105 protein-coding genes and 1 tRNA gene (1 of these 106 only partly in view) are annotated in these 114,150 nt (G+C 67.4%); 60 read left to right on the forward strand and 46 right to left on the reverse strand.

The window, feature by feature from the left end:
- Positions 1-30 precede the first annotated feature (30 nt).
- Together CH42_RS13675 and CH42_RS13680 are read right to left on the reverse strand one after the other, a co-directional pair.
- Complete coding sequence (locus tag CH42_RS13675; RefSeq protein ID WP_053353770.1) at positions 31-900, reverse strand: CPBP family intramembrane glutamic endopeptidase; 870 nt, start codon at positions 898-900, stop codon at positions 31-33.
- 302 nt (positions 901-1,202) lie between these two features.
- Positions 1,203-4,769: an SdrD B-like domain-containing protein gene (locus tag CH42_RS13680; RefSeq protein ID WP_053353771.1), complete on the reverse strand. Its 3,567-nt coding sequence runs from the start codon at positions 4,767-4,769 to the stop codon at positions 1,203-1,205.
- Between the two features lie 318 nt (positions 4,770-5,087).
- Here CH42_RS13680 and CH42_RS13685 point away from each other — a divergent pair, with 318 nt between their 5' ends.
- Entirely contained in the window at positions 5,088-5,510 is a 423-nt protein-coding gene (locus CH42_RS13685) for an organic hydroperoxide resistance protein (protein WP_053353772.1), read from the forward strand.
- A gap of 38 nt (positions 5,511-5,548) precedes the next feature.
- Here CH42_RS13685 and CH42_RS13690 read toward each other — a convergent pair whose 3' ends face one another.
- The 12 genes from CH42_RS13690 to CH42_RS13745 all read right to left on the reverse strand — a co-directional run bounded on the left by CH42_RS13690 (position 5,549) and on the right by CH42_RS13745 (position 17,297).
- A complete protein-coding gene (locus CH42_RS13690; RefSeq protein ID WP_053353773.1) occupies positions 5,549-6,307 on the reverse strand; it encodes a hypothetical protein in 759 nt (252 codons plus the stop codon).
- Positions 6,308-6,310: 3 nt separating this feature from the next.
- Positions 6,311-7,420: a hypothetical protein gene (locus tag CH42_RS13695; protein WP_053353774.1), complete on the reverse strand. Its 1,110-nt coding sequence runs from the start codon at positions 7,418-7,420 to the stop codon at positions 6,311-6,313.
- A complete protein-coding gene (locus CH42_RS13700; RefSeq protein ID WP_053353775.1) occupies positions 7,420-7,713 on the reverse strand; it encodes a hypothetical protein in 294 nt (97 codons plus the stop codon). Before CH42_RS13700 ends, CH42_RS13695 begins: the two co-directional genes overlap by 1 nt.
- On the reverse strand, positions 7,710-7,994 hold the full coding sequence (locus CH42_RS13705) for an SAV_915 family protein (protein WP_053353776.1): 285 nt from the start codon (positions 7,992-7,994) through the stop codon (positions 7,710-7,712). Before CH42_RS13705 ends, CH42_RS13700 begins: the two co-directional genes overlap by 4 nt.
- Before the next feature lie 228 nt (positions 7,995-8,222).
- On the reverse strand, positions 8,223-9,383 hold the full coding sequence (locus tag CH42_RS13710; RefSeq protein ID WP_053353777.1) for a hydroxymethylglutaryl-CoA synthase: 1,161 nt from the start codon (positions 9,381-9,383) through the stop codon (positions 8,223-8,225).
- Complete coding sequence (locus CH42_RS13715; protein ID WP_053353778.1) at positions 9,380-10,444, reverse strand: hydroxymethylglutaryl-CoA reductase; 1,065 nt, start codon at positions 10,442-10,444, stop codon at positions 9,380-9,382. Before CH42_RS13715 ends, CH42_RS13710 begins: the two co-directional genes overlap by 4 nt.
- 58 nt (positions 10,445-10,502) lie before the next feature.
- Positions 10,503-11,696, reverse strand: a complete 1,194-nt coding sequence (fni, locus tag CH42_RS13720; RefSeq protein WP_053353779.1) for a type 2 isopentenyl-diphosphate Delta-isomerase — start codon at positions 11,694-11,696, stop codon at positions 10,503-10,505.
- The gene (locus tag CH42_RS13725; protein ID WP_053353780.1) at positions 11,686-12,780 is read right to left on the reverse strand and encodes a phosphomevalonate kinase; all 1,095 of its coding nucleotides are present in this window, start codon (positions 12,778-12,780) and stop codon (positions 11,686-11,688) included. The genes fni and CH42_RS13725 overlap by 11 nt, the downstream gene beginning before the upstream one ends.
- Entirely contained in the window at positions 12,777-13,766 is a 990-nt protein-coding gene (mvaD, locus tag CH42_RS13730) for a diphosphomevalonate decarboxylase (protein WP_053353781.1), read from the reverse strand. The genes CH42_RS13725 and mvaD overlap by 4 nt, the downstream gene beginning before the upstream one ends.
- Positions 13,763-14,782: a mevalonate kinase gene (gene mvk, locus CH42_RS13735; protein WP_053353782.1), complete on the reverse strand. Its 1,020-nt coding sequence runs from the start codon at positions 14,780-14,782 to the stop codon at positions 13,763-13,765. Before mvk ends, mvaD begins: the two co-directional genes overlap by 4 nt.
- A gap of 195 nt (positions 14,783-14,977) precedes the next feature.
- Complete coding sequence (locus CH42_RS13740) at positions 14,978-15,826, reverse strand: phosphosulfolactate synthase (RefSeq protein ID WP_053353783.1); 849 nt, start codon at positions 15,824-15,826, stop codon at positions 14,978-14,980.
- A gap of 46 nt (positions 15,827-15,872) precedes the next feature.
- A complete protein-coding gene (locus CH42_RS13745; protein WP_053353784.1) occupies positions 15,873-17,297 on the reverse strand; it encodes an MmgE/PrpD family protein in 1,425 nt (474 codons plus the stop codon).
- A gap of 264 nt (positions 17,298-17,561) precedes the next feature.
- Between CH42_RS13745 and CH42_RS13750 the strand changes: the two genes are divergently transcribed.
- From CH42_RS13750 to nrdF, 9 genes are all read left to right on the forward strand, one after another.
- The gene (locus CH42_RS13750) at positions 17,562-19,430 is read left to right on the forward strand and encodes an ABC transporter ATP-binding protein (RefSeq protein WP_053353871.1); all 1,869 of its coding nucleotides are present in this window, start codon (positions 17,562-17,564) and stop codon (positions 19,428-19,430) included.
- A gap of 451 nt (positions 19,431-19,881) precedes the next feature.
- Positions 19,882-21,105, forward strand: coding sequence for a pyridoxal phosphate-dependent aminotransferase (locus tag CH42_RS13755; RefSeq protein ID WP_053353785.1), 1,224 nt, complete (start codon positions 19,882-19,884; stop codon positions 21,103-21,105).
- Positions 21,106-21,118: 13 nt separating this feature from the next.
- Positions 21,119-21,577: a 23S rRNA (pseudouridine(1915)-N(3))-methyltransferase RlmH gene (locus CH42_RS13760; RefSeq protein WP_053353786.1), complete on the forward strand. Its 459-nt coding sequence runs from the start codon at positions 21,119-21,121 to the stop codon at positions 21,575-21,577.
- 29 nt (positions 21,578-21,606) lie between these two features.
- Positions 21,607-22,446, forward strand: a complete 840-nt coding sequence (locus CH42_RS13765; RefSeq protein WP_053353787.1) for a ribokinase — start codon at positions 21,607-21,609, stop codon at positions 22,444-22,446.
- 48 nt (positions 22,447-22,494) lie between these two features.
- Positions 22,495-22,890: a hypothetical protein gene (locus tag CH42_RS13770; RefSeq protein WP_053353788.1), complete on the forward strand. Its 396-nt coding sequence runs from the start codon at positions 22,495-22,497 to the stop codon at positions 22,888-22,890.
- A gap of 250 nt (positions 22,891-23,140) precedes the next feature.
- Positions 23,141-23,374 carry a glutaredoxin-like protein NrdH gene (gene nrdH, locus CH42_RS13775; RefSeq protein ID WP_053353789.1) on the forward strand — a complete coding sequence of 78 codons (234 nt, stop codon included), beginning with the start codon at positions 23,141-23,143 and terminating at the stop codon, positions 23,372-23,374.
- Positions 23,375-23,442: 68 nt separating this feature from the next.
- Positions 23,443-23,844 carry a class Ib ribonucleoside-diphosphate reductase assembly flavoprotein NrdI gene (gene nrdI, locus CH42_RS13780; RefSeq protein WP_053353872.1) on the forward strand — a complete coding sequence of 134 codons (402 nt, stop codon included), beginning with the start codon at positions 23,443-23,445 and terminating at the stop codon, positions 23,842-23,844.
- The gene (nrdE, locus tag CH42_RS13785) at positions 23,844-25,985 is read left to right on the forward strand and encodes a class 1b ribonucleoside-diphosphate reductase subunit alpha (RefSeq protein WP_053353790.1); all 2,142 of its coding nucleotides are present in this window, start codon (positions 23,844-23,846) and stop codon (positions 25,983-25,985) included. The genes nrdI and nrdE overlap by 1 nt, the downstream gene beginning before the upstream one ends.
- Positions 25,986-26,038: 53 nt before the next feature.
- Positions 26,039-27,007 carry a class 1b ribonucleoside-diphosphate reductase subunit beta gene (gene nrdF / locus CH42_RS13790; protein WP_053353791.1) on the forward strand — a complete coding sequence of 323 codons (969 nt, stop codon included), beginning with the start codon at positions 26,039-26,041 and terminating at the stop codon, positions 27,005-27,007.
- An 86-nt stretch (positions 27,008-27,093) separates the two neighbouring features.
- Here the strand turns inward: nrdF and CH42_RS13795 are convergent, their stop codons facing one another.
- The 6 genes from CH42_RS13795 to CH42_RS13820 all read right to left on the reverse strand — a co-directional run bounded on the left by CH42_RS13795 (position 27,094) and on the right by CH42_RS13820 (position 35,200).
- A complete protein-coding gene (locus CH42_RS13795; protein WP_053353792.1) occupies positions 27,094-27,828 on the reverse strand; it encodes a Pr6Pr family membrane protein in 735 nt (244 codons plus the stop codon).
- Between the two features lie 341 nt (positions 27,829-28,169).
- Complete coding sequence (gene nikE, locus CH42_RS13800) at positions 28,170-29,849, reverse strand: nickel ABC transporter ATP-binding protein NikE (protein WP_053353793.1); 1,680 nt, start codon at positions 29,847-29,849, stop codon at positions 28,170-28,172.
- Positions 29,846-30,766, reverse strand: a complete 921-nt coding sequence (locus CH42_RS13805; protein WP_239684066.1) for an ABC transporter permease — start codon at positions 30,764-30,766, stop codon at positions 29,846-29,848. Before CH42_RS13805 ends, nikE begins: the two co-directional genes overlap by 4 nt.
- A complete protein-coding gene (locus CH42_RS13810; RefSeq protein ID WP_156322572.1) occupies positions 30,763-31,812 on the reverse strand; it encodes an ABC transporter permease in 1,050 nt (349 codons plus the stop codon). Before CH42_RS13810 ends, CH42_RS13805 begins: the two co-directional genes overlap by 4 nt.
- Complete coding sequence (locus CH42_RS13815; RefSeq protein WP_053353794.1) at positions 31,812-33,455, reverse strand: ABC transporter substrate-binding protein; 1,644 nt, start codon at positions 33,453-33,455, stop codon at positions 31,812-31,814. The genes CH42_RS13810 and CH42_RS13815 overlap by 1 nt, the downstream gene beginning before the upstream one ends.
- The gene (locus CH42_RS13820; protein WP_053353795.1) at positions 33,452-35,200 is read right to left on the reverse strand and encodes an amidohydrolase; all 1,749 of its coding nucleotides are present in this window, start codon (positions 35,198-35,200) and stop codon (positions 33,452-33,454) included. The genes CH42_RS13815 and CH42_RS13820 overlap by 4 nt, the downstream gene beginning before the upstream one ends.
- A 207-nt stretch (positions 35,201-35,407) precedes the next feature.
- On the opposite strand from CH42_RS13820, the gene CH42_RS13825 reads away from it, so the two are divergent.
- Positions 35,408-36,073 (forward strand): TetR/AcrR family transcriptional regulator, encoded by a 666-nt coding sequence (locus CH42_RS13825; RefSeq protein ID WP_053353796.1) that lies wholly within the window; start codon positions 35,408-35,410, stop codon positions 36,071-36,073.
- Positions 36,074-36,305: 232 nt separating this feature from the next.
- Entirely contained in the window at positions 36,306-37,721 is a 1,416-nt protein-coding gene (locus tag CH42_RS13830; RefSeq protein WP_239684067.1) for a M20/M25/M40 family metallo-hydrolase, read from the forward strand.
- Positions 37,722-37,765: 44 nt separating this feature from the next.
- Here the strand turns inward: CH42_RS13830 and CH42_RS13835 are convergent, their stop codons facing one another.
- Positions 37,766-38,956, reverse strand: a complete 1,191-nt coding sequence (locus CH42_RS13835; RefSeq protein WP_053353797.1) for a PucR family transcriptional regulator — start codon at positions 38,954-38,956, stop codon at positions 37,766-37,768.
- Positions 38,957-39,112: 156 nt separating this feature from the next.
- Here CH42_RS13835 and CH42_RS13840 point away from each other — a divergent pair, with 156 nt between their 5' ends.
- The 4 genes from CH42_RS13840 to CH42_RS13855 all read left to right on the forward strand — a co-directional run bounded on the left by CH42_RS13840 (position 39,113) and on the right by CH42_RS13855 (position 45,216).
- A complete protein-coding gene (locus CH42_RS13840) occupies positions 39,113-40,444 on the forward strand; it encodes an MFS transporter (RefSeq protein WP_053353798.1) in 1,332 nt (443 codons plus the stop codon).
- Between the two features lie 93 nt (positions 40,445-40,537).
- Positions 40,538-42,220 carry a thiamine pyrophosphate-dependent enzyme gene (locus CH42_RS13845; protein WP_053353799.1) on the forward strand — a complete coding sequence of 561 codons (1,683 nt, stop codon included), beginning with the start codon at positions 40,538-40,540 and terminating at the stop codon, positions 42,218-42,220.
- Positions 42,221-42,231: 11 nt separating this feature from the next.
- Complete coding sequence (locus CH42_RS13850) at positions 42,232-43,881, forward strand: amidohydrolase (protein WP_053353800.1); 1,650 nt, start codon at positions 42,232-42,234, stop codon at positions 43,879-43,881.
- 69 nt (positions 43,882-43,950) lie between these two features.
- Positions 43,951-45,216 carry a M20 family metallo-hydrolase gene (locus CH42_RS13855; RefSeq protein WP_053353801.1) on the forward strand — a complete coding sequence of 422 codons (1,266 nt, stop codon included), beginning with the start codon at positions 43,951-43,953 and terminating at the stop codon, positions 45,214-45,216.
- Positions 45,217-45,229: 13 nt separating this feature from the next.
- Here CH42_RS13855 and CH42_RS13860 read toward each other — a convergent pair whose 3' ends face one another.
- Entirely contained in the window at positions 45,230-46,042 is an 813-nt protein-coding gene (locus CH42_RS13860) for an SDR family NAD(P)-dependent oxidoreductase (RefSeq protein WP_053353802.1), read from the reverse strand.
- Positions 46,043-46,309: 267 nt separating this feature from the next.
- Here CH42_RS13860 and CH42_RS13865 point away from each other — a divergent pair, with 267 nt between their 5' ends.
- From CH42_RS13865 to CH42_RS13875, 3 genes are all read left to right on the forward strand, one after another.
- Positions 46,310-49,015: a LuxR C-terminal-related transcriptional regulator gene (locus CH42_RS13865; protein ID WP_053353803.1), complete on the forward strand. Its 2,706-nt coding sequence runs from the start codon at positions 46,310-46,312 to the stop codon at positions 49,013-49,015.
- A gap of 104 nt (positions 49,016-49,119) precedes the next feature.
- Complete coding sequence (locus CH42_RS13870) at positions 49,120-50,661, forward strand: alpha/beta hydrolase (RefSeq protein WP_053353804.1); 1,542 nt, start codon at positions 49,120-49,122, stop codon at positions 50,659-50,661.
- A 22-nt stretch (positions 50,662-50,683) separates the two neighbouring features.
- Positions 50,684-51,169 carry a hypothetical protein gene (locus CH42_RS13875; RefSeq protein WP_053353805.1) on the forward strand — a complete coding sequence of 162 codons (486 nt, stop codon included), beginning with the start codon at positions 50,684-50,686 and terminating at the stop codon, positions 51,167-51,169.
- On the opposite strand, the gene CH42_RS13880 is transcribed toward CH42_RS13875, so the two are convergent.
- Positions 51,121-52,425 carry a D-alanyl-D-alanine carboxypeptidase family protein gene (locus CH42_RS13880; RefSeq protein WP_053353806.1) on the reverse strand — a complete coding sequence of 435 codons (1,305 nt, stop codon included), beginning with the start codon at positions 52,423-52,425 and terminating at the stop codon, positions 51,121-51,123. The two genes, CH42_RS13875 and CH42_RS13880, sit on opposite strands and share 49 nt — an antisense overlap.
- A gap of 165 nt (positions 52,426-52,590) precedes the next feature.
- Here CH42_RS13880 and CH42_RS13885 point away from each other — a divergent pair, with 165 nt between their 5' ends.
- The 3 genes from CH42_RS13885 (at position 52,591) to CH42_RS13895 (ending at position 55,902) form a co-directional block, all read left to right on the forward strand.
- Positions 52,591-53,763, forward strand: coding sequence for an acetyl-CoA C-acyltransferase (locus tag CH42_RS13885; protein WP_053353807.1), 1,173 nt, complete (start codon positions 52,591-52,593; stop codon positions 53,761-53,763).
- A 135-nt stretch (positions 53,764-53,898) separates the two neighbouring features.
- Complete coding sequence (gene ppgK, locus CH42_RS13890) at positions 53,899-54,690, forward strand: polyphosphate--glucose phosphotransferase (protein ID WP_053353876.1); 792 nt, start codon at positions 53,899-53,901, stop codon at positions 54,688-54,690.
- Positions 54,691-54,786: 96 nt separating this feature from the next.
- Complete coding sequence (locus tag CH42_RS13895; RefSeq protein ID WP_053353808.1) at positions 54,787-55,902, forward strand: FUSC family protein; 1,116 nt, start codon at positions 54,787-54,789, stop codon at positions 55,900-55,902.
- A 178-nt stretch (positions 55,903-56,080) separates the two neighbouring features.
- On the opposite strand, the gene CH42_RS13900 is transcribed toward CH42_RS13895, so the two are convergent.
- The 5 genes from CH42_RS13900 to CH42_RS13920 all read right to left on the reverse strand — a co-directional run bounded on the left by CH42_RS13900 (position 56,081) and on the right by CH42_RS13920 (position 60,368).
- Positions 56,081-56,542 (reverse strand): DUF3237 domain-containing protein, encoded by a 462-nt coding sequence (locus tag CH42_RS13900; RefSeq protein ID WP_053353809.1) that lies wholly within the window; start codon positions 56,540-56,542, stop codon positions 56,081-56,083.
- An 11-nt stretch (positions 56,543-56,553) separates the two neighbouring features.
- Positions 56,554-57,024, reverse strand: a complete 471-nt coding sequence (locus CH42_RS13905) for a MarR family winged helix-turn-helix transcriptional regulator (RefSeq protein WP_053353810.1) — start codon at positions 57,022-57,024, stop codon at positions 56,554-56,556.
- A complete protein-coding gene (locus CH42_RS13910) occupies positions 57,021-58,268 on the reverse strand; it encodes a flavin-dependent oxidoreductase (protein WP_053353811.1) in 1,248 nt (415 codons plus the stop codon). Before CH42_RS13910 ends, CH42_RS13905 begins: the two co-directional genes overlap by 4 nt.
- A gap of 195 nt (positions 58,269-58,463) precedes the next feature.
- On the reverse strand, positions 58,464-59,477 hold the full coding sequence (locus tag CH42_RS13915) for an aldo/keto reductase family protein (protein WP_053353812.1): 1,014 nt from the start codon (positions 59,475-59,477) through the stop codon (positions 58,464-58,466).
- 120 nt (positions 59,478-59,597) lie between these two features.
- Entirely contained in the window at positions 59,598-60,368 is a 771-nt protein-coding gene (locus CH42_RS13920; protein ID WP_053353813.1) for an SDR family NAD(P)-dependent oxidoreductase, read from the reverse strand.
- A 349-nt stretch (positions 60,369-60,717) separates the two neighbouring features.
- Here CH42_RS13920 and CH42_RS13925 point away from each other — a divergent pair, with 349 nt between their 5' ends.
- Entirely contained in the window at positions 60,718-61,935 is a 1,218-nt protein-coding gene (locus CH42_RS13925; protein WP_156322573.1) for a hypothetical protein, read from the forward strand.
- A gap of 558 nt (positions 61,936-62,493) precedes the next feature.
- Here CH42_RS13925 and CH42_RS13930 read toward each other — a convergent pair.
- Positions 62,494-62,934: a DoxX family protein gene (locus tag CH42_RS13930; protein WP_053353877.1), complete on the reverse strand. Its 441-nt coding sequence runs from the start codon at positions 62,932-62,934 to the stop codon at positions 62,494-62,496.
- Between the two features lie 95 nt (positions 62,935-63,029).
- Between CH42_RS13930 and CH42_RS13935 the strand changes: the two genes are divergently transcribed.
- The gene (locus tag CH42_RS13935; protein ID WP_053353815.1) at positions 63,030-63,998 is read left to right on the forward strand and encodes an arsenic resistance protein; all 969 of its coding nucleotides are present in this window, start codon (positions 63,030-63,032) and stop codon (positions 63,996-63,998) included.
- Between the two features lie 72 nt (positions 63,999-64,070).
- On the opposite strand, the gene ddaH is transcribed toward CH42_RS13935, so the two are convergent.
- Positions 64,071-64,841 (reverse strand): dimethylargininase, encoded by a 771-nt coding sequence (gene ddaH / locus CH42_RS13940; RefSeq protein WP_053353816.1) that lies wholly within the window; start codon positions 64,839-64,841, stop codon positions 64,071-64,073.
- Between the two features lie 193 nt (positions 64,842-65,034).
- On the opposite strand from ddaH, the gene CH42_RS13945 reads away from it, so the two are divergent.
- Positions 65,035-67,206 (forward strand): ATP-dependent Clp protease ATP-binding subunit, encoded by a 2,172-nt coding sequence (locus CH42_RS13945; protein ID WP_075205400.1) that lies wholly within the window; start codon positions 65,035-65,037, stop codon positions 67,204-67,206.
- A gap of 46 nt (positions 67,207-67,252) precedes the next feature.
- On the opposite strand, the gene CH42_RS13950 is transcribed toward CH42_RS13945, so the two are convergent.
- Complete coding sequence (locus CH42_RS13950; protein WP_082309464.1) at positions 67,253-68,062, reverse strand: endonuclease/exonuclease/phosphatase family protein; 810 nt, start codon at positions 68,060-68,062, stop codon at positions 67,253-67,255.
- Positions 68,063-68,332: 270 nt separating this feature from the next.
- Here CH42_RS13950 and CH42_RS16950 point away from each other — a divergent pair, with 270 nt between their 5' ends.
- From CH42_RS16950 to CH42_RS13965, 3 genes are all read left to right on the forward strand, one after another.
- Positions 68,333-68,971, forward strand: a complete 639-nt coding sequence (locus CH42_RS16950; protein WP_053353817.1) for an excalibur calcium-binding domain-containing protein — start codon at positions 68,333-68,335, stop codon at positions 68,969-68,971.
- Positions 68,972-69,199: 228 nt separating this feature from the next.
- Positions 69,200-70,177: an aldo/keto reductase gene (locus CH42_RS13960; protein WP_053353818.1), complete on the forward strand. Its 978-nt coding sequence runs from the start codon at positions 69,200-69,202 to the stop codon at positions 70,175-70,177.
- A 124-nt stretch (positions 70,178-70,301) separates the two neighbouring features.
- Entirely contained in the window at positions 70,302-71,234 is a 933-nt protein-coding gene (locus CH42_RS13965; RefSeq protein ID WP_053353819.1) for an aldo/keto reductase, read from the forward strand.
- 126 nt (positions 71,235-71,360) lie between these two features.
- Here CH42_RS13965 and CH42_RS13970 read toward each other — a convergent pair whose 3' ends face one another.
- Positions 71,361-72,545 carry an ROK family transcriptional regulator gene (locus CH42_RS13970; RefSeq protein ID WP_053353879.1) on the reverse strand — a complete coding sequence of 395 codons (1,185 nt, stop codon included), beginning with the start codon at positions 72,543-72,545 and terminating at the stop codon, positions 71,361-71,363.
- A gap of 98 nt (positions 72,546-72,643) precedes the next feature.
- On the opposite strand from CH42_RS13970, the gene CH42_RS13975 reads away from it, so the two are divergent.
- The 8 genes from CH42_RS13975 (at position 72,644) to CH42_RS14010 (ending at position 81,690) form a co-directional block, all read left to right on the forward strand.
- Entirely contained in the window at positions 72,644-73,747 is a 1,104-nt protein-coding gene (locus tag CH42_RS13975) for a Gfo/Idh/MocA family protein (RefSeq protein ID WP_053353820.1), read from the forward strand.
- Positions 73,744-75,264, forward strand: a complete 1,521-nt coding sequence (locus tag CH42_RS13980) for a sugar ABC transporter ATP-binding protein (RefSeq protein ID WP_053353821.1) — start codon at positions 73,744-73,746, stop codon at positions 75,262-75,264. The genes CH42_RS13975 and CH42_RS13980 overlap by 4 nt, the downstream gene beginning before the upstream one ends.
- On the forward strand, positions 75,261-76,304 hold the full coding sequence (locus CH42_RS13985; RefSeq protein ID WP_053353822.1) for an ABC transporter permease: 1,044 nt from the start codon (positions 75,261-75,263) through the stop codon (positions 76,302-76,304). Before CH42_RS13980 ends, CH42_RS13985 begins: the two co-directional genes overlap by 4 nt.
- Entirely contained in the window at positions 76,301-77,524 is a 1,224-nt protein-coding gene (locus tag CH42_RS13990) for an ABC transporter permease (protein ID WP_053353823.1), read from the forward strand. The genes CH42_RS13985 and CH42_RS13990 overlap by 4 nt, the downstream gene beginning before the upstream one ends.
- A complete protein-coding gene (locus tag CH42_RS13995) occupies positions 77,521-78,747 on the forward strand; it encodes a substrate-binding domain-containing protein (protein ID WP_053353824.1) in 1,227 nt (408 codons plus the stop codon). Before CH42_RS13990 ends, CH42_RS13995 begins: the two co-directional genes overlap by 4 nt.
- 199 nt (positions 78,748-78,946) lie before the next feature.
- Complete coding sequence (locus tag CH42_RS14000) at positions 78,947-79,861, forward strand: sugar phosphate isomerase/epimerase family protein (RefSeq protein WP_239684068.1); 915 nt, start codon at positions 78,947-78,949, stop codon at positions 79,859-79,861.
- Positions 79,858-80,874, forward strand: a complete 1,017-nt coding sequence (locus CH42_RS14005) for a sugar phosphate isomerase/epimerase family protein (RefSeq protein ID WP_053353825.1) — start codon at positions 79,858-79,860, stop codon at positions 80,872-80,874. Before CH42_RS14000 ends, CH42_RS14005 begins: the two co-directional genes overlap by 4 nt.
- 156 nt (positions 80,875-81,030) lie before the next feature.
- A complete protein-coding gene (locus CH42_RS14010) occupies positions 81,031-81,690 on the forward strand; it encodes a TrmH family RNA methyltransferase (protein ID WP_053353826.1) in 660 nt (219 codons plus the stop codon).
- A 157-nt stretch (positions 81,691-81,847) separates the two neighbouring features.
- Here CH42_RS14010 and CH42_RS14015 read toward each other — a convergent pair whose 3' ends face one another.
- From CH42_RS14015 to CH42_RS14025, 3 genes are read right to left on the reverse strand one after another with little or no spacing between them, the layout of a single operon-like run.
- Entirely contained in the window at positions 81,848-82,573 is a 726-nt protein-coding gene (locus tag CH42_RS14015; RefSeq protein ID WP_053353827.1) for a GntR family transcriptional regulator, read from the reverse strand.
- Between the two features lie 14 nt (positions 82,574-82,587).
- The gene (locus tag CH42_RS14020) at positions 82,588-83,391 is read right to left on the reverse strand and encodes a carbon-nitrogen hydrolase family protein (RefSeq protein ID WP_053353828.1); all 804 of its coding nucleotides are present in this window, start codon (positions 83,389-83,391) and stop codon (positions 82,588-82,590) included.
- Entirely contained in the window at positions 83,391-84,032 is a 642-nt protein-coding gene (locus tag CH42_RS14025) for an RraA family protein (protein WP_053353881.1), read from the reverse strand. The genes CH42_RS14020 and CH42_RS14025 overlap by 1 nt, the downstream gene beginning before the upstream one ends.
- A 363-nt stretch (positions 84,033-84,395) precedes the next feature.
- On the opposite strand from CH42_RS14025, the gene CH42_RS14030 reads away from it, so the two are divergent.
- From CH42_RS14030 to CH42_RS14095, 14 genes are all read left to right on the forward strand, one after another.
- Entirely contained in the window at positions 84,396-85,463 is a 1,068-nt protein-coding gene (locus CH42_RS14030) for an extracellular solute-binding protein (RefSeq protein ID WP_053353829.1), read from the forward strand.
- 2 nt (positions 85,464-85,465) lie between these two features.
- A complete protein-coding gene (locus CH42_RS14035; RefSeq protein WP_053353830.1) occupies positions 85,466-86,566 on the forward strand; it encodes an ABC transporter ATP-binding protein in 1,101 nt (366 codons plus the stop codon).
- Positions 86,567-86,576: 10 nt separating this feature from the next.
- Positions 86,577-87,482, forward strand: a complete 906-nt coding sequence (locus CH42_RS14040; protein ID WP_082309467.1) for an ABC transporter permease — start codon at positions 86,577-86,579, stop codon at positions 87,480-87,482.
- Between the two features lie 6 nt (positions 87,483-87,488).
- Entirely contained in the window at positions 87,489-88,271 is a 783-nt protein-coding gene (locus CH42_RS14045) for an ABC transporter permease (RefSeq protein WP_053353831.1), read from the forward strand.
- Positions 88,272-88,592: 321 nt separating this feature from the next.
- Complete coding sequence (locus tag CH42_RS14050) at positions 88,593-89,414, forward strand: creatininase family protein (protein WP_053353832.1); 822 nt, start codon at positions 88,593-88,595, stop codon at positions 89,412-89,414.
- Entirely contained in the window at positions 89,411-90,289 is an 879-nt protein-coding gene (locus CH42_RS14055) for a carbon-nitrogen hydrolase family protein (protein WP_075205405.1), read from the forward strand. The genes CH42_RS14050 and CH42_RS14055 overlap by 4 nt, the downstream gene beginning before the upstream one ends.
- A gap of 366 nt (positions 90,290-90,655) precedes the next feature.
- The gene (locus tag CH42_RS14060; protein WP_053353834.1) at positions 90,656-92,221 is read left to right on the forward strand and encodes an ABC transporter substrate-binding protein; all 1,566 of its coding nucleotides are present in this window, start codon (positions 90,656-90,658) and stop codon (positions 92,219-92,221) included.
- Between the two features lie 27 nt (positions 92,222-92,248).
- Positions 92,249-93,202 carry an ABC transporter permease gene (locus CH42_RS14065; RefSeq protein ID WP_075205402.1) on the forward strand — a complete coding sequence of 318 codons (954 nt, stop codon included), beginning with the start codon at positions 92,249-92,251 and terminating at the stop codon, positions 93,200-93,202.
- Entirely contained in the window at positions 93,199-94,044 is an 846-nt protein-coding gene (locus tag CH42_RS14070; RefSeq protein WP_053353835.1) for an ABC transporter permease, read from the forward strand. The genes CH42_RS14065 and CH42_RS14070 overlap by 4 nt, the downstream gene beginning before the upstream one ends.
- A complete protein-coding gene (locus CH42_RS14075) occupies positions 94,041-95,726 on the forward strand; it encodes an ABC transporter ATP-binding protein (RefSeq protein WP_053353836.1) in 1,686 nt (561 codons plus the stop codon). Before CH42_RS14070 ends, CH42_RS14075 begins: the two co-directional genes overlap by 4 nt.
- A gap of 2 nt (positions 95,727-95,728) precedes the next feature.
- Positions 95,729-96,619 carry a LysR family transcriptional regulator gene (locus CH42_RS14080; RefSeq protein WP_053353837.1) on the forward strand — a complete coding sequence of 297 codons (891 nt, stop codon included), beginning with the start codon at positions 95,729-95,731 and terminating at the stop codon, positions 96,617-96,619.
- A gap of 156 nt (positions 96,620-96,775) precedes the next feature.
- Positions 96,776-97,567 (forward strand): carbon-nitrogen hydrolase family protein, encoded by a 792-nt coding sequence (locus tag CH42_RS14085; RefSeq protein WP_053353838.1) that lies wholly within the window; start codon positions 96,776-96,778, stop codon positions 97,565-97,567.
- 50 nt (positions 97,568-97,617) lie between these two features.
- Complete coding sequence (locus CH42_RS14090; protein ID WP_053353839.1) at positions 97,618-98,364, forward strand: HpcH/HpaI aldolase family protein; 747 nt, start codon at positions 97,618-97,620, stop codon at positions 98,362-98,364.
- Between the two features lie 81 nt (positions 98,365-98,445).
- Positions 98,446-98,880: a RidA family protein gene (locus tag CH42_RS14095; protein ID WP_162231094.1), complete on the forward strand. Its 435-nt coding sequence runs from the start codon at positions 98,446-98,448 to the stop codon at positions 98,878-98,880.
- A 270-nt stretch (positions 98,881-99,150) separates the two neighbouring features.
- Here CH42_RS14095 and solA read toward each other — a convergent pair whose 3' ends face one another.
- The 3 genes from solA to CH42_RS14110 form a co-directional block, all read right to left on the reverse strand.
- The gene (solA, locus tag CH42_RS14100) at positions 99,151-100,335 is read right to left on the reverse strand and encodes an N-methyl-L-tryptophan oxidase (RefSeq protein ID WP_053353841.1); all 1,185 of its coding nucleotides are present in this window, start codon (positions 100,333-100,335) and stop codon (positions 99,151-99,153) included.
- 102 nt (positions 100,336-100,437) lie between these two features.
- Complete coding sequence (locus CH42_RS14105) at positions 100,438-101,586, reverse strand: tyramine oxidase subunit B (RefSeq protein ID WP_075205403.1); 1,149 nt, start codon at positions 101,584-101,586, stop codon at positions 100,438-100,440.
- A 185-nt stretch (positions 101,587-101,771) separates the two neighbouring features.
- Positions 101,772-102,317, reverse strand: coding sequence for a TetR/AcrR family transcriptional regulator (locus CH42_RS14110; RefSeq protein WP_053353842.1), 546 nt, complete (start codon positions 102,315-102,317; stop codon positions 101,772-101,774).
- A 122-nt stretch (positions 102,318-102,439) separates the two neighbouring features.
- Between CH42_RS14110 and CH42_RS14115 the strand changes: the two genes are divergently transcribed.
- Both CH42_RS14115 and CH42_RS14120 read left to right on the forward strand, forming a co-directional pair.
- On the forward strand, positions 102,440-104,023 hold the full coding sequence (locus tag CH42_RS14115; RefSeq protein ID WP_204374553.1) for a DNA-3-methyladenine glycosylase 2 family protein: 1,584 nt from the start codon (positions 102,440-102,442) through the stop codon (positions 104,021-104,023).
- Positions 104,020-104,598, forward strand: a complete 579-nt coding sequence (locus CH42_RS14120) for a methylated-DNA--[protein]-cysteine S-methyltransferase (protein WP_053353844.1) — start codon at positions 104,020-104,022, stop codon at positions 104,596-104,598. Before CH42_RS14115 ends, CH42_RS14120 begins: the two co-directional genes overlap by 4 nt.
- 62 nt (positions 104,599-104,660) lie before the next feature.
- Here CH42_RS14120 and CH42_RS14125 read toward each other — a convergent pair whose 3' ends face one another.
- From CH42_RS14125 to CH42_RS14155, 7 genes are all read right to left on the reverse strand, one after another.
- Positions 104,661-104,861, reverse strand: a complete 201-nt coding sequence (locus tag CH42_RS14125) for a hypothetical protein (protein ID WP_053353845.1) — start codon at positions 104,859-104,861, stop codon at positions 104,661-104,663.
- Positions 104,862-104,977: 116 nt separating this feature from the next.
- A complete protein-coding gene (locus CH42_RS14130; protein WP_053353846.1) occupies positions 104,978-105,400 on the reverse strand; it encodes a protease inhibitor I42 family protein in 423 nt (140 codons plus the stop codon).
- A gap of 4 nt (positions 105,401-105,404) precedes the next feature.
- Positions 105,405-105,701 carry a hypothetical protein gene (locus CH42_RS14135; protein WP_053353847.1) on the reverse strand — a complete coding sequence of 99 codons (297 nt, stop codon included), beginning with the start codon at positions 105,699-105,701 and terminating at the stop codon, positions 105,405-105,407.
- 90 nt (positions 105,702-105,791) lie between these two features.
- A tRNA-Gly gene (locus CH42_RS14140) sits at positions 105,792-105,862 on the reverse strand.
- A 9-nt stretch (positions 105,863-105,871) separates the two neighbouring features.
- Complete coding sequence (locus tag CH42_RS14145) at positions 105,872-107,083, reverse strand: tyrosine-type recombinase/integrase (protein WP_053353848.1); 1,212 nt, start codon at positions 107,081-107,083, stop codon at positions 105,872-105,874.
- Entirely contained in the window at positions 107,083-107,541 is a 459-nt protein-coding gene (locus tag CH42_RS14150) for an ImmA/IrrE family metallo-endopeptidase (RefSeq protein WP_053353849.1), read from the reverse strand. The genes CH42_RS14145 and CH42_RS14150 overlap by 1 nt, the downstream gene beginning before the upstream one ends.
- Complete coding sequence (locus tag CH42_RS14155; RefSeq protein ID WP_156322576.1) at positions 107,538-107,900, reverse strand: helix-turn-helix domain-containing protein; 363 nt, start codon at positions 107,898-107,900, stop codon at positions 107,538-107,540. The genes CH42_RS14150 and CH42_RS14155 overlap by 4 nt, the downstream gene beginning before the upstream one ends.
- Before the next feature lie 76 nt (positions 107,901-107,976).
- Here CH42_RS14155 and CH42_RS14160 point away from each other — a divergent pair, with 76 nt between their 5' ends.
- Together CH42_RS14160 and CH42_RS16620 are read left to right on the forward strand one after the other, a co-directional pair.
- On the forward strand, positions 107,977-108,249 hold the full coding sequence (locus CH42_RS14160; RefSeq protein ID WP_053353851.1) for a hypothetical protein: 273 nt from the start codon (positions 107,977-107,979) through the stop codon (positions 108,247-108,249).
- A gap of 226 nt (positions 108,250-108,475) precedes the next feature.
- Positions 108,476-109,243 (forward strand): phage regulatory protein/antirepressor Ant, encoded by a 768-nt coding sequence (locus CH42_RS16620; protein ID WP_053353852.1) that lies wholly within the window; start codon positions 108,476-108,478, stop codon positions 109,241-109,243.
- A gap of 513 nt (positions 109,244-109,756) precedes the next feature.
- Here the strand turns inward: CH42_RS16620 and CH42_RS16410 are convergent.
- Positions 109,757-110,338: a hypothetical protein gene (locus CH42_RS16410; protein ID WP_156322577.1), complete on the reverse strand. Its 582-nt coding sequence runs from the start codon at positions 110,336-110,338 to the stop codon at positions 109,757-109,759.
- 175 nt (positions 110,339-110,513) lie between these two features.
- Between CH42_RS16410 and CH42_RS14170 the strand changes: the two genes are divergently transcribed.
- From CH42_RS14170 to CH42_RS14190, 6 genes are all read left to right on the forward strand, one after another.
- Complete coding sequence (locus tag CH42_RS14170; RefSeq protein WP_053353853.1) at positions 110,514-111,722, forward strand: AAA family ATPase; 1,209 nt, start codon at positions 110,514-110,516, stop codon at positions 111,720-111,722.
- Positions 111,723-111,800: 78 nt separating this feature from the next.
- Positions 111,801-112,298 (forward strand): hypothetical protein, encoded by a 498-nt coding sequence (locus CH42_RS14175; RefSeq protein ID WP_156322578.1) that lies wholly within the window; start codon positions 111,801-111,803, stop codon positions 112,296-112,298.
- Positions 112,291-112,551, forward strand: coding sequence for a hypothetical protein (locus tag CH42_RS14180; protein WP_053353855.1), 261 nt, complete (start codon positions 112,291-112,293; stop codon positions 112,549-112,551). The genes CH42_RS14175 and CH42_RS14180 overlap by 8 nt, the downstream gene beginning before the upstream one ends.
- Positions 112,541-112,681, forward strand: coding sequence for a hypothetical protein (locus CH42_RS16415; protein WP_156322579.1), 141 nt, complete (start codon positions 112,541-112,543; stop codon positions 112,679-112,681). Before CH42_RS14180 ends, CH42_RS16415 begins: the two co-directional genes overlap by 11 nt.
- 96 nt (positions 112,682-112,777) lie before the next feature.
- Positions 112,778-113,677: a PD-(D/E)XK nuclease-like domain-containing protein gene (locus CH42_RS14185; protein ID WP_156322580.1), complete on the forward strand. Its 900-nt coding sequence runs from the start codon at positions 112,778-112,780 to the stop codon at positions 113,675-113,677.
- A gap of 62 nt (positions 113,678-113,739) precedes the next feature.
- Positions 113,740-114,150: the 5' portion of an AAA family ATPase gene (locus tag CH42_RS14190; protein ID WP_162231095.1), read on the forward strand. The gene runs 360 nt beyond the window's last position; 411 of the gene's 771 nt are visible here — the first part of the coding sequence; its start codon is at positions 113,740-113,742; its stop codon lies beyond the right edge, outside the window.

Raw genomic sequence — 114,150 nt, forward strand, 5'->3', positions numbered from 1 at the left:
AACTGCTCCACCCCGCGGCACTCCTCCAGGTTAGCGCGCGGAGGTCGGAAGATCGAATCGAGGCGGCTGCTTGGCGCGCCGCCGCTCGCTCACGATGAAGACGATGAGCAAGATGAGCCCGGTCGCGATGACGAGATAGGTGCTCAGCGATGCCACGATGGCCAGAGGATTGCCGTGCGCGGGGTGCGCGCCGAAGAGGAAGAGCGTCGGGTCAGTCGAGGCGTGCAACAAGATGGGCCAGATCAGCCGACCGGTGAGTCGCAGTGCGAGGTACATGATAATGCCGAAGCAGAAGGTATAGAGCACCTGCAGCGCGGTCGTCGCGAGACCCTGGTCGGTCGTGAAGAAATTGCCTGCGTGCAATGCGCCGAAGACTGCGGCGGAGACGAGTGCCACCGCGATCTCGCCGTGACCGGCCTTCCGCATGAGGTTCACCACCAACCCTCGTGTCAGTACCTCTTCGGCGAATCCGATGCACAGGCCGGTGAGTAACCAGGTCGCGATGAGCACCCCGCCCGCTGACGAGTAGTCGAGTGCGCCGAACGCGCTCGCGTTGATCGCCAGCACGACGCCGATGCCGATCCACATCCATCCGCGTCCGCGAACCGGCTGCGGCCCGAAGAGCTCGCGCAGCCACCCGAGCGAACCGGCGAATGCCACGAGCACGATCGAGCCGAGCACGATCGGCAGTGCAGTGTCGATGAGCACATCCGCGGGGCTGCCGGCTGCGCCGCGTACTGCGCCGCCTGCGGGGAAGATCTGCACGACGACGAGCGACAGCAGTTGGTAGACCGCGTAGTAAGCAGCGGCCAGCACGATCGCGCGCCACCAGTCGCCCCGCTCCCAGAAGCGGCGCCAGGCCGAGGGGGCTGCGGTGAGGGCGTGCTCGGCCTCGTGCATGCGGCGACTCCAGTCTCCAGGATCCTGCGGCCAACGATATCGTGCGCGGCACCCCAGCTGTCCCCTGCCCAGGGGACAATCGCAAATGCGTGCTTCCTCAGGCACCGGGCGCTGGCCGAGAATGGCACGTGTCGAGGCCGACGTGCCCCCACGTGCACCCCCTGCACTCCTCATCGTCGCCTCGACCCGCGCCCCCTCGGACGACGTTCCGCGGGGGCGCACTGTGCTCCCCGGCGGTATACGGCATGGGGGCGCGGGCGAGCCGAAGCCCGCCCGCGCCCCCGTGGGCTCCTGCTCCGCGCTTACGTGACGCGGCGACGGCGCAGCAGCAGCGCACCGCCCGCGACGAGCAGCGCGAGGGCTCCGGCGATCCAGCCGGTGAGCGCGCCAGCGCCCGTGCGAGCGAGATCGTTCACGCCCGGGGTACCGGGGTGCGCCGGATCACCCGGGCCCGCAGCAGGGTCGGCAGCTGAGGTTGCTTCCGCACCCGAGGCATTCGCGTCCGCGCTCGCGTCAGATCCAGCATCAGCGCCGTTCGCGTCGCCTGACGTATCGCTGTCGGCGGTGGCCCCGGTACCCGAGTCGCCCTCGTTGGTGGTCGGGTTCACGACGACACCGGCATCCCAGGTGGGATCGATGCCCTCGGTGGCACGCACGTCGGCCCACTCGTACTCGTGGGTGAGACGCGTGTTGTCGGGGCCGAGCACGATGGTGCCGGTGCGGCCGGTGAGCGGATCGGCATCCGAATCGATCGCGTCGTCATCCCCGGCATCCTGACGGGTGAACGAGTAGATCTTCGCCTGCTCCGGGGTCAGCGTGAACTGCACCTGGTACTCGCCCGCGGGCAACTCGTCGAACAGGTACCGACCGCGGGCATCGGTGGTGGTTGTCGCAATGACTTCGCCGTCGCGGATCAGCTCGACGGTCACGCCGGGCAGCACCTGCTCGTCGCCGTCCTGCTGCCCATTGCGGTTCGCGTCGATCCAGACGACATCGCCGATGGCGTAGCTGCGCTCGGGCTCGATGACGGGCTCCGGAGTGTTGGGGAGCGCCACCTGTTCGGATGAGCCGTCGGTACCCACGGTGATCCGGCGCAGCTCGTCACTCAGTACGTAGCCGGCGGGCGCGACGTCTTCGCGCAGCCAATACGTGCCGGGCTGCTTCACCAGCGGCGAAGTGCCGTCTGCGGCGACGATGCGGCCATCGACGAGGTGCAGCTCGCTCAGCACGACGGTCGTCTCGTCTGCGGCGAGCACCGAGAACCGTGCGTCGGGGTCGGAGACCACGGCCTCGGCGTCGGTGCTGTCACGCTTGACGAGGTCGAGCGGGTACCCATCAGACGGGGTGATCGTCGCGCTGGTGGATCCGATGACGTTCGTGATGCCCACGTTCGCCGCGAAGTCGGTCACGTGCACCTTGAAGTACAGGCTCACGGTCTGCCCGCTGGTCAGCTTGCCCTTCTGCAGGGTGACCGAGTCGTTCTCGGCGTTGTAGGTCGCCGTGATGTTCGAGTCGGGGATGCGGTAGGTGTCGTTCGCCGCAACGGTCCCGTTTGCCACGTCACCCGGGGCGACGAACCCGACGAACTCGACGCCCTCGGGCAGCACGTCGACGACGTCTTCGATCATCGTCGTGAAGCTGCCGTGCGGCATCAGCTCGACGCGGTAGACGAAGTCGCTCGTGAGGAGGTTGCCCTCGGCGTCGGTGTCGACGCGCAGGTTCGTCGTGTAGCTGTCGGTGGCGGCATCGTAGACGCGCTTGCGCACCTCCATCTCGTTGCCGAAGCTGGTGGCCTCGGCGGTCGTGTGCGAGGTGTAGACGATCTCGGATGACGCGCCCTCGTAGCGTGCGTTGTTCGTGATGTCGAGCGTCTGCTTGCCGTTAAGGGCGTGCGTCGGCAGCGTCACCTCGATGTTCCAGGCCTTCGTGAACGGGCCCTCGGCGCCGCCCCACGCCGCGTTCTGTGGGAACGCGGCGTTCGGAGTGATGATGAGGTTGCCGGCCTCGTCGATCGTGAGATCGAATGTGCTGCCGTCGAGCGGGTAGTTCGAGTCGTAGCGGCCGGTGATCGACGCGCGGATCTGGTCGAGCGTTTCAGCCGTGACGTCGAACACGTCGTGGTCGATCGGATCGATGATGCGCGAGTGCGCGGCATCGCCGACGTTATTGCCCACGGAGAACGTGAACGGGATCTGCGCGACGCCGCCCGGGGTCACCGAGGTGGTTGCATTCTGCACGCGCTTACTGAACTTGCTGGAATCATCGACGCCGCCAGTCGTATCCTTCGGCACGGTGATGGTCGTCGTTGCATCCTTGCCCTCGTATTTCTTCCACGAGGAGTCGGTGCCGAAGATGAAGTAGGCGTTGTTCTGCACACGGTACTGCGATTCGTACTGGTTCTGCGAGCTGCTCGAACCGGGCAGATCGGTAATGGTCGCGTTCGCCATGACCGTGTACTTCTTCGAAGTATCCTTGCCGAGGTTCAGATACAGGGTGTTGCCGTCGATGAAGTACTGATGCACGTACGCGTCGGCGGCCATCTCGACCTCGAGGTTGCCGGTGACGTCGGTCGCGCGCGTGACTGCGACGGCATCGCCGTTCTGGTCAACGACGGTGAGGAAGTTCGCGTCATTGAGGTTCCAGGCCGCCTGAGCAGGCAGCGGGTCACGCACGACTACGTTGCGGGTGAGCTCGAAGGTCGGGTCCGAGACGTTCTGGAAGACCGTGAGGTCAGCGCCGAGCGTGTACGTCACGTCGATGCCGCCGGCGATCTCCGTGCCTGCCCCCTGCGTCGTGCCGAGCTGCTGAGTGGTCGTGTCGACGCGCTTCGAGAACGCGGTGCCGGTGCCCGGCTTGGTGAGGCCGGCGCGGCTGCCCGAGAACTTGGTCGTGGCCGAGTGCTGCTGACCGTTCACGTCGACGGTGTTCGTCAGCGACACGGAGTAGCCGCCGCCGTTCACCGGGTTGACGGCGTCGTACTTCGCCTGCAGCTCCTCGCGGATCGCATCGAGTGCGGCGATGTCGGTGATGGTCGCGCGGTACTGGAAGGTGTAGACCGAGTTCGCCTCGGCATCGAACGTCGCGGTGAACGAGGCGCCCGAGATCGCGGGAAGCGAGGTCACGGGTGTGGTCTGCGGGTGCAGGCCATCGGTGTCGCGCACGACCTTCGAGCCGGTCAGCGAGTTCGCGACGTAGGTGAGCCCGGTTCCCAGCGTGTCGGTAAGGGCGACGCTGCGTGCATCGGTGCTCGAAACGGTCACAGTATAGGGAATCTCGGTGCCAATCACACTCTCGTCGATAACGACGCGGCCGTCGACGATCGAGTGGGGCAGTGAACCGCGCGACGTCGACTTGTTCGACCCCGTGCCGGTGGCCTGAGGTTGCTCGCCGGGCTTCGTCACGATGACGCGCTGGGTCGTCGATTCGCCGCCCGCCGACCAGACGAGGTCGCGCGAACCCGACGTCTCGATTTCGGTGAAAGTGAGCTGCAGATCGAGATAGCCCTGGCTGACGTCGCCGGGGAACGGATCGGCGAACGTGATGACGAGCTCGCCCTGCCCGTTCACCTCGAGCGACCGCACGGCAGTGTTGCCCGCGGGGACCGTGAGCGCGCCCTGCGGGATCGTCACGCCTTTGGGCAGCTGCACGGCAACCACGGCGCCGTCGTCCATGCTGCCGTAGCCGATCTGGAAGGGGTAACTCTGCCCCTCGACCAGCACCGGCGTGCCGTTGAAGTTACCGCTTCCGTCGACCGGAAGGATCGTCACTTTGCCCCCGGCGGCAAAGGCCGGGGCGCTGAGGCCTCCGAGCGCCAGCAGTGCGACGAGCAGGCCCGTCAACACTTGCACCAGTGTTCGTGCGCGACCCATTCTCGCGACTCTTTCTGTCATTTTCGCCCTCCCCAGGCATGAAAAAAGAGGGCACGCGAAAATACCGCGCACCCCCCAGTGCCGACGCTGCTCATTCAGCGCCTCCGAACGTGGATGATGTCCACGAATCCGCAAACTAGTTTAGTTTCTGAATAAATGTGCATGCAAATCTATCGGCGGAGTGACCCCCAATGCGGGGCCACCGCGCGGCGGTTTCGCGCTCAGCGGAGGTGCAGCCCGCACCGGCGCGCCGCTCAGGCTGCGGGCGTACGCTGCGCCGTGGGCGCGCACCGGGCGACGCCCGCGAAAGGGGATCCCATGAGCATCGTCTACACCGCAGAAGCCCTCGCCACCGGCGACGGACGCAACGGCCACGTCAAGACCGTCGACGGCTTCGTCGACACCGACGTGCGCGTACCCGAATCGATGGGTGGCCCGGGTGGCGCCCCCAACCCCGAAGCGCTGTTCGCTGCCGGCTACGCAACTTGCTTCCACGGTGCCCTGCAGGCGGTCGCGCGGGCGCAGAAGATCGACATCGCCGATTCGAGCGTCGGATCGCGCGTGCACCTCAGCGGCGGCGTCGACGGCGGATTCGAGTTGTCGGTCGAACTCGAGGTGATCCTGCCCACGCTCGATCATGACCAGGCCCAGCAGCTCGCCGACGCAGCCCACCAGGTGTGCCCGTACTCGAACGCGACCCGCGGCAACATCGACGTGAAGATCACCGCCTCCGACGACTGAGCGCCGACCACCGGTCGCGCTGCGCGCCGTCGGCGTCGCTATCGTGCGGTATCGATGGCGCGCAGCGCTGCGGCCCCGGTCGCGAGTTCGTCGCGCGCCTCGGGGTGCGCAGCGTACCAACGGATCGCCTCCGCCACGATCGCCGGGTCGCTGCCGATGTGGTGGGTGTCGATGATGATCGGGCCGCCATCGCGGTTCACGATCGTGAGTTTCGGGCCGTGGGGGCCGAACGCGCCGGCGCTCTCGATCGCATCCCACGGCAGATCGAAGCGCCGCGCGCCGCGCACACCGCGAATTCCCGCCGCATCGAGCTGCAGTCCGAGCGGCGTGCGCAGGCCCCAGAGTTGGCGCAGCAGTGAGACCGCCCCGAGCACGATCAGCGCGTATGGCAACACCTGAGTCAGCCGGGTGCTGCCGATCTGATTCGGAAGTCCGAGCGCCGTGACGAGCAGCAGCGTCGCCCCAGGGATCATGAACGCGATGGAGACAGCGGCGAAGGCCAGCGGAATCGATAGCGGCGGCACGAAACGCAACGATCCGGTGTCAGCGACCCGCACGACGCCCGTGGAGAGGGCACGCGTCCAGATCAACAGCGCCGTCACGAGCACCAGAGCGGCCAGCGCGAGCGACGCCATGAAGAGCCGGAAACCTGAGCGGTCATCGGCGAGCGCCACGAGTGCCGGGACCGCGGGCAACAGGTACAGCGCCCAGATGATCGGCGAGGGCTCGCGGCCGTTCGGCAGCACCGAGCGGCGGTGCGTCGGCACCTGGGGTGCGTAGAGTCGGGATCGGGTCACGCCTTACCTCGCCAGCTGCGGGCCCTGCCAGGCCGTGGTTCCGTCATAGAGCCATCCGTCGATGGACTCGCGCACATCGAGTGGTACCCACGATTCCCACCCCCACTTCGCAGCGCTGCCGATCGCGATGCCGCCCACGACGACGCCACCGATTACCCAACCGACCGGGCCGCCGGCCGCAGCGATACCGGCGCCGACCGCGGCGCCCCCGCCGATACCGGCCCCGGCTTCCACGATGGCCGATGAACCGGATTCACCGCTCGCGATATCGTCGGCCACCGAGATGATTTCGATGACATTGCCTGCGATAGGAATGAGCTTGCTGACGCGCGAGACGCCGTGGATATCGTCGAGCAGATCGGCGACGCCCTCCCTGATGGCGCGCGGGTTGGCCGCTTCGGCCGCGGCCTTCACCCCCGGGTGACCCGATCGCAGGCCCCGAGTGAAATCGTCGGCATCCTGCTGCATCTGCTGTGCGACGCCGCGGTAGTCGGCCAGATCACGGCGAACGCGCTCGTCGGCAGCAGTAAGCGCCGTCGAGACGAGGTCGGAGTTGCCGAATTCGAGTTCGTCGAACGTCGCGCCGAGCGACGCGAACCCCTCGACGTCGGCGATGAGCGGTGCCATGTGCTCGGCGATCCACGCTTCGAGATCGCCCCACCACGTACCGACGCGTTCTGCGAGGTCGTTGTAGGTGCGCACCCGAGACATGTGCGCGTCCCACTCCGGATCCTCACCGGGCACCGAACACACCTGAGCCGAAGACGTCGGCTGCAGCACCTTCTTGCCGTAGACCACGAGATCGCGCTCCCGGCACTGCTCGAGATACCCGTCGAAATCGCGCACCCCGCGCTCAAGACGTGTCGCGTAGGCGTGGAACACGTCGGCGGCATCGCCGAGGTAGCTCGGCACTGAGTTGCTGTGGTTCCGCACCGCGGTCGTCGTGCGCTGAAACGCGTTGCCGGCCTGACCGACCATGTACATCTGCGCGTCGCTCGCGATGTAGGCCAACTCAAGGTCGAGGTCGACGAGCCCGTCTTTCATCGCATCGAGCCGCTCCGCGAGCGTATGGATGGCCGCGGGGTCTCCGGGAATGGCGAGATCGATGCTCATCAGTCGGTGAGTTCCGCTTCGAGATCGCGCAGCTCATCAGCGATCTCCACATCGGTATTGTCCATGTCGTCGATCACGTCGATGGCGATGACGCTGAGCGCCCGCGCGGTGTCGGCGGTGAGGCCCGCGGCTTCGACGCCCGCCGAGGTGATGAACGCGATGAACGTCGAGGCGATGCCGCCATCGGGCGCATCAGGCAGCCGGCCAATGGCAGCATCCGCGGTGTCGACGCGGTCAATCACCTCGTTGAGGCGACGCTCCATATTGACGCGGTCAATGGAGATCTCGGTCATGCGATGCGCTTTCCGCGCCGCTGATCGGGTGGCACGACGAGGTCGAACGCGACCACGTCGAAGGGCTGGGCCTGCTTGATCCGTTCGAGCTGTTCGATCGGCAGCAGCACCCACGGTTGGTCGTCGCCGCAATTCGTCGCGAGTCGATCGAGGGCCGTGTACGCGAGCAGACCGTCTCGGCCGTCGGTGAGGCGTCGCACCACGAACTGCTGTTGCGCGGGGTCGGCGCCCGGAACGACCGGGAAGTAGAGAACGGGCGGCACGATCGTGCGGGGACTCAACGCGGTACTCCTCCGAGATTTCGAGTAGGGTCATCGTCACTGTACTGCACGGAACTGAACCGCCCGCCGCCTGCGCGCCGACGCGCCCGCCGCCGAGACGCCGCGTCCCCAAGTCGGCGGCGCCGAAAGGCACTGAAGTCGCCGAGGCCCTCCCAAGTGCGCGCGCACATGGCAGGGGCTCGGCGACTTCAGAGGCGCTCGGTACCGCGGGCCCGGGGCGCCCCCCGCCTACCGGCGCTCGTAGCGGCGTGCGCCGCCCTTAATTCCCGCGAAGCGGAACGGTGCCTGGGTCACGCGCGCTGTCTCGACGTCGACGTTGCTCGGCAGCACAGTCGCGTGCAGCTCGCGGTACTCGGCGACGGTGAGCGGCACGCGCGCGTCGAGCACCGAGGTGAAGTGGTCGGATCGCTCGGCGGCTCCCGCCTGCACGACGCCGGTCAAGAACTCGCTGACGCTGCCCGAGCCGTAGCTGAACAGGCCGATGCGCTTGCCCGGCAGGCCCTGCTCGTGGTCGAGAATCGCGGCGAGGCCTGCGTAGACCGAGGCGGTGTACGCGTTGCCGATCCGGCGGTTGTAAATCGCGCCCTCGGCGAGACCCGAGTCACCCAGACCGCCCTCGCCCAGCTCGGCTGAGAGATGGGTGCTGAGTCGCGCCTGCGCCTTGCGCGCCATCTTCGTGTACGGCTGGTGGTAGACGAGGCGGTCGATTTCGGTGATCGCGGGGCCGCCGTGGGCGGCGAGGTCGTCCCACGCGCCGGCCATCGCGTCGAGGTACGCCTTGATTGAGAGGGCGCCGTCGACGATCGCGGTCGACGAGTCGTTGGGTCGCCAGAAGTCGTCGACATCGTCGGTGAAGAGGCCCGAAGCGGGTTCTATTTCGAGGAGCGCGGGGTCGGCGCCGATGATCATCGCGATGGCGCCGGCACCCTGCGTGGGCTCGCCAGGGGAGTCGAGCGCGTAGCGCGCCACGTCGCTCGCGATGACGAGCACGCGCTCGCCGGGGTTGCGCAGCACGATGCCGACGGCGGCCTGAATCGCGGCGGTGCCGCCGTAGCAAGCCTGCTTGATCTCGGCGACGCGCACCTGCGGGGGCAGCCCGAGCAGCTGGTGCACGTAGACGCCGGCGGCCTTCGAGTGGTCGATGCCCGACTCGGTCGCGAAGAGCAGCGTGCGCACGCCCTCGATGCCAGTGCGTTCGAGCACAGCTTGCGCGGCGGTCGCGCCCATGGTCACGATGTCTTCATCGGCGGCGGGCACGCTGAACTCGTCTTGCCCGAGCCCGATGCGGTACTTCGCCGGGTCGACGCCGGCGTACTCGGCGAGCACGCCGAGGTCGAGCACGTGGTGCGCGGTCGCCAGTTCGAGGTCGTGGATTCCGATGGAGGTCATGCGCTGGGCTTCCCCTTCCGCTCGATGCGCAGATGCGCGGCCATGAGTTCGCCCGGGTTGGTCTGCGCAGCGATGAGCGACAGCTCGCCGCAGAGCACGGTCGCCGCGATGAGTTCGGCGAGGCGGCGGGCGTTCTCACCCGGCTCGCGCTCTTCGCGGCAGCCGATGCGCTCGAGCGCCTCTTCAATGTGGGGCAGGTGCTTGCCGTTGCCGACGGTGCCGACGATGAGGTGCGGCACGGTGCACGAGAAGTACAGGCCGTCTTCGCGGTTCTCGGCGTAGGTGATGCCCTGCGATCCCTCGACGATGTTCGCGGCGTCCTGGCCCGTCGCCAGATAGAAGCCGAGCAGCATGTTGGCGTAGTGCGCGTTCGCGGAGCGGATCGCCCCGGCGATCGTGCTGCCGACGAAGTTCTTGCGCACGACGAGGTCGGTGATGCGCTGGGCATCGCTGCGCAGCATCTTGCGCACGAGCTCGTGCGGGATCAGAATCTCCGCGACGACGCTGCGCCCGCGGCCCAGCACCCCGTTGACCGCCGTGGCCTTCTTGTCGGAGCAGTAGTTGCCCGAGATCGACCCGTACTCGATGGGGAGGCCCCACGAGAGAATGCGCGCCATGAGCGCGTCGGCGGCGTTCGTCACCATGTTGTGTCCCGACGCGTCGCCGGTAGTGAATGCGAACCGCACGAAGAGCAGGTTGCCCACGATCTCGGAGTGCGCCTCGAGCAGCTTGGCGTGGCGGCTGCCCTCGGAGACGACCTCGCGCAGTTCGTCGAGGCGATCCTCGATCGCCTGTGCCGCGATCTGCGCGTCGACCGCGCCCGCTGCGGTGAACTGCACCGAACGGGTCATACGCTCACCCGTGACGATGGTGCGGATGCCGCCCTCGATGGCGCGCGAGACGCGGGCACCGCGGCCGACCGACGGCCACAGCGGGGTCTCGTAGGTCGCGAGGGGCACGGAGATCTCGCCGGAGACGGCGGAACCGGTGATGCGGATCGGGCCCACCCAGCTGGTGGGGATCTCGGTGACGGTTTCCCGTGCGGACGATGCGGCGCTCATGGCTTCCTTCGTGAGAGTGGGGTAACGGTCGGCGCGAGGCCGAACCAGCGGGAACGTGTCATGCGCGGTGCGCCTCTGAGCGCTGCGCGAGCCCGCTCAGATCAACGCCGCGGTCGGCGCAGAATTCCCGGAGGCGTCCGCGCAAAATGAGGTCGGTGTGCAGCAGTTCGTCGCGCGTGACCGCTCCGAGCAGCGCGTAGACGGCGCGGGTGCGCGCCTGCCAGTCGGTGATGAGGGCGATGAGGCGCGCGGCGCCGCCCGGCTCGCCGTCGTGGCCGATCGCTGCGAGGAACGCGCCGGCAACGCCGACCGCCTGGGCACCGGCCGCGAGAGCCTTCACCACGTCGAACGGCGAACGCACGCCGCCCGACGCGAGCAGCGTGGGGGCGGAACGCGGAGCATCGAGCAGGCTGGCGAGCGCCGACTGCCCGAACCCGGCGAGCATCGCGTACTCTCCGGCCGAGCGGCGCGCATTCTCGATCTTCAAGAAGTCGGTGCCGCCGCGGCCGCCGACGTCGGCGATCCCGACCCCGATCTCCGACAGGTGTCGCAGCGCCGAACGGCTGAGACCGAACCCGACCTCCTTGACGATGACGGGCACCGGCGAGGCTGCGGCGAGTTGCTCGACCGAGGTGAGCCACGACGAGAAGTCGCGCGATCCCTCGGGCATCGCCGTCTCTTGCACCGCGTTGACGTGCACCTGCAGCGCGTTCGCGCCGAGCAGTTCGACGGCGCGCGGGGCATCTGAGGCGGGTCGACCGACGCCGACATTCGCCATCACGAACCCGTCGGGGTTCTCTTCGCGGATCACCGCGAATCCGCGGGCGGCAGCCGGATCATCGAGCGCCACCGAGACCGACCCGCAGGCCATGGGCAGCCCCGTCTCGCGCGCCGCGATGGCGAGCTCCCGGTTGATGCGGGTGGTTCGCTCAGTGCCGCCGGTCATGCCGTTGACGTAGAAAGGGGTCTCCCAGTGCCACTCCCCGGCGGCGTACTGCGCGCCCGCGGCGTAGGCGATGCTGACGCCGAGATCGACGCGGTCGGTGTCGACACCGTCGAGTGCCTGGTGCACAAAGTCGAGGTCGTCGAACTCGTTGTGGCCCGAGGCGTCGCGGCGCTGGTCGAGGGCGAGGTCGACGTGCTCGTCTTTGCGGGCGGCGCGGGCGCTGTCGCTGGCGAAGACGGGTGCCGCGGAGGTTACGGAGGGCTCCGACGGGGCAGTCGCCGCGGTCGAGGCGTCGTTAGAAGTCACTGACGCCTCCTGACGCGGGGTGCGGCGCGAGGCTCAGGCGACGAATGTCGTTCGCCTCCCACTCGCGCAAGATCGGGTCGGTCGCGAGATCCGCCCCTGCGAGCACGATACCGCAGTCGCCTCCGCCGGCACCCGACGGCTTGGCGGAGGCGCCATACCGCTCGGAAATGTCGCACAGTGCCTGCAGCTGCGGAGTCTCGATGGTGATGCCCGACGAGGCACTGAGACGCTGGAGTACGCGACGTGCACGGCCGATGACCTCGGGGGCACCGGTGCCCTGATGCTCGAAGGCGGTGACGAGCGCGTCGACGCAGGCACGACTGTCGTCGATGAACGCGGGGTAGGGCTGCAGCTTCTTGCGGGCGTCGGTGGTGCGCACCTGCTCGACGAGGCGCTCGGTCGATGCGGGCGACCCGGTCCAGCCGACGAGCAATTGGAGCGCGTCGGGGTTGGGCAGTCGCTGCACGCCGCTGCCCGCCCACTCGCCGGTGGCTGCGATCGTCGCGGCGACGCCGTGCACGGAGCGGTGCACGCGCAGGGCGCCGCGGTCGGGCGACGCGTAGCGGATCCACCCGCCGAACGTGCTTGCCGCCAGGTCGCCGCCCGAGGCCGTCGGGGCGACCTCGATCGTGGCGAGCAGCGCGAGCTTGAATCGCTCGGTGCGCGTGAGGTCGAGGCCGTAGAACTCGTCGAGCGCGGCGACGACGGCGACGGTGACGGCCGCCGACGAGCCGAGGCCGAACTTGCGACCGCTGACGTCGTCGAGCTCGCTGCCAATGTCAAGGTCGTAGTAGCGCGGCGCGAGCCCCAGCTCGGAGCGCAGCTGCTCGACGGCGGTGATCGCGGCGAAGACGTAGTCGTACGGCTGGTGCTCGAGCACGATGCGGTCGCTCGCGTCGTCGCGCACCCAGACGAGCGGCGAGCGGCCGTAGGCGCTGGATCGCACGCGCCCGACCTCGGAACCCTCGGTGAGCTGCACCGTGATGTAGCGGTCGACTGCGACGATCACGGCGGGCTGGCCGGGGTCGACCACCGCGTATTCGCCGGCGATGTAGAGCTTGCCGGGCGCGCGCTGCACGATCACGCGTCGGCTCCAGCCACCGGCCCGTCGACGGGCGCATCGATGATCTCGGCGCCCGCGCCGGGGCCCACGAGACGCACCGAGCCGAAGCCCTCCAGTGCGTCACGCAGCGCTTCCGCCTGCTCCGGGCGCACGATCACGGCGACATTCGGGCCGGCGTCGGCGGTCGCGTACGCCTCGACGCCCTGCTCGCGCAGCGCGGCGACCGCGTCGAAGATCGCGACGCTGGTCGGTGCGAGGTAGCGAATGGGCGGGTCGCACGACTGGATCACGGCGTGCATGCGCAGTGCGTGCGACTCGGTGATGCGGCCGACCCGGGTGAAATCGGCGGCGGCGCAGGCCTCGAGCATCGCGGCGAGCGACTCCTCGGTCGACGAGATCCAGGCGGGGAAGAAGGGCGAGGTGAGCGCGGTGCGTCGCATGGCCGCGCGGCTCGAAACGGCCTTCTGCGCAGTGTCGACGGTGACGATCACCATGCGCATGTCGGGGCCGGTGACGGGCTCCGCATACGAGTGCGTGTCGTCGCCCGCGTGCCAGACGGCGAGGCCCTCGACGAGGCTGCGCGACGCCGACCCCGAGCCGCGGCGTGCCAGGCGGCTCAGATCGCGGCGGTCGAGGTCGAGCCCGTAGGCGCGGGCCGCGGCGGTCGCGAGGGCGGCGAAGCCCGACGCCGACGAGGCGAGCCCGGCGCCCGTGGGTGCCTCGTTCGTCGAGGTGACGACTGCGCGCGTCTCGACGCCGGCGAGCTCGCGCACGCGAGCGAGAAAACGGGTGACGCGGTCGGCCGCATTGCCGGTCTGCACGGTGCCGTTCAGGGTGAACGCGTCGGCGTCGAGCGAGTCGTCGAGCGTGACCGTGGTGGTCGTCGGAAACGCATCGAGCGTGAGCGACAGGCTGCCGGCGACCGGCAGAATCAGATCTTCATCGTGCTTGCCCCAGTACTTCACCAGGGCGATGTTCGGGAACGCGCGAGCGGTTGCGGTCGTCATGCGGCGGGAACCTCCACGGTCCAGGTGCGTTCGGCACCGGCAGCGCGCATCGCGTCGCCGATCTGTGCGGCGTGATCGAGGGAATCGGCGACGGCGATGACGCAGCCGCCGAGACCGCCACCGGTGAGCTTCGCGCCGGCGGAGCCGATGGAGCGGGCCGCGGTGACGATGGAGTCGAGGCGCTCGGAGCTCACGCCGACGTCGTGCAGGATCGCGTGCGCCTCGCTCATCGCGGCCCCGATGGCGGCGCGATCTCCGGAGGCAATCGTGTCGATCGACTGCTCCGCGATCTCGGCGAGGCGCGAGAGCAGCGCGTCGGTCGACTCGGGCTCGCGCTCGCGCAGCTCGCGGACAGACCCCACGGCCTTCGCCGTCGACCCGGGGTGGCCGGAATCGGCGAACGCGAGAATCAGCGGGGCGCCCACGCGAATCGGGGCGACCGCGCCGCGATTGAAGCGGATCGCGCCGGTGGCGGCGACCGTGCGGGCGTCGATGCCACTCGGGGTGCCGTGCGCGACGCGTTCGGCGGTCTGAATGAGATCGAACAGCGTCTCGCTGTCGAGCTCCGTGCCCGCGAGATCGAATGCTGCACGAGCGATCGCCGCGGCGACAGCGGCACTCGAGCCGACGCCGCGCTCGTGCGGGATCGTGCTGGTGATGGTCACGGTCACGCCGGTGGGTTCGTCGGGCGAGCCCGCGGCGAGCCCCGCGAGACCGGCGCGCTCGAGCGAGGCACGGATCGCGGTGACAACGGGAGCGAGCCGCGCGGGCGCATCTTCGACGGTGCCGGTGTAGAGCGAACTGATGATCCGGAGCCCCGGAGGGCCAGGCTCGATCACCGCCTCGGCGGTGAGACTGTCGACCGGGATCGCGATGGCCGGGGCGCCGTAGACGACGGCGTGCTCGCCGAACAGAATTGCTTTGGCGTGCGAGGCGCCGACCCCGCGGCGCACTTCCTCCTGCGGAGTCGGGGTCGCCGCAGCGACGCGCGATTCCGCGTGTGGAGTTCGGGACATTCGGATCCGTTCGGTCGGCTCCCGGAGCGTGGACGGCTGCCGGGCACACGTGAAGAGGGCCGGACTTCTCCGTCCCTCATTACGTCAGATCTCTTAGGGTATGCCGATCCGCCTGAAGATGCGACCCGGGGTGGCGGCCCAACTTCTGGCCGCCACCCCGGAAACTCCCGATCGCTTCGAAAATTCGACCCGAAATCAGCTGTCGGCGGAAGGTGCGGGGTTGATTACGCGGCCCCAGGTGCTCTTGTTGCCCCAGATGTTCTGGCGCAGGCCCTCAAGCTGCAGCGCCTGGCTGTGGTCGACGAAGAGGTTCACCTCGTTGCCGTAGTTCTTGATGTACCACTCGAAGACCGGGCCATCTGCGGCCTCGAACATCACGTTCTCAAGCCCGAGGCCGTTGATGATCGACGCGGCCGCGCCCGTGTTCCACTCGCGCACGTTCTCGGTGATGCCCTCGGACTCGATCATGATGATCGATGCGCCCGCGTCGAGCGCGCGCTGCCCGCGGTCGATGAGGTCGCCGATGTCCTTCTTGCTCTCGCCGGCCAGCTCGGCTTCGCTCGAATCGCCGCCCGATCCGATCTGAATGCCGAGCTCTGGCTTCGCCTTCAGGCCGGCCTTCACGACCTTGTCGACGAGGCGCAGTAGGCCCGACGTGTTCAGCATGATGAAGCCGGTCGAGATCTCGATAACGTCGAACCCGACCTCTTTCGCCTCCTTGAGGTAGTGGTCGACCGCGTCATCGCCGTAGCGCAGCACGGTCTCGATCCAGCCGCCCGACGACACGTACGAACCGTGCTCGTGGGCGATCTCGCTGAACTTGCGCACCTGCTCCTGGGGCAGCAGCGCGAAGGATCCGCCCGCCCACTTGATGCCGTCGACCCACTGGCCGGCGACGTCGAACACATCCTGCAGGTGGCGGGTGCCGAAGGTGTCGTAGTACGGGGCGCGGATCTCGGTGATGCCGAACGTGCGCGGCTTCGCCGGGCGGTAGGCGCGGGGAACGAAGTTGAAGGAGACGTCGTGGGGAACTGTGGTGCTCATGGTGAGCTCCTTTCGTGCGGTGGTGCGGTTGATGCGGGGTGTGGGATCAGGCGGCGTGCGCGGCAGACGCCGTGGCTGCCCTGTCAGCGCTCTGCGCGGCGCTGCGGGTGCGGGGCACGCGTGCGAGCGCGGCGGTCAGTTCGCGCGTGCTGCGTGTGTCGAGACCGTGCACGATGTCGGCGATCTCGTCGCGGAGCGCCTGGTCGGCGAACGGCGACGTGAGGTCGTCGAACTTGCGCCGAGCCGAGGCCCAGTCGAGCGGGTTGTCGTGGAAGCCGTGGTAGCTGTCTTGCGACGAGCGGAAGACCGTGCCGTCGGCGAGTTCGACCTCGAGGTCGGCGGGCATGTGCGCAGGGAATCGCGCCGAGAACTCGTCACTCGGAGTGATGGTGACGCGGGTCATGAGGCCCTGTACGTCGGCCGCGACGATACGCTCGGGCTCGTACTGCTCCGGGTTCAGCGCGCCGTCGAGCAGCACGACCGCGACCATCCACGGCAGCGAGTGATCCGCCTCCTCCTTATTGCGGACCAGACGCTTGTCGCCCTCTTCGCCACCGCCGATGATCGAGTAGGCGACGTCGAACGTGGTGAGGCGCACCCGCTCGATCGCGCGCGGGTTGAAGCCGTCTTGCGCCCGGATGTCTTGCGCCGCATCGAGTGCCGACTGGGAGTGGATCTCGGCGTTGTGCTTCTTGATGATGGTCTGCCGCACGCGCTCGAGATCTTCGCGCGACCAGTCGAGCTCGAACGGGCCCGAAACCGAGTCCTTGAAGCCCTTGTTGCCCTCGAAGACCGCCTCGGGGCCGGTGATGCCGCGGCTGGCGAGCAGAGCGGCAAAGGTGCCGTTCTGTGAGACGTGCGGGTAGGCGAGGCCCTTCCAGTGGCTGAGGTTGCCCGTGCGGGTGACGCGGAGGGCCACGTTCGCCGTGCCCGCGATGGCGACCGCGTTGGCGATCTGCTCGGGAGTGAGGCCGAGCGCCTTCGCGGCACCGGCCGCGGCGGCGAACGCGCCCTGCGTCGTGTGGTCGAAGCCCTTGGCGCGCACCGGCGCCTCGTCCGAGAGGCGGGCGTGCACCTGGTAGGCGACGCCGAGGGCGGTGAGGAACTCGGCACCCGTTGCGTCGGCCGACTCGGCGGACGCGAGCACGGCGCCGAGGTTGTCGGAGGGGTGGTTCGTCTCGCCGGGTGCGAGGTAGGAATCCATGAAGTCGAGATAGCGGCTGAGTGCGCTGTTGTAGAAGGCCGCGCGCTCGGGGCTCGTCGCGCCGCCGCCGATCAGCGTCGCCGTGGGAGTGCCGCCCAGGTCTTCGATGAGGCCGCGGATCGCCTCGGTGGGTTCGGCGTCGAGCGCGCCGATGGCCACGCCCAGGGTGTCGAGCACCCGAATCTTGAGTTGTTCGAGCGCCTCAGCGCTTAGGTCATCGATCGCAGCCGCGTCGACGAATCGTGCCAGTTCCTGTACTTCGGTCATCGCCCATTCCAATCATCGGATGAATATGAGGGTCACCTTCATTAGACTCGTGAAGTATCTCGACGTCAAGATACTTTCTCTGGGAATGCTCACGGTTTTCAGGCGTATCGTGCGCGTACGTCGCGCGTCACCTGCGGATGCCTGATCGACGCTCCGCTGCGTGCCGCGTCGACTCGCGACCACCTGACGCGTCACCGTGCGAGCGCACGCCGCGAACAAATCGACCGAGTGTCGGCGGCGCGCGATATTCTCCGAGGTATGAGCATGGGTGGCGGCCCGGGAGGCCGAGGGTCTCGCGTATCGGCGGGCGACGCAGAACTGCAGCGCAAGCTGAACCGCGCCGCCCCGAAAGTCGATGGGCTCGGGCATCGCATCGCCGAGCTCTTTCGGCCCTACCGAGGTCAGCTCGTCGTTATCGTCGCACTCGTGCTGGTGTCGGCGGCACTCGCGATCCTGCCCCCGCTGTTGACGCAGCGCGTCTTCGACGACGGGCTGTTCCCGCTCGACGGCGGCGGGCCGCACCTCACGATCCTCGCCTGGCTCGTCGCCGCGATGATCGCCGTGTTCATCGTCTCCTCCGGCCTCGGCATCGTGCAGACCCTCTTCACCGCGCGCGTCGGCAACCGCGTGATGGGCGACCTGCGCGTCAAACTGTTCTCACACCTGCAGTCCATGGAGTTGGGCTTCTTCACGCGCACGAAGACGGGCGTCATCCAGTCGCGGCTCCAGAACGACGTCGGCGGCGTGGCCAACGTGCTGACGAATACGGTGTCGAACATCATCGGCAACACGGTCACGGTTGTCGCCGCGGCTGTTGCCATGATCCTGCTCAGCTGGCAGCTCACGCTCATCGCCGTCGTGATCATGCCCGTGCTCGTCATCGCCCAGCGGCGCGTCGGCCAGATCCGCGCCAAGATCGCCGGCCGCACACAAGAATCACTCTCCGAGATGACGGCGATCACTCAAGAAGCGCTCTCGATATCGGGCGTACTGCTGGCGAAGACCTACTCACGGCAGAGTGCCGAGACCGAGCGCTACGCTGCCGAGAATCGCAACCAGATCGACCTGCAGGTGCGGCAGACCATGAGCGGTCAGCTGTTCTTCGCGCTGGTGCAGGTGTTTCTCTCGGCAGTGCCGGCGATCGTCTACCTCATCTCGGGCTGGCTCATCTCGCGCGGTCAGGGCGAAGGGTTCGACCCCGGCATCACCGCCGGCACCATCGTCGCGTTCACGACGGTGCAGTCGCGGCTGCTCTTTCCGCTCGTCGCCCTCATGCGCATCGCGCTCGACCTGCAGACCTCGCAGGCGCTCTTCGCCCGCATCTTCGAGTATCTCGACCTCACGCCGGCTATCGTCGACGCGCCCGATGCGCAGCAGCCCTCCGATGCGCCCGGTCGCGCCGGTCGCATCACGTTCGAAGAGGTGACGTTCCGCTACCCCGACGCGGGCCCCGAAGATCGGCCGACGCTCGACGCGGTTTCGTTCCACGTGGAACCCGGCGAGTTCGTCGCGTTCGTCGGCGCCTCTGGCTCGGGCAAGACGACGATCGGCTCGCTCATCCCGCGCCTCTACGACGCCTCCGAGGGCACCGTGCGCTACGGCGACGACGACGTGCGCTCGCTCAGCCAAGAAGCGTTGATGGACCGCATCGGTGTCGTGACGCAAGAGCCGTATCTGTTCCACGCCACCATTCAGGCGAACCTGCGCTACGCGAAGCCCGACGCTACCGACGCCGAGATCGAGGCGGCCGCGCGCCTCGCAAACATCCACGACACGATCGCGAGCTTCGCCGACGGGTACGACACCGTCGTCGGCGAGCGCGGCTACCGACTGTCGGGCGGTGAGAAGCAGCGCATCGCAATCGCGCGCGTGCTGCTCAAGAATCCGCGCGTGCTGGTGCTCGACGAGGCGACGAGCGCGCTCGACACCGTGAACGAGCGCATCGTGCAGCACGCACTCGAAGACGCGCGCAGCGGCCGCACCACAATCGCGATCGCCCACCGGCTCTCCACGATTGTCGACGCCGATCGCATTTACGTGGTCGGCGCGGGCCGCATCCTCGAGCACGGCACCCACCAGCAACTGCTCGACCTCGGCGGCTCCTACGCCGAGCTCTACGACCAGCAGCAGTAGGCGCTGTGCAGCGCTGCCGCCGCTGGGCTGCTGCTGCGCTGCTGCTGCTGCGTTGCCGCTGCGCCTACGCCGCCGCTGAGCCTGCGCCGCCGCCGCTGTCGTGCCGCCGCGCCTTCGTTGCGATCGGGGTAACTTTGGACCAGTGTTGCGGCAGGAATGGCCCACCACACCCACCGAAAGCTACCCCGATCGCAGCAGTGGGTGATCCGCCGCCGCAATTGCGCCGCAGCCTCGTCGCCGCCCCGCGGCTGCAACGCCGCTGAGCCGCTGGGCTGCTGCTGCCGCTGCGCCCAATGGCAGCGGGGTCACTTTCGGAGGGTGTTGCCGCACTCTCACCCTCCGAAAGTGACCCCGATCGCACGGGGAGCGGCAGCGCCGCAGAGCGGAGGTGATCCGACGCCCCAACCGCGCCGCGGCGCACCGGCCCCCGCAGCGTCGTAGGATCGAACTCGTGCGGAACATCACCCAATCCCGGAAGCTCGCCGGGGTGCGCTATGACGTGCGCGGCCCGATCTTGCAGGAGGCCGAGCGCCTCGAGCGCGAGGGGCATCAGATCCTGAAGCTCAACATCGGCAACCCGGCGCCGTTCGGCTTCGAGGCACCGCCCGAGATCGTTGACCGCCTGCAGCAGGTGCTCACCGAAGCTCAGGGCTATAGCGATTCGCGCGGCATCCTGCCGGCGCGCGAGGCGGTCGCCCGCTACTACACCGAAGAGGGTGTGGCGGGTGTAACCCCCGACGACGTCTACATCGGCAACGGCGTCAGCGAGATGATCTCACTCGTGCTGCAGGCGCTGGTCGATGACGGCGATGAGATCCTCGTGCCGTCGCCCGATTACCCGCTCTGGACCGCGCAGGTCACGCTTTCGGGCGGCCAGGCCGTGCACTACCCGTGCGACGAGTCGAACGGGTGGATGCCCGATCTCGAAGCGATCGAACGTTTGGTCACCCCGGCGACCAAGGGCATCGTGCTCATCAACCCCAACAACCCGACGGGCGCGGTCTACTCGGCCGAGCTGGTGCGCGGGTTCGCGGCGCTGGCCGAGCGGCACGGCATTGTGCTGATGGCCGATGAGATCTACGAGCGCATCTTGTACGACGGTGCGATCCACGAGCACGCCGCGCTGCACACGCACGACACGCTGTGCCTCACCTTCAGCGGCCTGTCGAAGGCGCAGCGCGTCGCCGGATACCGCTCAGGGTGGCTCGCGATCTCGGGCGACCGCACCCGATCGCGCGACTTCCTCGAGGGGTTGCAGCTCCTCGCGAACATGCGCATGTGCGCGAATGTGCCGGCGCAGCACGCGATCCCGGTCGCGCTCGACCCGGCATCGAACTGGTCGGGCATCGCTGAACTGTGCGCGCCCGGCGGGCGGCTCCGCGAGCAGCGCGACACGGCGCACCGACTGCTCACCGAGATCCCGGGCGTGACGTGCGAGCTGCCGGGCGGAGCGATGTACCTCTTCCCGAAGCTCGACCCCGAGGTGTACCCGATCGTCGACGATCAAGCGTTCGTGATCGATGTGCTGCAGGCGACGCACGTGCTGGTGACGAACGGTCGCGGCTTCAATCTGCCGACGCCGGATCACCTGCGCTTCGTCACCCTCCCGTCCGTGCCGGTGCTCACCGAGGCGATCGGGCGCATCGGCGGGTATCTCGCCACGGTGCGTCGGTGAGCGGAGGCGGCTGATGAGCGTCCGCGTCCTCGCCGTCGGTAAACGACACGAGAGTTGGGTCTCCGACGGCATCGATCGCTACGAGAAGCGCTTGCGCAAGCCGTTCGACACCGCCTGGCAGCTGCTGCCGCACTCCTCGCGCGAGGGCGATGCGGCGCGCACCGAGGAGTCTGACCGGTTGCTCGTGAAGCTGGATCGCGACGCCTTCGTCGTGCTGCTCGACGAGCGCGGCAAGAACATCGACTCTCCGAAGCTTGCGACCACCCTGCGGCGCGCGTTCGACGGCGGACGGGCGGTGACCGTGATCATCGGCGGCGCATACGGCGTCGACGATCGCGTGCGTGCTCGCGCTGACTTCGTGTGGAGCCTGTCGCAGCTCGTCTTTCCCCACCAGCTCGTGCGTCTGATGCTCGTCGAGCAGTTGTATCGCTCGCAGGAGATCTCGGCGGGGCGTTCGTATCATCACGTGTAAGGCGATCAGGATCGCCGGAAGGAGTCGCAATGCCGCGTCGCCCGCAGCTCGCCGTCCTCGGCAGCATCAACATCGACCTCATCGCGCAGACGGAGTCGTTGCCCCGACCCGGTGAGACGATCGGCGGTGGTACGTTCAGTCGATTGCCGGGCGGCAAGGGTGCGAATCAGGCCGTCGCCGCGTCCCGTCTCGGTGCGCAGGTGCGCATGGTGGGCGTCGTCGGCGATGACGGTGAGGGCGCGCTTGCGCGTGTGGCGCTCGAAGCTGCGGGCGTTTCGCTCGACGCGGTGCGCCGGGGCGCGCAACCGACGGGGGTGGCGCTGATCGGGGTCGATGCCGCCGGTGAGAATCAGATCAGTGTGTGCCCGGGGGCGAATGGTGAAGTCGGTGCGGCTGACGTGGTCTTCAGCGACGGTGAAGCGGTGCTCGTGCAGCTCGAGGTGCCGATGGCTGCGGTGGTCGCTGCCGCGCGATCCTGCACCGGATTCTTCGCGGTGAATGCGGCGCCTGCCGCCGATCTGCCTGACGAGGTCATCGAGCGGGCGGATCTCGTGATCGTGAACGAATCGGAGTTCGCAGCGATCCCCGCCCTGCACACCGCCGATGCGCTCGTCGCGGTGAGTCTCGGCGCAGACGGCGCCAGGCTGCTGCGCGGCGGCGTCGAGATCGCTCGATCGACGTCGCACGCTGCTGAAGTGCGCAGCACGGTGGGGGCGGGCGACGCCTTCTGCGCGGGGCTCGTGGTCGCGCTGGTGAGCGGTGTGGCGCCTGACGCAGCGCTCGCCGCAGCCTGTGCGGTGGGCGCGGCGGCCGTCGCCGACGTGCGTTCGCAGCCCGAACTGTCGCCGTTGAACGCCTATTTGGGCTGACGCGACACCCCACCCATCAATGTCGGTGGTTCCCCGCACACTGGAACCATGAACCCGTTCCGCCTCTCGACCCGGTTGCAGCCTCCGGCGCGTACGCGCGCCCGGCCCGTCGTCGCCGAGGCCGCTTCGGCTGAGGCCCACGCGGCAGTGGCACCGGGGCAGGCTGTCGTGGTGCCGTGGCGCATCTCGCAGCGCTCGGCCAGCGGGGTGATTGAGATTGAGAATGCGGGCGGCGGTCCGCTGCATTCGGTGCGCTTCACGCTGGCGGGCGACGGCATGCTCGGGTTGTCGTTGCCGCGCACCGTATTGCCCGGGGAGCGGTTGCGCGTCGTGCTGCGGGGAGTGCGCTCTGAGGCAGCAGTCGCGGCGCCCGATGCGATGCTTGTGCTGCGCTGGTTTCAGCCCGATGGGAGGGAACTGTTGTGGCCGATCGCACTCATGTGAGCCCCCGCTCGCCGACACGCCGAGTCGGGTGTGGAGGGCAAAGTTTTTCGACCCCCACGGGCTTGTGGATAACCTCTGCGCAAGGGCGGAACGGTGCCGAAAGTTCTCCCCAATTCGACCCTTGCGCAGGTGGATATCAAGTGGAAAACTACATTGGTGTAACTACATCATGTTGTGGTTGCTCCCGGTGTGGTTCACTAGATGTAGTGCCTCAGTTGAGGCGAGCGAGTTTGTGAGAGAAGGGCGTGAAATGGCAGTCACCGTTTACACCAAGCCGTCGTGCGTGCAGTGCAACATGACCTATCGAGAGCTCGACAAGCAGGGCATCGAGTACAACGTGCTCGACGTCACCGCTGACGAGACGGCGCTCGAAGCAGTCAAGGGTCTGGGCTACCTGCAGGCACCCGTGGTGGTGGCTGACGACGAGCACTGGTCGGGCTTCCGCCCCGACAAGATCTCGGAACTCGCCGGCCGACTCGCGTAAGACGGATGCGTATGGGGCGGGAACACGAGCGGTTCTCGCCCCGTGCTGTATCCGGCAAGTCTGTGCCCATGGCGAACCTCGTCTACTTCTCCAGCGTTTCGGGCAACACGCACCGTTTCGTCGAGAAGCTCGGAACCCCTGCGGTTCGCATCCCGCTGCATGCGAAAGACGAACCGCTCATCGTGCACGAACCCTACGTGCTCATCCTCCCCACCTACGGCGGGGGGCCTGACACGCGCGCCGTGCCCAAGCAGGTCATCAAGTTCCTCAACGTCGAGGAGAACCGATCGCATCTGCGCGGAGTGATCGCCGCGGGCAACACCAACTTCGGTGAGGCCTACGGGATCGCGGGCGACATTGTCGCCCGGAAGTGTCAAGTGCCCTTCCTCTACCGATTTGAACTCTTTGGAACCCCGGACGACGTGACCGCCGTCCACGATGGATTGGAACAGTTTTGGAAACAGCAGTGATGGAGCCGGGACTCGACTCGTCGAAGATCAGCGAGATGGATTATCACGCGCTGAACGCGATGCTCAATCTGTACGACGCCGACGGCAACATCCAGTTTGATCGCGACCGCGAGGCGGCGCGGCAGTACTTCCTGCAGCACGTCAACCAGAACATGGTGTTCTTCCACAACTACGAAGAGCGCATGCGCTACCTGATCGACAACGAATACTACGAGGCGGAGCTGGTCGAGCAGTACGGCGTTCCGTTCATCGAAGAGCTCACGAACGAAGCGTTCGCGATGAAGTTCCGCTTCCCGACCTTCCTCGGCGCCTTCAAGTTCTTCACCTCGTACGCGCTGAAGACGTTCGACGGCAAGCGCTACCTCGAGCGCTTCGAAGACCGTGTCGTCATGTCGGCACTCGGCCTGGCCGAGGGCGACCGCGAACTCGCACGCGGCCTCGTACGCGAAATTCTCTCTGGCCGTTTCCAGCCCGCGACCCCGACGTTCCTGAACCTCGGCAAGGCGCAGCGCGGCGAGCTCGTCTCCTGCTTCCTGCTGCGCATCGAAGACAACATGGAGTCGATCTCGCGCGGCATCAACTCGTCGCTGCAGCTCTCGAAGCGCGGTGGCGGTGTCGCCCTGCTGCTCTCCAACATTCGCGAGACCGGCGCCCCGATCAAGAAGATCGAGAACCAGTCGTCGGGCATCATCCCCGTCATGAAGCTGCTCGAAGACAGCTTCAGCTACGCGAACCAGCTCGGCGCGCGTCAGGGCGCCGGTGCGGTGTACCTCTCGGCGCACCACCCCGACATCATGCGGTTCCTCGATACCAAGCGCGAGAACGCCGACGAGAAGATCCGCATCAAGACGCTCTCCCTCGGCGTCGTCATTCCCGACATCACGTTCGAACTCGCCAAGAAGGGCGAGGACATGTACCTGTTCTCGCCGTACGACGTCGAGCGCATCTACGGCGTTCCCTTCGGCGACATCTCGCTGAGCGAGAAGTACTACGAGATGGTCGATGACGCGCGCATCAAGAAGACGAAGATCAACGCGCGTCACTTCTTCCAGACGATCGCCGAGCTGCAGTTCGAGTCGGGCTACCCCTACATCGTGTTCGAAGACACGGTGAACCGGGCGAACCCGATCAAGGGCCGCATCAACATGTCGAACCTCTGCTCCGAGATCCTTCAGGTCAACACCCCGACCACGTACAACGAAGATCTGAGCTACGGCGCCATCGGCAAGGACATCTCCTGCAACCTGGGCTCGATGAACATTGCCGCGGCTATGGACGGCGGCAATCTTGCCAGCACCGTCGAGCTCGCCATCCGCGCACTCACCTCGGTCAGTGACCAGAGCCACATCTCGTCCGTGCGCTCCATCGAAGACGGCAACGATCAGTCGCACGCCATCGGCCTCGGCCAGATGAACCTGCACGGCTACCTCGCTCGCGAGCACGTGCACTACGGCTCCGAAGAGGGCATCGATTTCACGAACATCTACTTCTACACGGTGCTCTTCCACGCGCTCCAGGCGTCGAACCGCATCGCGATCGAGCGCAAGCAGGTGTTCGGCGGCTTCGAGGACTCGCAGTACGCATCCGGCGAGTTCTTCGACAAGTACACGGACGAGGCCTGGGTGCCCGCTACCGAGCGGGTCGCCGAGCTCTTCGCGAAGGCCGGCATCGACATCCCGACGCAAGACGACTGGCGCGAGCTGAAGTCCAGCGTCATGGAGCACGGCATCTACAACCAGAACCTCCAGGCGGTGCCGCCGACCGGCTCGATCTCGTACATCAACAACTCGACGAGCTCGATTCACCCGATCGCGTCGAAGATCGAGATCCGCAAGGAAGGCAAGCTCGGTCGCGTCTACTACCCGGCGCCGTTCATGTCGAACGACAACCTCGAGTTCTACCAGGATGCGTACGAGATCGGCCCCGAGAAGATCATCGACACCTACGCTGCGGCGACGCAGCACGTCGATCAGGGTCTGTCGCTGACGTTGTTCTTCAAGGACACCGCGACGACCCGCGATATCAACAAGGCGCAGATCTACGCATGGCGCAAGGGCATCAAGACGATCTACTACATCCGTCTGCGACAGCTCGCGCTCGAAGGCACCGACATGTCGGAGTGCGTCAGCTGCATGCTGTGATTCACTTGACGCAGTCACGTGAGTAACGATTCCACCGGAGTAGAAAGAACCCGATGAACTACAAGCTGGGACACGCTGTTCAGGCGATCAACTGGAACCGCATCCAGGACGACAAAGACCTCGAGGTCTGGAACCGTCTCGTCAACAACTTCTGGCTGCCTGAGAAGGTGCCGCTGTCGAACGACGTGCAGTCGTGGGCCACGCTGACGCCGCAGGAGCAGCTGCTCACCATGCGCGTGTTCACCGGCCTGACGCTGCTCGACACCATCCAGGGCACGGTCGGTGCCGTTTCGCTGATCCCCGATGCGATCACCCCGCACGAGGAGGCCGTCTACACGAACATCGCATTCATGGAGTCGGTGCACGCCAAGAGCTACTCGTCGATCTTCTCGACGCTGTGCTCGACGCAGGAAATCGACGACGCCTTCCGCTGGTCGGTCGAGAACCCGAATCTGCAGAAGAAGGCGCAGATCATCACCGACTACTACGAGGGCGATGACCCGCTGAAGCGCAAGATCGCGTCGACGCTGCTCGAATCGTTCCTGTTCTACTCGGGGTTCTACCTGCCCATGTACTGGTCTTCGCACGCGAAGCTCACGAACACGGCAGACCTGATTCGCCTCATCATCCGCGACGAGGCCGTGCACGGGTACTACATCGGCTACAAGTTCCAGAAGGGGCTCGAGAACGAGACCGAAGAGCGCCGTCAGGAGCTCAAGGACTACACGTTCACCCTGATGTATGAGCTCTATGAGAACGAGGTCAAGTACACCGCCGATCTCTACGACCCGGTGGGTCTCACTGAGGACGTCAAGAAGTTCCTCCACTACAACGCCAACAAGGCGCTGATGAACCTCGGCTACGAGCCGATGTTCCCGAAGGAGATGACCGACGTCAACCCGGCCATCCTGTCGTCGCTCTCGCCGAACGCTGACGAGAACCACGACTTCTTCTCGGGGTCGGGTTCGAGCTACGTCATCGGCAAGGCTGTCGCCACCGAAGACGAGGACTGGGACTTCTAACCCACACTGCCCGCCGTCTGGCACACGCAGAACGCCCCGCGATCCACCAAGGATCTCGGGGCGTTCTGCGACGCACCGCAGCCGAACTACCGCCGGAACACCCGCGCGAGCAGCCGATCGATCGTGAAGTACACGTAGCCGAGTGCAATGAGCACCACCGACAGGGCGAGCACCCAGAGCGCGACGCCGCCGACACCCTGCGTTGCGACATCGAGGAACGGGTACGGGTAGGTCTGGCCGGGAACGAACTCGCCGCCGAACCCGCCGTACACGAGTGAGAACGCGAGGTACGCGTAGGGAATCAGCGTCCAGAGCAGCGGGTCAAACGCGCGCAGGCGCCCCTTCGGCACGAACAGCAACCAGTCGACGATCAGGAAGATCGGCGTGAAAACGTGGATCAAGTTGTCGGTGAACGAGAACGGCGTGTAGTCACCCCCCTGCTTGAATGTCATCGGCACGAGCACGAACAGGTAGACCAGCATCGTGACCGTGATCGCCATCATGACCGCGGCACTCCAGCGGGCGGACGGCGTCGACGTGCCGCGGGGGCCAGCCGCACGCAGGTCGCGCACCGTGCGCACGATGAGGATCGCCACCCACACCAGGCACAGCAGGTTGCTGAGCACCGTGTAGAAGAGCAGTGCGTTCCAGGCCGGTGTCGGCGTGAGCACACCGGTGATGCGGATGATGCCGGTCGCGATCAGCGCGAACGCCGCAACCCGATAGACGAGGGCGACGGGCCGCCAGGGGAGCGCGGCCGAATTCGTCTCCGTGGCAGCGGGTGCGGGGCTGCCCGCGGGCGCGATGGTCTGAGATTCCATGGTGGCTCTATTCAATCGCACGGTGAGCGCGCTGTGCGAGTGTGCCGCGCGCGAAATTCCCGGGGGTCTGCGGGTGTGGGCGCGGGCCTCAACAGCTCCGCACCCATGCCACCCCCATGCCACCCCCATGCCCGCGAGTGCAGCGGTTTTGCGCGAGTGCACCAGTGTGAGAATGGTGCACTCGCGCAAAAGGGGTGCGCTCGGGGGCAGGAGGGCGCGCGAGTTGGGGCGGGCGCGCTGGGGCGCGGCGGGGGCGGGTTGGAGCGGGGCGCGGCGGGCGCGGGCGGGTGGCGGCGGGGCGCAGCGCGGGCCGGCTCCGGATCACCCGCCCGCGCGCACCCTCACGCCGCCCGCAGCCAGAGGGGTTCGGGGCGCGACGCGATGAGGCGCTGCGTGTATTCCTCGGCGGGGGCCGCGAGAATCTGCGCGGTCGGCCCGGACTCGACCACCTCGCCGCGCTGCATCACGAGTGTCGTCGTGCAGATGCGCGACACCACCGCGAGGTCGTGGGTGACGAACACGATGGTGAGGCCGAACTGGTCGCGCACCTCCTCGATGAGTTCGAGCACCTGCGCTTGAACAGACACATCGAGTGCGCTGGTCGCCTCGTCGAGCACGAGCACCTGCGGCCGCGCGGCGAGCGCCTTCGCGAGGGCGACGCGCTGCCGCTGCCCGCCCGAGAGCGCCTTCGGGCGTGCGGCGAGCTGGTCGGGGCGCAGCCCGACCCGACCGAGCAGCGTTGCCGCCTCGGTCTCGGCGTCGCGGCGCGCACCCCCGCGGTGCAGCCGCACGACGTCGGCGACGGCGCGCCCGATCGGAATGCGCGGGTCGAGCGAGAGGTACGGATCTTGGAACACCATCTGCGTGGTGCTCGCCAGCGTGCGGCGCTCGGCCGCGGTGAGCGCCCGATCGGGGCGCTCGACCCCGTCGAACGACAGCGATCCGGAGCTCGCCTGCTCGAGACCGACGATGATGCGCGCAAGCGTCGACTTACCCGAACCCGATTCGCCGACGATGCCGAGCGATCCGCCGCGCGTCAGGTCGAAGTCGACGCCCGAGAGCGCCACGACGTCGTCGCGTCCGGTGACCCGGTAGCGCTTCGTGATGCCGGTCGCGGCGATGAGCGGTTGAGCGGCACCCCCGGCAGGCTTGGGCGAAACCGCACCCGAAACCGCGCCCGAACCCGCACCCGCATCAGCCCGAATCTCGATCCGCGGCGTCGCTGCGAGCAGGTCGCGCGTGTACGGCTGCTCGGGCGACCGGAAGACGGCCTCGGTCGCGCCCTCCTCGATGACGCGCCCGCCGCGCAGCACGACGACGCGCTCGCAGAGCGAGGCGGCGAGCCCGAGGTCGTGGGTGATGAACAGCATGCCCATGCCGCGCTCTGCCTGCTGCTGGCGCAGCAGTTCGACGATGCCGGCCTGCGTGGTGACGTCAAGTGCGGTGGTGGGCTCGTCGCAGAGCAGCAGCTCGGGGGAGTCGAGCAGCGCGGCGGCGATCATGACGCGCTGCAGCATGCCGCCCGAGAGCTGATGCGGGTACTGCTCGAGCAGCGCCGAGGCGCGCGGCAGCCCGACCTGCTCGAGTTGCGCGACCGCTCGGGCAGCGGCGTCGGCTCGGTTGAGCCCGTGCCACCGCACCAGCGTCTCCGTGAGGAAGTCGCCGAGGGTGCGCACCGGGTTGATGCCGGCACGCGGATCCTGGAAGATCATCGACGCGCGCGTGCGGCGGATGGTGCGCAGCTCGGCCTCAGTCGCGGTGACGGTGTCGAGGTCGCCGACGCGCACTGACCCATCGAGTGATGCGTGCTCGGGAAACAGGCCGAGCGCGGCGCGCGTGGTGAGCGACTTGCCCGATCCCGACTCTCCCACGAGCGCGACCGACTCGCCCGCCGCGACCGAGAGCGACACCTCGTTGAGCAGGGCGCCGCGGCCGGGAACCCGCAGCGACAGCGCATCGACGGAGAGCAGCGTGGACTGGGCAGCAGATCCAGCAGATCCAGCAGCAGACAGTGCGGTCATGAGAAGTTGCCTCCGATGCGGTCCGAGAGTTCTTCGCCGATGATGTTGATCGCGACCACGACGAGCACCACGACGGCCGCCGGCACGAACGTGGGCAGCAGCGCCCCGCTCATGAGCGCCCCGCGGCTCTCGTTGATCATGGAGCCCCAGTCGGCGGTGGGCGCCTGCACGCCGAGGCCGATGAACGACAGCGCCGCGAGGTCGGCGAGCACGTAGCCGAAGTTCAGCGTCGATTGCGCGCCGACCGTCGGCACGACGTTGGGCAGTACGCGTCGCAGGGCGATCCACGACCCCGTGAATCCGAGCACGCGGTAGGCCTGCACATACGGGCGTGTGCGCTCGGCGATGATCAGCCCGCGGGTGAGCCGCGCGACGTAGGGCACGTACGCGATCGTCATGGCGAGCACGGGGGCGAAGAGCCCCTTGCCGAAGAGGGCGACGGCGAGAATCGCGAGCAGCATGGCGGGGAACGAGAACAGGAAGTCGAAGACGCGCGAGAGCACGGCGTCGATCCAGCCGCCGCGCCAGGCGGCGACGAGTCCGAGCAGCAGGCCGAGCACCGTCGAACCGACCACGACGATGAGTGGGCCGACGAGCGAGGTGCGCGCGCCGTACATGAGGCGCGTGAGCAGGTCGCGGCCGAGCGCGTCGGTGCCGAGCCAGTGCGCCCAGCTCGGCCCGGCGAGCACGTTCTGCAGGTCGACGTGGTCGGGGTCGTAGGGTGCGATCAGGGTCGCGAACGCGGCGGCCAGCACCACGATCGCGATGAACACGAGCGACACCGTCGTCGTGATGGTGAAGCGGCGGTGGGCGAGCGAACGCGGCACGGCGAGCGCCCGCGTCGCCTCGGGTGGCAGCGCTGCCGACGGCTCGGGGGCGCCGGGCGCGGGGCGCGCGGCCTGGGATGCGGTGCTCATCGGGTCTCCGTTCCTGCGGCGATGCGCGGATCGATCAGCGGTTGGATGAGGTCGACGATGGTGTTGATGGTGACGAAGGCGATCACCACGACGAGCACGATCGCCTGAACGACCGGAAAGTCGAGGCGATCAACTGACTGCACGAGCAGTGAGCCCATGCCGGCGAGGCCGAAGGTCTGCTCGACGATCGCGCTCGAGACGAGCAGGCCGGCGACGAGCACGCCGCTCACGAGCAGGATCGGCCCGACCGCGTTGCGCAGCACGTGCCGCAGCACGACCGACGAGCGGGTGAGCCCGCGGCTCGTCGCGACCTCGACGTGCTCGCGCACGAACTGCTCGTTCATCGACGAGCGCGTGACGCGGGCGATGAGTGCGACGAAGGCGAGACCGAGCGCGAGGGCGGGCAGAATCAGGTGCACGAAGCGATCCCACCCCTCGTCTCCGCTGCCGAAGGAGGGGAACCAGCCGAGCTGCACGGCGAAGATGGCGATGAGCAGGATCGCGATGACGAACGACGGCACCGCGCCGAGGGCGGTGGAGGTCATCAGGATCACGCGATCCGTCAGTCGCCCGCGCCGCAGGCTGGCGATGATGCCGGCCGCGAGCCCGATGATCACGATGAACACGGCGGCGAGCGCGACGAGTTCGAGGGTCACGGGGAGGCGTGCGAGCAGCACGTTCGAGACGTCGTCGCGGTACTGCAGCGAGCGGCCGAAGTCGCCGCGCAGCACGCCTCCGATCCACGACAGGTACTGCTCGATGGGCAACTTGTCGAGGCCGTACTGCTTCGTAACCTCGGCGATCGCTTCTTCGCTCGGGCTTCGCCCGCGCAGCAGGAACCGAGCGGGGTCGCCCGGCACGACGAAGCGCGAGAAGAACACGACGAGCGACGCGGCGAAGAGTGTCGCGACCAGGCCGACGACGCGGCCCGCGATGAACTTCGCCGTGCGGGCGCCGCGGCCGCTGCCCGTGCGGGGCGTCTCAGCCCCGTCTTCTCTCAGGCGGACGGCGCGCGTCTCGCTGGCTGCTGCAGTGTCACCGGCCATCACTCGGCCCTCCCGATCGTCGCGGCCCAGGGGTAGTACATGTAATAGATGGACGGATCGACGCCCGTGATGCGGTCGCCGAGCCACAGGGTCGTCGGCACGTCGAACAGCGGAATCCAGGGCAGTTCCTCGCTGGTGAGGCGCTGCGCCTCGGCGGCCAGGTGCGACCGCTCGAACGCGTCGTCCGTCTGCAAGGCGCGGTTGACCACGTCGTCGAACTCTGGGTCAGACCACTGCCCGTAGTTCGAGAACTCCCCGGTGCGAATCACGGCGTACATTTCGAGCGGGTCGGTGCTCGACAGGTACCAGCGGGTCGTGAAGAGGTCGACGCCCTCGAGCGCCGATGGGTCGGAGAAGAGCAGGGTGTACGCGTTCGGCGTGCGCGTCTCGATCTCGATGTCGAGGCCGATCTCGGCGCCGCCCGACGCGACCGCCTGCGAGATCACATCGAATGACGAGTCGATCGATGCGGTGACGTAGGTGATCTTCGCGCCCTCGGCGCCGGCCTCCTTGACGAGGGCGCGGGCGGCGTCGAGGTCGTAATCGTGATTCGGCAGGTCGTCAAAGGCCTCCTTCGTGGCCTCTGGGTCGCCGTTCACCCACACCGACTCCGAGGTCAGTGCGTCGGTCGGCGTCGCATAGCCTTGCACGGCGGCCTTCACGAGCGCCTGGCGATCCAGCGCCATCGTCAGCGCTTGTCGCACGCGGACGTCGCCGAGCGGCCCGTCCATGTCAGACACGACGAGGCTCTGCACCGTCGCGTTCGTGCCGAAGTACACCTCGCCGGTGTCGCTCGCGCGCAGCACATCGATGGCATTGCTCGGGATCGTCCACGCCCCGTCGATCTCGCCCGTCTGCAGCGCGTTGACGCGTGCGTTCGCATCGTTCAAGATCACGAACGTCATCTGCTTCGCCTTCGCACGCAGCTCGGGGTCCCAGTAGTCGTCGAAGCGGTCGAGCGTGATCGATTCGCCCGAGCGCCACTCGTCGAACTTGAACGGACCGGTGCAGTTGACGCCCGTCGACTGGTTGCCGTAGTCGGCGCCCGCAGCTTCCGTGCTCGCCGCCGACTGGATCACGCCCGGCGCTGCCGACATGAGCTGGTTGAACTGCGAGTCCGTGACCTTCGTGCGCACGGTGACCTCGTGGTCTCCGGTCTGCTCGATCGTGTCGACGTTCTTGAACGTGTCGGACCAGAACGAGGCCACCTCGGGGTCGAGATGACGCTGCAGCGACACCACCACGTCGTTCGGTGTCATCGTCGTGCCGTCGTGGAACTTCACGCCCTCGCGAATCGTGTACACCCAGGTCAATGGGTCCGGGTGCTCGAAACCGGTCGCGAGGCCGGGGGAGACCGACAGGTCGGAGTTCCAGCGCAAGAGCGACTCGCACACGTTCGCGAGCACGGTGTTGTCGGCGTAGTCGAAGGCGTACGCCGGGTCGAGCGAGTACGGCTCCGTCATCAGCGCCCAGCTGAACGAATCGATGTCGCCCGCCGGTGCCGGGGTGTGCGCCACGAGTTCGAAGGTGCCCGCGTCGGCGCCGATCGCGCTCTGACCGCACCCGGCGAGGCCGGCAGCGAGCAGGAACGCCGTGCCCGCAGTCGCCCAGCGCCGCACGCGGGGGCGCGCCGCGCGAGTCATGCGGCCGGCTCCTTGGTGCTGGTGCTGGTGCTGGTACCGGTGCTGTCTGCTGTGCTGTCGCGGTCGGCGCGCGCGAACACGCGCTCGCCGCCGATCCACGTCTCGTCGACGCGGGCCGTGTGCAGATCCTCCGGTGCGAGCTCGAAAAGATTGCGGTCGAGGATCGCGAGATCCGCGTAGTAGCCCGGCAGCAGGCGCCCGGTCGCGTGATCGAGGTGGTTGATGCGCGCCGTGCCCTGCGTGTAGGCGTCGAGGGCCTGCGCGAGGGTGAGGCGCTGCTCAGGCGGGCCGAGCGGGGGGCGCTCGCCGCCGGGGGAGACACGGTTCACGGCGATGTGGATCGCCTGGATCGGGTCGGGGCTCGACACCGACCAGTCGCTGCCCGCCGCGAGCTCGGCCCCCGAATCGATCAGCTCTCCGAACGGGTAGTGGTGCGCTTCGGCGTCGTCGGCGAGGAACGGCAGCGTGAGCGTGTCGAGTTGCTCCTCGTGACAGGCCCAGAGCGCCTGGATGTTCGCGGTCGCGCTGAGCGGGGCGAAGCGGGCAACGTCTTCCGAGCGGACCACCTGCAGGTGGGCGAGGTGGTGGCGGTTGTCGCTCGGCCCGTTCTCGGTGCGCGCGTGCTCGACGGCGTCGAGGGCGTCGGTGACGGCGCGGTCGCCGAGCGCGTGGAAGTGCACCTGCATGCCCGCGTCGTCGAGCGCGGCGACGAAGCGCGCCATGTCGCGCGGGTCGAAGAAGGAGATGCCGCGGTTCTCGGTCGCGTCGCCGTGGTGGTCGCGGTAGCACTCGTGCATCGCCGCGGTGAAGTTCTCGGCGACGCCGTCGACCATCACCTTCACGGAGGCAAGTGAGAGCCGATCAGGGTCGCACTCGGCCGCCACCTGGTCTCGGCGAGCCAGGATGGGGTCGAGCTGCGCGTCGCCGTCCTCGCGGTTCCACCACTGCGCACCGCGCACGCGCACGCGCAGCGCGTCCTCGCGCACCGCCCGCAGGTACACGGGCACGGTATCGGGGCTGCCCATGAACTCGCCGACCGCTGCATCTTGCCAAGCGGTAATGCCGAAGCCGACGAGGTGCTGCTGCGCGGCGAGCAGGCCCTCGTAGGCCTGGTCGAGCGTGGGGCGCGGGCGCACCGCGCCGAAGAGGCTCATCGCGCCCTCATGGGCGGTGCCCGCCGGGAAGCCGTCGGGTTCGCGCTCGAAGCGGCCGTCGGCAGGGTCGGGAGTGTCGGCGTCGATGCCCGCGAGCTCGAGCGCGCGGGTGTTGACCCAGGCGCCGTGGTGGTCACGGTTCTCGAGCAGCACCGGGCGGTCGGGCACGATCGCGTCGAGCATCTGCCGCGTCGGGGTGCCGCCCGGAAACGCGTCCATCGACCAGCCCGCGCCCAAGATCCACTCCAGCTCCGGGTGGGCCGCCGCGTAGGCGGCGATCGCGTCGAGCGTCTGCTCGGCGGTATCCGTCGCCGAGAGGTCGCAGCTCAACAACTCGACGCCGGCCATGACCGGGTGAATGTGCGCGTCTTGAAAGCCCGGTATGAGCAGGCGGCCGGCGAGGTCGACGCGGGCGTCGGCCGTCTCGGCGAGGCGGGCGACCTCGGCCGGATCCGTCGTGATGATGCGGCCGTTCGCCACGGCGATGCCGCCGGCGGTCGGCGCCGACTCGGTGCCCGTGTAGATCCAGCCGTGCTCGAACACGACCTCTGCGCGTGCGGTGTCTGCGTGCGTCGGGTGATCCTGAGTCATGCCATCTGCAGCACGGTCAGGGGTCGGGGAATGGGTCACCAGTGGCCTCCTCGCGGCGTATCTTCATCGATGCGTGGGGCACACGCTATGCGAGTTCTGCCTCGAAGTCAACGCCGTTGACATGAACGTTGACTCGGCGCGCCGCACCGTGGTTGGATCGATGCACGGACGACACGAGACCGTAACCCAACGGAGTGGAGGTGGCCGATGCCCGACGGGTCGAAGCGCGTACGCCTGGACCAGCGCAGCATCGTCGACGGAGTGCTCGATCTGGCGCGCACCGAACCCGGCTCGCGTGTCACGTTCAAGCGGCTCGGCGAGCATCTCGGTGTCGATGCCTCCGCGATGTACCGGCACTTCCGCAACAAGGACGAACTCGTGCGGGCATCGCTCGATCGGCTGAGCGGCTGGGCGGCCGAAGCGGGCCGCGCGGCGACGGGCACGTGGCGCGAGCGGGTGGAAGTCATGGTCACACGCACCGCCGAGCTGAGCCTCGAGCACCCCGCCATCGGCATGGAGGGCGCCGTCACCGACCCGGCCGGACCCGGCGACGCGAGCGCGGTGGAATTCCTGCTCGAGATGCTCACCGAGGCCGGGCTCTCGGGCGACGAGCTGATCCGGTGCTACGCGGCGGTATCGGGGTTCATGCTGGCGCACTCCTCGGCGATGGCCAACGAAACCTTCAACCGGCACCCGGGCGCCCGCGACGGATCGATCCCCTGGATCAGCACCTTCGGGCCGATCACGTTGAGCGACTACCCGCTCGTCAACGCGCACCGCGACGCGCTGCTCGCCGTCGACGGCATGGCGGTGTACCGCGCTGGGGTCGCGGCGATCCTCGACTCGATCGAGCGGGGCGGCCCCGCGCGCTGAGGCTGGGGTGTCGGGGTGCTGCCCCCCCGCCCGCGCGGCGCCCGCCTCCTTTCTCGAGTGCACCCTTTTCTCTCGAGTGCACCCACTTGGCAACAGTGCACTCGCGACAAAGTGGTGCACTCGGCGAGGGGGCGGGGTGGGTGCCGGATCACCCGGCCCGCTTCGCCCCCGCGGCCCCCGAGTAGGCTGGAACTCTGAACGGGCACGGCCCGGAGCGAGGAGGTGGCGGCCGGTGGCTGAGGTATCGCAGCGCGAGGAGCGCACGATCAAGACCGCGAGCGATCCCGCCGCCGATCCCGCGATCGAGACCGCGATCCCCCGCACCAGCGACGCGGCTGCCGACACGATCGCGTTGTTGCGCGCGCTCATTCGCGAGGCGTGCGTCAACGATGGCAGCGTCGAATCGGGCCAGGAGATCCGCAGTGTCCGCGTACTGCAGCGCTTCCTCGCGGAGGCGGTCGCGACCGGCCGGGTCGAGATGCAGGTGCTCGAATCGGCTCCGGGGCGCGCCTCGCTCGTGGCCCGCGTGCGCGGCACCGACCCGGATGCGCCGTCGCTCGGCCTGCTCGGGCACCTCGACGTCGTGCCGGTCGACGAGGCTGGGTGGACGCGCAATCCGTTTGGCGGCGACCTCGTCGACGGCGAGATCTGGGGTCGCGGCGCTGTCGACATGCTCTACCTCACCGCCGCGTTCGCGTGCGTGCTGCGCGATGTGGCGCTTGCGCCAGAACCTCCGCGCGGCGATCTCGTGCTGATCGCGGTCGCCGATGAAGAGGGCGGCGGCGAGTACGGCATCCACTGGCTCGTGCGGCAGCACCCTGAAGCGGTGCGCGTCACCGAGGCGCTCTCGGAGTCGGGCGGCATGCGCATGGGGCGCCACGTCGCGATCGAGATCGCCGAGAAGGGGTCGGCCGGGCGGCGCCTCACCGTGCACGGCAAGCCCGGGCACGCGTCGACACCGTACGGGGCGAAGAGCGCTTCGTATCGCGTGGGCGAGGTGCTGCAGCGGCTCGGCGAAGTCATGCCCGCCGCTCAGCTGGGCCCGCTGTGGGAGAAGTTCGTGGCGGCGCGCATCGATGACCCTGCGCTGGCCGAACGGCTGCGCGATCCGGTGCGACTCGATGCCGCGCTGCCGCATCTCGGCGGCATTGCGGGCTACGCGCACGCGGTTTCGCGCATCACCATTTCGCCGACGGTACTGCGCGCCGGAGCGACCCACAATGTGATCCCGGCATCCGGCACGATCGATCTCGACATCCGCACGCTGCCCGGTACGACGGACGCCGAGGTCGACGAACTGTTGCGCGTGGTGCTCGGCCCGCTTGCCGACGAGATCGAGATTCAACATCTGCGCGGCTGGGCGGCGACGACATCGCCCGCGGATACGCCGCTCTTCGCCGCGATCGAGCGCGCGGTTGCGGCGGTCGCCGATGCGCCGACGGTGCCGATCATGGCGGCCGGCGGATCCGACGCCCGAGTGCTGCGCGAACTCGGCATCCCCGCCTACGGCTTCGGGCTGCTCGGCCCCGGCTGGACGTACGAGCGCTACCGCGAGGGCGTGCACGGCCACAACGAGCGCATCGATGTCGAGTCGGTCACGCTCTCACTCGAGGCGCTGCGGCGCATCGTGCAGGATCGCGTGGGCTGAGGCGGCTCGGCCCCAGTGAGCGGGCGCAGGCGAGCAGGCCGCCGTTACGCCCAGCCGACGACAAGGCGCGCCGCGTCAGCGGGCACGAGCGGGTCGACGCCGGTGAGATCGGCGAAGCGACGCAACCGATTTGTGAGCGTATTGCGGTGGCAGAACAGCGCGTCGGCTGACGCCCCGATGCTGCCGGTGTCGAGGTAGCTGCGCGCCGCTTCTTCGAGCCGACTCCGTTCTGCGGGGGTGCACTCGGCGAGCGCGGTGTGCACGTCGGCGAGCACCGGTGTGCCCGATTCGAGGAGCCGATCGGCAGCGAGCCGCGCCCACCCGCGGTTCCAAGTCATGGCGCCGACCTCGCCGACGCGAATCAGGTGGGCGAGCGATCGCGCAGCCGTCGCGGCTCGTCGCAGGCCGAGTACTCCGGTCGACGAGTGCGCGATGCCGACGCGAAGCTCGTCGAGTTGGTCAGCTATTTCCGCGAGTCGTGACCCGGGAAGATCGACGGTGCGGGCGAAGGCGATGAGGGTGTCGCCGAAGTGATGGGTGAACGTGCGCCCGCCGGCTCGTTCGAACTCCGAGACGTGCACCCGCAGCGCGGCGATGTCGGTGCCGACTGCGGCGGCGACGCGCAGGTCGGCGTGGTCGCCGAGCCCGAGCTCTTCCGCGATGACGGCCAGCCGCTCGGGGTCGGCGGGCGGTTCATGGAAGATCGACGCGATCAGCCCCTGCCGCACAGAGGCCTGCTCCTCGTTCATGCGCTGCAGCTCGGCGATGTACGCAGCCTCGGTCTGGTGCACGTAGTCGTCGACCGTGCGCAGCACAATGTTGGTGTGCCGCACGATGAGCTCGGCATCCTCCGCGGTTGCGGCCCGAGTGAGCGCTTCCCAGAGCACGGTGAAGTCGTGGCGAATCGCGGTCATCAGTGAGGTCAGCGGCAGGCCGGCTCGGGCTCGCGAAACACCGACGTCGGTGGCGACGGCGACGGGTGCAGTGAAGCCTCCCGCGCGCAGACCCTCGATGAGGGAGACGAACGAGAGCACGCCGGTGCGCCGCAGCTCCGAGACGGGAATGGGGGCGGGGTCGTATCCGGGCACGCCGCCGACTCGTGCAAGAAAGCGATCGGTGAGCGCTTCGGGGTCGAGCGCAGACAGCAACTCAAGCCAGCGCGCGTGGTCGGCATCGGTGGGGGTGTCGCTGAGCGCACCCGCGGGGCGCGGGTCGGGGGCAGATCGCGGAGCCATGCCCCCAGAATATGTGCATATGCACTGAATCGCTCGCGAAACCGGGGGCGATTCGGCACATCATGTGTGCGAACTCCCTGAGATGATCGTTATCCGACGCCCGCGCACTCCGCGCGGCGCACCGCACGGATCCCGCATCCTCGACGGAGAGAACGCATGAGCGAGACACCCCATACGGCGACCATCGAATACGGCGCCACGCAAGAACTGAGCGTGAAAGACGCGAACAAGGTCGCCCTCGGTGCCCTGATCGGTACCGCCCTCGAGTGGTACGACTTCTTCCTCTTCAGCGCCGCCGCAGCCCTGGTCTTCAACGTCCAGTACTTCACGAGCGAGAATGCGACCGCTGCGGCGCTCGCATCGTTCGCCACGTTCGGCGTCGGCCTCGCGGCCCGCCCGATCGGCGGCATCATCTTCGGTCGCATGGGCGACAGCATCGGCCGACGCAAGGTGCTGATGATCACGATCGTCGGCATCGGCCTGGTCACGGGCCTGATCGGTCTGCTGCCCACCTACGCGGCCATCGGCATCGCCGCGCCGATCCTGCTCGTGCTGCTTCGCGTGCTGCAGGGTCTCTTCGTCGGCGGCGAGTGGTCGGGCGCGATGACGATCGTCGTCGAGAACGCGCCGCTGCACCTCCGTGCGCGCTACGCCGCGATTCCGCAGGTCGGCTCGCCGATCGGCACGATCCTGTCATCGGGCGGCTTCTTCGTGATGACCCTCCTCTTCTCGCAGGAGAGCTTCAACTCGTGGGGCTGGCGCATCCCGTTCCTCATCGCGTTCCCGCTGCTGCTCGTCGCGATCTACATCCGCTCGAAGCTCGAGGAGTCGCCGGTCTTCCGCCAGCTCGAGGAGTCGGGCGAGGTCGATAAGAGCCCGGTCGCGAGCACCTTCAAGCACAGCTGGAAGCAGGTCATCGTCGGTATGGCGGCGGCACTGCTCGGCGTCGGCGGCTTCTACCTCGTCACCGCGTTCTGCGTCTACTACGGTGTCAACGTGCTCGGCTACTCGTCGTCGCTGATGCTACTGGGCAGCATGGTCGCCGCGTTCGTCGAGATCTTTGTGCTGCTCTGGGGCGGTGCGCTCGGCGCGAAGTACGGCGCGAGCAAGGTGATTCTGTGGGGCGGCGTCGCCTCGGCCGTCGTCGCGATTCCCGCGTTCCTGATGCTCTCGTCGGGCAACCCCGTGCTGGTCGTGCTCGCGATGACGCTCGCCGTCGCCGCGCTGTCGCTGCCATACGCGGCTTCGGGTACGGTGCTCACCGGCCTCTTCCCCGCGAAGACGCGCTACACCGGTGTCGGCCTGGCCCAGAACACCGCGGGCATGCTCTCGGGCTTCATCCCGCTGCTGGCCACCGGCTTCGTCGCCGCAGCCGCCGACCACTGGTGGCCCGCTGCCGCGATGCTTATCTTCCTGAGCCTGTTCTCGGCGTTCGCCGGGGCCGTCGCACCGCGGCTCAGCGTGAACCTGCCCGGTTTCAAGCACTAACCCGTGAGACCGGTGCGGATCACCCATCGTCGGTGATCCGCACCGGTCTCATCATTTGCCCCTTCACCCCAGCTTCTCCGGAAGGATCTCCCCATGTCGCAGTCGGCCGGCCACCTCATCGTCCGCACCCTCGAAGCCCACGGCGTGCCCCGCGTCTACGCGGTGCCCGGCGAGAGCTACCTCGATGTGCTCGACGGGCTGCACGATTCGTCGATCGAGACGGTCGTATGCCGGCAGGAGGGCGGTGCGGGGTTCATGGCGCTCGCTGAGGGGCGGCTCACGGGGGTGCCCGGAATCGCGATGGTGACGCGCGGGCCTGGGGCGTCGAACGCGATGATCGCGATTCACACCGCGTGGCAAGATGCGACGCCGCTCGTGCTGTTCGTCGGCCTGATTCCGGTGGCAGATCGCGAGCGCGATTCGTTCCAGGAGTTCAGCCTGACCGGGTGGTTCGGGTCGACGGCTAAGAAGGTGCTCACGATCGATGATGCGGATCGTGCGGGGGAGCTGGTGGCCGAGGCGATGCGGATCGCGGCCGCCGGCCGCCCCGGCCCGGTCGTGATCGGGCTCCCCGAAGACGTGCTCGTGCATCTGACGGAGGCGGCGCCCAGCGCACCGATCGCGGTGCCGAACCCGCAGCCCGCGGCGTCGGAGATCGCGGAGCTGACGGAGCGGCTTGCGCGGGCTGAGCGCCCGGCGTTCGTCGTCGGTGGCGACGGGTGGCAGTCGGGTGCGGGTCGTCAAGTGCTTGCGTTCGCCGAGACTGCGGGTGTGCCCGTGTTCGCCGACTGGCGCGCGTATGACGCGGTGCCGCACGCGGGTGCGGCGTGGGCGGGCTGGCTCGGATACGGTCGCGCCGACGCGGTCGCCGCGGGGTACGCGGCCGCCGATCTGCTGGTGCTCGTGGGCTGCGGCCGATCCGATGTGATGAGCGACGGGTACCGGCTCGGGTTCGACGCGGAGACGGTGCTGGTCACGGTCGATCCCGAGGCCACGATGCACGCTGGGCGGTTGGATCAGCATCTCCTCGCGACGCCGCAAGCGTTTGCCGGCGCGCTCGCTGGTATTGACATCGCTGCGGCGCGTGGCGCTCGTGACGACGCGTGGATGACGGGTCGATCGGAGGCGCAAGCGCGGTTCGCGGCGCATCGCCCCGACGCGTCGGTCCCGGGGGTGGCGGGTGCCTCGGGGATCCCGGCGGGCACCGAGCACCCCGGCGTCGATCTCGGCATTGCGTTCGGCGAGCTCGACGAAGCCCTCGCGGGTGAGGCCGTGCTGACCTTCGGTGCGGGGAACGCGACGATCTGGGCGCATCGTTTCGTGCGGCACCTCACGCCGGCGAGCCTCGTTGGCGCGCGCAACGGGGCGATGGGGCTCGCGGTTCCGGCCGCGGTCGCGGCGTCGCTCGCGTTCCCGGAGCGGCGTGCGGTCGCCGTGTGCGGTGACGGTGATTTCATGATGAACGGGCAGGAGCTCGCGACCGCGGTCGCGCACGGCGGCAAGCCGCTCGTGATCGTGGTCGACAACGGCATCTACGGCACGATCGTGCAGCATCAGGAGAAGCACTACCCGGGGCGCCCGTCGGGCACGCGCATGGCGAACCCTGATTTCGCGGCGTGGATGCAGTCGTTCGGCGGTCACGGCGAGCGGGTCGAGTCGACCGACGACTTCTCGGCGGCGCTCGATCGGGCGCTCGCCGCCGATGCGCCCGCACTCATCCACGTGCTCATCGCCGACAGCGTGATGCCGCCCGCCGCCGACGAAATCGCAGCCTGAAGGGGAATGCCATGCAACTCGATCTGATCCTCACCGCGCGCGAAATTCTTACCCTCGACCCCGCGCGACCGATCGCCACCGCGGTCGGCGTCATCAACGGCCGCATCGTCGGTTTCGATGACGAGCTCACCGGCCTCGACGCCGTGCAGCGCCTCGACTTCCCGGAGGCCTGCGTCACTCCCGGTCTCATCGACGCGCACTGCCACACCGCGTGGTGGGGTCTCGGGCTCGCGTCGGTCGACCTGAGCGTGGTGCGCGGGCTCGACGAGCTCTACGCGCAGATCGAGGCGGAGGTCGCCCGGCTCGACGCTCTCGGTGACCCCGACGCGTGGGTGCACGGCACCGGATTCAACCAGGCCCACCACGGTGGCGCCTTCCCTGACATCGCCCGGCTCGACGCCATCACCGGCGAGCGCCCGATGTACCTACGCCACACCTCGGGGCACGCGTCGATCACGAACACAGCCACCCTGCGCCTCGTTGGTGCCCTCGAACCCGGCTTCGAAAACCCGACGGGCGGCGTCGTGGTGCGCGATGGCCCCGGATCGCCAACGGGGCTCGTAGAGGAGGCCGCGCAAGGGCTCGTGCAGGCGCTGCTGCTGCCGTACTCGACCGAGCGCCTCGTCGAGGCACTCGAAGCCGCGACCGTGCGCTACGCCGCGCAGGGCATCACGAGCTTCACCGAAGCGGGCGTCGGCGGCGGGTGGATCGGTCACAGCCCCATCGAGGTCGCCGCGTACCAGGCGGCCGCCGAGCGCGGCGCGCTGCACGCCCGCGCCCAGCTGATGCCCGCGATCGACGCGCTGCGCCCCCTCACCGGGCACGCCGCAGACTTCGCCCGCGAGGGTGCCGGGGCCGGGCTCGACCTCGGTATCCGCGCCGGGTTCGGCGACGATCTCGTGCGCTTCGGGCACGTCAAGGTGTTCCTCGACGGTTCGCTGCTCGGCGCGACCGCGGCCGTCACCGAGGACTACTGCGGCCACGACCACAACACGGGGTACCTGCTCGACGACCCCGCGGTGTACCGAGAGCGCGCCCTCGGCGCGTACCGGGCCGGCTGGCCCCTCGCGCTGCACGCGATCGGCGACGCCGCGATCGACCTCGCACTCGACCTCATCGAGGAGGCGCAGGATCGCTACGGTCGCCGCGACGCACCCTGCCGTGTGGAGCACTTCGGCATTGCGCGCCCCGACCAGGTCGAGCGCGCCGGGCGTCTCGGGCTCGCGGTGACGCCGCAGGCCGGGTTCATCGGTGCGTTCGGCGCGCAGATGGCGGAGCGCGTCGGGCCCGAGCGCGAATCGTGGCTGTACCGCGGCCGCTCGGTGATCGACGCCGGCATCATTCTCGCCGGATCCTCAGATTTGCCCGTCGCCGACAACAACCTGCGGCGCGGCATGCAGGCCGCCATCGATCGCCGCACCGAGGCGGGCACCGCGCTCGCACCCGAAGAAGCGATCACTCCCGACGAGGCGCTGCGCACGCACACCGAGTGGGCCGCCCGGGCCACCGGCCAGATCGCCGACAAGGGCACCCTCGAGCGCGGCAAGCTCGCCGACTTCACCGTGTTCTCCGATTCCCCGCTGACCGCGCCGCGCGTCGCCGACCTCGACATCGTCGCCACGGTGCTCGGCGGCGAGCTGAGCTACGACGCACGATCCTGAGCCGCGCCGCGCTTGTCTGCCTCTGCACCAACCCAGCACCGCACCCCGCCCGCGCCGAAAGGACCCCTCATGACGCAGCACCACGATGACGCCTTCCTCGCCGACTGGGCCGTGCACTCCCGCTTCGGCGCGGTGCCCGAGACGAACGGCGTCGACCGGCAGGCTGCCAGCGCGGCCGACGGCGAGCAGCGCGCGTGGTTCGCTGAGTTGCTGACGGCGCACGGCTTCACGGTCGAGCGCGATGCAATCGGCAACCAGTTCGGGCTGCTCGAGCTCGTGCCGGGAGCTCCCTACGTCGTGACCGGGTCGCACATGGACTCGCAGCCGACCGCGGGCCGCTTCGACGGGGCGTACGGGGTGATGGCTTCGGCGCATGCGTGCTTCCGCGTCGCCGACGAGCTGCGCGCCGATCCCTCGGCCGCGCGCGTGAACCTCGCCGTGGTCAACTGGTTCAACGAGGAGGGCTCGCGCTTCAAACCCTCCATGATGGGCAGTTCGGTGTTCACGGGCAAGCTGCCGCTCGCCGACGCGCTTGCGACGACCGATCCGCACGGCGTGACCGTCGCTGACGCGCTCGGTGCACTCGGCGAGCTCGGCGACGGCGACGTCTTCGGTGGAGCGTCGGGCCGCGAGGTCGCGTCGTACGCGGAGATTCACGTGCAGCAGGGGCGCAGCATGGAAGAAGATGGTGTGACCATCGGCCTCGTCGACGCGACGTGGGCGGCGCACAAGTTCGAGTTCCGCGTGACCGGTGCGCAGGCGCACAGCGGGTCGACGCTCATGGAAGACCGTCGCGACGCGCTGCTCGGCGCCGCCCGTCTCGTGGTCGCCGCCCGCGAGCTCGTCGACGAATTCGAGCCCGGCCAGCTGCACACCGCGTGCGGCGAGCTCAACGTCTACCCGAACTCGCCGGTGGTCGTCGCCAGCGAGGTCGAGCTGCTCCTCGACCTGCGGTCGCCGAGCGCCGAGGTGATCCGCCAGGCCCACGCCTCGCTGCAGCGCACGATCGAGCGCGTGCAGCGCGAAGATCGCGTCGAAATCGCCGTCACCGCAGAGCACAGCTGGGATCGCAACCCCTACCCCGAGAACGGTGTCGAATTGGCGCGCGAGGTCGCGGTCGAGCTCGGTCTCACGCACGACCGCGTCATGACCGTTGCCGGGCACGACTCGACCAACATGAAAGACACCGTGCCCACGGTCATGCTCTTCGTGCCGAGCGTCGCGGGGGTTTCGCACAACCTCGACGAGTTCACCGAAGAGCCCGACCTCATCGCCGGGGTGGATCACCTCACCGGCGTCGTGCGCCGCCTCGCCGGTGGGGCGCTGCTCGACTGAGCCGAGTTGCCGGTCAGCCGCGTTCCTCCTGGATCGCATTGCCGCCGTCGACAACGATGAGCTGGCCCGTGACGTACGAGGCGCCCGGCGAGCACAGGAAGGCGACGACCGCGGCAACCTCGTCGGCGCTGCCCGACCTGCCGAGCGGAGTCGCGTCGCCCATGCGCACCTCGTGCTCGGTCGCTGAGCCGGTGGCGATCCACCCGGGAGCGACCGCGTTCGACGTCGTGCCGTGCGGGGCCGCATCGATCGCCACGGACCGGGTGAGCCCCACGAGCCCGGCCTTCGCCGCGTGGTAGCCGACGTCGCCGCCGTAGGCGAGCACCGGCCCTGAGACCGACGCTACGTTGACGATGCGGCCGTGCGCTGAGGCGTTCACCAGCGGCAGCGCCGCCTGCGTCACGAGCATGGCCGTGGTGAGGTTGCGCGACAGCGACAGATTCCACTGCTCGATCGCGATGTCGTCGATGCCGGCGGGCTGCTGCGGGTCGGAAATCGACGTCATGCCGGCGTTGTTCACGACCGCGTCGAGGCGCCCGAACTTGGAGCGCGCGGCGTCGACGAGGCGTTGCACGTCTGCTGGCACAGTGAGGTCAGCGATGACGGAGTGCACGTGCGGTGCGGTGTCGGCGAGTGCTCCTTCGAGCAGTTCGTCGCGGCGGTCGTGAATGCGTTCGGTGGTCGCCGTGATGACGAGATCGAATCCGGCGGCACGGAGCTGGCGCGCGGTGGCGAAGCCGATGCCGGTGGCGGATCCGGCCCCCGTGATCACCGCGACAGGGTTCGGGCCGACGGGAGCGGATGCGGTCTCGCGTGATGAGGTCATACGCTGACTGTAATTGCTCGTGCCGCGCCGCGCTCGACGCGCCCCACCGCTGCCTTTCCACACCCCAGCCCCGCCCCGCCCCGCAGTGCGAATCGGTGTCAATAATTGCTGCAATATGGGCCAATTCGCGTCCCAGAACAGCAATTTTTGACACCGATTCGCAGGGCAGTGGGCCGCGGCGCGTGATCGGCGCGCCGGCTCGGCAGCGGGACAGCTTGCCACGCGTGCCTCTATCGGCGGCGCATACCTGGGCCATAGGCTTGCGAGGTGCCCTACACCTCTGCAGACGCATCGCATCGAGACGCTCCGCGCAACGTCGCCGGCAGCACGGCGCGCAATGCCGCCGTTGACTCGGCCCACGCTTCCGCGCGGAATGCGATCCAGCAGAGCCCCGAGTTCCCGTCGCGCGCCGACGCCGCGGCGCGGGCTCGCGAGCAGTGGGACGCGGGATCGCCACTCGTCGTGCTGGGCGAGCCCGGGAGCGGGCGCACGACGTTCGCGGATCGCCTGCTGCAGGGGCGGGCGGGCGGGGTGCGGCGCATCACCGGAGTGCCTCAGCTCGCCGACGTGCCGTTCGCGGCGCTCGCCGCGGTGCTCGCGGGTGTGCCCGGAGTCGCCGGTTCCGCGGAGTCGCCGGCACGTCTCATCGCGGCACTGGCGCGCGAGAGCGTGGATGCGGCCTCCGTATCCGGAGTGCTCGTGATCGACGACGCCGACTGGATCGACGAGGCCAGCGCGGCGGTGTTCGCGCAGGCGGCAACCGACGGGCCGGTGCGCCTGGTGGTGCTCGGTACACGTCTCGATCGCCTGCCCTCTCCTCTGCGCGCCTTCGCGCTCGACGCCGCCCTCGTCGAGCTGGCCCCGCTCGAACTGGATGATGCCGCGATCTTGGTGGAGCGCGTGTTCGGCGGCGTGGTCACGCTGCATGACGTCGACCACCTGCGTCGTCTCGGAGGCGGCAATGCGCGTTTCGTGCACGAGCTCGCCCGCGACGCACTCGAGAACGGCGGGCTGCGTGAGGTGCACGGCTACCTCGCCTTGCGTGAGGAGTGGCGACCGCACGGTCGTCGCATCGGCGAACTCATCACGCTGCGACTTGCGCACCAGCCAGTCGAGGTGCGCGACGCGGTCGAGATGCTCGCGGTCACGGGCGAGATCTCCCTGACACTCGCGGAAGACCTCGTGGCGCCGGCAGACCTCGACGCCGGCCTCGCGCTCGGCCTGATCGAGATGTCACTCGTCTCGACTGCCGACGGAGTCGGCCGCGATGAAGTCGTGCGCATCAGCGGCGGCCTCACCCCGCAGACCCTGCTCGCCCAGCTGCCGCAACGCCGACTGCAGCAGCATGCCGGGCGCGCGCTCGAACATGCTCAGCGTCTGCATCCCGCCAGCCGACTGACGGTGGGCCTGCACGCCATGCGCGCGGGAGTGCGCCTCGACGCGGACGTGCGCGAAGCACTGGCGATCCAGAGCCTCGCGGCCCGCCAATTCGAAGTGACCATCGCCCTCACGGAGCGTCTCGACGCCGATCCGCTGCCCGACCCGCTGCGGCGCTTGCGTGCGCACGCGCTGTTCGAGACCGGGCGCCACGACGAAGCACTGACGTTGCTGGCGCCGCTGCTGCAGGCCGCCGACCCCGAAGCACGCGCGCAGGCCGCGACGATGCTCTCGGCGCTGGGCCGCTCCGATCAAGCGGACGAGCTGCTGCAGCCGGCGCCCGGAGACGACCCTCACTGGGCCGCAGAACTGGGCGCGCACCGCGATGTGCTCCGCGCCCGCGCCGGAGTTCCGGTGCCCGAGGCGACGCTGCGCGCGCACGCGGCGACCGCATCGCTCGGGCGCGACACCCGGGCCGCGGCACTGCAGACCGCCCTCTTCGCGGCGGTGCACGGCGGGCGAGCGGGCGACACCGCTGGCGAGATCGTGGCGCTGATGGTCTCGCCGGCGTGGCAAGACATTCCCGTCTCGGAGCAGGGCAATCTGCTCATCACGTACTTCATGGCCGCACGCGCGCTCGGCTCGAATGCGCAGCTCGACATCGGCTTGTCAGACGACGACTGGGCAACGCTGCAGATTCCACCGGGGCTCTATCTGGGGGCGGAAGGCGTGCAACGGCTCGAACGCGGCGATGCGATGGCTGCGCGCGAACTGCTCTGGCAGGCGCTCGCGGTGCTCGGCGACGACAACCGATTCGGCATCACGGCGTACTTCGCGGCGGCAGGTGCCGCGGCGTGCGCGCACCTGGGTGATCGTGCGCACGCCGAGCAGCTGCGAGCCGCCGCCACCGCCGCGCTCCGGGTGGGTGGCACCCTGCAGAGCGAAGCGGAGCGGATGCTGCTCGCCGCCGACCTCCTGCTCGATGGGAACTCCCACGCGACTGATCGATGGCGGCATCAGCTCGCGCGGGCGCACGAGCACGAGGAGTGGTACGTCGTGCTGCGGCTGCTGCACGATGGCTGGCGCTGGGGTCTCCACGATGATCTCGACGCACTGCACGACGCGGCGACGCGGGTGCAGGGGCCGCTCGCCGACGCGCTCGGAGAGTACGCGCGAGCCATCGGCGGTGACGATGCCGCGCTCACCCGTGCGCTGCAGTCGCATCTCGCGCTCGACCAGCACCTGTTCGCGGGTGAATGCGCGATGGCAGCGGTACGTGCCGCACGCGCCGATCGGCGCGGCCGCCCGTCGAACGCATCGATCGAGCCGGCGATTCTCGGATTGAGTGAGCTGACCGGCGTCGATACGCCGGTGCTCGGTCGCGTGCGCATCGACGCCGAGCTGCTGTCAGCCCGAGAGCACGAGGTGTGCCTGCTTGCCCATGCCGGATCGAGTAGTGCGCGCATCGCCGAGCAGCTCTACTTGTCGGCGCGCACGGTCGAGGGGCACCTGCAGCGCGCATTCGCGAAGCTCGGGATCGACAGTCGCCAGCAACTCGCCCCGCCTGCGGAACGCGCGGTGGCACCCACTACCTGATCCTGGCGCGAGCACTACGCTATTGCGCCGCCGGCCGACTGCGGCGTGCGCACGCGGTGTCACACTCTGAGGGTTCCCGCCTGCTTCGAGAGAGTGTGATGCCCATGTTTTCCCTCGTCCATGAACCCCGTCGCGCGCCGCGCCGCGTGATCGTCGTGTGCGCCGCCGCCGGTGCACTGGCACTGCTGCTGGCGGGTTGCACGTCGCCACCGAACTCCGACGCAGGCTCCGAGAGCGCTGCGCAGCAGGCGGCATTCTCCGAGTACTACGACCAAGAGATCTCCTGGGGCGAGTGCAACGATGATTTCGGTATCTCAGCCGATGCGGCGAAACGCATGCAAGAGGCCGAGATGCCCATTGATCGCTTCGAGTGCGGGCATGTCTCCGCACCGATCGACTGGGCCGATCCCGAGAACTCGGAGTCGATTTCGCTGGCCGTCAATCGCCTCCCTGCTGAGGCGGAGACCTCGTCGGGCGCACTGCTCGTGAACCCCGGTGGACCGGGTGGCAGCGGGTTCGACTTGGCATTGTCGATGTCGACCATGCCCGAGTTCTCGCGGGTGACGCAGCAGTACGATCTCGTCGGGTTCGATCCCCGAGGCATCGCTCGCTCAACCCCCATCGAGTGCGACATCGACTCGAACATCCCAGAGGTGCAGATCAGCCTCTGTGCAGATGAGAACCCGCTGGCGCTGACCATGGGTACGAGCCAGGTCGCGCGCGACATGGACCTGCTGCGCCATCTCTCGAGCGACCCTGAGCTGCACTATCTCGGCTACTCCTACGGCACCATGCTGGGGGCGACCTACTCCACGATCTTCCCTGAACGAGTCGGGCGCATGGTGCTCGACAGTGCCGAGAGCGCACATTGGGCGGGGCTCGAGGGCAGCTTCGATCAGCGCGTGGCGATCGTCGAAGCAACGGAGACCATGCTCGATCAGTGCGAAGCCGACTTCGCGTTGGGTCGCTGCCCGCTGCCTGACGCCACGACACGCAGTGCGCAGATTGCAGAACTCGATGAACAGCCGCTCGTCGCGACCGACGGCTTCGAGGTCGACTCGAGCGGCATGTACACGTTCCTTACCTCAGCCCTCTATGGCGGTGCGGCCTCACGTGCCATTTCTCTCGATATGGCGGGCAGCGCTCTTTCGGGCGAGCAAGACGGCATCGACGCCATCGCACAGGTCGTCGGAAGCGGCGGTGCGAATGTCGGTCTCGCCGGTACGATCGTGCGCTGCCATTCGTTCCCTGCGGATGCCGATGTGCCCGGCTTGATCGCACACATGAAGGAAGTCGGGGTCCCTGAAGAACTCGGCGGCCCCGAGATCACTGACGAGGTACTGCGCGAGTTCATCGACCTCGGGTGCGATGCCCTGCCCGTCAGCGGTGACGACATCACCGACACGTTCACGAACGCGGGCGACTCCACGATTCTCGTCATGGGAGTGACCGGCGACCACGCGACGCCGTACACGGGTGCTCAGCAGTTGACCGAAGAGCTCGGCAACGCGCGCCTGCTCACCCTCGAGGGCCAGGGGCACGGTGCGTCATTCGCCAATCGCTCGACCTGCGCGGACGCTGCCGCGACGCAGTACCTGCTCAAGGGCGAGCTCCCGGCAGAAGGCACGGTGTGCACTGATGACTGAACCGAATGTACAGACGAGAAGGATGCGTTCGCTGAGGCGCGGGGCGGCGATCGCTGGCGCGGTGACGTTCTTCGTGACCGCATTCGGCGGTGCGACCGCTGCAACGGCCGCGCCGCAACCGATCGAAATCGTCGAGCAGGCCCCCGAGGGGACGACGCGGCTCTGGCTCGACCTCGAAAGCGGAGATGGCGTGGCGCCCGGCTCCACTGCGATACAGCAGGCACTCTCGCGCACCGGGGCGTCGGCTCCGGTCGACCTCCTCATCGCCGGTGGGGCGCTGCTGCTGACCGCTGCAACGTTCGAGGTGCTCCGCCGACGTCGAGCCTGCGTGGCTGATCCCGGAATCGAGGGGCAGGCCCATGGGGCGTCGGAATCACTCGCGGCACTGGCGCGGCGCACGATGGCTCACGCGTTGCCGTACCCGCCATCAGCTCCGCGAACAAGCGACGGCGCACGGCCTCAGCCGAGGCCGAACAGCTGCCGTGGATGCGTGAGGCGCCAGAAGTAGTCGGGGTCGGCGAGCGCCGCGGCCGTCGTGAGGTCGGTTTCGGCGGCGCCGTCGACGGGCGTCTCGACGGTGAGCGAGCCGACGCGCTGGCCGGCGGCGATCCTGGCGCCTGCGGTATCGCCGGTATCGGCGCGAGCGGCCGCGGCAATGGCTGCCGGATCGCCCTTGGCCCGCCGCGACCCCTCCTCGCCGGGCACGAGCACGGCAGTGACCCTGGCACCCGCGACCACTGGCACCCTGGCACCGTCGACGCCCGACAGTGTGCCAAACTCCTCGCCCGCGGCGACGAGCGTCACGGTGGAGGGTGCCGCATCGAGTGCCGAGAACATGCTGAGGCTCGACGTGAGGCGATCCTGCGCCGTTTCGCGCCCCAGCACCACCGAGAGCTGGGTGACCTCGCGGCCTGCGGCATCGCTGGTGCGGGCTGCGGCGAGGTTGTACCCGGCGACGTCGGTGCGCCCGGTCTTCACGCCGACGACGCCGTCGAGCACACCGAACAGCGGGTTCGTGCTGGTGACCAAACCGATCTCGGCCACGGGCGTCGCGTACGGCTGCGACACGATCGCGGCGATGGTCGGGTCGGCGAGCGCGAGGCGCGCGATGCGCAGCACGTCACCCGGTGAAGCCGCGTTGCGCTCGTCCATGCCGGTCGGCTCGAAGAGGCTGAGCGATGCGAGGCCCTGGCGATCTTGCCAGTCGCGCACGGCCGCGAGAAACGCGTCGTTGTCGCCGAAGACGGAGTAGGCGAAGGCGGCGGCGTAGTCGTTCGCCGACGGGATGAGCGCGAGCTCGAGCATCTGACGCGCGGTGATCTCGGTGCCGACTGCGATTGGAAAGGCGACTCCGTCGGCGTCGCGGTACTGCTGTTGGCGCGCGGCGTCGGCCGCCGACCAGACGTGCACCGCGCCGTCGCCGTCGAGCGGCGCACGCTCGAGGGTGACGAGCGCCGTGACCAGTTTCGAGATGCTCGCGATCGGGGCGACCTCGGTGGTGTTCTCCCAGACCGCATCGTCGTCGAGCCAGCCGATGGCCGTGGGCGCGGATTCGCCGTCGACCGCGGCTCGCAGATCGTCGTCATCGAGGTTGAACGTGGTCGACACTTCGGCGTTGAGCGCGAGCGTCGGAGCGGGCACCGGGGCGATCGCGCACGCGACCGCATAGCCTCCGGCGAGCAGGATCACCAGGCCGCCGCCGACGAGACCGATCACGCGGCCCGTCCGCCGTCGCTGCACCGGCTGAGCGTCGATTGTGGTCACCGATCCAGATTAGTGGGCGGCTCGGTGCGATGCCCGGGAATCCGCCTATGCACAGCCGGTGCGAGTGCGGCTGTGCGATCCCGCGCATGACCCGTGCGACCAATTGCGAGAAGATGGCAGTCTTCGACACCGCATGTCTGAATCGCATCATTGAGGAGCTCGCTGATGGTCGCACTGATCGCGGGGTACGCCCGCACCCCGTTCACCCGCTTCACCGGGCAGCTCGCGACGCAGCCCGCGACGGTGCTCGGAGCGCACGCGGTGCGCGCGGCGCTCGGTCGCGCTGGGGTCTCGCCTGAGCAGGTCGACGCCGTCGTGGTCGGTCAGGTGCTGCAGGCCGGTGCCGGGCAGAACCCGGCACGACAGACCGCGGTCGGGGCCGGCATCCCGCTCACGGTGCCCGCGATTACGCTGAACGCCGTGTGCCTGTCGGGCACCGAGGCCGTGTCGCAGGCGGTGCGCCTGATCAATGCGGGCGAGGCCGAGATCGTGGTCGCCGCCGGCCAGGAGTCGATGTCGCTCGCGCCCCACGTGCTGCCGCTGCGCGCCGGCACGAAGTACGGCGACGCGACGTTCGTCGACACCGTCGATCGCGACGGGCTCTCAGACGCGTTCGATCAGGTCGCGATGGGTGCGCTCACCGAGACGGGCAATACGCCCCTCGGCCTCACCCGTGAGGAGCAAGACGCGTTCGCCGCCGCCTCGCACCAGCGCGCCGCGGCTTCGGCGGAGTTCCTCGCCGGTGAGATCGAGCCCTTCACCGTGACCTCGCGCCGCGGCGACACCGTCGTGTCGAATGACGACGGTGTGCGCGCAGAGACGACGGCCGAGACCCTCGCGGGCCTGCGCCCGGCGTTCGCTGCAGACGGCACTATCACCGCCGGCAACGCCTCGCAGATCACGGACGGCGCCGCGGCGCTCGTCATCGCGAGCGAGGCCGCCGTCGAGCGTCTGGGCCTGACCCCGATCGCCCGGGTCGAGGCGACCGCCTTCGTCGCTGGCCCCGACACCCACCTGCATTCGCAGCCGGCGCGCGCCATCACCGCGGCTCTCGCGAAGACCGACGGTGTCGCCGCCGCAGACCTCGCGGCCGTCGAAATCAACGAGGCCTTCGCCGCCGTCGGCGTGCAGTCGAGCCGCGAGCTCGACCTCGACGCCGCGATCGTCAATGCGCACGGTGGCGCAATCGCGCTCGGGCACCCGATCGGCGCTTCGGGCGCCCGCATCGTCGGCACGCTCGCGCGGCAGCTCGCTGAGCTCGGCTCCGGATCGCTCGGCGCGGTCGGCATCTGCGGCGGCGGCGGGCAGGGCAGCGCGGTGGTGCTCCGCGCAGTTTGACGCGACCTGACCCGACCTGACTCGGTCTGACGACGTGCGGCATCGCCGGGCCCGTCTGTATCGGTTCGAGATATGGCGGTTCCGGCGCGGTCGGGCGGTGGCGACGCGCCCGCGCGCGCCAGTACACTCGCGGCTATGGGATTGCACCTTACGGCCATCGGCATCGACGTCGGCGGCACCGGCATCAAGGGCGGAGCGATCGAGCTCACGACGGGTGAGCGGATCACCTCTCGGCACAAGGTCTCGACCCCCGAGGGCGGCGCCCCCGCCGACATCGCGCGCGAGGTCGGGGCAATGGTCGCGGCGATTCGCGTCGAGCTCGTCGAGGCGGGAACCGCAACGGCCGAGGTGGCCGCGGCACTGCCGGTCGGTGTGACGCTGCCGGGTGTGGTGCGCGACGGCGTGATGCGCACGGCGGCGAACATCGACCTCAGCTGGATCGGCACCGACGCGCGCGAGCTGCTGGGCGCAGCCGTCGGCGCACCCTGCACCGTTGTCAACGATGCCGATGCGGCGGGCGTCGCGGAGGTCGCGTTCGGCGAGGTGCGCGGGCTGCCGGGCGTCACCATGGTGCTCACCTTCGGCACCGGCATCGGCTCGGCACTGGTCGCCGACGGGGTGCTCGTGCCCAACTTCGAGCTCGGGCATCTCGAGCTCGACGGCTTCATCTCGATCGAGAAGCATACGGCCGCGAAGGTCATCGAGCGCGAGGGCATCACGCTCGCCGAGTGGGCCGGTCGCGCCGCTCGCTACATCGGGTACCTTGAGCAGGTCATGAACCCCGACCGCTTCGTCATCGGCGGCAGCATCAGCAAGAACGCCGATCAGTATCTGCCGTTCGCGGGCGTGACAGTGCCCGTCGTGCCGGCAAAACTGCGCAACGACGCCGGCATTATCGGGGCCGCGTTCCTCGCCGCCCAGGGGTGAGCCGGCGCTCGTCGCTCCCGATGGAGCCATCGCGAGTGTCGTTGCAGCCGCCGCGCGCCTGAAAGAATAGTGCGGTACGGGCGAGGGGAGTAGCGCATGGCCGAAGCGGTCGATGACGGCGGATCACCCCGCCCGCGCACCCCCGCACCCCCGACCGCACTGATCAAGGCCGTGCGCAGCCTGTTCCAGATGCCAGCGGGCCCGGGCCCCCGGCTCTGGATCGCGATCCGCGCCGCACTATCGATCGGCACGCCGTTCGCGGTGCTCACCCTGCTCGGGCACGAGGGGATCGGCCTGCAGACGGCTGCCGGCGCATTCGTCGCCCTGTATGCCGCGGGCCTTGCCGCCGCTGAGCGCGCGAAGGTGCTGCCGTTCGTCGGCGCCCTGCTGCTCGCCTGCTCGGCACTGGGTGCGGCACTCGCGCCGTCGCCGCTCTGGCTCTCAGTCGGCCTCGTTGTCGTCGCCGGGGTGACCGCGACCCTCGCCTTCGCATTTCGGCTCGGGCCGCCCGGGCCCGTGTTCTTCGTGCTCAGCTACGGCCTCGCGGCGAACATCACCGGCGTCGTCGACGGGCAGCGGCTGAACTCCCCGCTCGTGTTGCTCGCGGCGCTCGCCGGCGGGGCGCTCTTCTCATACCTGCTCGCGCTCGCGCCACTTCTGCGCGCCTCCGAACGGGCGAAGCCGGTGCGGCCGCTGCGCGAACTGCTTCCAGGCCCGTGGCTCGGGGCGGGCGAGGGGCAGCTGATCCTGCGCATTCTCATCGTCGCCGTGATCGGTACGGTCGTCACCGTGCTCTGGATCGACCCCCATCGCGCCTACTGGACCGTCTCGACCGGCATCGCCGTCATCGGGCTGAGCGCGGTGCGCCGACACTCGCTCGGACGCGGGCTGCACCGCACCGCCGGCACCCTCGTCGGAGCCGTGCTCTACCTCGCCCTCGCGGGCCTCGGTGTCTTTCCGCTGGTGCTCGCCCTGCTGCTCACCCTGCTGCAGTTCACCATCGAACTCGTGGTCGTGCGCAACTACGCACTCGCGCTCGTGTTCATCACCCCGCTCGTGCTGCTCATCAGCGGGGCGGCGACCGGCGGCGCGAACCTCATGGGCACCGCAGGCGAGCGCGTGCTCGACACCGTCATCGGATCGGCGATCGCCGTGGCGACGGCGTTGATTCACCGGAGTGCGAGCGCGCGCGGTTCGGGCGAACTGCGCTGAGGGTGGGGGCCGTCGGCGCGACCGTCTGAGCTGCCGTCGCCTTCCCACCTCCTGCCGTCTGCCACCTCCCGTCCGACAGGAGAAATCCGCTCCTGCTTACGGGTTCCGATGCGTGCCACCGTGCGACTGAATTTCTCCGGTGTGACGGAAGGTGCCGGGGTGCTGGGGAGGCTCGCGCCTACGCGAAGCGGTACGTCGCGTAGCGCACCGCGTTCGCCGTGCGCTCGGCGACCGCGAGGTACAGCGCTCGCTCGAGGTGCGCGAGTCGCGGCGCCGAGGTCTCGACGGTCACGACCGTGCGGAAGTAGTACTCCGACGGGTCGACGGGCTCGCCGCGCAGCAGCGCCTCGAGCACGGCGGGTTCGCCGCTGCGCACCCCGTTCGCCTGCAGGTACAGCAACTCGCCCGCGTCGGTACGCGCGGAGTAGCGGCCGTCGATCTCGATCGATCCGTCGGCGCGCACCACCTGCCAGTCGGCACCACCGGGCAAGATGTCGGCCGTGATCGTTCCGGTGATCCGGCCACCGAGAATCGGAATCACGCGGCGGTGCCCGGCACGAGTGTCGCCGTGATCTTCGAGAGCGCCGAGTTCGACCTCGACGTCGAAGACGTGCTCAAGGGAGGGGATGGGAAGCGTCATGAGTGCTCCGTTCAGGATCGATGGGGTGCGTCGCCGGGCACGCTCACGGTGAGCAGCGCGTCGAGCAGACGCTCGAGGGCGGGTTGGGCCGCCGCGATCGCGTCGCGGTCGGTCGGGGCAAGCGTGTCGAGTGCGGCGCCCAGCAGGTCGGCGCTCGAACGGTCGAAGGCCGCGAACAACTCGCGGGCGCGGGCCGAGGTGGTGATGAGCGATCGCCGACCATCGTTTGGGTCGGGTGCGCGCTCCACGAGCTTCGCGCGCTGCATCGCCGCGAGCAGGTTGCTGATGGTGGAGCGGTCGAGATGCAACTCAGCGGCGAGCTCGCTCGGGGTGCGCGTGGTGCCGTCGGGCAGGGCGCGAATCACTTGGATCTGCGCGTCCGGAATATCGGGAAGACCGCCGGCCTCGCGGGTCGCCGCGAGCAGCGCTCGCCGCAGAGGCGAGATGACCGCGGCAAGTCGGGCGGGGTCAGGTGCCGTCATGCGGTGCGCCCCACCGACAGCGATGACCGATCATTCAGCGACTGCGGGTGAAACCCCGCAGCCTGCTTGTACGCCGTCGCCACCTCTTCGAGCTCAGCGGCACCGATGACGTCGTGAATGTGCGCGAAGCCCTCAGGGGCGCGCTCGGCCGCGAGCACCATGACGCGTTCGGGGCCGGCCTGCCGCGTCTGCTCCAGCAGCGCCGCAGTGGCGGGGCGGCGATCCGCCTCGTACAGGCGCAGCGCCTCCTCGACCGGGCGGTTCGTGCCGAGGTGGAATGCGAGGGTGCGTGCGTCGAGCGTGGCCTGCGACCCGCCATTCGAACCATTGGGATACATCGCGTGGGCGGCGTCGCCGACCAGTGTGGTGCGCCCAAAGGTCCACTGCGGCAGGGCGTCGCGATCCACCATCGGATACTCAAGGATCTCGTCGGCGCTCGCAATCAGCGCCGGAATATCGAGCCAGTCGTACGTCCACCCCTGGAAGAGGTCGACGATGGGCTGTGGATCGATCGGGTGGTTCCAGTCGGCGTCACTCGTGGCCTCGCGTCGCTGCTCGGCGATGAAATTGATGGGCATGCGACCGTCTTCGCCGACCGGGCCGAGCGGGTACGCGACGAACTTCTGCTCGCCATCGCCCACCATGACCATGGTGCTGCCGTCAAGGAACGGCTCGGCGTATGCGACGCCGCGCCACAAGGTGAGGCCGCTCCACGGCGGAGCGCCCTCGTCGGGGTAGCGCTCGGCGCGCACGGCCGAGTGAATGCCGTCGGCGGCGATCACGAGATCGGCATCGACCGAGACCGGTCCGTTCGCCGTATCGAAGTGGGCGGTGCTGCCGTCGGCGCGATCGTCGACCGAGGTGACGCGGTGGCCCGTGCGGATCACACCGCCGAGTCGCTGCTCGACGAAATCACGGAGCTTTAACTGCAGCTGCCCGCGGTGCACCGAGAGCTGGGGCCAGCTGTACCCGGCTGCAGTGCCGCGCGGCTCCTCCCAGATCGGCTGGCCGTGGCGGTTGAAGTACGCCAGGGTGGTGGGCGCAACGCCGAGCGCAGCGATGTCATCGACGATGCCGAGCTCGGTGAGCTCGCGCACCGCGTGCGGCAACAGGTTGATGCCGACGCCGAGCCCGCGGATCTCGGCCGAGCGCTCGTAGACCTCGACGTCGTCGAAGCCCGCGTCATGCAGGCTCAGCGCGGTGAGGAGGCCGCCGATACCGGCGCCGATGATAACGATCTTCATTGATCACTCCTGTTCGGGGCGGTCGATGCTGACACACCCGACTAGTTTTGCTACAAAACTAACACGGGTGTGTCTGGGGTGCAATGGGGGTGGGCGAGAAGGGGTGGGGCCCCAAACGCACGAGTGGTCCGAACCGCAGTGCGGTTCGGACCACTCGTGATGCCGGGCGGGTGCCGGGCGAGGCGTTGCGCCGGATCAGACCAGGCGAGCCTTCGGCGAGACCCCGTAGGTGTCGTTGCCGTCGCGGTTCGGGGTGTCGCCGAGGGCGACGTCGATCGCGGCGAGCGTGTCGGCGTCGAGCACCACGCCCGAGGCCTTCACCGTGTCGGCGAGCTGCTCGGGGCGCGAGGCGCCGACGAGCGCTGCGGCAACGTTCGGGTTCTGCAGCACCCAGGCGATCGCGAGCTGCGGCATCGTCAGGCCCGCCTGCTCGGCGATCGGCTTTAGCCGCTGCACGGCCTCGAGGATGTCGTCGCGGAGGTACTTCTGAATGAACTCCGCACCGCTCTTGTCGTCGGTCGCGCGCGAGCCGGCGGGCACGGGCTGACCGGGCAGGTACTTGCCCGAGAGCACGCCCTGCGCCATCGGTGACCACACGATCTGCGAGATGCCGAGCTCGTCGGAGGTCGGCACGACCTTCTCCTCGATGACGCGGTGCAGCATCGAGTACTGGGGCTGATTCGAGATGAGCTGCACGTTCAGCTCACGGGCGAGCTGATGGCCCTCGCGCAGCTGCTCGGCGGTCCACTCGGAGACGCCGATGTACAGCGCCTTGCCCTGGCGAACGATGTCTGCGAACGCCTGGAACGTCTCTTCGAGCGGGGTCTCGTAGTCGAAGCGGTGCGCCTGGTACAGGTCGACGTAGTCGGTGCCGAGGCGGCGCAGCGAACCGTTGATCGACTCCAGGATGTGCTTGCGGCTGAGCCCCGTGTCGTTCGGCCCCTTGGGGCCGGTCGGGAAGTACACCTTCGTGAAGATCTCGAGGCCTTCGCGACGCTGTCCTTCGAGGGCACGGCCGAGCACTGTCTCGGCCGCGGTGTTCGCGTAGGTGTCGGCGGTGTCGAATGTCGTGATGCCGGCGTCGAGTGCCGCGTGCACCGTCTTGACGGCCGCGTCGTCTTCGACCTGGGAGGCGTGGGTCACCCAGTTGCCGAACGTGATTTCTGAGACCTTGAGGCCGCTGTTTCCGAGATAGCGATAGTTGACCATTGCCCCAGCCTATGCCCGGTGGCTCTGCGGGTGACGGAGAGTTTCATGAACTCCGGACGGATGGTCGGGAGCCGAGAAATTGAAAGGTTGTGGACGCGTGACGGGCGGCCAGATTCGGCCTCAGTCGTTCGTGGTCGACATGCGCTCAAGCACGCGGTCTGGCAGGATGCGCGTCAGCGGTGCGAGGAGTCGGTAGCGCCAATCGGAGATCACGACGCTGCGGCCCTGCCGCACGCCGATGATGCCCTCGTGCGCGACGCGGCGCGTGTTCGCCCAGGCGAGCTGCGGCAACTCGGGCAGGTGGTCTTCACCCATGCGCGCGTGGAATTCGGTGTCGAGCAGCCCGGGGCAGAGCGCGGTGACGTGCACTCCGCGACGACGGAACCGCGCATTGAGCGCTCGCGACAGCGAGACGACCGCGGCCTTCGCTGCGCCGTACGTGCCGGTCGGGGTGAACGCGGCGACGCTCGCCACGTTGAGAATCCAGCCGTAGCCGCGATCAAGCATCCCGGGAATAGCTGCGTGCGAGAGTCGCAGCGGAACCCACGAGAGCAATTCGTGCAAGCGCCGTTCGTCGTCGAGATCGCTCTCTTCGAACCCCGCGTAGACGCCGAAGCCGGCATTGTTCACCACGATGTCGATCGGCTGGCCGCCGTCGGCGATGCGCGCAGCCACCGCTTCGAGCTGTTCGGCGTCAGTGAGGTCTGCGGGCAGGGCCTGAGCTCGCACGCCGTAGCGTTGATGCATCTCGATGGCGAGCGCGTCCAGTCGTTCGCTGTCGCGCGCGACGAGCACGAGGTTGACGCCCTTCGCGGCGAGCTGCCGCGCGAACTCCGTGCCGAGACCGGCGGAAGCACCGGTGATGAGTGCGGTGAGTGAGGGAGAAGCCATTGCCCGAGTCTTGCAGTCGGAACTGACCGCGCGGTCAGTGTCGCCGCGTCACGGAAGAGGTGCTTGGGGTGACACGCCCGCAGGCTGCTATCCGGGCCACTTCATTCGGCGCACGGGCGCAAAGCACACTCCGGCAGCCCGACTCGGAACGTCGCCTACATCTCGGGTGACCTGCGGACGCCGGGGTTTGATGCTTCTTCAATTAAGATATATTTATATTTAAGAACACGGTCCAGGTGAATTGCATCGGTTCAGGTCGCGTTCGGAGTTGCTCTTGTGAGCCGTCGGCAACAAGTTGAGACAGTGCGTTCGCGTTGTAGTCCCAATCACGTAGATGAGGAAACGGAATTTGAAGAGTTTGACGAGCGCTATTGCCTCAGGCGTCGTAGCGGCGTTGCTTCTGGGTGCCGCGGGGTTGACCCCAGCTGCCGCGGAACAGGATGAGTCACTCGGCGGAGACGCGACAGCGCGCTTTGAAGAAAGCGTGAAGTTCTACACCGCAGGCGACCCGCAGTCTGTCTTGGATCTGGCCACATCGGGTCTCGAGTATGCATCTGATGGAGGCCTGACTGACGCATTGTCAGATCCGGAGGCGATGATGCCTGATGCGAGCGGGGAGTTCGGTCTTGGCGTGGCAGGCGCTGATGATTCTCATATCGTTGACGGAGCCACGGTGTACACGGACGTGGATGCCGACCTCGATATGGTTCATCAAGAGTTTGATGACAGCGAAAGAATCATCAGCATTTTAGGGTCCGATGCTGCACCAACGGTGCAGAGATACTCGTTGGATCTTCCTGAGTCCGCTTCTATGGAGATGGAGGAGGACGGCTCGATCAGTATTTATGCCGACGTAGTGCACGAGATTCCCGTCGCTGGTGAAGAGGAGCGTATTGATTACGCGGTCGAACAGATCATGGGTGCGGATGACCTCACTTTTGATGATCTTGACGATCTTGACGATCTGACTGAGGAACAAATTGACGCACTCGCTGCCATCCCTGATCCTGAAACCACGGAGGTTTCCACGACGGAGCTCGTCGGTGAGGTGCAAGCTCCTTGGGCCGTCGATGCCAATGGGAACGAACTCGAGACACGCTTTGAGATCGATGGAAATGTTCTGAGCCAAGAGGTCTCAACCACTGATAGCACCGCATTCCCCGTAGTGGCTGACCCCAGTATCGTCTGGTGGATTCAAAAAGTAACTGGCTGCCTTGTCGGCGTAGCCACGATAGTCGCGTTTGGCCCAGCTAAGGTTGCGACTGTCGCCGCCAAGGTCTACAAGATTCTGAAGTATGGCAAGACCTCCAAGCTCAAAGCCGCATTTTCCAACTGGAAGTACCTGAGTAAGAACGGAAAGAAGCCTCTTTCGCTCATTGCAAACAACATGAAGAAATTCGCTACTGACGTGAAGTCCACCAAGGGGAACTTCAAGAAATCTTGGGCACGAATGTCCGGCACCAAGACTGGGCATCAAGTGAAGAGCCTGCTCATTAACTCCGGCACAACGGTGATTGATCTCGTTGGTATCCGCTCGTGCTATGACCTCTATAAGCAGGTCAGGTAATGCTTGATTTCTTAGATAGCCCCATACTTTGGTTAATACTCGGAGCTTTCAGCTTGTTCATGGTGTACGTCGAGCTGCCTCCAAAAGAGAACAAGAATAAAGGCAAGAGGCAATCGTTGGGACAACGTTTGTCAAGATTGAGTCGTACGGGTTGGGGGTTCCTGGTTCCGGGCATATTGCTTCCAATTGGAGCAGTGGCTGGATTTGTCCTTGAGTCGCAATCCTGAACTTGAGGCATCCTTCTCAGCGTCATATCGAACCCTCTGCGAACGTTTCTAATGTGGCCATCCGAGAGGGCTCGACTGGACGCATGTCATCATGCGCAATTCGTTTCCCGAGGAGTCTCGCGACGACTTGATACGCGTCGCAGGGAACCATGACGCAGGCGGCACTCTCCGCAGGTCGCGAAAGAGTTCAGAGTCGATATCGGAATGCTCGACATGTCGACGCGCGAGGCTCACGTCGAGGCCAGTGATCATCCTGGCGAGACGAAGTCCGAATTCGCTGACTTGGGAGCTCCGCAAACGCAAACGGCTCCTGGGGCAGCGGACGTGCGCCTCAGCGTCGCCCGCCACGACGCAGCGCCTGGAACGCGCCGCACGACCACAGCGCCCACAGCACGAGCAGTGGCTGGAATACGAGGCGGATGCCACGCGCCGCGTCGCTCTCGAGCCCGAACGCGTCGGAGCGGGTGACGAACTGAGAGATGTTGCCGGGGAACACCGCGACGAAGAATGCGGCGATGATCCACCCGATCGGCACGCGCAGGCGTCCCAGCACAATTGCGGCCCCGCCCAGAGTGATCTCGACGATGCCCGAGGCGATCACCACGAAGTCTTTGTCGGCGGGCACCCAATCGGGCACCTGTGACTGGAATTCGCGGCGCGCAAACGTGAGGTGCGCGATGCCCGCGAAGAGCAGGCCGGCACCGAGCAGCACGCGAGCAATGTGCTGCATTACGGAAGATCGGGGCGGGTCGGTGGTGACGAGGGCGCTCATGCGGGCTCCGATCGGATCGGTGGGGTCGAATGATGCCAGCGTACGCGGCGCCGCCGACATCGGCGACGGGGTTGTCGACTGCCAGACTGGTGCGCATGGGCGTGGCGATCGAATGGTGGGAGCGACATCAGATCGCGTGTTACCTCGGGGCACTCATTGTCGGTGCGACGGCCGGACTCGCGCTGCCGATGATCGTGCAGCCGTCGGCACTGCTGATCACCCCCGCGCTCGGAATACTGCTGTTCGCGACGTTCCTCGGGGTCCCGTTCGCGCGTATCGGCGCGGCTGTGCGTGACCTGCGCTTCCTCGCTGCACTGCTGCTGCTGAATTTCGTCGTCGCGCCGATCGTTGCGTTCGGGCTCTCGCGTGTGGTGGCGAACGATGCGGCGATCCTTATCGGGTTGCTGCTCGTGTTGCTCACGCCGTGCATCGACTACGTGATCGTGTTCGCCGGCATCGCCGGTGGGGCAGCCGATCGCCTGCTCGCCGCATCACCGATCCTGATGATCGTGCAGATGGTCCTGCTGCCCGGTTACCTCTGGCTCTTCGGCGGCGGTGAGCCATTGGCGGCGGTCGACCCCGAACCATTCGTCGAGGCGCTCGTGTGGCTCATTATCGTGCCGCTCGCGCTGGCCGCAGGGGTGCAGTGGCTCGCGCGGCGCCACGGCGCGGCCGCACAGATCGGCGGCGCCGTGATGGCGGGAGCCGCAGCATCGATGGTGCCGCTCATGATGCTGGTGCTTGCGGCCGTCGTGGCGTCACAGATTGCTGCGATCGGTCATCGGGTCGGATCGCTGATCGCCATCGTGCCGATCTTTGGGGCGTTCGCCGTGATCATGGCACTCACTGGGTGGTGGCTTGCGCGAGGATTCGGGCTCGATATCGGTGGCGGTCGCGCCCTCGTCTTCAGTGGCGTCACGCGCAACTCGCTCGTCGTGCTGCCGCTCGCTCTTGCGCTCCCGGCTTCGCTCGAACTGGCGCCGCTCGTTGTCGTGACACAGACTCTCGTCGAGCTTGTCGTGATGGTCGCGGGGATACGGCTGATCCCGCGGCTCGTGAGGTGAGCGAGAGACACGATACGTCGTGTCACAAGCCCGGAGCGCGAGGCGCGGGATCAGGTGCGGGATGCTGCAGCCTCAGTACGCGTTGCGCACGCGCACCGACAGGCAGGTGGGGCAGCCCTCGAGCTTCTCGTACTCGGCGAGGGGCACCTCGGTGACGGTGTAGCCGAGATCGCGCAGCATCTCCGCAGTCTTCGGGGCGGAGGCCGAGATGATGAGTTCTGACTCGCTCAGGCAGACCACCGCCGTGCCGTGGGGTTCGGGCACCGGCAGGAAGCGGTCGAAGATGTCGGAGTTGTCGACGAACTCGGGGTACCCGATGACGGTGCCGTCGGGCAGTGCGGTGACCGCGGTCTTGAGGTGCAGCACCTTCGTCACGGGCACGCCGACGACCTTCGCGCCGAGCGGGCCGAGGATGCGGCGCAGCTGCGCGACGCCCTCGGCGTTGGTACGCCCGCCGCGGCCGACGTAGACGGTGTCGCCGATCTTGAGCACGTCGCCGCCGTCGAGAGTTCCGGGTGCGCGAATCTCGGCGATTGGCAGGCCGAGCTCTTCGAGGGCCTTGCGCGTGCCGGCGGTCTCGGGCTTGCGGCTGTCGGCGCCGGGGCGCGAGATGACGGCGACGTTGCGGAACATCACGACCGTGTCTTCGATGAAGACGGAGTCGGGGCAGTCGTCGGCCGGCTCGACCTCGATCGTCTCCCAGCCGTGCGACTGCAGTGCGGCGACGTACCCGCGCCACTCCTCGCGAGCGCGCTCGAGGTCGACGGTCACCTTCTCGATGTGGTCGACGATGCCGTTGTCGAGCAGGGGGCTGGGCTGGCGCACGAGTGCGATTTGAGACATGCGGGTGTTCCTCGATTTCTTGCGGAAATGCTGGGGTGTTCGGGATCCAGCGTATCGGCATTGGTGATCGACGACGCTCTAGGCTAAACTTGAGTCAACATCACTCAAGTTTGCGGAAAGAGCCTGATCGTGCCCGATCATCGCGGTGCGCGGCGGCGAACCGCACCCCATCCCCGTATGAGAAAGGACTCCCATGCAGGCCAATTGGACGCCCGCCCAGGGTGACGGCGATCAGCAGTCGGCACTCGAGCAGTTCGGCGTGAACCTCACCGAGGTCGCGCGCTCGGGCAAACTCGATCCCGTCATCGGTCGCGACTCCGAGATTCGTCGCGTCAGCCAGGTGCTCACCCGACGCACCAAGAACAACCCCGTGCTCATCGGTGAACCCGGCGTCGGCAAGACCGCCGTCGTCGAGGGCCTCGCCCAGCGCATCGTCGCGGGCGACGTCGCCGAATCGCTGAAAGACAAAGAGCTCATCTCGCTCGACATCTCCGCACTCATCGCGGGCGCGAAGTACCGCGGCGAGTTCGAGGAGCGCATGAAGGCGGTGCTGCAAGAGATCAAGGACTCCGACGGCAAGTTCATCACCTTCATTGACGAGCTGCACACGCTCATGGGTGCCGGTGGTGGCGAATCTTCGGTCGCGGCCTCCCAGATGCTGAAGCCGATGCTGGCCCGCGGCGAGCTGCGACTCATCGGTGCCACGACCCTCGATGAGTACCGCGAATACATCGAGAAAGACGCAGCGCTTGAGCGCCGGTTCCAGCAGGTGTACGTGGGCGAGCCCTCGGTCGCCGATACGGTGGCGATCCTGCGCGGCCTGAAAGAGCGCTACGAGGCGCACCATAAAGTGACGATCGCCGATTCGGCACTCATCGCCGCCGCGGCGCTGTCGGATCGCTACATCACCGCCCGACAGCTCCCCGACAAGGCGATCGACCTGATCGACGAGGCCGCCAGCCGTCTGCGCATGGAGATCGATTCGGCGCCGGTCGAGATTGACGAGTTGCGCCGCGCGGTCGACCGGCTGAAGCTCGAAGAGCTTGCGCTGAAGAAGGAGAAAGACGACGCCTCGAAGGATCGCCTGGCGAAGCTGCGCGAAGACCTCGCGGGCATGCAGACGGAACTCGACGGGCTCGAAGCGCGCTGGGCGCGTGAGCGCGACTCGTTGAACCGCGTCGGTGCACTGCGCGAGAAGCTCGACCAGCTGCGCATGGAAGCCGAGATGGCGCAGCGCGAGGGCAAGCTCGAGAAGGCGTCGAAGCTGCTGTACGGCGAGATCCCGGTGATTCAGAAGCAGCTCACCGAGGCGGAGGTCGCTGAGGCGGAAAACGCCGAAGCGGGCGAAGACCGCATGGTCAACGACCAAGTCACCGACGAAGACATCGCGGGCGTGGTCGCCGCCTGGACGGGCATCCCGGTCGGGCGACTTCTGCAGGGCGAGACCGAGAAGCTGCTCGCGCTCGAGCACGAGCTCGCGAAGCGACTCATCGGGCAGGGCGACGCGGTGCGTGCCGTCGCCGACGCTGTGCGCCGCACGCGCGCCGGTATCGCTGACCCCAACCGTCCCACCGGATCCTTCCTGTTCCTCGGGCCGACGGGCGTTGGCAAGACCGAGCTCGCCAAGGCGCTCGCCGAGTTCCTATTCGACGATGAGCACGCCATGGTGCGCATCGACATGTCGGAGTACGGCGAGAAGCACTCCGTCTCCCGCCTCGTCGGCGCCCCTCCGGGGTACGTCGGCTACGAGCAGGGCGGTCAGCTCACTGAAACGGTGCGACGCCGGCCGTACTCGGTCGTGCTGCTCGACGAGGTCGAGAAGGCGCACCCCGAGGTGTTCGATGTGCTGCTGCAGGTGCTCGACGATGGGCGTCTGACCGACGGACAGGGCCGCACGGTCGACTTCCGCAACGTCATCCTGATCCTCACCTCGAACCTCGGCTCGCAGTACCTGATCGACTCCGATCTCGAATGGAGCGAGAAAGAGGGCGCGGTGCGCGAAACCGTGCGGCGCGCTTTCAAGCCCGAGTTCATCAACCGCCTCGACGAGATGGTGATCTTCCACCCGCTCTCCGAGGCCGACCTCGCGCAGATCGTCGAGCTCTCGATCGATCGGTTGCAACTGCGCCTGTCGCCGCGCCGGCTCACCCTGGCCGTCACCCCCGATGCGCGGAGCTGGCTCGCATCCCGCGGCTACGACCCGATCTACGGTGCGCGCCCGCTGCGCCGCCTCATGCAGAAGGAGATCGACGACCGGCTGGCTCGGGCGATCCTGTCGGGCGAGGTGCGCGACGGCTCGGCGGTGCGCGTCGACGTCGCCGGCGACGGTGACGGGCTCGCCCTGTCGGTGATGGCCGGGGCGTAGGGGCGTCGCGGTCTGGCCGCTCGCGGTGCAACAGCGGGTGTCGGGGTTACCCCGGCACCCGCAGCTCTGCGACGACCGGGAGGTGATCTGACGCCCACCCGCCCCGTGCGCGGTCACTGATGATGCTGATGCGATCCACCGCGATATCGGGTGTCGTGAATATCCAGTCGATGCGGCGCCCGGGCGTCGGGGCCGCATACCCCGCAAATGTGCGGTACTCGGGTGTGAGTCGCGCGCTCGCCGCCGGCCACGCATCGCGCATCGCACCGTGCTCACCGAGAATGCGGGCGGGCTGCGACGTCGGCCCGGTGTTGAAATCGCCCGTGAGGATCGCCGAGCCCAGCGGGTTGTCAGCGGTCGCGAGCGCGCGCAACTGCTCGGCCGAGTGCAGTCGGGCGTGACTGCTGAGCAGGTCGAGGTGCGTGTTGAGGTGTCGAAAGCGTGCGCCGGTGCGGCGATCCTCGAAGTCGGCGATGACCGCGATGCGCGGAATCACATTTCCCCAGCTGCGCGATCCCGGCACGTCGGGCGTCGCCGAGAGCGCGACCTGTCGCCAGCCGATTAGCTCGAGCCGACGGGCGTCGTACAGAATCGGGCAGGCCTCACCCGTGCCGCGCGCACTGCGGCCGGCGCCGATGCTGCGGAAGTCGGCCCCCAGGGAGTCGCGCACCCACCGGCCCTGACCTCCGAGCACCTCCTGCGCGCCCAGCACGTGCGGGCGGTGCTGCCGCAGCAGCTCGCGCAGGCGATGCTTGCGGAGCAGCCAACGATCGGCGCGCGGTTGCAACAGTGCGCCGAATCTGCGCCGCACGTTGAACGTCATCACCCGCAGCGCGTCATGCGGGGCCGGGGTCATTCCCCCAGGGTAGCGGGGTGGTGCGGTGATGCTGGGTGTGTGTTGACTGTTTCCGGTCTTCCGTCGCGCAGGAGAAATTCCGTCATTCGGTGGGTTCGTTCGAGAACAAACAGCAGGAGCAAATTCCTCCTGGGCGATGGAAGGTGAAGCGCGGCCCGAGGATGAAAACGCGGGCGAAAAACCGGTCGATCGTGCAAAAGCGCACCGTGTGCATGTCTACGCTGAGGTGTTGCCAGAGCGGCGACGCGCAGAAAAGGGGCAGTGAACGCAATGACGAATTGGATTCCCGGTTCCGGATCGCCGCAGGCCGCACAGCCCGCACCCGCACGTGCGAAGCGCAGCAAATGGGTCTCGGTCGGCGTTCCGGTCATCAGCTCGCTGCTCGCGTTCGGCGTCGGAACTGGCGTGGGTGCGGGCGGATCCGACGCCCAGCACACGGCGCTCGTCGCCTCCGAGAAATCTCTCACCGCAGACCTGGAACGGGCCAACCAGGAGGCCAGTGAGGCCCATGATGCACTCGAATCGGCCGAAGATGCGGTGTCCGAGGCTGAGGACACCGCAAAGCAGGCGGAAGAGCAGGCCGCAAAGACCAAAACCGACCTGGATGCGCAGAAAAAGCAGGTGCTGTCGCTGCAGACGCAGGTGGACACGCACGCGACCGAGGTCGGCAATCTGAACGCGTCGAACCAGGCGCTCGCCGCACAGGTCGCCGAACTGCAGAACAGCTCGGCGCCGACGCAGTTCGTAGACCCGGGCACTTCGACCGACGTGTCGCAGACGACGTCGACCTCGACGTACTACGAGAACTGCGATGCGGTGCGGGCGGCCGGTGCCGCACCGCTGTACGTGGATTCCCCCGGCTATTCGCGCAAGCTCGACCGCGATGGCGACGGCATCGCCTGCGAGTAGTGCGGTCGTCGGTTCGATGACGGTTCGAACCTTCCGTTGCGCAGGAGAAATTCTGTCGGGCGGTGGACTCCCCCTGGGATGGTCCGCGTGAGCGAACTTCTCCGACGTGACGGGAGGGCGCCCCCCGCACCTCTGCCGCGCGGCGTCACATCGGAATGCGGGCGCAGCCTCCGCTGTTAGCGTCGAGTGGACGCACCGCACGGTGACCCGACACGCGAAGGAGACCTCATGACTCAGGCTGCACCGAACGCAACTGCTGCACGGACCCGCATCGGATCCTCCGACCTCGAGATCGCACCGCTGGCGCTCGGCGCCAACGTGTTCGGCTGGACGGCCGACCAGGCCACCTCGTTCGACGTGCTCGACGCGTTCGTCGCGGGCGGCGGCGACTTCGTCGATACCGCCGACGGGTATTCGCACTGGGCGCCGGGCAACTCGGGCGGCGAGTCGGAGACGATCATTGGCGAGTGGTTCGCGGGCCGCGGTCGCCGCGATTCGATCACCCTCGCCACGAAAGTGTCGACGCACCCGCAGTTCTCGGGCCTCGCCGCGGCGAACGTGCGCGCGGCCGCTGACGCCTCGCTGCAGCGTCTGCAGACCGATCACATCGACCTCTACTACGCCCACTTCGACGACGCCGAGACCCCGCTCGAAGAGACGGTCGCCGCGTTCTCGGAGCTCGTCGACGCCGGCAAGATTCGCGCCATCGGTGTATCGAACTACACGGCTGAGCGCATCGCCGAGTGGTTCCGGATCGCACGGGCGGGCGGCTACCACCTGCCGGTGGCACTGCAGCCGCACTACAACCTGGTCGAGCGCGAGTTCGAGGCGAATGGCCTCCGCGCCGTTGCCGAAGACGAGCAGCTCTCGGTCTTCCCGTACTTCTCGCTCGCCAAGGGCTTCCTCGCGGGCAAGTACCGCGACGCCGCTGACGCGACCGCGGCCGGTGCGAGCCCGCGTGCCGGGGAGGCCGCCGGCTACCTCGACGATCGCGGTCGCGAGGTGCTCTCGGCGCTCGACGCCGCCGCCGAAGCGCACGGTGTGCCGGTTGCCACGGTCTCGCTTGCGTGGCTGCGCCAGCAGGCCACCATCGCCGCCCCGATCGCGAGTGCGCGCAACCTCGAGCAGCTGCCCGCGCTGCTCGCGTCGCTTTCGCTCGAGCTGAACGCGGCCGAGCTGGCGGCGCTCACGGCGGCCTCCGCCTGATCGCTCAGCTCGAAACGGGTGGAGCGGGCGCAGCCCGCTGATCCCGCACACTCTCACCCGAACGCCCCGACCCCGTGCATGCGACGGGTTTCGGGGCGTTCGCGCGTTCGGTAGGGTGAGCCGCATGCGGACTTTCACACTGCCGGGAACCGACCTGACCGTCTCCGATGTCGTGCTGGGGCTGATGCGCATCCAGGAGAAATCTGACGATGAGGTGCGCACGCTGGTGAGCGCGGCTCGTGATGCGGGCATCAACTTTCTGGATCACGCCGACATCTACGGCTCGTCGGTGCACGGGTGCGAGCGTCGCTTCGCCGAGGCGCTGCGGCTCACGCCGTCCGAGCGCGAGCAGTGGGTGATCCAGTCAAAGGCTGGCATCATCACCGACGGCCCGTACTTCGACTTCTCTTACGAGCACATCATGGAGACCGTGCACGGCTCGCTCGAAGCTCTCGGCACCGACTACCTCGACATTCTGCTGCTGCACCGCCCCGACGCGCTGGTCGAACCCGAAGAGGTCGCTCGCGCCTTCGACGAGCTCTCGGCTGCGGGCAAGGTGCGTGCGTTCGGTGTCTCGAATCACACGCCCCGGCAGATCGACCTGCTGCGCAAGTACGTGACGCAGCCACTCGTCGCGAACCAGCTGCAGCTCTCGATCACGCACTCGCCGATGATCGCGCAGGGTGTCGCCGCGAACATGCAGGGTTTGCCGCAGTCGGTGACCCGCGACGACGGCGTGCTCGACTACTGCCGCCTCAACGACATCACGGTGCAGGCGTGGTCGCCGTTCCAGGCGAACTTCTTCGACGGCCCGTTCTTGGGGTCGGATCGCTACCCCGAACTCAACGCGGTCATCGACCGCCTCGCGGCGCAGTACGGGGTGCCGTTTGAGGCAATCGCGGTGGCGTGGATCACGCGTCACCCCGCGCGCATGCAGGTGGTGCTGGGAACGACGTCGCCCGATCGTGTCGCCGCCGCAGCGCAGGGCTCAGACATCACGCTGACCCGCGCCGAGTGGTACGAACTCTTCCGCGCCGCCGGCTACACGGTGCCGTAGGCGGCTCTGCGGCTGCGGCTGTGCACTGCGAGCGGGGTCACTTTTGGAGGGTGCGCGAGGCGCGACCCACTCCAAAAGTGACCCCGCTCGCAAGATGGGTTGCGCGGCGGCACTGCCGCCGACCCTCTACCCGCCGAGGGCGGCCGTGATGCGTTCGGGGGCGAGCGCGGCGTCGATCGCGAGCTGCGCTGCGCCGTAGATCGCGGCGTTGCCGGCGGCGCGCGACGGCGCGATGGTGAGCTGCTCGGTCGAGAGCGGGATCGACCTCGCGTAGACGACTTCGCGCACGCCGGCGACGAGGTGCTCGGCGGCCTGCGCCATGGTGCCACCGATGACGATCGCCGACGGGTTCATGATGCTGACGCAGGCGGTGAGCACCTCGCCGACGTCGCGCCCGGCCTGGCGAATGCGTTGGATCGCCCCGACGTCGCCTGCTTTCGCGAGTGCGACGACCTCGCTCGGTCGGTGCAGTGGAGTTTCGGCGGTGCTGAGCGCGGTCGCGAGCGCGCGTCCCGACGCCACGGCCTCGAGGCAACCGCGATTGCCGCAAGGGCAGGGGGTGTCGGTCGCCCGGGCGAGGGCGATGTGCCCGATGTCGCCCGCGGCGCCGTTGGCCCCGCGGCGCAGCGATCCGCCGGAGATGATGCCGGCGCCGATGCCGCTCGCGACTTTCACGAAGATGAGGTCGGTGACACCGGGCCATGACGTGGCGAGCTCGCCGAGCGCCATGATGTTGACGTCGTTGTCGACGAGTACGGGTGCGTCGATGCGCCTGCGGATGGCGGCGGGGATGTCGAAGCGATCCCACCCGGGCATGATGGGCGGGTTGATGGGGCGCCCGGTCGAGAATTCGACGGGGCCTGGCACGCCGATGCCGACGCCGGCGACGTGCGAGACGTCGTAGCCGAGCCCGGGCAGCAACTCGTCGGCGGCGTCGAGGATCCAGGTGATCGCGTCTTCGGGCCCTGATGCGATCTCGCGGGGCTCGGAGGCTTCGGCGAGGAGTTCGCCGTCGAGGTCGGTGACGGCGACGCGCGCGTGCAGAGCGCCGAGGTCGGCGGCGAGTACGACGCGTGCGCGCGGGTTGAAGGCGATCTGCGCCGAGGGGCGCCCGCCGGTCGAAGCAGCATCGGCGACGGGGGCGATGAGCCCGAGGTCGATGAGTTGATCGATGCGCTGCGTCACGGTCGGGCGCGAGAGGCCGGTGATCTGCGCGAGCTTCGCCCGCGTGCGCGGCTTGCCATCGCGGAAGAGCTGCAGGAGCCCGCCGGCGGTGGAGGTTCCGGGTCCGGATGAGGGAGATGGCACGATCACGCTTTCAGTAAAGCACAACACGAACTTCGGTAACGGTTTGGTTACTTATGCAGAAAAGTTGACAAAAGTGGGGAATGTGGAAACACAATAGTCACATGTCCCCGCAGACGAAGGAGTCTCGCTGGTCACCGAGCGTCGGAATGCTCGGCGCCGGTTTCATGGCTCGCACCCACACCACCGCAGCCCGCCTTGCCGGCGCACGCCTCGACGTGCTCGCCAGCTCACGACCCGAGCGGGCGGAGATCGCAGCTGCTGAACTCGGCTACGCACGGGCGTCGACCCCCGAGCACCTGCTCGCAGAAGCACTCGACATCGTGCACGTGTGCACGCCGAATACGAGCCACACTGCGTATGCACGCGCGGCGCTGCTCGCCGGCTCCCACGTCATCTGCGAGAAGCCACTCGCCACCTCGGCTGACGAGGCCCGCGAGCTGGTCGCACTCGCCGAGCAGCAGCAGCAGCGCGTCGCCGCCGTGCCGTTCGTCTACCGCTACCACCCGATGGTGCGCGAGGCGCGCGCACGCATCGCCAGCGGCGAGGCCGGTGCCGTGCTCACGATCTCTGGGCGGTACCTGCAAGATTGGCTGCTGGGCGCCGGCGACGACAACTGGCGAGTCGCGGCAGATGCCGGCGGGCCGTCGCGGGCATTCGCAGATATCGGATCGCATCTCGTCGACCTCCTCGAGTTCGTGAGCGGTGACCGCATCACCCGTCTCGTCGCGACGACGCGCACGGTGCACGCGGAGCGGGGTGGCCAGCCGGTCGACACCGAAGACGCGGTCGCCCTGACGATCGAGCTCGCCGGCGGCGGCATCGGGTCGCTGCTCATCTCGCAGGTCGCACCCGGCCGCAAGAATGCTCTGGTGCTCGAGATCGCCGGCGCCGACGAGAGCGTGCGGTTCGCGCAAGAGGATCCCGAGACGCTCTGGGTCGGCCGCCGAGCCGGCTCCCTGCTGCTGCGGCGCGACCCCGAGACGCTCTCCGCAGACGCGGCAAGACTGTCGAACGTTCCCGCGGGTCACGCCCAGGGCTACCAAGACGCCTTCAACGGATTCATCGCCGACGCCTACGCGGCGGTCGCGGGGGAGGCGCCTGAGGGGCTGCCCACCTTCCGCGACGGCCTGCGGGCCGCCATCATCACGGATGCCGTGCTCGAGTCCGCGCGATCCGGAACCTGGGTGGAGGTGAGTGCGGAATGAGCGAGGCACCCACTGCGACCGTGACTGCACCCGTGCTTTCCGTTCGCGACATTCGCAAGCAGTTCTTCGGCGTCGAGGTGCTGCACGGCATCTCGCTCGATCTGCTGCCGGGCACCGTGCACGGGCTCGTGGGCGAGAACGGCGCGGGCAAGTCGACGCTGATGAAGATCGTCGCCGGGGTGTATCGCCGCGATGGTGGAGACGTGCAGCTCGACGGCGCGAGCGTCGACTTCGGTCACCCCGTCGATGCGGCAGCAGCAGGCGTTGCGACGGTGTTTCAGGAGTTCAACCTGCTCTCCGATCGCACCGTCGCCCAGAACGTCTTCCTCGGCCGCGAGCCACGCAGACGCGGCTTCATTGACACGCAGGCCATGCGCCGCGCGACGATCAGCCTGCTCGACGATCTCGGTATCTCGGGCATCGACCCCGATTCGCAAGTCGGCAGCCTGACCGTTGCCGAGCAGCAGATCGTCGAGATCGTCAAGGCGCTCTCGGTCGATGCCCGGGTCATCTCCATGGATGAGCCCACGGCGGCGCTCGCCGATCACGAGGTGGCGATCCTGTACCGCGTCATTCGTCGTCTGCGCGATCGCGGCGTCGCGATTCTCTATGTCTCGCACCGCCTGAAAGAGATTTTCGATCTCTGCGACACCATCACGGTGATGAAAGACGGTTCGCTCGTCTCGAGCGACGCGGCGGCGGCGCTGGATCAGCCCACGCTCGTCAGGCGCATGGTCGGCCGGCCCATCAGCGCGTTCTTCCCCGACCCCGAGCCGGGCACCGTCGTCGGCGAGACGATGGTGCGTGTGCGAGGCGGCGGCAACACGCAGCTCGACGGCATCGATCTCGACCTGCGCGCCGGCGAGGTCGTCGGGCTGTCGGGGCTGCAGGGCTCCGGGCGCACCGAGCTCGTCGAAGCGATCTTCGGCGCCGAGCCCTTCACCCGCGGCACCCTGCAGCTCGCCGGAGCGACGCGCACCATTCGCAGCCCGCGGCAGGCCGTGCGGCTCGGCGTCGCGCTCGTCACCGAAGATCGCAAGCGCACCGGCCTCGCACTGAACCAGTCGATTCTCGACAACGCCCTGCTCGCGATCCGCAGCGTCTTCCCGCGCCGCACGCGCGCCGAGCGCGCATCGATTCCCGGGGTGTTCGACGCCCTCGAACTGGTGAGCCGCGGACCGAACCAAGAGGTGCAGGCGCTCTCGGGCGGCAACCAGCAGAAGGTGGTGCTCGCGAAGTGGCTCGCCACCGAACCCCGTGTCGTGCTGCTCGACGAGCCCACCCGCGGCATCGACGTCGGCGCAAAGGTCGCCGTGTACCAGCTCATCCGCGAGCTGGCGAAGCGCGGCGTGGCGATCCTGCTCGTCTCCAGTGAGCTGCCCGAGGTCATCGGCATGGCCGATCGCGTGCTCGTCATGCGCGACGGCCGCATCGCGGGCGAACTCCCCGCCGGGTCGACCGAAGAAACCGTCCTCGCGCTCGCGACGGGCGCCGCCGATGAACGGGGAGCCGCATGAGCCTCGCACTGCCCGCGCGCCTGAAGCGCCTCGACACCACCGCGATCGTGTTCATCGCGCTGATCGTGGTGCTCGCGCTGAGCGCGATCCTCGTCGCGACGGTCGGCCGCAACCTGTTCAGCGCCGGCAGCATCCGCGACATCCTCACCGGCATGAGCGTGCTCGGCTTCGTCGCGATCGGCCAGACTCTCGTGATTCTCGGCGGATCGCTCGACCTCTCCGTGCCCTACGTCGTGAGCCTGACCAGCCTCATCGCCGCGCAGACGATGAACGGCCAAGCCGGCATGGTGCTGCCGGGCGTGCTGCTCGCGCTCGCCGTCGCCGCGGTCATCGGGCTCGCGAACGGAGTGATCGTCACCGTGCTGAAGGTGCACGGCTTCGTCACGACGCTCGGTGTCGGGCTCATGCTCAAGGGCTACCTCGACACGAACTACCAGGGCACCGCAGGGTCGACACCGTGGGCATTCCAGCTCTTCGGAGCCACCGGCATCGGCCCCGTACCCGTGTCGACCGTGGTGATGCTGCTGCTCGCGGGAGTCGTCGCGTTCCTGCTCGCCCGCACCAACTTCGGGCATCACCTCTTCGCCGTCGGCGGCAACGCCGAGGTCGCGCGCCTCTCGGGCGTGCGCACGCGCCGACCCCTCATCTGGGCGCACGTGCTCTGCTCGGTCTTCGCCGGCATCGCCGGGCTGCTGCTCGCCAGCCGCCTCGGCGTCGGCAGCCCGACCGTCGGCACGCAGGGCGGGTACGACCTACTCTCGATCGCCGCGGTCGTGCTCGGCGGCACCCTGCTGGCCGGAGGTCGCGGCTCCATCTGGGGCACCATCGGCGGCGTCGCGATCTTCGCAGTGCTCGACAACCTCATGAGCGTGCTGCAGGTAAACCCCTTCCTGAAAGACGTGGTGCGCGGTGCGGTCATTGTGATCGCCGTCGCCGTCTACTCCCGCAGGCGTCTCGTCGCCCGCCGCGAGCGCTTCACCCGATCGGGGGAGGCGGCCCCGCTGCCCGCCGATGTCACCAGCGAAGGAGGTGCGCGATGACCTCGAACCTCACGCGGCCCGTCGAGACGCCCGCAGCGACCAGCGCGGCCGCATCGGCCTCGGGCTTCGCCCGCTTCGTACGTGCGGCCATCAGCCCGCGCGGCGCGGTCTACCTGCTGCTCATCGTGCTGCTGATCGCCGTGGCGATCCTCAACCCGTCGTTCGCGGAGCCCGGGCAGCTCGTGCGCTACATGCAGCGCGTCGCCCCCATCGCCATCGTCGCCATCGGCCAGTACTTCGTGATCGTAAGCGGTGAATTCGACCTGTCGCAGGGCTCGCTCGTCACCACTCAGGTCGTGCTCGCCGGCACCCTCATCGGGCAAGACGACGCGAAAGCGCTGCCGGTGCTCGTGCTGCTGCTGGTGCTCGGCACCGTCGTCGGCATCGTCAACGGGCTCGTCACGACCTTCTTGAAAGTGCCATCGTTCATCGTCACCCTGGGCATGATGCTCGTGCTCTACGGCGGGGTCATGTGGTGGACAGGCGGAGCCGCAACCGGCAACCCCGCCGATTCGTTCCGCCAGATCGGACGCGGCGGCATCGACGGGCTACCGATCATCGGGCTGCTGCCGTGGGCCGTGCTCGTGCTCGCCGGCGTGGTCGGGATCGCCGCCTGGCTCTCGCGCCGCCCCTTCGGGCGCACCCTCGTCGCCATCGGCGACAACCCCGCGGCCGGCGTCTTCGCCGGCGCCTCGGTGTGGCGCACCAAGACCGCCGCCTTCGTCATCTCATCGCTCTCGGCCACGATCGCCGGGGTGCTGCTCGTCGGCTACGCCGGCGTGCACCCCTCCGTCGGCAAAGGCTACGAGTTCATCGCGATTACCGCGGTCGTACTCGGCGGCGTCGTGCTCGGCGGCGGCCGCGGCTCCGTCTGGGGCGCACTCGCCGGAGCCTTCGCGCTCGAGACACTCTTCACCCTGCTTAACTTCACCTCGGTGCCCTCAACCCTGCGCGACGCGATTCAGGGCGCCATCATCATCGCGGCCGTTGCCTACTCGGGCGCCGCGTTCCGCGCACGCCGCAAGAAGCCGACCGGGGCGCTCGCCGCCGTCGGGGCGGCCGCGGCCGGGGCCGGTGCGGATCCCGCACCACTCGACACCCCCGCCGACGCCGCCCCGACCGGCACGGCACCCACAGACCCGGCGGGGAGCACCCCGTCACCCGATCCCACCGGCGACGCTGCCGCGCGGGGCGACCAAACAAAGGAGAACCGATCATGAAACGATCGCTGAGCATCACGGCGAGCCTCGTCGGCGCGGCATCGCTGATCCTGCTCGCGGGGTGCACCACCGACCCAACGGTGGAGAACCCGGCAGACGACGCCACCACCGAAACCAGCGAGTCGACCGACTCGGGCGACTCGGGCCAGTGGTTCGACCAGGCACTCTTCGACAAGCAAGACGCGGAGCGCTCCGTCACCCCCGAAGGGCCAGAAGACCAGCCCTACCTCCAAATGATCAACGCCGAAATGCGCGACACCGCCGACTGGGCCTCCGACGGAGCCAAGAAAGTCTGCTTCGCCAACGCCTCGATCTCGAACCCCTGGCGCCAAACCGGCTGGATCACGATGAACGAACAGCTCAAAGTGCTGCAAGAATCGGGCGCCATTTCGTCGATGGAGACACGCGACGCGAAAGACAGCGACGACACCCAGATCGCCGACATCGACTACTTCATCGCCGAAGGCAACTGCGACGGCTTCATCATCTCACCTAACTCCACCGCGGCAATGACGCCCGCCGTCGAACGCGCCTGCGACACCGGCAAGCCCGTCGTCGTCTTCGACCGCGGCGTCGAAACCGACTGCGCCGTCACCTTCATCCACCCCATCGGCGGCTTCGCCTGGGGCATCGACACCGCCGAGTTCCTCATCGACAACCTCGACAAGGGAGACAAGGTCGTCGCCCTCCGCATCCTCCCCGGCGTCGACGTACTCGAACAGCGCTGGGCCGGAGCCGAGAAACTGTTCGACGAAGCCGGCATCGAAGCCGTCGACTACTTCACCGGAGCCGACCCCGCCGAAATCAAGAAAATCATCTCGGACGAACTCGCCAAGGGTGACGTACAGGGCATCTGGATGGACGCCGGCGACGGCGCCGTCGCCGCCATCGAAGCCTTCGAAGACGCCGGCAAGGACTACCCAGTCATGACCGGCGAAGACGAGCTCAGCTTCCTGCGCAAGTGGAAGGACACCGGCCTCACCGGCCTCGCCCCCGTCTACTCCAACTTCCAGTGGCGCACGCCACTGCTCGCCATGGAGCAGATCTTCGACGGCAAAGAAGTACCCACCGAATGGGTGCTGCCGCAGAAGCCCATCACCGCCGACGAACTCGACGAATACCTCGACCGCAACGACGGCATGCCCGACGGACACTACGCCAAATTCGGTGGAGAAGATCTGCCCGGGTACCCGAAAGTTTGGCAGGAGCGGGTGATTCCGTAAGCAGTTTGCGCCTGTTCGCGGGTGCGAATGCCCCGCACAGACTTAAGCAAGGGAACCCGGCGCGTCTTCGCCGCGCCAACCTTGATGCGTCTGTGCGGGGCATTCGCACCCGCGAACAGGCTCCGCTGTTACGGGTCAGCCCTGTGGGCGCTCGTAAGGCAGCGTAGATGTGTGATTCACGTTATGAAGGGGTGAGCGGATGAGCGAGCGTATGAGCGATCGTGTGCGTGTTCGGGGGAGCGTCGTGCGCGATCTTGGGGTGAACAGCTGGGTCTGGACCTCGCCACTGAACGATGACTCACTGGTTGCCATCGCCGAACGGGCCCTCGGGATCGGGTACACACTGCTCGAGCTGCCGGTCGAGCGTCTCGGCGACTGGGATCCGGCGCTCGCCGCCGAACGGCTCAGCACGCTCGGCATGGGGGCACGGGTCGTCGGCGCAATGGGGGAGGGGCGCGACCTGCTCGATACTGCCCACCGCGCGCACACCCAGGCATACCTGCGGCACTGCGTCGACGTCGCTGTCGCAGTGGGGTCTCCGACCGTCGCTGGGCCATTCACCGCGCGCACCGGGCGAGTGTGGCGCATGGACGCCGCCGAGCGTGCGACGGCGATTGCGTCGCTGCGCGAGGCGATCCTGCCCGTTGCCGCCTACGCCGCCGCGCGCGGCGTCACGCTCGCCATCGAGCCGCTGAACCGATATGAGACGAGCCTGATCAACACGGTGGATCAGGCGCTCGACGCGCTCGCGCCACTGCTCGGTGCGGGTTCGGGCGTTGGCCTCGCGCTCGACGCGTACCACCTGAACATCGAGGAGCGGTCGCCCGCGGCGGCGATCCAGGCCGCGGGGGAGCACGTCGCCGTCGTGCAGGTCTGCGGTTCCGACCGCGGGCCCGCCGGCCCCGACCACACCGACTGGGATGCGTTCTTCGATGCCCTCGACGACATCGGCTACGCCGGCCCGCTCACCCTCGAAAGTTTCACGGGAAACAACGACACCATCGCGACGGCGGCCTCGATCTGGCGGCCGCTCGCCGAATCGCAAGACGAACTTGCCCGCATCACCTACGATTTTCTGACCGACCACCAGCTGCGAAGGAGCGGCCGATCATGACGCACGAAGCATCGCACCCCGTCACCCTGTTTACCGGACAGTGGGCCGACCTGCCGTTCGAGGAGGTGGCCCGCCTCGCCGCCGAGTGGGGCTACGACGGCCTCGAGATCGCGGCGTCGGGCGACCACCTCGACCTGCAGCGCGCCGACGAAGACGACACGTATCTGCAGTCGCGACTCGACGTGCTCGACCGCTACGGCCTCAAGGTCTGGGCGATCTCGAACCACCTCGCCGGCCAGGCGGTCTGCGACGACCCGATCGACTTTCGGCACCAGGCCATCGTGCGCCCCTACGTGTGGGGCGACGGTGACCCCGAGGGCGTGCGCCAGCGCGCCGCCGCAGACATGCAGCGCGCCGCACGCGTCGCCCGCAAGCTCGGCGCCGACGTCGTGACGGGCTTCACCGGGTCGAAGATTTGGCCGTATGTGGCGATGTTTCCGCCCGTGCCGGCTTCGGTGATCGACGAGGGATACGCCGATTTCGCTCGGCGCTGGAAGCCCATCCTCGACGTCTTCGCAAACGAAGGCGTGCGCTACGCCCACGAAGTGCACCCGTCTGAGATCGCCTACGACTACTGGACGACGGTGCGCGCGCTCGAAGCGATCGACCACCACCCGGCGTTCGGGTTGAACTGGGACCCGAGCCACCTCGTCTGGCAGGGCATCGACCCGATCGGATTCATCGTCGACTTCGCCGACCGCATCTGCCACGTCGACTGCAAAGACACGCGCCTGCGCCCGCCGACCGGGCGATCCGGCATTCTCGGATCGCACCTGCCCTGGGGCGACCCGCGCCGCGGTTGGGACTTCGTATCGACCGGGCACGGCGACACGCACTGGGAAGACGCCTTCCGTGCGCTCGGCAGCATCGGCTACGACGGCCCCATCTCGATCGAATGGGAAGACGCCGGCATGGATCGCCTGCACGGCGCCGCCGAGGCAGTGACCCGCATCCGCTCGCTGCTGTGGCAGCGCCCCACGGCGTCGTTCGACGCAGCGTTCTCCAACCAGTAGCGCTGCGCTGCTCTGCCGCGTTTTCTTGCGATCGGGGTCACTTTGGGCGGGTGTTGTCGGCATCGCACCCTCCCAAAGTGACGCCGATCCCAGTTGCGGCGGGTCGCGACGAGGCTGAGGGGCGGATCACCGGCCGCCGCGTGGGAGAATCGTCGGGTGAGTGACGCAGCGCCCGAGACGACCCCAACCGCCGAGCGCTCGACCTCCGGGGTCGGGCCCTGGCCCGGCGGACGGGAGGCGTGGCCGACCGAGGAGTTCTACGACACCGAGCTGCTCGAGCACGGCGATACCCGCAACGTCGTCGACCGCTACCGGTACTGGCGCATGGAAGCAATCGTCGCCGATCTCGATGAGCACCGGCACCCGTTTCACGTCGCCATCGAGAACTGGCAGCACGACATGAACATCGGGTCGATCGTGCGCAGCGCGAACGCGTTCGCCGCCGACACCGTGCACATCGTCGGGCGTCGCCGCTGGAACAAGCGCGGCGCGATGGTGACCGACCGCTACCAGCACGTCGAGCACCGGGAAGACGTCTCGGCGCTCGTCGAGTGGGCCCGCGCCGAAGGGGTACCGATCATCGCGATCGACAACGTGCCCGGCTGCGTGCCGATGGAGACGTTCGACTGGCCCGAACGATGCGTCATGCTGTTCGGTCAGGAGGGCCCGGGGCTCACCGCCGAGGCGATCGCCGCTTCCGAAGCCGTGGTCGAGATTTCGCAGTACGGGTCGACACGCTCGATCAACGCGTCCGCCGCCGCCGCGGTGGCGATGTACAGCTGGGTGCAGCAGCACTCGCCCCTGCGCCCGCGCTAACCGAGCCCGACGCGCACCCCGCGCCCATCCACAGCTCGCGAACGCACCACTTTTGCGCGAGAGTGCGCATCATTGACCGGTGCTCTCGCGCAATAGTGGTGCGCTCGAGGGAGAAGCAGGAGGCCCGCCGAGCCCCGAGCCCCGAGACCCCCAACCCCTAGTTCCTGAAGATCTGCGAGATCTCGCCGAGGCTGCCCACGAGGTGCGACTCGAGCAGCGAGCGCGCGGTCGTAAGGTCGAACTGTTCGACGGCGCGCGCGATCTCGCGGTGCTGCTCGATCGCCGTGCAGCGGCGCGACGGCACGGCCGAGAACATCGCGATGCCGATGCGCAGCTGCCGGTCGTGGATGGAGTTGTAGAGCTGTGCGAACTCGGTGTTGCCGGTGGCTTGTACGAGGGTCCAGTGGAATTCTTTGTCGGTGATGACCATATCGACGACGCGCTCGGGGTCATCGTCGTAGATTGCCTGCTGCTCGTCGATCAAACGGTTGAGGCGATCCACGATCGGCACTCGGTGCTCGCAGACCCACTGCACGCCGTACCCCTCGAGCACAACGCGGGTCTGGGCCTGCTCCTGGATCGCGCGCAGCGTGATCTCGGGCACGACCGCGCCGCGGTGGGGGATCAGGGTGAGGAGCTGTTCGGACTGGAGACGGGAGAACGCCTCCCGGACCGGAGTCCGGGAGACGCCCGTCGCCACGGCGACCTCGTTCTCGGTGATGACCGATTGCGGGGCCAGCACCAGGGTGATGATGAGGTTCTTCAGATACCCGTAGGCGTAGTCTGCGGCTTTGACCCCGGGCGGACGCACGCCCGGCGGCAGCGGCGTCTTCGCCGACCAGCCGCCGAACCGGGCGTGAGAAACATCCGGGATCTGCTGCATGGGTTGATCGTAGCTCAGGCCCGGGGGCTGACGTCGAAGCGTCGATTATCTAAGCACGGATTGGTGGTGCGGACCTGTGCGATGCGTTCGGAGCTGACGACCGCGGTGGCGAACGCATCGGCCTCTTCGCCCACCGAGGCCCGGGTGATCCCGAGCGGATCGATGACCTGGCTCTGCCCGGTGCAGTGGGGCCCGGTCTGCCCTGCGGCGGCGATGTACGTCGTGTTCTCGATCGCTCGCGCCCGCAGCAGGGATTCCCAGTGGAACTCCTTCATTGGCCCGACGGCCCAGGCGGCCGGGTACACGATGACATCCGCACCGTGGTCGACGAGCCAGCGCGCGATCTCGGGGAACCGGAGGTCGTAGCAGGTGGCCGCGCCGACGGTGATGCCGTTGACCTCGAAGGTGAGCGGTTCGGCGGCTGCGGCCGCGGTCACTGAGTCCGATTCGCGGTAGCCGAATGCGTCGTACAGGTGGATCTTGCGGTAGTAGCCCGCGAGAGCACCCGACGGGTCGATGTGCACGAGGGTGTTGTACGGGTGCGCACCCTCGTTGGTTTCGGTGAATCCGGCGACGACGTGGGTGCCGGATCGCTCAGCCGCTCCCTGCAGCGCGGTCAAGAAGGGGCCGTCGAGCGCTTCGGAGTGGGTCTGACCTGGAAACTCTTTCGCCGAGTCCGAGTACATGGCGTTCTCGGGGATCACGACGAGGTCGGAGGTCGGCCCGGCCTGCTCGATGAGCGAGACGGCGAGCGCGCGGTTGCGCTCGATGTCGGGGGTCGCGGCGAACTGGGCGACGGTGAGGCGGAACTCGCTCATCAGGCGGCCCCGCTCGTCTCGAAGTACTTCGCGGCGCCGCTCCACTCGGAGAGCTTCTTGCCGGCGACGATCTCATCCTTTTTGGCGGGCTCGGCGCCCTCCTTGCCGCGCAGATCGGCGACGACGTCATCGATCTCGGCTTCGGTGAGCACGGCGATGCCGTCGGAGTCGGCGAAAATCGCGTCGCCAGGCGTGATGACGACGCCGCCGACGGTGATCGGCACGTTGATCGCGCCCTCGATGCCGAGGATGCGGGTGGTGCGTGCCGAGACGCCGCGCGAGTAGACGGGGAGCCCGAGTTCGAGCACCTCGTCGAAGTCGTTCATCGCGCCCGAGAGGATGACGCCTTCGGCGCCGCGCGTCTTGGAGGTGAACGCGACCATGCCGCCGAAGCTGGAGCGGTCGTCACCCGACTGCTCGACGACGAGTACGTCGCCGGGGCGCAGATGATCGGCGGCGACGTGCAGCGCGGTGGAGTCCATGTGGGGGAGACGCACGGTGACCGCGGTGCCGGCGAACTGGATCGGGCGGCGGTTCGGGGTGAGACCGCGCACGAACCCGAAATCGCGCAGGTGACCGAGTGTTGACGTTTGCACGGTGAGGAGCGACTTGCGGCGCTCCTCGGAGATCTGGGTGGGCATGGGGAGGAATTCGAACACGGCGTCGTGCCTTTCCGGTGGCGGCTTCCGCGAGGAGTCGCACACCTCAATGTGTGGATCTTCGAGTGGATCGTGCAGGGCGGACCAGGCTCATCGCACGGATTGTGTACGTGTTGTATACACGTGCCATGCACCGTAGCAACGAAACTTCGGAAAAGAAACCCCGCCTTCGAAAACGATTGATAAAAGTGCAGATCAGGTGGGTGTAAATGGCTTTCAAGAGCGTGAGTGGGCCAAAGTAACATTTCTGAAATCGACCCTTGCGCGATCCCGAACCGCCCCGTATCGTCGCTCTCGACCAGGCTCGTTGACATGGGTGTGAGTGAACTTCAAAGGAGAAGCACCATGTCAGTGAAGACCAAGATCGGCGTGTCCGCCGTGATGATTTCCGCCCTCGCGCTCTCTGCGTGCAGTGGCGCCTCGGGCGGCTCGGGCTCGTCGAACCCCGACGCCGTCGAGGTGAACGTGCTCGGCTACGCCGCGCTCTTCGACGATCAGTACACCGCCGCGGTCGTCGACAAGTTCAACGCGTCGCAAGACGATGTGGTCGTGAACTTCGTGCCCGCGCAGAACAGCGCAGAGATGCTCGGCAAGCTGCGCAGCGAAGCGTCGAGCCCCACGGTCGACCTCGCGATCATGGACGCCTCGGTGGCGCACACCGGGAACCAGGAGGGGCTGTTCGCGAAGGTGAGCGAGGCCGACGTGCCGAACCTGGCGAACGTCGTCGAGCTCGGGCAGAACGCCGACGGCTTCGGCCCCGCAGTCACGTTCGACAACCTCGTCGTGCTCTACAACACCGAAGCGGTGAAGACCCCGCCGAAGGGCATCGCCGACCTGTGGGATGCCCCCGAGAACTCGGTGTCGATCCCGGCTCCGCCGGACATTCAGGGCCACACGCTCACCGCCTTGACGGCGAACAACCTCGGCGTCGACTACAAAGACACGATCGAGCCCGCGATCAAGAAGCTCGCCGAGCTCGCCCCGCTCGTGAACACGTGGGAGCCCGTGCCCGACGTCTACCAGCCCGTGATCTCCGGCACATCGCAGTACGGCGTCGGCTGGAACGCCCGCGCCCAGTACTTCGCCGATGACTCAGACGGCGCGATGGGCGTCGTGCAGCCCGATGACGGCATCGGCTTCCAGATCAACACCATCAACCTCGTCGAGGGCACCGAAAAGACCGAAGCCGCGCAGCAGTTCATGGACTACGCGCTCTCGAAGGAGGCGCAGGAGTCGTTCGCCGAAGCGCTGTTCTACGCACCGGTGGTGTCTGATGCTGAGATCCCCGAAGCCGTGAAGGATCGCGTCGCCGATTCCGCCGACCCGAACATCGTCGACATCGACTGGATCTGGCTCGCCGACCAGCGCGACGCCTGGACCGAGCAGTGGCGACGCAGCGTGATCGGAGGCTGAGCATGACGGAGCAGCTCGACCCCGAGTACCTGTCGATCCGCAACCTGCAGAAGACTTACCCGAAGACGACCGCGCCCGCGGTCAACGACGTGAACCTCGATGTGCAGCAGGGCGACCTCGTTGCCCTGCTGGGCCCCTCGGGGTGCGGCAAGACGACGACGCTGCGCATGGTCGCCGGTCTGCTCGAACCGACGTCGGGGCAGATCTTCGTGAACGGCAAGGATGTCGTGTCGACCCCGGTGCACAAGCGCGGCATGGGCATGGTGTTCCAGTCGTACGCGCTCTTTCCGCACCTCACGGTGCAGGAGAACGTCGCGTTCGGCCTGCAGATGCACAAGGTGCCGCGTGCGCAGATCGGCCCGCGCACCGAGGAGGCGCTTGAAAAGGTGCAACTTGGGCACTTGAAAGCGCGCAAGCCGGCTGAGCTCTCGGGCGGTCAGCAGCAGCGCGTCGCGCTCGCACGCGCCCTCGTGATCCACCCGACGCTGCTGCTGCTCGACGAGCCGCTCTCGAACCTCGACGCGAAGCTGCGCGAGGCGATGCGGCGCGAGATTCGCGGCATCCAGCAGGAGTCGGGCACGACGACGCTGTTCGTCACGCACGATCAAGACGAGGCGCTTGACATGGCGGATCGCATCGCGATTCTCAACAACGGCGTCATCGAGCAGTACGACCGGCCGACAGCCATCTACGAGAGCCCCGCGACGAAGTTCGTGGCGAACTTCGTCGGCAAGGCGAACTTTCTCGACGTGGGGTCGATATCGGGCAGCTCGGGTGGCGCGTACCAGGTGCAGTCGGAACTGTTCGGGAGCTTTGCAGTGGCCGGTGCGCCGGGCATCGACGGAGCGGCCTCGCTCGTGGTGCGGCCGCACCGGGTGTCGGTCGCGGCGAGTGACGCGCAGGCTGGATCGCTGCCCACCGCGCGGGCCCGCGTCGTGGCGTCGAGCTACACCGGCAACGTGCGCAGTTATGACCTGCACCTCGACAGCGGCCAGGTCATGCGCGCCGACAAGCTGAGCACGGCCCACGACGAGCTGCGGATCGGGGACGAGGCGTACGTGTCGTTCGAACCGAGCGACGCGCACCTCGTGCCGGAAGGGTGAGGGGGACGCTATGACGGCCACGCACACCAACACGGAGTTCATCAGCATCGGCATGAAGTCGAACCGGGCTCGCAACCGCTCGCGGTGGTCGGCCTACGGGCTGGTGATCCCGGGCATCATCGGCCTGTTCGTCAGCTTCCTGCTGCCGCTCTTCGTGATGATCCGCATGTCGCTGAACGAGAACGGTTCGGGTGGGCAACTCATCGAGACGCTCACCGCCGCCTCGTACGGCGACGCGCTCTCCGACCCCTTCTACTGGAAGGTGATCGGCAACACGCTGCTGCTCGGTCTCGTCTGCGGGCTCGGCGCCGTGGTGCTCTCGTACCCGATCGCGCTTTTCTTGACGCGCACGACGTCGAAGTGGAAGGGGGTGCTGATGGCGCTCGCCATCGCGCCGCTGCTCACCTCGGCGGTTGCTCGTACGTTCGGGTGGATGGCGCTGCTCGGTGACCAGGGGGTGATCAACGCAGCGCTGCAGAACTTCGGGCTGATCACGGCCCCGCTGCGGCTGAGCAACAACTTCCTGGGTACGGCGATCGCGCTCGTCGAGATCCTGATGCCGTACGCGATTCTCGCAATGATCTCGGGCTTCGGGCGCATCAACGCCTCGCTCGAAGAGGCTGCGGGATCGCTCGGTGCGTCGAAGGCGAAAGTGTTCTTCCGGGTCACGCTGCCGCTCTCACTGCCCGGCGTCTTCACGGGGTTCCTGCTCGTGTTCGTGCTCGCGGTGAGCTCGTTCGTGACGCCGAAGCTGTTGGGCGGCGGCCGCGTGTTCATCCTCGCGACCGAGGTCTACAGCGAGGCGACACAGACGCTCAACTGGCCGCTCGCGTCGGCGCTGTCGGTCATTCTGCTCGTGGTGTTCGGCGCGATTGTCGCCGTGTACCAGCGCCTGATCAAGCGATTCGAAGGGTGATGCGCCATGGCGAAAATTCTGAACCGGATCGTCGTGACGATCGTCTACCTCTTTCTGCTCGCACCGATCATCGCCGTCGTGCTGATCTCATTCAACGACTCCAAGAGTCTCGCGATCGAGATCGGGGCGCCGTCGTTCCAGTGGTACGAGAGCATTCTGCAAAACACCGACCTGATGGACGGTGCGCGGGTCAGCCTGGTCACCGCCGTGGTGACGGCGGTCGTCGTGCTCGTGCTGGGAGTGCCGGTCGCACTCGCGATCGCGCGCTACGAGTTTCCGGGCAAGGCCGCGGTGTCGGGGTTCTTCCTGTCTCCGCTGCTCGTGCCGGGCGTCGTGCTCGGTCTCGGCCTGCTGCTGGTGTTCCAGCCCGTCGGGCTCGTCGGCACCTACCCCGGCATCGTGCTCGCGCACTTCGGGGTGACCGTGCCGTACGTGATTCGCACGACGCTCTCGAGCCTGGTCACGAGTGACATGCGCTGCGAGGAGGCGGCTCGGGTGCACGGGGCGAACTCGTTCACCACGTTCCGTCGCGTGACGCTGCCGATCATCGCACCGGGCATCCTCGCCGGCGGGGTGATGGCGTTCATCATCTCGTTCGATGAGGCCGTGATCTCGCTCTTCGTCGCCGGCTCCGGGCACACGACGCTGCCGGTGGAGATGTTCCGCTACCTGCAGTACCGCTCGGACCCGGGCCTCGCCGCACTGTCGGTGATCCTCATCGCCCTCTCGGTCGTGATCGTGCTCGTGATCGAGCGCGCCGTCGGCCTGCGAAAGGTGGTGAACTCGTAGGGCTCCCCGTGGCGTCGCGCCCGCCGCCGCGCCCGCCCTTCCCCGAGCGCACCTCTTTCGCTCGAGCGCACACCTATTGAGAGGGTGCACTCGAGCGAAAGGGGTGCGCTCGACGGGTATGAGAAGCGGGAAGGAGGGTGAGGACTGCGGGGGCGGGGCGGGGTGGTGCGGTGCCCGGGGCCCCGCCACCCCACCCGCGTGATATTCGCCCGGCGTGCGATAAGCCTCGCGTCTCGAATATCACACCGCCTTATACTCCGTGCCCCGAACTGTGCGCAAAGTTATGGTGAAAAGCACGCACATCAACGGAGAGGCGAGCACATGGGGCACTTCAGAACACACCGACTCGGGGAACTCAGCTGGACGGAGGCGCGCGACGCCGCGGCCCAGAATCCGATTGTGCTCATTCCCTCCGGTGCCATCGAGCAGCACGGCGCGCACCTGCCGCTGAACGAAGACGCGATCACCGCCGAGTGGGTCGCCGAATACATCTCGCAGCACATCGACACCCCGGTGCTCGTCGCGCCGACGCTGAGCTACGGGCACTCGCCGATCTTCGACGGGTTCGCGGGCACGCTCAACCTCTCGTTTGAGACCCTGCAGGCGGTGCTGTTCGAGGTGATGGACAGTCTCGTGAAGCACGGCTTCCGCCGAATTGTCATCGTCAACAACAACGGCGGCAACCAGGCGTCGGCTGCGCACGCGGCGGATCGCCTGCGCAAGAAGTACGGCGTGCTCGTGGGCAGTGTGTACCCGTGGGGCATCGGCTACCGGGTGATGCGTGATCTCTATGAGGATCCGGCCACCGCCTATGGCCACGGCTCGGAGCCCGAGCACAGCGCGATGCTCGCGATGTTCCCTGAGCTCGTGCAGTCGCAGCTCATCGCCGATGGCGGCCTCGTGCCGTTCGAAGGATGGACCCCGACGAACTACTCGGAGGGCGCGATTCCCGGCACCGCCGAGTCGGGCACGCTGTACTGGGACTTCTCGGACGTCAGCCCGTCGGGTGTCACCGGCGACCCGCGCCTCGGCTCGGCCGAGATCGGCGCCGAGTGGATCAAACGGGTCGCGCACGACGTCTGCCTCGGCTTCGTGCAAGAGTTCGAACGCAACACGGTGAACGCCGATTGGGCGCGCGCATGAGCGGCGTCGACACCGGAAGACGCGCAGAGCAACCGGCCCGCGCGAGCCTGCAGATCAGCGTCGGGCAGTTCCCCGCGATCGAAGACAAGGCGGCGAACCTCGCGGCGGTCCGCGAGCTCGCAGCGCGCGCCGCAGCCGCAGGGTCGCGCGTGCTGATTCTCCCCGAGATGGCGATGTACCACCGCGTCACGGCGTCGGTCGCCGAAGGCGTCGCAGCAGCCGAAGATCTTGATGGCCCCTTCGCGACCGAGGTGCTTCGCCTGTCGCGGGAGCACGGGCTGTTCATCGCAGCGGGCATGTCGAAACGGGTTCCGGGGGTGGCCGATGCGGATCGCGCCCTCAATATCCTGCTGCTCGCCGACCGCGGTGAGATCGTCGCCGAATACGAGAAGATTCACCTGTATGACGCCTTCGCGGTCAAAGAGTCCGACTCGATCACCCCGGGCGACGCGTTGCCACCGGTGCTCGACATCGACGGCGTGAGGGTCGGGTTCGCGATCTGTTACGACCTGCGTTTCCCCGAACTCTTCCGCCTGCTCATCGATCAGGGTGCCGAGGTGCTGGCCATCAGCGCGGCCTGGGCGCGCGGGGTCGTCAAAGAGGATCACTGGCTCGCGCTACTGCGCGCTCGAGCGATCGAGAACACTGCGTACGTCTTCGCGTCCGATGAGGTCAGTGTGAAGTCGGTGGGGCGCAGCGTCATCTTCGACCCGCTCGGTCTGCAGCTCGGCGATGCGGGCGAGCAGGAGCTCGCTCTCATCACGGCGACCGTCGAGCCCGAGCGCATCGCCGCGGTGCGCAGTACGCTGCCATCGCTGCGCAACCGTCGCGTCGCCGTCGAGGCCCGCGTGCACCCGCTGCCGCCGGCCGACTGACTCGCTGACTCTCGGACCCGCTGCATGGGCGGGTGATTCGCCACCGATGACGTCACCGGTAACGCCTCCGATTCTGAGCAACACGCGCGGAATCGGAGGCGTTCTGCATGGAGAACGCACTGAAATCGACGCATTTCATGCGCCTGATCTGCGGTTTCGCGCAGTATAAGTTGGGCGTTATTCTCGTTACCCAATTCTTACTTGCAGCCTATGTTGACGGCTCCTAGATTGGGCGTTGAACACTTCACCTGTTCACCCAGCACCCTCGACTGGCACGACGACCGAGCTCTCAGCGTTGAGACTCCTCGCCATGCAGAGACCATCAGTCGCGCCACGAGGTCGGTCACCCAACGAAGGGAATACCCGATGTCCTCCTCACGCCCGCAGCGCCTGAAGCCCTGGCTTTCGGTTCTCTCGCTCGGCGCCGTCGCGGCGCTCGCGCTCACCGCTTGCAGCGGCTCCTCTTCCGGTGATTCCAGCGGCGACGGCTCTGCCGAGCAGGTGCTGACGTTCGGTCTGTCGGCCGATCCGGCGCAGCCCATTACCGGCGCCTCGCAGGGCACCGCGGTGAATCAGCTCCTCACCATGGTGCATCGCGGCCTCACGAGTTTCGACGCCGATGGCCAGGCGGTTCCGGCCCTCGCCGAGAAGATTGACACCCCCGACGACCGCACGTACGTCTTCACACTGCACCCCGATCTCACGTTCAGCGACGACAGCGCGCTCACCGCCGACAACGTCAAGAACACGCTCGACTACTACCGCGACCCGGCGAACGGCTCGCAGCTCGCGGCGCTGCTCGCAGACATCGACAGCATCGAGAGCGACGGCGCCTCCGAGGTCACGGTGAAGCTCTCGCAGCCGAACAACGCGTTCCTGCAGTACCTCGCGCTGCCCTACGCGGGCATCGTGCCCGATGCATCGCTCAACGCCGACACCGCCAACTGGGTCGGCGCGGGCCCCTGGGAGATGACGAACCTCGATCAGGGCATCGGCCTCACGATGGAGAAGAACGACGGCTACTACGACGCCGACAACATCGCGCTCGACGAGATCGATGTGAAGTTCTACGCCGATGGCGAGGCGCGCACGAACGCCCTGCTGTCGGGCGACGTCGACCTCATCGACTACGTGACGTGGGAGAACTTCGACCGTGTCGCCGACGCCGGTTTCACCGTCGACCAGGTCAACGGACCGTTCCAGTACGTGCAGTTCAATGTCGAAGACGGCCCGTTCGCCGATCCGAAGGTGCGCCAGGCCGTCGCGTACGCCCTGAACCGCGACAACTCGGTGCTCGCCGCATTCCAGAGCAACGGCACGGCGCTCAACGGCCTGTCGATCCCTGAGACCGACCCGGCATACGATGAGGATCTCGCGAACCTCTGGAGCTACGACCCCGAGAAGGCGAAGTCGCTGCTCGCAGAGGCCGGCTACCCCGATGGCTTCCCCGCCACGCTCCTGTCGACGTCGCAGTACACGTTCCTGCAAGACAATGCGCTGTCGGTGCAGGAGGATCTGAAGGCGATCGGCATCGACGTCACGCTCGACGCCCCCGACTGGTCGACCCGCGTCTCCCAGGGTAACGAGGGCAAGTACGACATCGCCGTCTCCGGTGACAGCGGCGCCGTCGCCGACCCGTCGTACCTCATCAACTGGGTCACCGACGATCGCACCTACAACGTGAGCTGGGGCTACAAGAACGACGAGATCGCCGATCTCATCGGTCAGGGCCTGCAGGCGACCGATGATGCAGCGAAGCACGACATCTATCAGCAGATCGGCAAGATCTGGGCCGAAGACGTGCCGTTCGCGTCGCTGAACACTCGCGCTCAGGCCTACGGCTACAACGATCAGGTGCAGGGCTTCTCGAACCTGCCGGGCACCCTCACGTTCTACAGCGGCTACATGCTGGCGAACACCTCGATGAAGTAACCACCCGATTCAGGAAGACATCACATCGTGCTTGCATTCATTGCGAAGCGCCTGGCGATGGGCGTGGGCCTCGTGCTCCTCGTACTCACGCTCATCTTCTCAGCGCTGCATTTCGTGCCGGGCGACCCGGCCGTGCTGCTCCTCAGCGTCGGCGATGGGGGCGCCCCCACGCCGGAAGCCGTCGACCGGGTCCGCGAACAGCTGGGTCTGAACCAGCCGCTGTTTGTGCAGTACCTGCACTTCCTCGGCGGCGTGTTCACCGGTGACCTCGGCAACTCGTTCAAGACGTCCCAGCCGGTGCTCGAGGCCATCGGGGCCCGACTGCCCCGCACCCTCCTGCTTGTCGGCTTCGCGACGCTCATCTCGGTCGTGTTCGGCATCACCCTCGGTGCCCTGGCCGCCCGCAAGGGCGGCTGGGTCGACACCCTGGTCACCGCCCTCAGCTCGATCGGCGTCGCGCTCCCGGTATTCGTGTTCGGCGCTGTGCTGATCCTGCTGTTCTCGATCTCACTGAAGTGGTTCCCCGCGGGCGGCTACGTCGATTTCGCGAAGGATCCGCTGGGCGCCATCTGGTCCCTGATGCTGCCGGCGATATCGCTCGCCGTCGGCTTCTCAGCCCAGATCGCCCGAATGACACGGTCGGCGGTGCTCGAGGTGCAGGGCCAGGACTGGGTGCGCACCGCGAAGTCGATCGGCCTGGCCCCGTTCACGGTGTTCCGCAAGCACGTGCTGCGCAACTCCCTGACCCCGGTGGTCACGGTCATCGGCATCGGCTTCGGCACCCTGCTCGGCTCGACCGTGCTGGTCGAGCGAGTCTTTAACTACCCCGGCATGTCGAGCCTGCTGGTCGACGGCGTCACCAACCGCGACTATCCCGTGGTGCAGGGCATCGTCATCGTCATCGCGCTCATGTTCATTCTGATCAACATCGTCGTCGATGTGATCTACGGCATTCTCGATCCCCGAGTGAGGCGGTCATGAAACTCAGTCCCCGCCTGCGTCAGGCGATCACGCCCCTGCGCGTCATCATGGCCGTGTACATCGTCGTCATTCTCGTCGTGATGTTCCTCGCCCCGGTACTCGCACCCTACGACCCGATCGCGCAGAACGTCGCGCTGCGACTGAAGCCCCCGTTCTCGGAGGGCCACCTGCTCGGCACCGATGAGCTCGGCCGCGACATCCTGTCGCGCGTCATGTACGGCGCCCAGATCGAGCTCTTCATCGCCCTGGGGGCGACGCTGCTCGCGACGGGCCTCGGCACGTTGCTCGGTTTGCTGGGCGCGTACTTCAACGGGCTCACGGAGTTCATCACCATGCGCCTCATCGTCGACGTGGTGCTCGCGTTCCCGCCGATCATTCTGGCGCTGCTCGCGGTCACCCTCTACGGGCCCGGAGCGGTGACACTGATCATCGCGATCGGTGTGCTCTTCGCCCCGATCTTCGCGAGAATCACCTACGGCCAGGTGCTGTCGGTGAAGCGCGAAGAGTACGTGGACGCCGCGAAGACCTTCGGTGCGCCGACGATCGTGGTCATGTTCCGCACCGTGCTGCCGAATGTCTCGGCGCCCATCATCGTGCAGTTCTCGCTCACGATGGCCGCGGCGATCCTGCTCGAATCGGGCCTCAGTTACCTCGGGCTCGGCGTCGTGCCGCCCACGCCCTCGTGGGGTTCGATGGTGGCCCAGGGGCAGCGGTACCTGACGACCGACCCGCACGCGTTGCTCGTGCCCGGCATCGTCGTCGTGCTCACCATTCTCGCGTTCGGCATCCTCGGCGACGCCCTCCGCGATCTCCTCGATCCGAAAGCGAAGAAGCGATCATGAGTACTCCACTCCTCAAGATTGACCGTCTCTCCGTCGAGTTTCAGACTCCCGACGGGTGGCGAGCGGTGACACGCGAAGTCTCGTTCGAGCTGCAGAAGGGCAAGACCCTCGCACTGGTCGGTGAGTCGGGATCGGGCAAGTCGGTCACGTCCATGTCGATTCTCGACCTGCTCCCGCCGAACACGCGGCGCACCGGAACCATCTGGTTCGACGGCGTCGACGTCACCGCGTTCTCGGACAAGGCGCTGCGCAAGCTGCGTGGATCGCGCATCGCGACGATCTTCCAGGAGCCCATGACGGCGATGAACCCGGTCTACACGGTGGGTGACCAGCTCATCGCGGCGCTGTCGAGCCACCGCGATCTCACGAAGGCCGAGGCGCGCGAGCGAGCCATTCAGCTGCTGCGCGACGTGCACATGCCGAATCCCGAGCAGAAGGTCGACGACTACCCCCACCAGCTCTCGGGTGGCCAGCGACAGCGCGCGATGATCGCGATGGCGATCTCGAGCGAGCCCGAGCTGCTCATCGCCGACGAGCCCACGACGGCACTCGACGTCACCGTGCAGGCTGAGATTCTCGACCTCATCGCGGAGCTGCAGGAGCGGCTCGGCATGGGCGTGCTGATCATCACGCACGACATGGGGGTCGTCGCCGACGTCGCCGATGACGTGGTCGTGATGAAAGACGGCGAGGTCGTCGAAGCCGCGCCGTCGCGCCAGCTCTTCGCGAACCCGCAGCAGCCGTACACGCAGCAGTTGCTTGCCGCGGTGCCGCACCTCGGCAAGGCGAAAGACTTCTTGGACTCCTCGGGCAACAAGCTCCGCATCGACGGCGTCACCGCGCTCAACGTGCTCCCGGAGGTCGTGCTCGAACTCGACCAAGCGGTCATCCGCTACCCGGGTCGCTGGCGTCGCCCCGGTTTCCAAGCGATCAACGGTATCGACCTGCAGGTCGCGAAGGGCGAGATCGTGGGTCTCGTCGGTGAATCGGGATCGGGCAAGTCGACCATCGGCAAAGCCGCGATCGGCCTGCTCCCCGTGTCCGAGGGCACGCTCGAAGTCGAGGGCGAGCGCATCGCCGGCCGCGGTGGCGCAGCCATGAAGCAGCTGCGCAAGCACGTCACGATGGTGTTCCAGGATCCGGCCTCATCGCTGAATCCGCGGCGCACCATCGGGCAGGCGATCAGCGACCCGCTGCTGTGGCAGGGCATCATGCGCGACGGTCGCAAGCGCCGTACTCGCGCGAAAGAACTGCTCGAGCAGGTGCAGCTCAACCCCGACTGGGTCGACCGGTATCCGCATGAACTCTCAGGAGGTCAGCGGCAGCGCATCGGCATCGCGCGAGCGATCGCGACGAACCCGGTGCTGATGATCGCCGACGAGCCCACCTCGGCGCTCGACGTCTCGGTGCAGGCGCAGGTGCTCGACCTCTTCCTCGGCCTGCAGCGCGAACTCGGGTTCTCGTGCCTGTTCATCAGCCACGACCTCTCGGTGGTCGAGACCCTGTCGAACCGCGTGGTCGTGCTGCGGCACGGCGACGTCGTCGAACAGGGGCCGACCGAGCAGGTGCTGCACCACCCTCAGGACGAGTACACGCGGCGCCTCATCGCAGCCGCTCCCGTGCCCGACCCCGAGGTGCAGCGCGAGCGCCGGGCGATCCGACTGGCAGCGAAGCAGGCCTGATCATGGAGACCCGACGCCTGGAAGCCTTCGTCGCACTGGTCGACGCAGGCGGCTTTCGCCAGGCCGCGGACGAGCTCTTCATCACGCAGCCGGCGCTGTCGCAGCAGATCGCGCGGCTCGAGAAAGACGTCGGCGTGCAGCTGATCGACCGCACCACGCGGCCGATCACGACGACCGAGGCGGGGCGCGAGTTCTACTTCCGCTGCCGCAACGTGCTCGACTCGATGCGCGAGGTCTCGCAACTACTCTCCGATGCACGCGACGCCCAGTTCGGGCGCGTACGCATCGGCATCGTGCCGGCGATGCTCTTCGCCTCGCCGGCACGGGCCGTGCGCACCTTCCAAGAGCGCTTTCCCGAGGCCGAGGTGAGTCTGCGCAGCATCGCGACGGGCACGCTCATCGAAGAGCTCGAGCAGGGCAGCGTCGACGTCGCCGTGCTGCTGACGCGGCCCACCCTGAAAGACTTGTCGACGGTTGACCTTTTCAGCGACGATTACATGGTCTGCCTGCCCAGCGGTCACCGGCTTGAGGGGCAAGACGAGGTGAGCTTCGCCGAGCTGCGCGACGAGCGGTTCATCCAGGGCATTCGTGCGGCGAACCGGATGGGCTTCGACTCCGTCGTCTCGGCCTGCATGAGTGCGGGCTTCTCGCCGAACAGTGTTGAAGCTTTCGGATCCTACCTCGACCACGCCGGGCTCGTCTCAGCCGGCATGGGGGTCTCGTTTGCTCCGCAATCGTTCGCACATCTGCGACCGAACGGGGTCAGCTATCACAAGCTCGTCAACCCGAGCGCGAGCATGACGGCGACGATCTCCTGGTACCCGAGGCGTCTCGACTCGGTGGGCCGGGCCTTCGTCGACCACTGCATCGCCGAGTGCACGACGGGCGGGTGAGGCGCACCAGGCCCCGCGATCCCGCACCCTCCACTCCGCTGCGACCGTATCCCGGCACCTCGCCGACGACCGCTCGCACGGAGCGCGGTCGAACACACCCAAAAACTGCCCCACGAACCCCCATTTCTCATCACAGGAACACCCGGAAGGACCCCCATGAAACTCTCCATCTGCCAGATCGTCTCGACCGAGGACGTCGCGGCGAACCTCGCTGAAATCGGTCGAGTCACCGAGATCGCCGCCGCCGAAGGGGCCGACCTCGCCGTGTTCCCCGAGTTCGCGATGATCGGCGTCACCGCACTTACCCCTGAGGTGCTCACCCAGGCGCAGCCCCTCGACGGGCCGTTCGTCACCGGGCTCGAGCAGATCGCCGAGCGCACCGGCGTCTCGATCGTCGCGGGCATCCTCGAAGAGATCCCGGGCGAGACTCGCGCCTACAACTCGCTCGTCGTGCTGACTCCCGAAGACGGTCTCGTCGCGGTCTACCACAAGGCCCACCTGTACGACGCGTTCGGCTTCAAGGAGTCCGACAACATCTGCCCGGGCTCCCTCGACGGTGCCATCACGTTCGACATCGCCGGGGTGAAGGTCGGCATGCTGACCTGCTACGACCTGCGCTTCCCCGAGGCGGCGCGCCAGCACGCCGATGCCGGCGTCGACGTGCTCGTGTACCCCGCCGCCTGGGTGCCCGGGCCGCGCAAGGAAGACCACTGGCAGACGCTCGCCCGCGCCCGCGCGATCGAGAACACGTTCTACGTCGCCGCGGTGTCGCAGGGTCCGTCGTTGGGTGTCGGCGGCAGCCTGATTATCGACCCCATGGGCCTCGTGCTTGGCGAGCTGGGGGAGCGCAACGGTGTCGCGACGGCGGCGATCTTGCCCGACCGCATCTCCGAGGTGCGACAGACCAACCCCTCGCTCGCGAACCGCCGGTTCACGATCGCCTCCTGACCTCGGCTCTTCTCAGCTCTTCTCCGCAACTCCTGAAAGGAACACCACTCATGTCCCAGCAACTCAAGCAGGGCGCCTGGCTCTCAGACTCCAGCGTCGCCATCGCTGAAATCGTCGCGAATCTCGGCTACGACTTCGTCGTGCTCGATGTCGAGCACGGTGCATTCGACCTCTCCATTCTCGAACGCTTCATTCCGGTGCTGAAGGGTCTCGGCTTGGAAGTGCTCTCGAAGGTGCTCGTGCCCGAGCGCGGGGCGATCCAGCAGGCACTTGACTTCGGCTCAGACGGGGTCATCATTCCCCACATCGAGGGGCTCGAGCACGCGAAGAAGGTCACCGACTTCGCGAAGTTCCCGCCGCTCGGCACCCGCAGCCTCGCGGGCGGCCGCACCATGAACTACTCCGGATACGACGACGAGTGGGTCGCCGCGCAAGATCGCGACATCAAGATCTTCCCGATGGTGGAGGATCCGGGTGCGTTGCGCGACATCGAGGCGATCGCGGCGCTGCCCACCGTCGACGGCATCTTCATCGGCCCCGGCGATCTGTCGCTGATGCGCGGACGCGGCGTGTACCGCCAGACCGAGGCCGACTTCGACGACTTCCGCAAGGTGGTCGCCGCGGCGCGCGCCAACAACAAGCCGTGGGTGCTGCCCGCCTGGACCACCGTCGAGAAAGAATTCGCCGCCGCCGAGGGCGCCGACTACGTGCTGCTCACCATGCAGCACAACGCCATCGCCGAGGGCTACGGCAGCGCTCGCACCCTCATGGACGGCATCGTCGCCGCCGCGAAGTGATCCGTGCACCGGGCCCGGCCACCGCTGCGTGCGGAGTCGGGCCCGGTGCGTTGTTGTTGTTGTTGTCTGGAGGATGCCACCGTGAATGAATCAGCTCAGCCCGGTCCGGTGATCCGGCGCTATTCGCCCGAGGGCATCGCGGCGCCCGTCGGCGCCTACTCGCACCTCGCCTCGGTCTCGGGGCCCGCGGAGTGGGTGTTCATCTCGGGGCAGGTCGGCGCCGACGGCGACGGTGCCGTGCCCGACGACATCGCTGCGCAGACCCGCAACACGCTGCGCAACGTCGAGGCGCTCATCGCGGCGGCTGGTGGCACGCCGCAGTCGATCGTGCGGCTCATGTCGTTCGTGGTCGGCGCCGAGCGCATGCCCGAGTACGCGGCGGCGCGCAACGCGATCTTCGCGGAGTGGTTTCCTTCGGGCGACCTGCCGGGGCACTCGCTCGCGATCGTCGCGGGGCTCGCGCAGCCGCACCTGCTCGTCGAAATCGAGGGGTGGGTCGCGCTGCCCGCGCGCTGACGCTGACCTTGCGGGCCCTCAACCCCGCGTCGCTCCCAACCCCGCGTCGCTCCCAACCCCGCGTCGCTCCCAACCCCGCGTCGCTCCCAACCCCGCGTTCTTCCTCGAGTGCACCCCTTTTGTGCGAGCGCACACGTTTCGCAGCGGTGCACTCGCACAAAAGGGGTGCGCTCGCGAGCAGGAGGGCGCGGCAGGGCAGCACGGCGTAGCGGGGTGCGGTGTGGCGGGGCGCGGCAGCAAGCGGCGCGGCGCGGGCCGGTGGCCCCGCCCCTAGTGCCCGCCGCCGGTGTAGGCGCCGGTCACGGCGAGGCGCTCGAGGTGTGCGGGGAGCGCGAAGCGCGGGTCCCAACCGGTGACCGCGTCGAGGTCGTCGCCAGCGGCCAGCTGCGCCGCCCATTCGCCGAGCTGCGGCGAGAACTTGAAGCCGTGCCCCGAGAGCCCGGTCACGGTGACGACCCGCCCGCTGGCGCTGCGGTCGACGACGGGCAGGCGATCCGGCGTGTAGGCGCAGTGGTGCACGCTCTGGCGCACGGGCTCCGGGTTGATGTCGGGGAACAGCTCGGCGGCGCGTTGCCCGATCTTGATGAGTTCGGCGCGCGTGTGCGACGCGGGAACCTCGTCGACGTCGCGGAACACGGGCCACTCCGGGTTCGTGCACGCCTTGAACGAGTACCCGTCGAAGCTGGGGGCGCCGAAGAAGTGGATCGGGCCGACGTCGCGCAAGAACGCGGGGAAGCGCGACGGCACGAACTGCTCGGGATGCTTCGGCATGAACCAGGTGAGCCCCAGCACTTGGAGGCGCAACAGGTCGTGCAGCTCGGGGGAGAGGCGGGTCGACCACGATCCCGAGGCGACCACGACCGACCGGGCGAGCCACGCGCCCTGCGGGGTGCGCACCACCACGCCGTCGCCGCGCTCCTCGATTTCGAGCACCGGGGTGTTGAAATGGAGTTCGGCGCCGTTCGCCTCAGCGAGGTCGAGCGCGCTCATCACGGCGACCTCGGGGCGCAGCCCGCCGCCGTGCTCGTCGAGCAGGGCCACATCGCCGTCGTTGATACGGTGCTGCGGGTATTCCGCCCGCAACTCCTCGGTGCTGAGCAGGCGGTGGGGGATCCCGAACTCACGCACGGTGCTGATCGCGGTGTCGAGGTCGGGGAACCCCTCGGGGGCGATGCTCAGGCAGCCGACCTCGGCGTAGATATCGCGACCCGATTCGCGCTCGAGTTCGCGCCAGAGATCGCGTGACCGCTGAATCATGCGCACGTACGTGCCGCCCTCGTGCACGGCGGTGCGGAAGACGCGCGACTCGCCCACGTACGATCCGTGCGGGTGCACGCGCCCATACTGCTCGATGCCGACGACCTTCAGGCCCTCGCGCTTGCTCAGCTGCCACAGGGCCATCGAGCCCACGGTGCCGGCGCCGATGACGATCACGTCGGTGTGCTGCAGTTCCATCAGTCTTCTTTCTCGGGTGGTCGGTGCGGTGCGGTGAGGTTGCGGGTTCGGGTTCGGTCGGTCCGCTCGGGTGCGGGATCGCGTCACGTGCAGTGGCGTCGCCTACGCGAGCGCGGGCGCGTCCCAGAGGTTCAGCTGCGTGCCGATGCCGTCGCGCAGGGCGTTGCGATACACCTGCGTCGCCCACGCCACGTCTTCGACCGGCATGCCGCCGACCGAGTAGATGAAGATCTCGTCATCCGACTGGCGGCCCGGCGTGATGCCGCGAATGATCTCTCCCACGTCTTCGAACTGCTCCGGGGTCATGCGCCCGTCGCGCACGCGGTCGACGAGGCTGATGCCCCAGATGCCGACGATCTCGTGCGCGGGCTCGGGGAGTTCTTCGGCCCACGCCTGGTAGATTTTGCGCGCGTCGACGACATGGCGGGAACGCTGCACGAGCGGCTCCTCGACGGCGAGGTGGGCGGAGCAGCAGATGAACGCGCCCGGCTTCACCCATTCGTCGCGCACGAGCGGGTAGTGCTCCGAGCCCGACTGGCTGGGCACGGCGATGCTGACGATGTCGCAGTCGCGCACGGCGCCCTCGAAGCTGTCGACCTGTTCGAGGGTGAGCCGCGGAAACTTCTCGGACGCCCACGAGTTGAACGTGTCGACTCCGCTCTGGCTGCGGCCGAAGACGCGTACGGTGTCGATGTCGGGGCGCACTGCCATGAACGATTCGAGCGAGGTGCGGTTCATGGGGCCGGGGCCGACGATGCCGACGACTCGGGCGTCTGCACGGGCGAGCTCCCGGGCGCCGACGCCCGGGATCGCACCGGTGCGGTAGGCACTGAGTAGGTTCGCCGACATGATCGCGAGCGGGGCGCCCGTGTCTTTGTCGCTGAGGGTGAACATGAGGATCGAGCGCGGCAGGCCGCGCTCCTTGTTCGCCACATTGGAGCCGTACCACTTGCACCCGGCCGCCTGGTAGTCGCCGCCGAGGTACGCGGGCATGGCCATGAATCGGCGATCGGGCCCATCGACGGGCATGCCCGGAAACGTCTCGGTTTCGGGGAAGAAGATCTGAGCACCGTGTGAATTGTTCTCGGTGCCGGCCATGCGGTAGTCGCCCTCAGCGAAGAGGCCGAGCATGTCTGACATCGTGTCGACGCACGCGGCCATGTCGGTGACACCGGCGCGGATCATGTCGGCCTCGTTGAGGTACAGGAAGTCGATGCGCGTATCGGGTGCGGTGGGTGCAGATTCTGGCACGGCGGTGTGTCCCTTCGAAAGCGGTTCCGGCGACGGTGCGGCGGGTAGCGTTAGCCTAGAACTATCCATTTGGATAGTCAAGTGCGCACGAGTGACGCGATGCGCACAGCAAACGGCGCGGCGCAGGTTGCGCAGCGCAGCGGGACGAGGAGCGTGCGACGCGAGAACCGCAGTCGGGCGAGGAGCTACCCCTGCGGCCGCGCGGCGGCAGCGACAAGCATGCGGATGCGGCCGAGCGCGGGCTCGACGGCTTCGGGGAGCACGAGCTGCTTGAAGACGATGCCGTCGAGCGCGAACCAGATCAGCTCGGTGAGTGCGGCATCGTCGACGCCGAGGCGCGCGAGCTGTTGCCCGATCGCCTCGCGGTACGCACGATAGTGGCGTTCGGCGAGGGGCCGCAGCTCGGGGCGCCGACGCGACTCGAGCAGCAGCTCGTACTGGAAGGCCTGCACGCCGCTCTCGCGGTCGGCCAACGACTCGATGCCGGCGGCAAAGGTGTCGACGGTGAGCCCGGCACCGACCATGTTCGAGCCTCGCAAACTCTCATCGATTGCGAACTCCATGGCCTCGGCCACGAGTTGGTCACGTGTGCCGAAGTGGTGTCGCACGAGGCCGTGCGAGACCCCCGCTTCGGCAGCGACGGCGCGATAGGTGAGTGCGCGCAGCCCGCCGGCGGCCACGACGACGACGGTGGCGCGCAGCAGCGCTTCGCGGCCCGAGAGGTCAGTCATGGTGTCGAGGGTATCGGCTTCCCCACGGCGACTCGTGCGCGCGGCTCGCGGGTCGGCGTGTACGCACCGCGATGTCCGATTTCCGCGTGCACTGGTGATCCGGCATCGCGAGAATGGATCACGTGAACCCCGCACCCGCCGACCGCGACGCCCGCCCGCTGCCGCTCGACTTCGATGCCTGCTACCGGGCGGCATCGGGGCGAGACGCGCGATGGGACGGCCGGGTGTATCTCGGGGTCACGAGCACCGGTATCTACTGCCGCCCCTCGTGCCCCGCGCGGAAGCCGCTGCCCGAAAACTGCCGGTTCTTTCCGAGCGCCGCGGCCTGCGTGGCCGCGGGGTTCCGCGCGTGCAAGCGCTGCCGCCCCGAGGCGGTACCGGGCACTCGCGACTGGGACGCGCGGGGCGATCTCGTCGCGCGGGCGGTGCGCCGCATTCGAGAGGGCGCCATCGACGCCGTCGGCGTCACCGGCCTGGCCCGCGAACTCGCGGTGAGCGAGCGGCACCTGCGTCGCATGCTGGTCGATGAGATCGGCGCCGGCCCATTGCAACTCGCGCGCACTCGTCGCGCGCACGCCGCCCGAGCGCTCATCGACCAGACCGACCTGTCGCTCACCGATATCGCCTTCGCTGCAGGGTTCGGTAGTGTGCGACAGTTCGGCGACGTGATGCGAGAGGAATTCGGGATCGCCCCATCGCAGTTGTCGCGCCGCGTCGACCGCAGCGTGACGTCGCCCTCCGCAGAGCCGACGTCTGACGAGCGCCCGGCGCTCGCGCTGCAGCTGCGCACGCGCGCGCCGTACGAACCTCGTGCGCTTCGCGCCTCGCTCGTCGCCCATGCGATTCCTGGCCGAGACCGCATCGAGCCCGACGGGTCGACGGAGCACGCACTCGACGTGCCCGGCGGCACGGCCGTCGTGCGCGTGCACTGGCCGCTCGTCACGAGCGTCGTCGAATCGCCTGCCGTCGAACCCGGTCGTGCGGGCACCGTGGCTATTCCCGTCACGCTGACGCTGCCTCGCCTCGCAGACGTGATGCCCGCGATCGCGATCGTGCGCCGCATGCTCGACCTCGATGCTGATCCCGGGCAGATCGCCGAGGCGTTCGCAGCAGAGCCCCGCCTTGCCCCGCTGATCGCCGCGCGGCCCGGACTCAGACTGCCGGCCGCGCGATCGCCTCACGAAACCGCACTCGGCACGGTGCTCGGTCAGCAGATCTCACTCGCCGCCGCACGCACCGTGCAGGGCCGACTGGCCGCCCGCTTCGCGACGCCGCTCACCGGCACCGCCGCAGCGCCAGGATTCCACGGCGCCCTTGACGTCGCCGCGATCGCCGCGGAATCGGCGGAGACCTTGCGGGAGACGCTCGGCCTGACGAACCGGCGCGCCGCAACACTGCGCGCGCTGGCGACCGCGATCGACGGAGGGCTCGACCTCGGCGCCGGCGCCGATCGGGAGGCCGCCCGACGCGAACTCGCGGCACTCCCCGGAATCGGGCCGTGGACGGTCGAGATCATCACGATGCGAGCACTCGGCGACCCCGACGCGTACCCTGCGGGCGACCTGATTCTGCGACGGGCGCTCGGTGATCCGGCACCCCGCGAAGCCGAGCGGATCGCCGAGCCCTGGCGCCCCTATCGCGGGTACGCGACGCAGCACCTCTGGGCAGACTTCTTGGAATCGACCGCGCGAAAGGACCTCGCATGACCACCACACCCCTTCGCCGAACCGTCGTCGACGTGGTCGGAGCCCCGTTCCACGCGATCTGGTCGCCCCTCGACGGCGCCGTGCTCGCGGCCGGATTCGCGACCGAGAACGACCCCGAGGCGCGCTCGCTGGCCAAACGGCTCGGGCACCTCGACCCTGATGCGGTGGCGGGCGGGATCGCCGCATCGCGCGATGATGAACACCCGATCGCACGGGCGCTACATGCCTACGCCGCTGGCGACCTGCGGGCGATCGACGCGCTCGCGGTGCGTCAACCTGAAACCCCGTTTCGCGGCGAGGTTTGGCGCGCGCTGAGAGGGGTGGCGCCCGGTGAGGCCGTCACCTACACGGAGCTGGCGTCGATCGCGGGTCGCCCGTCTGCCGTGCGCGCCGCGGCCTCGGGCTGCGCGAGTAACCTCGTGGCACTGATCGTGCCGTGTCATCGCATTATTCGGCGAGATGGTGGGCTCGGCGGATACCTCTTCGGAACCGAGATCAAAGAACGTCTGCTGCAGCACGAAGGCGCCTGGCAGCCTGACCTCGTCGGACTCGCAACGAGCGGTTCGCGCGCCTAGCGACGATCGTCCGTCGCGATGTCGTCGGGAGCGAGGATGCGGCCCGGTGGCCGGGCTGTGACTTAGGCCGGAGAGAAGCGGTTGCGCAGTTCAGCTGCGCGACGAATGTCACCCTCGAGCGCGGCGGTCTGCTCGGGCGCGAGCGTTCCATCCTTCTTTGCATTGTCGAGTCGCTCGAGGCCGGCCTGCACCTCGGTGTCCAAACCATCGAGCACAATCTGCTGAATGCTCTGCGGCAGGCGCTGAAAGCTTGTCGTATCCATACCTTTCAAGGTACAAGGTGAGACGTGTATCCGTCACATCCTGGCACGAACTGCGATGCGTGTTCTGCAAAAAGTCGGTGAATCTGCTGAGTTTATGTGATTCGCCTGTGGGCGGCTCATGGACTCGGAGTGACCGTGACATCGATCACGGCCGTGCGCTGCTCCTGCGGATCCTCGGGCACGGCGCCTCGGAACTGATACTCGAACTGCACGCGAGTGGTGCCTGATCCGACCGCAGTCAGCGAATACGTCAGGTGATTTGGTGCACCGACGCTGCCGTTTTCGCCGAGATACTCGGTGTGCTGCTCGGGCACCGTCAGCACCGACGGATCGGGATCGGCAATCACGACCCACGCCGACCCCACTGAGGCGTTCACCTCTCCGAAGTCGACGACGAGCTCATCGCCCTCTGCGAGCTGCGCGGCGTGATCGGTGTAGTCGACCGTCACCGTTGTTGGTGCGGCCGCGCACGAGGTGAGCGAGAGGCAGAGGAGTGCGGCAGCAGCTGTCGCCAGCGCGCTCACCGTTCGGATCGTCATGTGCTCACGATAGCGGTGGTGCGGTTTCAGTTGGGGCGCTGGTTGACGTCGCCTGGCTCTGACTCTGGCGCGACGCTCGCTCGGCTCGTTTTGCAGCTCGGTACCGAGCGAACGCATCGATGAAGCTCTCCGATCGAGTTTCGGGGCGCTCCCAGACGACGATGAGCGCCGTTGCAATCGGGCCAAGAATGAGGCTCAGCAGAAACCAATTCCACCGACTTCGGTTCTTCTGCTCGGCGAGGCCCGCGTTGACCAGGGCGAGTGAGAACCAGAACGTGCTGACCGGTACGTACGTATCCATCCGGCCACTGTATCTGGCGTAGCGGCGGGCGACGCCTGGCGCCCGGAAACAGGAGAACGGGCCTAATCGTGGAGGAAAAGGCCCGTTCAGAGGGGATGACGGGAATCGAACCCGCGCTATCAGCTTGGGAAGCTGAAGTTCTGCCATTGAACTACATCCCCATGTTGGAATCACTGGGATCCCGACCCATCTACCGTAGCAGATGTGGCCCGTGAATCCATTTTGACTCCACTTTGGATCACCCGTTCGAATGTTGCCGTTAGGTCCTTCGCGGTGTCGACCTTCGCGATGTAGTGATTCTCCGTGGTCGTCACGGTCGAGTGCCCGAGTTGGCCGCGGGCGGCATCGGCGCCATGTTCGAGCGCGATGAACGAACCCACTGATGATCGGAACATCTTCGGAAGCTCGTTGAACGTTTCGAGCCCTTCGCCCAGGGCCTCTTTCCACTGAAGGCGGAAGTTGTCGGGGTTGCGTACCGTCTCCGTTGAAGACGGAAACACCACCTCTGTGGTCGACTCCATGCGTCGATTCAACAACATCGCGACGACGAAGGGCGGCAGCGCCAGGATACGAACGCGGTTTGTCTTCGTGTGCTCCTGGATGACCGTTTTGAACAGCTCATCCTTCACGACGGTGGCGTGGATGCGAACCGTCGCGGGCGATGTTTCGAAGTTGATGTCATCCCATCTCACTGCGAAAGTTTCGCCTGGCCGGCAGCCCGTTCCAAGCATGAAGTCGGATGGCTCGGCGAGGTCCGACACTCGGGCCATTCCGCGTCGATCGACACCGGCATCCCACTGGCGAAGCTTCGTGCGCATGTCAGAAATCTCTTCGATCGTCCACGCGCGCGGCTGCGCGACCTCAGATTTGATCGGTGCGCAGCCATCAACGGGGTTCACTGAGATGGCGCCCATTCGGATCGCGTAGTTGAAGACGTTCTGAAGTATGGCCTTCGCGATGCTTCCTGTAGCAGCGGAGGTCTCTTTCACCAGCGATCTCAGAAAAGCATTCACTCGTGGAGTCTTGGCTTCGCGGACGGTAAAACCGCCGAGCTTCTTCAAGATGTGATTGTCGATGACGCCGCGGTAACGTCGCTTCGTGCCTGTGGATGGCTTGCCAGTTTCGACGTACTCCGTCCACCACTCCTCAACCATCGCCGGAAGCTTCTGATCAGCAAGCCCAGTGTCCTCCGAACGCAATACCTCAGCGAGATAGGCCTTCAGGTTCAGAGTCGCCGCGTTCTTTGTGCGCCCAGTGCGGGAAGCCTTGCGTACGATGCCATCGTTGCCTCGAAAGCGGGTGATGGCGATCGTCGTGCCGGCAGAGTTCTTCGAGATGCGAATGGCGCCGTAGGTGCCGATCGGCAGATTTTGCCTGGCCATTATGCGACCACCTCGATCCGCTCCGTCCAGATGCCTGCACCCATCCGGGGCTGCACGTAGACGGTATCCCCGATGCGGCTAAGCATGCTGATGTAGACCTCCAGGGCTTCGTCGACGACGCCAAGCTGAAAGGCCATAGTCGGTATGTGGCCGATGCACTCACGCTCGACCTCTGAATACCTCATCGGATCGATAAGCTGCATCGCCGCCCACTCATCCGCACGACGCTCCATCTTTTCGTCGAACTGCGGGAACATCGAGGGTTCATCGCCATTGATGGCGTGCCAAGTCTCGTGGCCTAGAACGAATGGGTGTTCGCGGGGGCCCAGGTCGTGATGAAGCCGGACGAGCTTTCGACGATGGATGTATTCGCCGAGGCGCGCGCGCCCGCTGAGGTCTGCGTACTCGACGCGCACCCCTAGGTCGTCGAGCATGTCGAAAAACATGCGGTCAATCATTCAAAGAACTCCGAGTCGTCTCGACGGCGCTTGACCGTCTTGCTATCTTTCGCAGCTGCCCGCTCTTCTTCGACGGGGTGCTCAGTCTGCCGTAGGGGTGTGACATTCGCGAGAGTCGGCGCGTCTCGCTCGGCGCGCTCGAGGATCGTCTCAGCGTGCTCGATGATCTCGTGGGGATAGAGGCGAAGCGCCTCCGCGATCTGGGCAACCTGATTCACCTTGATCTCTCGCTCCGACTGGAGGATGCGCATCAGCGATCGTTCCGGGATGCCAGCAGCATCGGAAAGTGCCCGAACTGTCATGCCCGAGATGTTTCGTTCCGCGCCGATGGCCTTAGCCACAGCCTCATTCATGTCCATATGGGCAGCGTAATGTACCCAATCTGGCAGTGTCAATGCCGAAACTGGCGAACTACAAGAGTTGCATGCTGCCCAAATGGGCATTAACGTGGTCCGCATGGACAGCACAGAGTATGCGGCGGAAGTCGCGACAAAGGCACTGAAGGCCCTCGAAGGGGCGGGCGAGACAGTCAATTCCGCCTCCAGGAAGTCGGGAATCTCTCGCACCACTCTCGATCGCAAGCTCAAGACTTTGAAGGGGGTCAGCTCACTCACCGTTCGAGAACTTTTCGACATCGCAAAGCTCGCCAAAGTCGCGCCTCACACCCTCACCGAGGTGTATGCCGTGGAAGAGCGGCTCGCATCATGAGCTCGGCATCGCCGTTCATGACAGAGCGAGAAACGGCTGAGTTCTTGAGTGTCGCGCCGAGCACGCTTCGGAGCTGGAGGTCGCGGGATCCCGAGAGGCTTCCATTCCGGAAGACCGGCCGGATCATCCGTTACTCGCGCACCGTAGTCGAGAACTTCTTCTCAGACACGGAAAAGCCCGGTGCTGGAACACCGGGCAGCGACATCAAAGCCTAGGAGGGCAACCAATGTCTGAAGTTCAGGCTATCAACATCGTCGAAGACATCGAAGGCGAACTCAGGGTCTCATCGATTACCGTCGCCGAGCGGACCGACGTTCAGCACAAGAACGTGCTCGGGCTTGTACGGAGGAACCTGTCGCAGCTGTCGGCATTCGGAGGGGTCGCGTTTCAAACGCGGACCTTTATGACCGCAGGCGGACCTCAGATGCAGGAATTCGCTTTGCTGAACGAGCCACAGTCCACTCTGCTGATGACGTTCATGCGTAACAGCCCGATTGTGATCGACTTCAAAGTCGAGCTCGTGAAGCAGTTCTATGCGATGCGTCAGGCGTTCCAGGCACCGCCGGCGGCCGAAATCGATCGTCGTGGTCTCGCGCTCATGGTGCTCGCCGCAGAGGACGCCCGCGAGGCTGCCGAGCAAAAGGTCGCGGAACTAGAGCCGCGTGCTGGTGCGTGGGATGACCTCGCGTCGGGTGACGGTGACTACTCGGTCGGTGATGCGGCGAAGATGCTGCAGCGTGCAGGCATCGTGACCGGGCGCGATCGTCTGTTCGAGTTCATGAAGTCGATCGGTTGGGTGTTCCGGCAGTCGGGCCGATGGCAGGCGCTGCAGTCCGCGGTCGACACTGGCCGGCTGCGTCACAAGCCGCAGTCGCACCGTCACCCGGAGACAGGTGAGACCGTGCTGGATTCCCCACAGGTGCGCATCACGATGAAGGGCATCGAGCAGCTCCGAATCCGGATGCTCGCACCCATTCCCGAGCTCGCCGGCTAAGCCACCGGCGCAGTTTCTCGCCAGCGTTTCGACCCTGGCCTGGCTACTGCATACCCAATTTCGGCCCGAGATGCGCTCGCAGATCGGTTTCGGGCCACGGCCGCACGGCGGCTCACAACTACATAGCTGCAGCTGAAACGCCCCTGATTGGTGGGGCGGCACACCACCCCTGAGGTGGGTGACACCGACGGTCCACGCATGACTCCCGGTCCCAAAGGCTGCAGCGCTGAACAGAGAACTTAGATCAGGATCCTGCCCGAGCAAGCAGTTGCGCGCTTCGCTCCCGGTGACCGCTGGAAGGCGGCCAAGGATCCCGACCGGCCACGGCGGCACACTTCCTCATCGGCGTTCGCGCTGGGTGGAGCCGCTACACGCACGTTGCTGAACCCGTAGAGGCGGGGAGCACGGCAGGAAGCACGGTCACAGAGGTGGAGCGCCGGACTTGACGGCCCACCGCGGAGTTTGAGCGACCGCGGCCACCACGGGGAAGATCTGTCTCAGCTACAACGCTACCTAGGGGGCCGTGTTATTACTCGCATCGGAACCTCGAATGGTCGCTTCAAACCCTTCAGAAACGCCAGGGACGACTTTCGGGAGTGCGACTCTCTGCGAGAGGCGCACATAGGGAAGAACCTGCCGACGGAACGAAGCCCGCCCGGTGCGACGTTTGGTGTCGGAGCTTGGAAGAAGATGCTCTTCATAAAAACTCAGCGCGCTGCCCAACGAAGTATCTGGGTCGGGGTCCCCCTGGGCTCCGAAATGATGCAACTTAGCGCTGAAGCTCTCTCCTGGCATAAGCAGTTCGTTCGACCACTCATCTTTAGGGGCATGAAATCCTGTTGGGTCAAATGCCCAGCTGATCCGGATATTCGATATCCAATGGTCGCCATTATTTGTGATCTTGAAAGGGTAGCTGCCACCCGTGGGGGTTTCAGATGTATCGAAACTCACTATGAGCTTCGGTGCTGAACTTCGCCAACCAACGTAAAACGCAGCGGTCGATACCAGCAGCGCCAGTACTGAAACGAGTAGTACAGGCCAGTTATCGCTGGCGTACTCGATAAAAACCAGAACTGGTTTGCTCTCGTCATTCACAGCCAGAGCATATCGGGTGCATTCCCAAGTAGCCGTGTGCAATGAAATCTGTCTGCGTCAGTTACAAGCAGGGCTGTCCATCTTGGGCAGCACAATTTCCTGCCCTAATTACACCTCTCAAACCCGCCCCGCAGCGCATGTGGGCGGGTTTTTCGCATCCATCGAAGGGAACACCGTGCACATCGTTCAACTCCAGGTCGAGAACTTCAAGCGTATTCGCGCAGTCAGTATCGAACCCGACGACAGCGGGGCCGTTGTCATCTCTGGCCGCAACGCGCAAGGCAAGAGCTCGGTACTCGATGCCATCTGGGCGGCGCTCGGCGGCCGCGACGGCAACAAGAGCGTGAAGCCGATCCGTGACGGCGCCGACCAGGCGCGCGTGACGCTGAACCTCGGCGACATGATCGTCACCCGCATTTGGCGAAATGGAACGACGTCGGTGAAGGTGCAGTCAGCGGACGGCGCGGAGTACAAGTCGCCTCAGTCGCTGCTCGACATCTTGTTCGGGCGGATGTCGTTCGACCCGCTCGCGTTTACCCGGCTGAGTGCGCGCGATCAGAAAGAGATGCTGCTGAAGCAGGTCACCCTGGACGTGGATATCGATGAGCTCGACAGAGAGCGAGTGGCGAAGTTCGATGAGCGAACTGAAGTCGGCCGCCGCAAGAAGTCTCTCGGGGAACCCCCGGCATTCGACATCGCGATGGACATCGAGGAGACGAGTGCACGAGACGTTCTGTCCGAACTCGAAAACGCGATCGAGCACAACCAAGAGATCAGAAACGCCGGCGAGCGCACGGCTCGGCTCGAACGTCGAGTGCGCGAGCTGACTGAGGAACTCAACGCCGCGAAGGACCAGCTCGGCGATGTCGAAAAGCTGGCGGCGCGCCCCACGATCGACGAAACGGAGCTGAGGGCGAAGCTTCGCACCCTCGAAGATTCCAACGCAAAGATTCGCGACAACAACGCCGCACGCGAGCTGAACTCAGCACATGCGATTCTCGCGAACGAGTACGCCCACCTCTCCGAAGAGATCGAGGCTATCGATGCTCAGAAGGCTGACGCACTCGCTCGAGCAGAGTTCCCGGTCGGGGGTCTCGGGTTCGATGCGGATGGAGTGACGTTCGCCGGCATCCCGTTCTCGCAGGCGTCGGCGGCAGAACAGATCCGCGTTTCGATGGCGATGGCGATGGCGTCGAACCCGAAGCTCCGCGTCATTCGGATCATGGACGGCTCGCTGCTCGACGCCGACGGGATGCAGGTCATCACCGATGCGGCGCGCGAGCACGGATTCCAGGTGTGGATTGAGCGTGTGGGAGACGACGGCGCCGCGTTCGTAATCGAGGACGGCGCTCTGGCAGGGGAATCGGTCGATGCGGTGGCGTGACCTCACTGCGACGCTCATCGTCGCTGTACTGCTCGTCGCACTGCTGTGGTGGGCCCGTTCGAGCTTGGGTGCGTTCGCGTGAAGCACCCGCTGAAGCTGGCACGCAAGGAGTTCCCCCGATACGGTGCGGTCCTCATCGAGGAACACCCAAGGGGCGGGCAGACCTGGCGGATGCCGTGGGGAGAGCGATGGGTCGCTCTCCCGAGCATCCGCCTGGCAACGGTTCGCGCCCGCCTCGCTGAACTGCGCGAGCGCCGCGACCCATTGCATGGCTTTGAGCCCGCGCCGGTTCCGATGGGCCTGGAGTTCGCTGGCTCCGGGCACTTCACCGACCGATTCATGCTCATGGCTTCCCAGCACGGCGAACTTACCTATGCCGAGGTGCGCGCAGCGATGCTCGAGCCCACCGAGACCCGTGTGCATTGGGAGTCACACCGATGCGCGTACATCCGCGATCGCGTCGCCGTGATCGCCACCCGTGACGGCGCCGGCATGCGCCTCATCACCGTCCTGTGGACGCGCCCCGACCTGTGGGCGCAGAACCCGAGAGAAGAGAAAGAGACCAACCATGTCTGAGAAGAACGTCACCCGCGAGCACACCGTCGCCAATGCTCACGCCTGTAACGGTGCGGTGCATGTGGTCGTCGCCGATGCGCTCACCATCGAAGAGTCGCGAAAGCTGCGTCACGCGATAGAGGCAGCCGAGCAGAAAGCTGCCATGCAGAGCGCGGAAATCGAGAGCAACGTTCATCCCCTGTTTGTGGGACTGCGTGATCTTCTTTCCGACGCCGCGAAGAGCTTCGAGGAGGGCCCCGACGATGCCGCCTGACCAGATCACCGGGATTGTCGCAACCTCGATCGCCCTCACCATCACCGCCGCGGTGTGTTTCTTCGCAGCATGGAAACTCGGCCACCTGAGCACCCTGCTTCAGTGGCTCGGCTTCAGGGCAGGGCATTGATGTGTGGGTTCTGTACTCCGGATGATCCGGAGGGGCCTGACCCCTGGGATGAAGCAGATTACCGGCGCGACCTAGACAAAGAACGGGAGATCTTCGGTGACTGAAGAAATGAAGGCTCGTGAAGGCCTCGTGCTCGGGATGAGTGAATCCGAGTATCACGGGCAGGGCGTGTACAGAGAGTTTCGAACCGCTGAGCTCTCTTCGACTGGCGCGAAGAAACTGCTGAAGTCTCCTGCTCACTACAAGTGGGCGATGGACCATGCCGAGGATGAGAAGCCCAAAGCGACGTTCGACGTGGGAACCGCGATCCACACGAAGGTTCTCGGGACCGGGCAACAGGCCGTCTGTGTGCCTGAGGAGCTGCTCGACGCCGATGGGAAAGGCCGGCGCAATGCGGCGGCTCAGAAGTGGATGTCTGAGGCACGCAGGGACGGCTACGTCGTGGTGACGGCTTCTGAACTCCAAAGCATCAACCTCGCTGCCGAAGCGGTGCTGCGCCACCCTGATGTGGGCCCGGTGCTTGAAGCAGCTGGTCACCCGGAAGCGTCCGTGTTCTCCCAGGATCCTGAAACGGGATTGCCGATGCGCCTTCGGTTCGACTGGATGCCCACTGAGCACCATGTCGCGCTGGATCTCAAATCGACCACCGATGCGTCCACCAAGGCCTTCACGCGAACGATCGATGACCTCGACTACGACGTTTCTTGGGGTCACTACATGGAAGGTGCCGCCTACGCGGGTTCGCACATCACCGACATGGTCTTCGTAGCGGTTGAGAAAGTGCCGCCCTATGGGGTGCAGGTGCACAGTCTCGATCGTGACTGGCAGGAGATGGCGTTCGTGCGAGCGCGAGCTGCGCGCACCATTTTGCTCCGCTCCCTCGAGTCGGGGGAGTGGCCCTGCTACGTGCCGGGAGTTCGTGAGCTGCAACCGCCCCCGTGGGTGATCAATCGCTTCCAAGACGAGATGAAACAAGAACTGGAGGGGGAGCTTTGAGCAACCCAACACCACGCCCGCCCGCACAAGCTCGACCGCGCGGCCCGCGCCCAGTGGAGCCGTTGCAGACCCGCAAGCCGACGGGGCTGCCGTCCTGGCCTGTTCTCCTGCTGACGGGGCGGGAGAAGACGGGGAAGTCGTACCAGGCCGCGCGGGCCTCAGCATCCGAGCTCATCGGCCGGACGTTCTGGATCGGCTTCGGTGAGAAAGACCCTGATGAGTACGGGGCGATTCCCGGCGCTCGGTTCGAGATCGTTCCTCACGACGGCTCTCTCGAGGACTTCTACCAGAAGGTCCGCGCCGCGGCCGCGGCGCCGATCGACGACGGGCGAAAGAACCTGCTCGTGATCGACTCTGGCACTCGCATCTGGGACGAACTCCGAGACCAGGCGACAGATTCCGCGATCGCCCGTCAATCGTTCGACAAGGGCGGCAACCCCATCGTCGGCATGGACCTCTGGAACGTCGCCACC

Origin of the sequence: Leucobacter musarum subsp. musarum, assembly GCF_001273845.1 — a bacterium.
GTDB classification, from domain to species: domain Bacteria; phylum Actinomycetota; class Actinomycetes; order Actinomycetales; family Microbacteriaceae; genus Leucobacter; species Leucobacter musarum.

Excerpts from the sequence above, each read along its gene's own strand:
- CH42_RS13675 (WP_053353770.1), bottom strand. The coding sequence starts at position 900 with ATGCACGAGGCCGAGCACGCCCTCACCGCAGCCCCCTCGGCCTGGCGC.
- CH42_RS13680 (WP_053353771.1), bottom strand. The coding sequence starts at position 4,769 with ATGGGTCGCGCACGAACACTGGTGCAAGTGTTGACGGGCCTGCTCGTC.
- CH42_RS13685 (WP_053353772.1), top strand. The coding sequence starts at position 5,088 with ATGAGCATCGTCTACACCGCAGAAGCCCTCGCCACCGGCGACGGACGC.
- CH42_RS13695 (WP_053353774.1), bottom strand. The coding sequence starts at position 7,420 with ATGAGCATCGATCTCGCCATTCCCGGAGACCCCGCGGCCATCCATACG.
- CH42_RS13700 (WP_053353775.1), bottom strand. The coding sequence starts at position 7,713 with ATGACCGAGATCTCCATTGACCGCGTCAATATGGAGCGTCGCCTCAAC.
- CH42_RS13710 (WP_053353777.1), bottom strand. The coding sequence starts at position 9,383 with ATGACCTCCATCGGAATCCACGACCTCGAACTGGCGACCGCGCACCAC.
- CH42_RS13715 (WP_053353778.1), bottom strand. The coding sequence starts at position 10,444 with ATGAGCGCCGCATCGTCCGCACGGGAAACCGTCACCGAGATCCCCACC.
- mvaD (WP_053353781.1), bottom strand. The coding sequence starts at position 13,766 with ATGACGACCGCAACCGCTCGCGCGTTCCCGAACATCGCCCTGGTGAAG.
- mvk (WP_053353782.1), bottom strand. The coding sequence starts at position 14,782 with ATGTCCCGAACTCCACACGCGGAATCGCGCGTCGCTGCGGCGACCCCG.
- CH42_RS13740 (WP_053353783.1), bottom strand. The coding sequence starts at position 15,826 with ATGAGCACCACAGTTCCCCACGACGTCTCCTTCAACTTCGTTCCCCGC.
- CH42_RS13745 (WP_053353784.1), bottom strand. The coding sequence starts at position 17,297 with ATGACCGAAGTACAGGAACTGGCACGATTCGTCGACGCGGCTGCGATC.
- CH42_RS13750 (WP_053353871.1), top strand. The coding sequence starts at position 17,562 with ATGGGTGGCGGCCCGGGAGGCCGAGGGTCTCGCGTATCGGCGGGCGAC.
- CH42_RS13760 (WP_053353786.1), top strand. The coding sequence starts at position 21,119 with ATGAGCGTCCGCGTCCTCGCCGTCGGTAAACGACACGAGAGTTGGGTC.
- CH42_RS13765 (WP_053353787.1), top strand. The coding sequence starts at position 21,607 with ATGCCGCGTCGCCCGCAGCTCGCCGTCCTCGGCAGCATCAACATCGAC.
- CH42_RS13770 (WP_053353788.1), top strand. The coding sequence starts at position 22,495 with ATGAACCCGTTCCGCCTCTCGACCCGGTTGCAGCCTCCGGCGCGTACG.
- nrdH (WP_053353789.1), top strand. The coding sequence starts at position 23,141 with ATGGCAGTCACCGTTTACACCAAGCCGTCGTGCGTGCAGTGCAACATG.
- nrdI (WP_053353872.1), top strand. The coding sequence starts at position 23,443 with ATGGCGAACCTCGTCTACTTCTCCAGCGTTTCGGGCAACACGCACCGT.
- nrdE (WP_053353790.1), top strand. The coding sequence starts at position 23,844 with ATGGAGCCGGGACTCGACTCGTCGAAGATCAGCGAGATGGATTATCAC.
- nrdF (WP_053353791.1), top strand. The coding sequence starts at position 26,039 with ATGAACTACAAGCTGGGACACGCTGTTCAGGCGATCAACTGGAACCGC.
- CH42_RS13795 (WP_053353792.1), bottom strand. The coding sequence starts at position 27,828 with ATGGAATCTCAGACCATCGCGCCCGCGGGCAGCCCCGCACCCGCTGCC.
- nikE (WP_053353793.1), bottom strand. The coding sequence starts at position 29,849 with ATGACCGCACTGTCTGCTGCTGGATCTGCTGGATCTGCTGCCCAGTCC.
- CH42_RS13805 (WP_239684066.1), bottom strand. The coding sequence starts at position 30,766 with ATGAGCACCGCATCCCAGGCCGCGCGCCCCGCGCCCGGCGCCCCCGAG.
- CH42_RS13810 (WP_156322572.1), bottom strand. The coding sequence starts at position 31,812 with ATGGCCGGTGACACTGCAGCAGCCAGCGAGACGCGCGCCGTCCGCCTG.
- CH42_RS13815 (WP_053353794.1), bottom strand. The coding sequence starts at position 33,455 with ATGACTCGCGCGGCGCGCCCCCGCGTGCGGCGCTGGGCGACTGCGGGC.
- CH42_RS13820 (WP_053353795.1), bottom strand. The coding sequence starts at position 35,200 with ATGACTCAGGATCACCCGACGCACGCAGACACCGCACGCGCAGAGGTC.
- CH42_RS13825 (WP_053353796.1), top strand. The coding sequence starts at position 35,408 with ATGCCCGACGGGTCGAAGCGCGTACGCCTGGACCAGCGCAGCATCGTC.
- CH42_RS13835 (WP_053353797.1), bottom strand. The coding sequence starts at position 38,956 with ATGGCTCCGCGATCTGCCCCCGACCCGCGCCCCGCGGGTGCGCTCAGC.
- CH42_RS13840 (WP_053353798.1), top strand. The coding sequence starts at position 39,113 with ATGAGCGAGACACCCCATACGGCGACCATCGAATACGGCGCCACGCAA.
- CH42_RS13845 (WP_053353799.1), top strand. The coding sequence starts at position 40,538 with ATGTCGCAGTCGGCCGGCCACCTCATCGTCCGCACCCTCGAAGCCCAC.
- CH42_RS13850 (WP_053353800.1), top strand. The coding sequence starts at position 42,232 with ATGCAACTCGATCTGATCCTCACCGCGCGCGAAATTCTTACCCTCGAC.
- CH42_RS13855 (WP_053353801.1), top strand. The coding sequence starts at position 43,951 with ATGACGCAGCACCACGATGACGCCTTCCTCGCCGACTGGGCCGTGCAC.
- CH42_RS13860 (WP_053353802.1), bottom strand. The coding sequence starts at position 46,042 with ATGACCTCATCACGCGAGACCGCATCCGCTCCCGTCGGCCCGAACCCT.
- CH42_RS13870 (WP_053353804.1), top strand. The coding sequence starts at position 49,120 with ATGTTTTCCCTCGTCCATGAACCCCGTCGCGCGCCGCGCCGCGTGATC.
- CH42_RS13875 (WP_053353805.1), top strand. The coding sequence starts at position 50,684 with ATGCGTTCGCTGAGGCGCGGGGCGGCGATCGCTGGCGCGGTGACGTTC.
- CH42_RS13885 (WP_053353807.1), top strand. The coding sequence starts at position 52,591 with ATGGTCGCACTGATCGCGGGGTACGCCCGCACCCCGTTCACCCGCTTC.
- ppgK (WP_053353876.1), top strand. The coding sequence starts at position 53,899 with ATGGGATTGCACCTTACGGCCATCGGCATCGACGTCGGCGGCACCGGC.
- CH42_RS13895 (WP_053353808.1), top strand. The coding sequence starts at position 54,787 with ATGGCCGAAGCGGTCGATGACGGCGGATCACCCCGCCCGCGCACCCCC.
- CH42_RS13900 (WP_053353809.1), bottom strand. The coding sequence starts at position 56,542 with ATGACGCTTCCCATCCCCTCCCTTGAGCACGTCTTCGACGTCGAGGTC.
- CH42_RS13905 (WP_053353810.1), bottom strand. The coding sequence starts at position 57,024 with ATGACGGCACCTGACCCCGCCCGACTTGCCGCGGTCATCTCGCCTCTG.
- CH42_RS13910 (WP_053353811.1), bottom strand. The coding sequence starts at position 58,268 with ATGAAGATCGTTATCATCGGCGCCGGTATCGGCGGCCTCCTCACCGCG.
- CH42_RS13915 (WP_053353812.1), bottom strand. The coding sequence starts at position 59,477 with ATGGTCAACTATCGCTATCTCGGAAACAGCGGCCTCAAGGTCTCAGAA.
- CH42_RS13920 (WP_053353813.1), bottom strand. The coding sequence starts at position 60,368 with ATGGCTTCTCCCTCACTCACCGCACTCATCACCGGTGCTTCCGCCGGT.
- CH42_RS13930 (WP_053353877.1), bottom strand. The coding sequence starts at position 62,934 with ATGAGCGCCCTCGTCACCACCGACCCGCCCCGATCTTCCGTAATGCAG.
- CH42_RS13935 (WP_053353815.1), top strand. The coding sequence starts at position 63,030 with ATGGGCGTGGCGATCGAATGGTGGGAGCGACATCAGATCGCGTGTTAC.
- ddaH (WP_053353816.1), bottom strand. The coding sequence starts at position 64,841 with ATGTCTCAAATCGCACTCGTGCGCCAGCCCAGCCCCCTGCTCGACAAC.
- CH42_RS13945 (WP_075205400.1), top strand. The coding sequence starts at position 65,035 with ATGCAGGCCAATTGGACGCCCGCCCAGGGTGACGGCGATCAGCAGTCG.
- CH42_RS13950 (WP_082309464.1), bottom strand. The coding sequence starts at position 68,062 with ATGACCCCGGCCCCGCATGACGCGCTGCGGGTGATGACGTTCAACGTG.
- CH42_RS16950 (WP_053353817.1), top strand. The coding sequence starts at position 68,333 with ATGACGAATTGGATTCCCGGTTCCGGATCGCCGCAGGCCGCACAGCCC.
- CH42_RS13960 (WP_053353818.1), top strand. The coding sequence starts at position 69,200 with ATGACTCAGGCTGCACCGAACGCAACTGCTGCACGGACCCGCATCGGA.
- CH42_RS13965 (WP_053353819.1), top strand. The coding sequence starts at position 70,302 with ATGCGGACTTTCACACTGCCGGGAACCGACCTGACCGTCTCCGATGTC.
- CH42_RS13975 (WP_053353820.1), top strand. The coding sequence starts at position 72,644 with ATGTCCCCGCAGACGAAGGAGTCTCGCTGGTCACCGAGCGTCGGAATG.
- CH42_RS13980 (WP_053353821.1), top strand. The coding sequence starts at position 73,744 with ATGAGCGAGGCACCCACTGCGACCGTGACTGCACCCGTGCTTTCCGTT.
- CH42_RS13985 (WP_053353822.1), top strand. The coding sequence starts at position 75,261 with ATGAGCCTCGCACTGCCCGCGCGCCTGAAGCGCCTCGACACCACCGCG.
- CH42_RS13990 (WP_053353823.1), top strand. The coding sequence starts at position 76,301 with ATGACCTCGAACCTCACGCGGCCCGTCGAGACGCCCGCAGCGACCAGC.
- CH42_RS13995 (WP_053353824.1), top strand. The coding sequence starts at position 77,521 with ATGAAACGATCGCTGAGCATCACGGCGAGCCTCGTCGGCGCGGCATCG.
- CH42_RS14000 (WP_239684068.1), top strand. The coding sequence starts at position 78,947 with ATGAGCGAGCGTATGAGCGATCGTGTGCGTGTTCGGGGGAGCGTCGTG.
- CH42_RS14005 (WP_053353825.1), top strand. The coding sequence starts at position 79,858 with ATGACGCACGAAGCATCGCACCCCGTCACCCTGTTTACCGGACAGTGG.
- CH42_RS14015 (WP_053353827.1), bottom strand. The coding sequence starts at position 82,573 with ATGCAGCAGATCCCGGATGTTTCTCACGCCCGGTTCGGCGGCTGGTCG.
- CH42_RS14020 (WP_053353828.1), bottom strand. The coding sequence starts at position 83,391 with ATGAGCGAGTTCCGCCTCACCGTCGCCCAGTTCGCCGCGACCCCCGAC.
- CH42_RS14025 (WP_053353881.1), bottom strand. The coding sequence starts at position 84,032 with ATGCCCACCCAGATCTCCGAGGAGCGCCGCAAGTCGCTCCTCACCGTG.
- CH42_RS14030 (WP_053353829.1), top strand. The coding sequence starts at position 84,396 with ATGTCAGTGAAGACCAAGATCGGCGTGTCCGCCGTGATGATTTCCGCC.
- CH42_RS14035 (WP_053353830.1), top strand. The coding sequence starts at position 85,466 with ATGACGGAGCAGCTCGACCCCGAGTACCTGTCGATCCGCAACCTGCAG.
- CH42_RS14040 (WP_082309467.1), top strand. The coding sequence starts at position 86,577 with ATGACGGCCACGCACACCAACACGGAGTTCATCAGCATCGGCATGAAG.
- CH42_RS14045 (WP_053353831.1), top strand. The coding sequence starts at position 87,489 with ATGGCGAAAATTCTGAACCGGATCGTCGTGACGATCGTCTACCTCTTT.
- CH42_RS14050 (WP_053353832.1), top strand. The coding sequence starts at position 88,593 with ATGGGGCACTTCAGAACACACCGACTCGGGGAACTCAGCTGGACGGAG.
- CH42_RS14055 (WP_075205405.1), top strand. The coding sequence starts at position 89,411 with ATGAGCGGCGTCGACACCGGAAGACGCGCAGAGCAACCGGCCCGCGCG.
- CH42_RS14060 (WP_053353834.1), top strand. The coding sequence starts at position 90,656 with ATGTCCTCCTCACGCCCGCAGCGCCTGAAGCCCTGGCTTTCGGTTCTC.
- CH42_RS14070 (WP_053353835.1), top strand. The coding sequence starts at position 93,199 with ATGAAACTCAGTCCCCGCCTGCGTCAGGCGATCACGCCCCTGCGCGTC.
- CH42_RS14075 (WP_053353836.1), top strand. The coding sequence starts at position 94,041 with ATGAGTACTCCACTCCTCAAGATTGACCGTCTCTCCGTCGAGTTTCAG.
- CH42_RS14080 (WP_053353837.1), top strand. The coding sequence starts at position 95,729 with ATGGAGACCCGACGCCTGGAAGCCTTCGTCGCACTGGTCGACGCAGGC.
- CH42_RS14085 (WP_053353838.1), top strand. The coding sequence starts at position 96,776 with ATGAAACTCTCCATCTGCCAGATCGTCTCGACCGAGGACGTCGCGGCG.
- CH42_RS14090 (WP_053353839.1), top strand. The coding sequence starts at position 97,618 with ATGTCCCAGCAACTCAAGCAGGGCGCCTGGCTCTCAGACTCCAGCGTC.
- solA (WP_053353841.1), bottom strand. The coding sequence starts at position 100,335 with ATGGAACTGCAGCACACCGACGTGATCGTCATCGGCGCCGGCACCGTG.
- CH42_RS14110 (WP_053353842.1), bottom strand. The coding sequence starts at position 102,317 with ATGACTGACCTCTCGGGCCGCGAAGCGCTGCTGCGCGCCACCGTCGTC.
- CH42_RS14120 (WP_053353844.1), top strand. The coding sequence starts at position 104,020 with ATGACCACCACACCCCTTCGCCGAACCGTCGTCGACGTGGTCGGAGCC.
- CH42_RS14125 (WP_053353845.1), bottom strand. The coding sequence starts at position 104,861 with ATGGATACGACAAGCTTTCAGCGCCTGCCGCAGAGCATTCAGCAGATT.
- CH42_RS14130 (WP_053353846.1), bottom strand. The coding sequence starts at position 105,400 with ATGACGATCCGAACGGTGAGCGCGCTGGCGACAGCTGCTGCCGCACTC.
- CH42_RS14135 (WP_053353847.1), bottom strand. The coding sequence starts at position 105,701 with ATGGATACGTACGTACCGGTCAGCACGTTCTGGTTCTCACTCGCCCTG.
- CH42_RS14145 (WP_053353848.1), bottom strand. The coding sequence starts at position 107,083 with ATGGCCAGGCAAAATCTGCCGATCGGCACCTACGGCGCCATTCGCATC.
- CH42_RS14150 (WP_053353849.1), bottom strand. The coding sequence starts at position 107,541 with ATGATTGACCGCATGTTTTTCGACATGCTCGACGACCTAGGGGTGCGC.
- CH42_RS14155 (WP_156322576.1), bottom strand. The coding sequence starts at position 107,900 with ATGGACATGAATGAGGCTGTGGCTAAGGCCATCGGCGCGGAACGAAAC.
- CH42_RS14160 (WP_053353851.1), top strand. The coding sequence starts at position 107,977 with ATGGGCATTAACGTGGTCCGCATGGACAGCACAGAGTATGCGGCGGAA.
- CH42_RS16620 (WP_053353852.1), top strand. The coding sequence starts at position 108,476 with ATGTCTGAAGTTCAGGCTATCAACATCGTCGAAGACATCGAAGGCGAA.
- CH42_RS14180 (WP_053353855.1), top strand. The coding sequence starts at position 112,291 with ATGTCTGAGAAGAACGTCACCCGCGAGCACACCGTCGCCAATGCTCAC.
- CH42_RS16415 (WP_156322579.1), top strand. The coding sequence starts at position 112,541 with ATGCCGCCTGACCAGATCACCGGGATTGTCGCAACCTCGATCGCCCTC.